Source organism: Vibrio sp. J502 (assembly GCF_025397955.1).
GTDB classification, from domain to species: domain Bacteria; phylum Pseudomonadota; class Gammaproteobacteria; order Enterobacterales; family Vibrionaceae; genus Vibrio; species Vibrio anguillarum.
On sequence record NZ_CP104554.1, the window covers coordinates 1614802 to 1730144 of the forward strand.

At 44.5% G+C, this 115343-nt stretch carries 97 protein-coding genes, 1 tRNA gene, 2 pseudogenes and 1 riboswitch (2 of these 101 only partly in view); of the genes and pseudogenes, 37 read left to right on the top strand and 63 right to left on the bottom strand.

Features of this window, described 5'->3' with window-relative positions:
* From N5E84_RS07485 to N5E84_RS07500, 4 genes are all read right to left on the bottom strand, one after another.
* A protein-coding gene (locus tag N5E84_RS07485) for a NupC/NupG family nucleoside CNT transporter (RefSeq protein WP_019282015.1) crosses the window boundary here: on the bottom strand, positions 1 to 24 show its 5' portion. 1182 nt of this gene lie to the left of the window's left edge; 24 of the gene's 1206 nt are visible here — the first part of the coding sequence; the start codon lies at positions 22 to 24; its stop codon lies off the left edge, out of view.
* 218 nt (positions 25 to 242) lie between these two features.
* Entirely contained in the window at positions 243 to 1190 is a 948-nt protein-coding gene (locus N5E84_RS07490) for a LysR family transcriptional regulator (protein WP_019282016.1), read from the bottom strand.
* A 61-nt stretch (positions 1191 to 1251) separates the two neighbouring features.
* Positions 1252 to 2220 (bottom strand): lytic transglycosylase domain-containing protein, encoded by a 969-nt coding sequence (locus N5E84_RS07495; RefSeq protein ID WP_013857211.1) that lies wholly within the window; start codon positions 2218 to 2220, stop codon positions 1252 to 1254.
* A 23-nt stretch (positions 2221 to 2243) separates the two neighbouring features.
* On the bottom strand, positions 2244 to 2525 hold the full coding sequence (locus tag N5E84_RS07500; protein ID WP_019282017.1) for a YcgL domain-containing protein: 282 nt from the start codon (positions 2523 to 2525) through the stop codon (positions 2244 to 2246).
* Positions 2526 to 2724: 199 nt separating this feature from the next.
* Here N5E84_RS07500 and minC point away from each other — a divergent pair, with 199 nt between their 5' ends.
* The 4 genes from minC (at position 2725) to N5E84_RS07520 (ending at position 5921) form a co-directional block, all read left to right on the top strand.
* A complete protein-coding gene (gene minC / locus N5E84_RS07505) occupies positions 2725 to 3387 on the top strand; it encodes a septum site-determining protein MinC (protein ID WP_013857213.1) in 663 nt (220 codons plus the stop codon).
* A 19-nt stretch (positions 3388 to 3406) separates the two neighbouring features.
* Positions 3407 to 4219, top strand: coding sequence for a septum site-determining protein MinD (gene minD, locus N5E84_RS07510; protein ID WP_013857214.1), 813 nt, complete (start codon positions 3407 to 3409; stop codon positions 4217 to 4219).
* A 4-nt stretch (positions 4220 to 4223) separates the two neighbouring features.
* A complete protein-coding gene (gene minE, locus N5E84_RS07515; RefSeq protein WP_010317176.1) occupies positions 4224 to 4490 on the top strand; it encodes a cell division topological specificity factor MinE in 267 nt (88 codons plus the stop codon).
* Between the two features lie 123 nt (positions 4491 to 4613).
* A complete protein-coding gene (locus N5E84_RS07520; protein WP_029388402.1) occupies positions 4614 to 5921 on the top strand; it encodes an IS4-like element ISVa16 family transposase in 1308 nt (435 codons plus the stop codon).
* A 51-nt stretch (positions 5922 to 5972) separates the two neighbouring features.
* Here the strand turns inward: N5E84_RS07520 and rnd are convergent, their stop codons facing one another.
* From rnd to N5E84_RS07560, 8 genes are all read right to left on the bottom strand, one after another.
* Positions 5973 to 7091, bottom strand: a complete 1119-nt coding sequence (rnd, locus tag N5E84_RS07525) for a ribonuclease D (RefSeq protein ID WP_017044578.1) — start codon at positions 7089 to 7091, stop codon at positions 5973 to 5975.
* Positions 7092 to 7188: 97 nt separating this feature from the next.
* Complete coding sequence (gene fadD, locus N5E84_RS07530; protein ID WP_026028639.1) at positions 7189 to 8883, bottom strand: long-chain-fatty-acid--CoA ligase FadD; 1695 nt, start codon at positions 8881 to 8883, stop codon at positions 7189 to 7191.
* 102 nt (positions 8884 to 8985) lie between these two features.
* On the bottom strand, positions 8986 to 9840 hold the full coding sequence (locus N5E84_RS07535) for an alpha/beta fold hydrolase (protein WP_019283279.1): 855 nt from the start codon (positions 9838 to 9840) through the stop codon (positions 8986 to 8988).
* 2 nt (positions 9841 to 9842) lie between these two features.
* Positions 9843 to 10406 (bottom strand): Slp family lipoprotein, encoded by a 564-nt coding sequence (locus N5E84_RS07540; RefSeq protein ID WP_017047796.1) that lies wholly within the window; start codon positions 10404 to 10406, stop codon positions 9843 to 9845.
* Between the two features lie 15 nt (positions 10407 to 10421).
* Positions 10422 to 10727, bottom strand: coding sequence for a hypothetical protein (locus N5E84_RS07545; RefSeq protein WP_026028052.1), 306 nt, complete (start codon positions 10725 to 10727; stop codon positions 10422 to 10424).
* 53 nt (positions 10728 to 10780) lie between these two features.
* Entirely contained in the window at positions 10781 to 11482 is a 702-nt protein-coding gene (gene tsaB / locus N5E84_RS07550; protein ID WP_019283280.1) for a tRNA (adenosine(37)-N6)-threonylcarbamoyltransferase complex dimerization subunit type 1 TsaB, read from the bottom strand.
* Between the two features lie 8 nt (positions 11483 to 11490).
* Positions 11491 to 13434, bottom strand: a complete 1944-nt coding sequence (locus N5E84_RS07555) for an ATP-dependent DNA helicase (protein ID WP_038148369.1) — start codon at positions 13432 to 13434, stop codon at positions 11491 to 11493.
* A gap of 94 nt (positions 13435 to 13528) precedes the next feature.
* Positions 13529 to 13729, bottom strand: a complete 201-nt coding sequence (locus N5E84_RS07560; RefSeq protein WP_013857222.1) for a hypothetical protein — start codon at positions 13727 to 13729, stop codon at positions 13529 to 13531.
* A gap of 187 nt (positions 13730 to 13916) precedes the next feature.
* Here N5E84_RS07560 and purU point away from each other — a divergent pair, with 187 nt between their 5' ends.
* A complete protein-coding gene (purU, locus tag N5E84_RS07565) occupies positions 13917 to 14750 on the top strand; it encodes a formyltetrahydrofolate deformylase (RefSeq protein ID WP_010317194.1) in 834 nt (277 codons plus the stop codon).
* Between the two features lie 125 nt (positions 14751 to 14875).
* Here the strand turns inward: purU and N5E84_RS07570 are convergent, their stop codons facing one another.
* On the bottom strand, positions 14876 to 16879 hold the full coding sequence (locus N5E84_RS07570; RefSeq protein WP_019282282.1) for an NADPH-dependent 2,4-dienoyl-CoA reductase: 2004 nt from the start codon (positions 16877 to 16879) through the stop codon (positions 14876 to 14878).
* A gap of 212 nt (positions 16880 to 17091) precedes the next feature.
* Here N5E84_RS07570 and sppA point away from each other — a divergent pair, with 212 nt between their 5' ends.
* Together sppA and ansA are read left to right on the top strand one after the other, a co-directional pair.
* A complete protein-coding gene (gene sppA, locus N5E84_RS07575; protein WP_069212224.1) occupies positions 17092 to 18942 on the top strand; it encodes a signal peptide peptidase SppA in 1851 nt (616 codons plus the stop codon).
* A 120-nt stretch (positions 18943 to 19062) separates the two neighbouring features.
* A complete protein-coding gene (gene ansA, locus N5E84_RS07580; protein WP_017044568.1) occupies positions 19063 to 20076 on the top strand; it encodes an asparaginase in 1014 nt (337 codons plus the stop codon).
* Between the two features lie 92 nt (positions 20077 to 20168).
* On the opposite strand, the gene N5E84_RS07585 is transcribed toward ansA, so the two are convergent.
* Positions 20169 to 20453 (bottom strand): YeaC family protein, encoded by a 285-nt coding sequence (locus tag N5E84_RS07585; RefSeq protein ID WP_019282281.1) that lies wholly within the window; start codon positions 20451 to 20453, stop codon positions 20169 to 20171.
* 101 nt (positions 20454 to 20554) lie between these two features.
* Between N5E84_RS07585 and N5E84_RS07590 the strand changes: the two genes are divergently transcribed.
* Positions 20555 to 21379 (top strand): DUF2989 domain-containing protein, encoded by an 825-nt coding sequence (locus tag N5E84_RS07590; protein ID WP_013857227.1) that lies wholly within the window; start codon positions 20555 to 20557, stop codon positions 21377 to 21379.
* A 47-nt stretch (positions 21380 to 21426) separates the two neighbouring features.
* Here the strand turns inward: N5E84_RS07590 and msrB are convergent, their stop codons facing one another.
* A complete protein-coding gene (msrB, locus tag N5E84_RS07595; RefSeq protein ID WP_019282280.1) occupies positions 21427 to 21831 on the bottom strand; it encodes a peptide-methionine (R)-S-oxide reductase MsrB in 405 nt (134 codons plus the stop codon).
* A 337-nt stretch (positions 21832 to 22168) separates the two neighbouring features.
* Here msrB and gap point away from each other — a divergent pair, with 337 nt between their 5' ends.
* On the top strand, positions 22169 to 23164 hold the full coding sequence (gap, locus tag N5E84_RS07600; RefSeq protein ID WP_010317219.1) for a type I glyceraldehyde-3-phosphate dehydrogenase: 996 nt from the start codon (positions 22169 to 22171) through the stop codon (positions 23162 to 23164).
* A gap of 65 nt (positions 23165 to 23229) precedes the next feature.
* Here the strand turns inward: gap and N5E84_RS07605 are convergent, their stop codons facing one another.
* Positions 23230 to 24537 (bottom strand): IS4-like element ISVa16 family transposase, encoded by a 1308-nt coding sequence (locus tag N5E84_RS07605; protein WP_029388402.1) that lies wholly within the window; start codon positions 24535 to 24537, stop codon positions 23230 to 23232.
* Between the two features lie 205 nt (positions 24538 to 24742).
* On the opposite strand from N5E84_RS07605, the gene N5E84_RS07610 reads away from it, so the two are divergent.
* From N5E84_RS07610 to N5E84_RS07625, 4 genes are all read left to right on the top strand, one after another.
* Positions 24743 to 25627, top strand: coding sequence for a D-hexose-6-phosphate mutarotase (locus N5E84_RS07610; protein WP_069212204.1), 885 nt, complete (start codon positions 24743 to 24745; stop codon positions 25625 to 25627).
* A 119-nt stretch (positions 25628 to 25746) separates the two neighbouring features.
* Positions 25747 to 26568: a 23S rRNA (guanine(745)-N(1))-methyltransferase gene (gene rlmA, locus N5E84_RS07615; RefSeq protein ID WP_017044565.1), complete on the top strand. Its 822-nt coding sequence runs from the start codon at positions 25747 to 25749 to the stop codon at positions 26566 to 26568.
* A 70-nt stretch (positions 26569 to 26638) separates the two neighbouring features.
* Complete coding sequence (locus tag N5E84_RS07620) at positions 26639 to 27562, top strand: ChaN family lipoprotein (RefSeq protein ID WP_231494632.1); 924 nt, start codon at positions 26639 to 26641, stop codon at positions 27560 to 27562.
* Positions 27563 to 27712: 150 nt separating this feature from the next.
* Entirely contained in the window at positions 27713 to 28063 is a 351-nt protein-coding gene (locus N5E84_RS07625; protein WP_013857233.1) for a hypothetical protein, read from the top strand.
* A gap of 362 nt (positions 28064 to 28425) precedes the next feature.
* Here the strand turns inward: N5E84_RS07625 and N5E84_RS07630 are convergent, their stop codons facing one another.
* Positions 28426 to 29595 (bottom strand): ISL3-like element ISVa10 family transposase, encoded by a 1170-nt coding sequence (locus N5E84_RS07630; protein WP_076611988.1) that lies wholly within the window; start codon positions 29593 to 29595, stop codon positions 28426 to 28428.
* A 392-nt stretch (positions 29596 to 29987) separates the two neighbouring features.
* On the bottom strand, positions 29988 to 30431 hold the full coding sequence (locus tag N5E84_RS07635) for a hypothetical protein (protein ID WP_019283423.1): 444 nt from the start codon (positions 30429 to 30431) through the stop codon (positions 29988 to 29990).
* Positions 30432 to 30704: 273 nt separating this feature from the next.
* Here N5E84_RS07635 and N5E84_RS07640 point away from each other — a divergent pair, with 273 nt between their 5' ends.
* The gene (locus N5E84_RS07640) at positions 30705 to 32255 is read left to right on the top strand and encodes a hypothetical protein (RefSeq protein ID WP_231494633.1); all 1551 of its coding nucleotides are present in this window, start codon (positions 30705 to 30707) and stop codon (positions 32253 to 32255) included.
* A gap of 15 nt (positions 32256 to 32270) precedes the next feature.
* Here N5E84_RS07640 and N5E84_RS07645 read toward each other — a convergent pair whose 3' ends face one another.
* The 4 genes from N5E84_RS07645 to tnpA form a co-directional block, all read right to left on the bottom strand.
* Positions 32271 to 33248, bottom strand: a complete 978-nt coding sequence (locus tag N5E84_RS07645) for a DUF4917 family protein (RefSeq protein ID WP_029388474.1) — start codon at positions 33246 to 33248, stop codon at positions 32271 to 32273.
* 70 nt (positions 33249 to 33318) lie between these two features.
* A complete protein-coding gene (locus N5E84_RS07650) occupies positions 33319 to 34851 on the bottom strand; it encodes an IS66-like element ISVa9 family transposase (RefSeq protein WP_095661379.1) in 1533 nt (510 codons plus the stop codon).
* 59 nt (positions 34852 to 34910) lie between these two features.
* Positions 34911 to 35264: an IS66 family insertion sequence element accessory protein TnpB gene (tnpB, locus tag N5E84_RS07655; RefSeq protein ID WP_069212062.1), complete on the bottom strand. Its 354-nt coding sequence runs from the start codon at positions 35262 to 35264 to the stop codon at positions 34911 to 34913.
* Complete coding sequence (tnpA, locus tag N5E84_RS07660; RefSeq protein ID WP_081245520.1) at positions 35261 to 35581, bottom strand: IS66 family insertion sequence element accessory protein TnpA; 321 nt, start codon at positions 35579 to 35581, stop codon at positions 35261 to 35263. Before tnpA ends, tnpB begins: the two co-directional genes overlap by 4 nt.
* Positions 35582 to 35769: 188 nt before the next feature.
* Here tnpA and N5E84_RS07665 point away from each other — a divergent pair, with 188 nt between their 5' ends.
* Entirely contained in the window at positions 35770 to 36108 is a 339-nt protein-coding gene (locus tag N5E84_RS07665; protein ID WP_127170316.1) for a hypothetical protein, read from the top strand.
* A gap of 136 nt (positions 36109 to 36244) precedes the next feature.
* The gene (locus N5E84_RS07670) at positions 36245 to 37528 is read left to right on the top strand and encodes a hypothetical protein (RefSeq protein WP_019283093.1); all 1284 of its coding nucleotides are present in this window, start codon (positions 36245 to 36247) and stop codon (positions 37526 to 37528) included.
* A 369-nt stretch (positions 37529 to 37897) separates the two neighbouring features.
* Here the strand turns inward: N5E84_RS07670 and N5E84_RS07675 are convergent.
* The 6 genes and pseudogenes from N5E84_RS07675 to N5E84_RS07700 all read right to left on the bottom strand — a co-directional run bounded on the left by N5E84_RS07675 (position 37898) and on the right by N5E84_RS07700 (position 45549).
* A pseudogene (locus tag N5E84_RS07675) lies at positions 37898 to 38915 on the bottom strand (IS110 family transposase).
* A 217-nt stretch (positions 38916 to 39132) separates the two neighbouring features.
* Positions 39133 to 39591: a hypothetical protein gene (locus tag N5E84_RS07680; RefSeq protein ID WP_019283094.1), complete on the bottom strand. Its 459-nt coding sequence runs from the start codon at positions 39589 to 39591 to the stop codon at positions 39133 to 39135.
* A pseudogene (locus N5E84_RS07685) lies at positions 39588 to 41581 on the bottom strand (hypothetical protein). Before N5E84_RS07685 ends, N5E84_RS07680 begins: the two are co-directional and overlap by 4 nt.
* A 10-nt stretch (positions 41582 to 41591) precedes the next feature.
* Complete coding sequence (locus tag N5E84_RS07690; RefSeq protein ID WP_069212104.1) at positions 41592 to 43448, bottom strand: hypothetical protein; 1857 nt, start codon at positions 43446 to 43448, stop codon at positions 41592 to 41594.
* On the bottom strand, positions 43445 to 45040 hold the full coding sequence (locus N5E84_RS07695; protein WP_019283097.1) for an integrase: 1596 nt from the start codon (positions 45038 to 45040) through the stop codon (positions 43445 to 43447). Before N5E84_RS07695 ends, N5E84_RS07690 begins: the two co-directional genes overlap by 4 nt.
* A 56-nt stretch (positions 45041 to 45096) precedes the next feature.
* Entirely contained in the window at positions 45097 to 45549 is a 453-nt protein-coding gene (locus tag N5E84_RS07700) for a YcgN family cysteine cluster protein (RefSeq protein WP_017050598.1), read from the bottom strand.
* A gap of 157 nt (positions 45550 to 45706) precedes the next feature.
* Here N5E84_RS07700 and N5E84_RS07705 point away from each other — a divergent pair, with 157 nt between their 5' ends.
* Positions 45707 to 45955, top strand: coding sequence for a YkgJ family cysteine cluster protein (locus tag N5E84_RS07705; RefSeq protein ID WP_013857235.1), 249 nt, complete (start codon positions 45707 to 45709; stop codon positions 45953 to 45955).
* A 77-nt stretch (positions 45956 to 46032) separates the two neighbouring features.
* Here N5E84_RS07705 and recR read toward each other — a convergent pair whose 3' ends face one another.
* The 6 genes from recR to N5E84_RS07735 form a co-directional block, all read right to left on the bottom strand.
* Positions 46033 to 46632, bottom strand: coding sequence for a recombination mediator RecR (gene recR, locus N5E84_RS07710; protein ID WP_019283098.1), 600 nt, complete (start codon positions 46630 to 46632; stop codon positions 46033 to 46035).
* Between the two features lie 35 nt (positions 46633 to 46667).
* Positions 46668 to 46997, bottom strand: coding sequence for a YbaB/EbfC family nucleoid-associated protein (locus N5E84_RS07715; RefSeq protein ID WP_013857237.1), 330 nt, complete (start codon positions 46995 to 46997; stop codon positions 46668 to 46670).
* An 82-nt stretch (positions 46998 to 47079) separates the two neighbouring features.
* Positions 47080 to 49224, bottom strand: a complete 2145-nt coding sequence (gene dnaX / locus N5E84_RS07720; protein WP_069212105.1) for a DNA polymerase III subunit gamma/tau — start codon at positions 49222 to 49224, stop codon at positions 47080 to 47082.
* A 21-nt stretch (positions 49225 to 49245) separates the two neighbouring features.
* A complete protein-coding gene (gene apt / locus N5E84_RS07725; RefSeq protein ID WP_013857239.1) occupies positions 49246 to 49791 on the bottom strand; it encodes an adenine phosphoribosyltransferase in 546 nt (181 codons plus the stop codon).
* Positions 49792 to 49948: 157 nt separating this feature from the next.
* A complete protein-coding gene (locus N5E84_RS07730) occupies positions 49949 to 50314 on the bottom strand; it encodes a YbaN family protein (protein WP_017044101.1) in 366 nt (121 codons plus the stop codon).
* Between the two features lie 332 nt (positions 50315 to 50646).
* Positions 50647 to 51765, bottom strand: a complete 1119-nt coding sequence (locus N5E84_RS07735; RefSeq protein WP_019283100.1) for a response regulator — start codon at positions 51763 to 51765, stop codon at positions 50647 to 50649.
* 256 nt (positions 51766 to 52021) lie between these two features.
* On the opposite strand from N5E84_RS07735, the gene N5E84_RS07740 reads away from it, so the two are divergent.
* Positions 52022 to 52897 (top strand): LysR family transcriptional regulator, encoded by an 876-nt coding sequence (locus N5E84_RS07740; protein WP_029388417.1) that lies wholly within the window; start codon positions 52022 to 52024, stop codon positions 52895 to 52897.
* A gap of 61 nt (positions 52898 to 52958) precedes the next feature.
* Here N5E84_RS07740 and N5E84_RS07745 read toward each other — a convergent pair whose 3' ends face one another.
* The 3 genes from N5E84_RS07745 to fadI all read right to left on the bottom strand — a co-directional run bounded on the left by N5E84_RS07745 (position 52959) and on the right by fadI (position 57089).
* Positions 52959 to 53507: an NAD(P)H nitroreductase gene (locus N5E84_RS07745; protein WP_019283102.1), complete on the bottom strand. Its 549-nt coding sequence runs from the start codon at positions 53505 to 53507 to the stop codon at positions 52959 to 52961.
* 151 nt (positions 53508 to 53658) lie between these two features.
* Entirely contained in the window at positions 53659 to 55782 is a 2124-nt protein-coding gene (gene fadJ, locus N5E84_RS07750) for a fatty acid oxidation complex subunit alpha FadJ (protein WP_116285031.1), read from the bottom strand.
* Positions 55782 to 57089, bottom strand: coding sequence for an acetyl-CoA C-acyltransferase FadI (gene fadI, locus N5E84_RS07755; protein ID WP_019283104.1), 1308 nt, complete (start codon positions 57087 to 57089; stop codon positions 55782 to 55784). Before fadI ends, fadJ begins: the two co-directional genes overlap by 1 nt.
* A gap of 674 nt (positions 57090 to 57763) precedes the next feature.
* Here fadI and N5E84_RS07760 point away from each other — a divergent pair.
* The 5 genes from N5E84_RS07760 to cobO all read left to right on the top strand — a co-directional run bounded on the left by N5E84_RS07760 (position 57764) and on the right by cobO (position 62836).
* Positions 57764 to 58312 (top strand): sigma-70 family RNA polymerase sigma factor, encoded by a 549-nt coding sequence (locus N5E84_RS07760; RefSeq protein ID WP_088717986.1) that lies wholly within the window; start codon positions 57764 to 57766, stop codon positions 58310 to 58312.
* On the top strand, positions 58305 to 59030 hold the full coding sequence (locus N5E84_RS07765) for a DUF3379 domain-containing protein (RefSeq protein WP_017044335.1): 726 nt from the start codon (positions 58305 to 58307) through the stop codon (positions 59028 to 59030). Before N5E84_RS07760 ends, N5E84_RS07765 begins: the two co-directional genes overlap by 8 nt.
* 247 nt (positions 59031 to 59277) lie before the next feature.
* A complete protein-coding gene (locus N5E84_RS07770) occupies positions 59278 to 60528 on the top strand; it encodes an outer membrane protein transport protein (protein WP_019283105.1) in 1251 nt (416 codons plus the stop codon).
* Between the two features lie 301 nt (positions 60529 to 60829).
* Positions 60830 to 62101 carry an outer membrane protein transport protein gene (locus N5E84_RS07775; protein WP_019283106.1) on the top strand — a complete coding sequence of 424 codons (1272 nt, stop codon included), beginning with the start codon at positions 60830 to 60832 and terminating at the stop codon, positions 62099 to 62101.
* Between the two features lie 129 nt (positions 62102 to 62230).
* Positions 62231 to 62836 (top strand): cob(I)yrinic acid a,c-diamide adenosyltransferase, encoded by a 606-nt coding sequence (gene cobO, locus N5E84_RS07780; RefSeq protein ID WP_010320670.1) that lies wholly within the window; start codon positions 62231 to 62233, stop codon positions 62834 to 62836.
* Between the two features lie 61 nt (positions 62837 to 62897).
* On the opposite strand, the gene N5E84_RS07785 is transcribed toward cobO, so the two are convergent.
* The 3 genes from N5E84_RS07785 to apbC all read right to left on the bottom strand — a co-directional run bounded on the left by N5E84_RS07785 (position 62898) and on the right by apbC (position 67016).
* A complete protein-coding gene (locus tag N5E84_RS07785; protein WP_019283108.1) occupies positions 62898 to 65024 on the bottom strand; it encodes an AsmA family protein in 2127 nt (708 codons plus the stop codon).
* Positions 65025 to 65105: 81 nt separating this feature from the next.
* The gene (gene udk / locus N5E84_RS07790) at positions 65106 to 65747 is read right to left on the bottom strand and encodes a uridine kinase (protein ID WP_010320672.1); all 642 of its coding nucleotides are present in this window, start codon (positions 65745 to 65747) and stop codon (positions 65106 to 65108) included.
* A gap of 192 nt (positions 65748 to 65939) precedes the next feature.
* Positions 65940 to 67016: an iron-sulfur cluster carrier protein ApbC gene (gene apbC / locus N5E84_RS07795; RefSeq protein WP_019283109.1), complete on the bottom strand. Its 1077-nt coding sequence runs from the start codon at positions 67014 to 67016 to the stop codon at positions 65940 to 65942.
* Between the two features lie 155 nt (positions 67017 to 67171).
* Here apbC and metG point away from each other — a divergent pair, with 155 nt between their 5' ends.
* Both metG and N5E84_RS07805 read left to right on the top strand, forming a co-directional pair.
* On the top strand, positions 67172 to 69238 hold the full coding sequence (gene metG / locus N5E84_RS07800; protein WP_019283110.1) for a methionine--tRNA ligase: 2067 nt from the start codon (positions 67172 to 67174) through the stop codon (positions 69236 to 69238).
* A gap of 216 nt (positions 69239 to 69454) precedes the next feature.
* Entirely contained in the window at positions 69455 to 70267 is an 813-nt protein-coding gene (locus N5E84_RS07805) for a hypothetical protein (protein ID WP_013857254.1), read from the top strand.
* 127 nt (positions 70268 to 70394) lie between these two features.
* On the opposite strand, the gene udp is transcribed toward N5E84_RS07805, so the two are convergent.
* From udp to N5E84_RS07825, 4 genes are all read right to left on the bottom strand, one after another.
* Positions 70395 to 71153, bottom strand: coding sequence for a uridine phosphorylase (gene udp / locus N5E84_RS07810; RefSeq protein ID WP_019283111.1), 759 nt, complete (start codon positions 71151 to 71153; stop codon positions 70395 to 70397).
* 334 nt (positions 71154 to 71487) lie between these two features.
* Positions 71488 to 73782, bottom strand: a complete 2295-nt coding sequence (locus N5E84_RS07815) for a zinc/cadmium/mercury/lead-transporting ATPase (protein ID WP_069212106.1) — start codon at positions 73780 to 73782, stop codon at positions 71488 to 71490.
* 162 nt (positions 73783 to 73944) lie between these two features.
* The gene (locus N5E84_RS07820) at positions 73945 to 74976 is read right to left on the bottom strand and encodes an IS630-like element ISVa15 family transposase (RefSeq protein WP_026027704.1); all 1032 of its coding nucleotides are present in this window, start codon (positions 74974 to 74976) and stop codon (positions 73945 to 73947) included.
* 191 nt (positions 74977 to 75167) lie between these two features.
* Positions 75168 to 75584 carry a CBS domain-containing protein gene (locus N5E84_RS07825; RefSeq protein WP_013857256.1) on the bottom strand — a complete coding sequence of 139 codons (417 nt, stop codon included), beginning with the start codon at positions 75582 to 75584 and terminating at the stop codon, positions 75168 to 75170.
* Positions 75585 to 75858: 274 nt separating this feature from the next.
* Between N5E84_RS07825 and N5E84_RS07830 the strand changes: the two genes are divergently transcribed.
* On the top strand, positions 75859 to 76824 hold the full coding sequence (locus N5E84_RS07830; RefSeq protein ID WP_013857257.1) for a sensor domain-containing diguanylate cyclase: 966 nt from the start codon (positions 75859 to 75861) through the stop codon (positions 76822 to 76824).
* Here N5E84_RS07830 and moaE read toward each other — a convergent pair.
* The 5 genes from moaE to moaA form a co-directional block, all read right to left on the bottom strand.
* Positions 76821 to 77294: a molybdopterin synthase catalytic subunit MoaE gene (gene moaE / locus N5E84_RS07835; protein ID WP_019282889.1), complete on the bottom strand. Its 474-nt coding sequence runs from the start codon at positions 77292 to 77294 to the stop codon at positions 76821 to 76823. The genes N5E84_RS07830 and moaE overlap by 4 nt on opposite strands.
* Positions 77294 to 77539, bottom strand: a complete 246-nt coding sequence (gene moaD, locus N5E84_RS07840) for a molybdopterin synthase sulfur carrier subunit (RefSeq protein ID WP_010320680.1) — start codon at positions 77537 to 77539, stop codon at positions 77294 to 77296. The genes moaE and moaD overlap by 1 nt, the downstream gene beginning before the upstream one ends.
* Positions 77532 to 78032, bottom strand: coding sequence for a cyclic pyranopterin monophosphate synthase MoaC (gene moaC, locus N5E84_RS07845; RefSeq protein ID WP_010320681.1), 501 nt, complete (start codon positions 78030 to 78032; stop codon positions 77532 to 77534). Before moaC ends, moaD begins: the two co-directional genes overlap by 8 nt.
* A gap of 10 nt (positions 78033 to 78042) precedes the next feature.
* Positions 78043 to 78555: a molybdenum cofactor biosynthesis protein B gene (gene moaB, locus N5E84_RS07850; RefSeq protein WP_010320682.1), complete on the bottom strand. Its 513-nt coding sequence runs from the start codon at positions 78553 to 78555 to the stop codon at positions 78043 to 78045.
* 67 nt (positions 78556 to 78622) lie between these two features.
* On the bottom strand, positions 78623 to 79612 hold the full coding sequence (moaA, locus tag N5E84_RS07855; RefSeq protein ID WP_026028246.1) for a GTP 3',8-cyclase MoaA: 990 nt from the start codon (positions 79610 to 79612) through the stop codon (positions 78623 to 78625).
* A riboswitch (molybdenum cofactor riboswitch) is annotated at positions 79601 to 79744 on the bottom strand. It overlaps the preceding gene by 12 nt.
* Before the next feature lie 178 nt (positions 79745 to 79922).
* Here moaA and N5E84_RS07860 point away from each other — a divergent pair.
* Positions 79923 to 80813: a YvcK family protein gene (locus N5E84_RS07860; RefSeq protein WP_013857260.1), complete on the top strand. Its 891-nt coding sequence runs from the start codon at positions 79923 to 79925 to the stop codon at positions 80811 to 80813.
* On the opposite strand, the gene luxU is transcribed toward N5E84_RS07860, so the two are convergent.
* The 3 genes from luxU to uvrB form a co-directional block, all read right to left on the bottom strand.
* Positions 80810 to 81148 carry a quorum-sensing phosphorelay protein LuxU gene (luxU, locus tag N5E84_RS07865; RefSeq protein WP_013857261.1) on the bottom strand — a complete coding sequence of 113 codons (339 nt, stop codon included), beginning with the start codon at positions 81146 to 81148 and terminating at the stop codon, positions 80810 to 80812. The two genes, N5E84_RS07860 and luxU, sit on opposite strands and share 4 nt — an antisense overlap.
* A 2-nt stretch (positions 81149 to 81150) precedes the next feature.
* Entirely contained in the window at positions 81151 to 82557 is a 1407-nt protein-coding gene (gene luxO, locus N5E84_RS07870) for a quorum-sensing sigma-54 dependent transcriptional regulator LuxO (protein ID WP_026028983.1), read from the bottom strand.
* A gap of 241 nt (positions 82558 to 82798) precedes the next feature.
* Positions 82799 to 84829, bottom strand: coding sequence for an excinuclease ABC subunit UvrB (gene uvrB, locus N5E84_RS07875; protein WP_029189720.1), 2031 nt, complete (start codon positions 84827 to 84829; stop codon positions 82799 to 82801).
* A gap of 546 nt (positions 84830 to 85375) precedes the next feature.
* Between uvrB and N5E84_RS07880 the strand changes: the two genes are divergently transcribed.
* Positions 85376 to 85451 (top strand) — tRNA-Asn (locus N5E84_RS07880).
* 80 nt (positions 85452 to 85531) lie between these two features.
* Here N5E84_RS07880 and N5E84_RS07885 read toward each other — a convergent pair.
* A complete protein-coding gene (locus N5E84_RS07885; protein WP_019282888.1) occupies positions 85532 to 86464 on the bottom strand; it encodes a LysR family transcriptional regulator in 933 nt (310 codons plus the stop codon).
* Between the two features lie 119 nt (positions 86465 to 86583).
* Here N5E84_RS07885 and N5E84_RS07890 point away from each other — a divergent pair, with 119 nt between their 5' ends.
* The 4 genes from N5E84_RS07890 (at position 86584) to N5E84_RS07905 (ending at position 90334) form a co-directional block, all read left to right on the top strand.
* Complete coding sequence (locus N5E84_RS07890) at positions 86584 to 87252, top strand: SDR family oxidoreductase (RefSeq protein ID WP_019282887.1); 669 nt, start codon at positions 86584 to 86586, stop codon at positions 87250 to 87252.
* A gap of 81 nt (positions 87253 to 87333) precedes the next feature.
* Positions 87334 to 88521 carry an MFS transporter gene (locus N5E84_RS07895; RefSeq protein WP_019282886.1) on the top strand — a complete coding sequence of 396 codons (1188 nt, stop codon included), beginning with the start codon at positions 87334 to 87336 and terminating at the stop codon, positions 88519 to 88521.
* Between the two features lie 81 nt (positions 88522 to 88602).
* On the top strand, positions 88603 to 89232 hold the full coding sequence (locus tag N5E84_RS07900; RefSeq protein WP_017044375.1) for a GrxB family glutaredoxin: 630 nt from the start codon (positions 88603 to 88605) through the stop codon (positions 89230 to 89232).
* A 10-nt stretch (positions 89233 to 89242) separates the two neighbouring features.
* Entirely contained in the window at positions 89243 to 90334 is a 1092-nt protein-coding gene (locus tag N5E84_RS07905) for an alkene reductase (protein WP_019282885.1), read from the top strand.
* 280 nt (positions 90335 to 90614) lie between these two features.
* Here the strand turns inward: N5E84_RS07905 and N5E84_RS07910 are convergent, their stop codons facing one another.
* Entirely contained in the window at positions 90615 to 93686 is a 3072-nt protein-coding gene (locus N5E84_RS07910; RefSeq protein WP_069212183.1) for an efflux RND transporter permease subunit, read from the bottom strand.
* A gap of 2 nt (positions 93687 to 93688) precedes the next feature.
* Positions 93689 to 94795, bottom strand: coding sequence for an efflux RND transporter periplasmic adaptor subunit (locus tag N5E84_RS07915; protein ID WP_234834153.1), 1107 nt, complete (start codon positions 94793 to 94795; stop codon positions 93689 to 93691).
* A gap of 213 nt (positions 94796 to 95008) precedes the next feature.
* Here N5E84_RS07915 and N5E84_RS07920 point away from each other — a divergent pair, with 213 nt between their 5' ends.
* Both N5E84_RS07920 and N5E84_RS07925 read left to right on the top strand, forming a co-directional pair.
* Positions 95009 to 95917, top strand: coding sequence for an IS5 family transposase (locus N5E84_RS07920; protein ID WP_019281855.1), 909 nt, complete (start codon positions 95009 to 95011; stop codon positions 95915 to 95917).
* 56 nt (positions 95918 to 95973) lie between these two features.
* Positions 95974 to 96867 carry a LysR family transcriptional regulator gene (locus N5E84_RS07925; RefSeq protein WP_069212077.1) on the top strand — a complete coding sequence of 298 codons (894 nt, stop codon included), beginning with the start codon at positions 95974 to 95976 and terminating at the stop codon, positions 96865 to 96867.
* Between the two features lie 124 nt (positions 96868 to 96991).
* Here N5E84_RS07925 and N5E84_RS07930 read toward each other — a convergent pair whose 3' ends face one another.
* From N5E84_RS07930 to N5E84_RS07945, 4 genes are all read right to left on the bottom strand, one after another.
* On the bottom strand, positions 96992 to 97747 hold the full coding sequence (locus N5E84_RS07930; RefSeq protein WP_232513682.1) for an alpha/beta hydrolase: 756 nt from the start codon (positions 97745 to 97747) through the stop codon (positions 96992 to 96994).
* 264 nt (positions 97748 to 98011) lie between these two features.
* Positions 98012 to 98893: an alpha/beta hydrolase gene (locus N5E84_RS07935; RefSeq protein WP_019281783.1), complete on the bottom strand. Its 882-nt coding sequence runs from the start codon at positions 98891 to 98893 to the stop codon at positions 98012 to 98014.
* A gap of 62 nt (positions 98894 to 98955) precedes the next feature.
* Positions 98956 to 100878 (bottom strand): TonB-dependent receptor domain-containing protein, encoded by a 1923-nt coding sequence (locus N5E84_RS07940; protein ID WP_019281784.1) that lies wholly within the window; start codon positions 100876 to 100878, stop codon positions 98956 to 98958.
* Positions 100879 to 101005: 127 nt separating this feature from the next.
* Positions 101006 to 101956 (bottom strand): LysR family transcriptional regulator, encoded by a 951-nt coding sequence (locus N5E84_RS07945; RefSeq protein ID WP_029388129.1) that lies wholly within the window; start codon positions 101954 to 101956, stop codon positions 101006 to 101008.
* A 241-nt stretch (positions 101957 to 102197) separates the two neighbouring features.
* Between N5E84_RS07945 and N5E84_RS07950 the strand changes: the two genes are divergently transcribed.
* The gene (locus tag N5E84_RS07950) at positions 102198 to 103274 is read left to right on the top strand and encodes a 3-deoxy-7-phosphoheptulonate synthase (RefSeq protein WP_019281786.1); all 1077 of its coding nucleotides are present in this window, start codon (positions 102198 to 102200) and stop codon (positions 103272 to 103274) included.
* 59 nt (positions 103275 to 103333) lie between these two features.
* Here the strand turns inward: N5E84_RS07950 and N5E84_RS07955 are convergent, their stop codons facing one another.
* Complete coding sequence (locus N5E84_RS07955) at positions 103334 to 104110, bottom strand: 2,3-dihydro-2,3-dihydroxybenzoate dehydrogenase (protein WP_069212073.1); 777 nt, start codon at positions 104108 to 104110, stop codon at positions 103334 to 103336.
* A 176-nt stretch (positions 104111 to 104286) separates the two neighbouring features.
* Here N5E84_RS07955 and N5E84_RS07960 point away from each other — a divergent pair, with 176 nt between their 5' ends.
* Positions 104287 to 105474 (top strand): isochorismate synthase, encoded by a 1188-nt coding sequence (locus N5E84_RS07960; protein ID WP_019281787.1) that lies wholly within the window; start codon positions 104287 to 104289, stop codon positions 105472 to 105474.
* A 3-nt stretch (positions 105475 to 105477) separates the two neighbouring features.
* On the top strand, positions 105478 to 107109 hold the full coding sequence (gene vabE, locus N5E84_RS07965; protein ID WP_081245437.1) for a 2,3-dihydroxybenzoate-AMP ligase VabE: 1632 nt from the start codon (positions 105478 to 105480) through the stop codon (positions 107107 to 107109).
* 112 nt (positions 107110 to 107221) lie between these two features.
* Here vabE and N5E84_RS07970 read toward each other — a convergent pair whose 3' ends face one another.
* The 3 genes from N5E84_RS07970 to vabF form a co-directional block, all read right to left on the bottom strand.
* Positions 107222 to 108145 (bottom strand): isochorismatase family protein, encoded by a 924-nt coding sequence (locus N5E84_RS07970; protein WP_175418686.1) that lies wholly within the window; start codon positions 108143 to 108145, stop codon positions 107222 to 107224.
* A 263-nt stretch (positions 108146 to 108408) separates the two neighbouring features.
* Entirely contained in the window at positions 108409 to 109722 is a 1314-nt protein-coding gene (vabS, locus tag N5E84_RS07975) for a vanchrobactin export MFS transporter VabS (protein ID WP_019281790.1), read from the bottom strand.
* A 102-nt stretch (positions 109723 to 109824) separates the two neighbouring features.
* Positions 109825 to 115343, bottom strand: partial view of a vanchrobactin non-ribosomal peptide synthetase VabF gene (gene vabF, locus N5E84_RS07980; RefSeq protein WP_019281791.1) — the 3' portion only. It continues 2968 nt past the right edge of the window; the window shows 5519 of its 8487 coding nt (coding positions 2969-8487); the start codon falls outside the window, past its right edge; it ends in the stop codon at positions 109825 to 109827.

Here is a 115343-nt window from a genome sequence, read left to right on the forward strand (position 1 = left end):
GACGACGCCAAGTAATGAGTTCATTTGCTGTCAATCCAGATAACGGGGATAGGAAAGGCGCGCATTCTATCGTGCGAAAACGAATGCGCAAGTCGCAAATGTTACAGAGGTGTGCTTAAAAATAGCAGCCTTAAGCCTCTTATTTCAAGCTGTTGATTTGTAACAAGCTAAACGATTGCTTAGGCTTATCTTTTCCATATAGAAAAGATGTTTCTGAGTTGGGAAATAATAATTCGTACTCATTACACTTTTGTCAAACGGATGTAAGGCTCTAACTGAGTATCCCAGTAGCAAGGTGTACCGATTAAAGCCTTGATAAATTCAATCACGGCTGAGGTTTTCTTCGGCATATGTTGTCGGCTCGGGTAAACCGCATAAAAAGGCATACTTTGATTTGCGTGCCAATCTGGCAACAACTGGATCAGTTTACCAGTTCGAAATTCATCTCGAATTAAATAAGTCGCCAAGTAAGCAACACCCCACCCTGCCACGGCGGCGTCACGCACGGCTTCGGCTAAATCCACCGAATAGTTACCCGACACATTGATGTTGACCTTTTGCTCTGGATTAGCAAACGACCAACTGGTGTAATCTCGCTCCCAACTGCGGTAGATAAGGCAGTTGTGACCTAACAGATCACCAGGTGTCTGAGGGGGTGAATGGTTTAATAAGTATTCCGGTGACGCCGCCAGCACAAATTGGCAATCGGCGAGACGCTGCGCCACGTACCCTTCCGGCAAATGTTCGTTGTTGGTCACCCACAAATCAAGCCCTTCTTCGAGCATATCGACTCGATAATCGAACAAATGCACTTCCACTTGCAGTTTTGGATAACGCTGACGAAGCGCCTCCAGTGCTGGCAAAATGTGCAAAGAACCAAACGACTGTGAAAGACCAAGCTTAATCAGCCCAGACACCTCATCACGCTGGCTTTCCATTTCAGACTGCGCAGCATCCATCAACCCAACGACCGCAATACAATGGCGATAAAAAGCCTCTCCAGCCTCGGTTGTGGTGAAGCTGCGGGTGGTTCGCTGAACGAGCTTCACCCCGAGCGAGGCTTCCAGTAAGGCCAACTGCTTACTAACATGCGATACTGATACGCCTAAGCTTTTGGCCGCAGCGGTAAAGCCTTGATGTTTGATTAACGCAGCAAATATCACCATTTGCCCTGCACGTTCAACTAGCACACGCTCTCCAGAAATAGCAAAGGGCTCATGATGAGCCCTTTGCGTTCAATTAAGGTTCAAATCAATAGGTAATTCTATCCGCCAAATGGCTCACCGCGAGGGCGAAATAATATGAACGGTTCCACTTCATCAACACATTATAGTTGTTGTATACCAAGTAAACGCGGCCATTTTCATCATCTGGCATGATAAGCCAAGCTTGAACGTTGTCTAAATTAGGCAGTGGTTTACCTTCGTAACGGGTAATACCGAGCTTGTTCCACTCTCTCAATGATTTCCCTTTTTCGGGCTGTCGCCCTTCTAAAGTGCGGTCAAAGCCATGCGGAACTTTAACTTGACGGCCCCAAGTGTATTTATCATCCCATCCCGATTGGCTGAGATAATTGGCCGTCGACGCGAATACATCTTCCTTTGAGCGCCAAATGTCTTTTTTGCCATCGCCATTACCATCGGAAGCGAACGCCAAAAACGAACTCGGCATAAACTGGCATTGTCCCATCGCGCCAGCCCATGAACCTTTCATCTCATCAGCTTGGATATGACCTTGCTGTAGAATTTGCAACGCGGCCATCGTCTCCTTGCGGAAAAATTCTTCTCGACGACCGTCATAAGCCATAGTCGTCAGCGCATCAATAACACTAAAACCACCGGTCAACGCACCAAAATTACTTTCTACGCCCCACAAAGCCACGATAAAGCGCGGCTGTACGCCATATTGTTCGCCAATGCGGCTAAGCTCTGCATAGTGCTTTTCATACAGCGCCTTTGCTTGGTTCACTTTCCATTCTGGAACCGCGCGTGGGATATATTCATCCAGCGTCAGTTTCTTTTCTGGTTGATTGCGATCGGCCGTCACAGCACGTGGCTTGTACTCCACATTTTTAAACGCATCGATTAAAATTTGCTCTGAAATGCCTTCATTTCGTGCTTGCTGCTTCAAGCCTTCAACATAGTGTTCAAAACTAACCTCATTCGCCATCAATGGCGTGGAGAGGCTTAATCCCAATACGACTGACAATAACTTTCTCAAATCGTCCTCCTTGAGCTGAAAACTTAGCTATCTTTTTGCTGAGCCTTTTGCTGCTTATATTGTTCTAATAAATTTTGTGGCGGTGGCGGTAACTGTAGGAAAAAGCCCTCATTTTCTAGAGAATCTTTTACTTTTTCAATGTTCACTTGGGCAAGTGTACGCCCTTCCAGTTTCACTACCATGACTAAAGTAGGCTTACCGAACATCGCCATTAATGTGTCAGGAACCTGTGAAAAGTCATCCTTTTTGGGGATATAGAGATAGGTACCTTCTTTTTTAGAGCTTTTGTAGATAGAGCAAAGCATGACAAACCTTTTATTGTAATAAACTGGCTTTTCGAGCCAATTAAGTTAGAAACGTTAAACTTTTACCAAATTTAAGATTAAAACAAACATTTGACCGCAAGATAACTTGCTGAGCTAAGTCAGGGAATATAACATGACAACCCTAGTTTCAGGCAACGCCCTTTCTAGTGAAGCCATTAGTTATTGAGGTCAATATAAGATGTCGAATACTCCTGACCTAAAAGGTAGCAGTTTTACTTTGTCAGTGTTACACCTTTGCGACAGTGAAGTTGCCAATACCGTTGAGTTTCTCAAGGAAAAAGTCGCCCAAGCTCCTGCTTTTTTTGCCTCTGCACCTGTGGTGATCAATATTGCTAAAGTGATTGGCGATATTGATTTTGCGATACTTAAACAAGGCATCACTGAAGCGGGAATGATCCCGGTCGGTGTGACAGGTTGCCGTGATAAACGCAGCCAAAACTTAGCCTCAGAAGCTGGCTTTGCCGTGATGGCAGCAAGCAAGTCGCCTTCTCAAGCTCCCGCTCAAATAGCGCCAACCAAGGTGATTCGCACGCCCATTCGCTCTGGCCAGCAAGTGTATGCCAAAGATAGCGATTTAGTGATCCTCAATCACGTCAGCGCGGGGGCCGAAGTGATCGCCGATGGTTCAATTCACATTCATGGTTCACTGCGCGGAAGGGCCATTGCCGGTGCCAGCGGCCAAACGGAAGCAAAAATTATTTGTCACGATTTACAAGCAGAGCTGGTCTCCATTGCTGGAAATTATTGGCTTAGCGATCAAATTGAAAGTGAGTTTTGGCAGAAGAAAGTGATGCTCAGCATGGTTGATGATTCACTGCATTTTGAAACGCTCACGATTTAAAATTAACAAGGAAAACATAATGGCACGCATTATTGTTGTAACGTCAGGAAAAGGCGGCGTTGGTAAAACAACCTCAAGCGCAGCAATTGCTTCTGGCTTGGCTTTAAAAGGTAAAAAGACAGCGGTCATCGATTTTGATATCGGTCTGCGTAACCTTGACTTAATCATGGGTTGTGAGCGCCGCGTGGTGTACGACTTTGTTAACGTCATCAACGGTGAGGCGACACTTAACCAAGCGATGATCAAAGATAAACGCACCGAAAACTTGTTTATTCTGCCTGCCTCACAAACCCGTGATAAAGATGCGCTCACCAAAGAGGGCGTAAAGCGCGTTTTGGATGAACTCGATACGATGGGCTTTGATTTCGTCATTTGCGACTCACCAGCAGGTATTGAGCAAGGCGCGTTGATGGCTTTGTACTTTGCTGATGAAGCGATTGTAACGACGAACCCTGAAGTCTCTTCCGTGCGCGACTCGGACCGCATTTTAGGGATTTTGGATTCCAAATCAATGCGCTCAGAGCAAGGGTTAGAACCTGTTAAACAGCACCTTTTATTAACTCGTTATAACCCTACTCGCGTGACACAAGGTGAAATGTTGAGCGTGGAAGATGTTGAAGAGATTTTACATATCTCTTTACTTGGCGTGATCCCAGAAAGCCAAGCGGTGCTTAATGCCTCCAACAAAGGTGTTCCGGTTATTTTTGACGATCAATCAGACGCAGGCCAAGCTTATGCTGACGCTGTCGAGCGCTTATTAGGACAAGAAGTCGAGTTTCGTTTTCTAACGGAGCAGAAAAAGGGCATCTTTAAACGACTTTTCGGGGGTTAATATTATGTCTCTACTTGAGTTTTTCCGACCACAAAAGAAAACGACCTCAGCAAGCCTTGCCAAAGAGCGTTTGCAAATTATCGTCGCCGAACGTCGTAGTGAAAATGACCCTGCACCGACCTATTTGCCTCAATTGAAAGAAGACATTCTCAAGGTGATCGCCAAATACGTCGCGGTTGACCCTTCGATGGTTGAAGTCTCTTTTGAGCACAAAGATGATGATATCTCTGTGCTGGAATTGAACGTGAAACTGCCAGACGAAGAAAAGTAATCCTTATGATAAAAGAGCCTGCAAAATTGCAGTAATGCCGATCAGTTAAGGCCAAAGGGATCGGTTGAACGATCCTTCAGAGCTGTCAAAATCCAAGTGTATTTAATGCACTTGGATTTTTTTATGGATGTTTCCCAAGCTCTAAACATAATTAATGATTGGAAACCTAGCAACGTTGAGACTTTGTCTGACTTACTTCCAATTGACCTCATCAACGAAGCTTATTCTCTTACTGATACCGTCACGATGAGAAAGAGGAAATTAACTCTAGAATCCATGGTTTGGTTACTTGTTGGAATGGCTATCTATAACAATAAATCCATGAAAGACTTAGTTAACCAGCTTGATATTGTCGATCGTACGGGTAAAGCTTTTGTCGCACCGAGTGCGTTGACTCAACGTCGAAAGACGTTGGGTGAAGGCGCAATTAAAGCGGTCTTTGAGCAAATGACGACTTCATGGTTAAAAAGTGCAAAGTTACCCCAGTGGAATGGATTAACGCTTCTTGGCGTCGATGGAGTGGTTTGGCGCACGCCCGATAACCCGCAAAATGAAAATGCATTTTCTCGACAAAAAGGGACACAATATCCGCAAGTGAGAATGGTCTGCCAAATGGAACTAAGCAGTCATATTATCACGGCCAGTGCTTTTGATAACTACAATACAAACGAAATGGTATTAGCTGAAAAACTGATAGAAACAACACCGAATCATAGCGTGACAATGTTCGATAAGGGGTTCTATTCTTTAGGCTTATTACATAAATGGCAAGACTCTGGCTCAGAGCGCCATTGGCTTATTCCCCTCAAGAAAAATACACAATATGACATTGTTCAATCTTTAGGGCGAAATGACAAACTTGTTCAATTACACAGTAATCCAAGAGCTAGAAAGCGATGGTCTGATTTACCAAAGTCGATAACCGCTCGACTTGTCACTCGTAAAATTAAAGGAAAAGACTACCAAGTATTAACTTCTATGACAGATCCGCTGCGTTACCCATCAAAAGATATTACTGGTCTTTATGAGCATCGTTGGGAGATAGAGCTAGGCTACCGAGAGCAAAAACAATACATGCTTGGAAACCGTCTCACGCTGCGAAGTCGTTTGCCAGAGTTGGTAAAGCAGGAGTTATGGGGCATCTTACTTACTTACAATTTAATTCGATATCAGATGGTAGAGCTCTGCTTCAATTTAAAGGGAAACTACCTTCCTTATCAACTGAGTTTTAACGGCACATTAGCTCATGTATCTGCGTTACTTGTAGGCTTACCTTACTCAACACCAGGAGCAATACCTCGTCAGTTAAAGGGTTTTCACAACATGGCTGAAAGCTTAATACTTGAAGGGCGAAGGGAAAGAACATTCCCTAGAACAGTTAAGCCTAGACCACAACGGTATGCTAAGAACAAAAATGCCGTTCACTCTTAAGTGAACGGCATTACTGCAAAATTGCAGGCTCTTTCTCTTTACTAACCAATTTTACTCAACCAATTTGTTGAGCCGTTCACCGAGAATAGGTAAGCGCCAGCTCTGCATCACATCCGGCAATTGCGCGGGATCTCTCTCTTTCTTCCACACCCAACTCAATAGCTGGTTGAGCTGTTTTTTAGAGGCTAAAAATTCAGTCGCTAAACCCGTGGTTTGAGACACTGATTTAACTTCATCTTTCAACCGTTTAAACAACTGTTTATAGCCGGGATAGTCCATCAAAGGGTCGATTTTAGGTGGGTATTGATCAGCCGGAGTCTGCTGGCCCGCTTTCACCAATGCAATGATTTTGGCACTGTGACGTTGAATCGATCTCGGATCGGCCCCTTCATCAATCATACGGCTTGCACTCGTCAATCCCAAACGAGCGATAGTCAGCAAATCTGTCTCTTTGACCACAAAATTGAGCGCCAAATCACGGCGTACCGCCTCTTCGTAGCGCCAAGTAGCTAAGGGTTTGAGAATCGCTAATTCTTGCGGTGTTAGTTGCCATGCCCCTTTGATATCCAAATAGGCCAAATCGGGATTAGTCTGTTTAATGCGTTTGACGCTCAATAGTTCAGATTCTTGCTGCGCCGCTTGCCACCAGCCCGCCTGCGTCACTTTATCGAGTAATTTCTCGTAAATCGGCAGCAAATAAAACACATCGGCGGCAGCGTAATCCAACTGCTTTTGCGATAAAGGCCTTGCTAACCAATCAGTACGCGATTCACTTTTATCAATTTCAATCCCTAAGAATTCATTGACCAATGCGGCAAATCCGGTAGACAGTCCATGACCGAGAAAGGCCGCCATTACTTGTGTGTCGACCATTGGAAACGGTGTGCAGCCAAATGCATTATGAAACACTTCGAGATCTTCACCACACGCATGCAGCACTTTGAGCACGGAGGTGTCTTGCAGTAGCTCGACAAAAGGGGCCATGTCATCAAAGGCAAGTGGGTCGATTAAAGAAAGGTTTTCACCATCATAAAGCTGGATCAATCCGAGCTGTGGGTAAAAGGTACGCACTCGGACAAACTCGGTATCGAGCATCACCACATCGGCATCTCGCGCGGCAAGGCATACACGTTGTAGGTCGTTAGGCTGGGTAATTATTTGGTAGTTCACTAATGGCTCACTTTGGGCAACCCTACTAGAGGGGACATAAAAATGCCGACGGTTTGAGTCGGCATTCTAGCACTATTTTTTCATACTGACTTGATGCTTAGGCACGTTTTGTTTGTTCAATTGCCGCATCATTTTCTTCACGAAGTACGCGGCGTAAAATTTTACCCACATTACTTTTTGGTAAATCTTCCCTAAACTCAATCAACTTAGGCACTTTATAGCCAGTCAAATGTTTACGGCAATGGGCAATGATTTCATCTTTGGTTAAGCTCGGATCACGCTTAACCACATAAATCTTGACGATTTCACCAGACACTTCATGAGGCTGGCCGATAGCGGCCACTTCTAATACTTTGCCATGCAGTGCAACCACATCTTCAATCTCATTAGGATAGACGTTGAATCCAGAGACTAAAATCATGTCTTTCTTGCGATCGACAATATAGACCATTCCTTGCTCATCAAACTTGACGATATCGCCTGTAGAGAGCCAACCATCGGCATCAATCACTTCTTTCGTCGCTTCCGGTCTTTGCCAATAACCTTGCATCACTTGTGGGCCACGCACTTGCAACTCACCGACTTGATCATAAGCCAACACTTTGCCTTCATCATCAACGATACGCACTTCGGTTGAAGGTACGGGTAAACCAATGGCTCCCGAATAATCACTTAAATCATAAGGATTACCTGTCACCAGTGGTGCACATTCAGTCAAACCGTAACCTTCAAGCAGGTGGATACCCGTCACTTTTTTCCACTGATCGGCCACCGCGCGCTGTACCGCCATGCCACCACCAACAGAAAGCTTAAGATTTTTGAAATCAAGTTCATGGAAATCTTCGTTGTTGACCAACGCATTAAACAGCGTATTCACCCCCGTAATGGCAGTAAATGGGTACTTTTGCAACTCTTTGACAAAGCCTGGAATATCGCGTGGATTAGTAATCAATAGGTTACGCCCACCCATTTCGACGAACAGTAAACAGTTTACGGTCAGTGCAAATACGTGATAAAGCGGTAATGCCGTCACAACCAGTTCGCGGCCTTCGGCCAATACTGGACCATATGCTCCTTTTGCTTGGAGCACATTCGCAATCATGTTGCGGTGGGTCAGAATTGCCCCTTTTGCCACACCGGTTGTACCACCGGTATATTGTAAAAATGCAATGTCGTCGCCAGACATAAAAGGCTTCACATACTGTAAACGGCGACCTTTGTGCAACGCCTTACGCATGGAAATGGCACCTGGTAAGTCATATTTTGGCACCATCCCTTTCACATATTTCACAACGAAATCAACCAACGTCCCTTTTGCTCTAGGTAACATCTGTCCAAGGCTGGTCAATACCACATGTTTTACCGAGGTATTTTCAACAATTTGCTCTAAGGTATTGGCAAAATTCGAGACGATGACGATCGCCTTTGCATCGGCGTCATTCAGTTGATGTTCAAGCTCTCGCGGGGTGTACAACGGGTTAACATTTACCGCAATCAACCCGGCTCGTAATACGCCAAATAACGCGACCGGATACTGCAATAGGTTAGGCATCATTAAGGCGACACGATCACCTTTTTTCAGCTTTAGCTCATTTTGCAAATAGGCGGCAAATGCTCGGCTGCGCTCTTCCAGTTTACGAAAAGTCATGACCGAACCCATATTCATAAAGGCTGGTTGATCGGCATATTTATGAACCGATTGCTCAAACATTTCGACCAAAGAGAGGTACTGATCAGGGTTGATGAATTCAGGTACGTCAGTTGGATAGCGTGAAAGCCAAGGTTTCTCCACGGTAATACTCCTCGTTATTGGCGGCTGCTCTACGGCGATATTTTTATGTGCGCTATTACAGCACAGCCAAAGCGCTTGAGCACGAAACACTCAAACACTTGTTTAAATTTTGTTAACTAAGCCAAAAATTAGTTCAGCGACTTGCGAAGGTTGCTCAAGATGGCAATGATGACCACCAGAAATAGTGAACATCTCTTGCCGATCATCGGCGAAATAGCCTCGAGCGGCTCGTAACTCAGAAAAACCGTGTGTACCGAGAATCACACGTTGTGGGCATTGGATGTGCGCCATTATGTGCTGAGCATGCTCATACGACATGCGATACAAGGAATCGCTGTTTAACTGTGGGTCATGACGCCAATACCACTCGTCATTGCGCCGCTCAACACCTCGAATAACGATGGGTTGGATCAGTGCTGCTTCTAACTGGTTGACTTCGGCTCGGCGAGCAACAGCGTATTCTAAGTTCGGTAACCTACGACGAGGCTTACGCCGGATCCGCTGGCGGCTGAGTACGCCATTGCGCAGCCTGGCCACACTCTCTAGTGGCGATTCAGCCAATGGAGCAATTCCTTCGATTTGAACTAATCCTGCGACTTGCTCAGGAAAGGCGGCACTATAGCAACTTGCGATTAAAGCACCAAGGGAATGCCCTACGATCACTAACCTGTTTGGCGATAAGTTGAGCAAAAATGAGTAAATATCATCAATATAGTCATGAAATGGGTAAAAATGACCGTCGGCTTTATGGCTTGAAAGGCCATGTCCCGGTAAATCGATTGCGCAAAGGTGTAACTGTGGATTAAGGTGACTTAACGCTTTGATAACGGTAAGAAAACTGGATGAATTATCTAACCAACCATGCAAAAAAACGACCGATAAGTCGGCCGTTTGTGCGTTTCCCAACTCTTGAGTCGCAATCATTCCTTGCGCAAGAGAGTACTGTTTTTGTTGCATCGCTATTTCACTTCTTGTACCACGCGCCCTTCACGAGCACCAATGTACATTTGCCGACAATATAAGCTGTGGCAAGGGTACATATAAGTACCGAGATCATTCACGACCACTCTTTCTTCAACTCGCCACAAATGTAGTCCTTTTACGGCCATGGTTGGGAAAGTGTATTCAAACTCACCCACTTTGGCCTTTTCTGGAGCAAGGCTGGTTCCCACTAGCGTCACCAAACGATCTTTCGCATAAGCCACTGGGTCAACAAACCCGTCAACATAGCCAACAAAACGCCCTTGCGGTTCGCGGTCGATATCAGGTCGGCCTGATGAGCTAATCGGCAAATTGACTATTTCAATCCGTGTTTTATCCGCCAAATTAGTCACACTGGCGATGACGCCGCCCAGCCGGACTTCATCTTGCTCATTGGTTGGCGTATTGACCCAAGTGGCGTAATCGGTGATCACGGCATCACTACTGGCACGAAGATCATCCGGTAAGCTTGAGCATGCACCAAGCAGCAATGTGGACGATAACAATAGTAGCGTTTTAGAAGTGGAAAAAGATCGCATCATAATGACCTTGTTGGATTAGATGTAGATATCGACTCCAAGCAGTTGAGCAAGTTCCTCTTTTTTTGCTTGGTTCATCACGTCCATGTACTCTTCCATCGCCTTTCTTGATCGACCTTCAGGAAGATCGTATTCCAGATTAGCCCGATGAATCTCTGATGGATCGACATGACGAATTGAATGAGAAACAGCATTCGCCACCTTAGTAGGTTGGCCTACTCCGGTTTTGGCATCGCCTTTCTTTACCCCATTGTTCTTATTTGCGCGATTAGCCCTATTGCTACCGGGCACTATCGCAGGAGGTAAACCATTAATTGAAACCATACTGTTCCTATTCAATTAGAGCAAGACGAATGCAACGCCTTGCCTTTCACTGATTATTCTCGGCCCGGTAACTTCTTCCAAGCCACGTTATCACGCAGGTAAACAGGGCTCGACTCTTCCACCGCTAGCGTGTTTCCTTTGGCAAACTCGTACTGAGCAAGAAACACCATATCCTGTGCATCTGGGTACAATACTTCCCCCATTTGACACGAGATAGGCAACGTATCTAACTCTTCTTTATAAGCCGCCCAACCCGTTCCAGCGCAGCCCCAAGTGATGCTGTCAGCTTTGATTTGCTCAGCAAGAGTATTAGGAGCAATGACGCACTCTGCATCTATCTCTTGCCAAGAGCCATCTTCTTGACGTGTATAACGACCCCAGTAAATCTCACTCATCCTGGCGTCAATTGCACACGCCACCTGCTGGTAACCCTGTAAACGATAGCTGCCTTGCGCCATCGCTGCCAGGGTCGAAATACCTATCATAGGTAAATCAGCGCCGAATGCTAAACCTTGTGCAATTCCAATGCCAATCCGTACTCCGGTAAAACTGCCCGGACCACGGCCAAAGGCTAGCGCGTCGAGTTCCTGTAAGGTGATGCCCGCTTCTTTGAGGACGGAATCCACCATGGGTAGAATTTTCTTGGTGTGATCGCGAGGGGCAACTTCACTGCGAACGTACAGTTTGCCGTTCATCATTAAAGCAACAGAACAGTTCTCTGTTGCTGTGTCTAAGGCAAGGATCTTTGCGCTCATTACTGTCTCTAATTGTTGTTAATAGTTACGGGTGTCGTGACTGAAATTTGACTTAAGAAATCTTTTACTTTGTCCAAATCCCGCGTACGTGGAATGGGCGGTAAACTGGCAAGAAATAGCCCACCGTAGTCACGGGTGACTAAACGGTTATCACAAATGATCAGTACACCTTTGTCATGTTTATCGCGGATCAAACGCCCGACCCCTTGTTTCAAGGTGATGACGGCATCGGGTAGTTGTACTTGCGCAAATGGATCTCCACCGCGCATTCGGCAATCTTCAATTCGCGCTTTCAGCAGCGGATCATCCGGTGCGGTAAATGGAAGTTTGTCGATAATAACACAGCTTAATGCGTCACCTCTAACATCTATCCCTTCCCAAAACGCCCCTGTCGCGACCAATAAGGCATTACCTAATTCCATAAATTCGGCCAACGTTTTTTGTTTACTCGTTTCCCCTTGCATCAGCACTGGCACGGTTAACACTTCTCGAAAACGTTCACCTAACTCGCGCATCATGCTGTGGGAAGTACATAAAAAGAAGCAGCGGCCTTGGTTTTGCTCAATCACTGGCGACAAAATACGCACCAATTTATCGGCAAGGCCTGGGCTATTGGGTTCAGGTAAATAGCGCGGCACACACAGCCGCGCCTGCTGCTGATAGTCAAACGGGCTTGGTAATGAAAACTGAGCTTGGGGCTTTAATCCTAAGCGCTGAGTGAAATGGCTAAAATCGTCGTTTACGGCCAAAGTAGCGGAGGTGAAAATCCATGCGCCCTGCTTTTGTTGCACCTGTTCGTGAAATTTATCGGCCACCGAAAGTGGGGTGATGTGTAAACTAAAATGACGCGGCGTGGTGTCATACCAATAGGAATAACCAGTAATAGAGACATCACACACTCGATCAATTCGTCCTTTGATTAAGTTGGCGCGCTCAAATGCGGTATCCAATAACTGGCTGCGACCTAACGCGAGTTTTAACACATCGATAGCAAAATCTAAGCTGTCTCGCAAACGCGCTAATTCTCGCGAAATCGATGGTGAAGCTAACGCCTCACGCCAGTTGCCTCGAAAACTGGGTTCACCCAACACAATGCGTAAATCCATCGCTGACTGCACCAGTTTATCGCCCACTTTCTGCAATTGGCGCATATCTTTTGCTTCAGTGCGATAGCCGATTTCAATATCTTTCGCCAGCTCTTGAACTTGGCGACTGGAGACTGATTGACCAAAATATTGGCTGGCGATATCCGGTAACTGATGCGCTTCGTCGAAGATAAAGACCTCGGCTTCGGGGATCAACTCACCAAACCCGGTTTCTTTGATCGCCAGATCGGCTAGAAAAAGGTGATGGTTGACCACGACAACGTCGGCATCCATCGCCTTTTTGCGCGCTTTAGAGACAAAACAGTCGACGTAACTTGGGCACTCTTTGCCAAGGCAATTGTCGTTGGTTGAGGTGATGGTTGGAATGACTGCACTGTCTTCAGGCAACTCTTCACATTCGCCTAAATCACCACTTTTGGTTTCCGATGACCAACGACGCACTTTCACCAATTGAGTCAATAGCTGTGGATCAGATTGGTTGGTGTGGCTTTCCACCATTTGGCGGCTTAGCCTATCAAGGCACAGATAGTTTGCTCGGCCTTTTAATAGCGCAACATTGCCATAGAAACCGAGCGCATCAATCATCAAGGGTAAATCACGATGAAAAAGCTGCTCTTGTAGGTTTTTAGAACCCGTACTGATAATGACTTTTTTACCACTGAGCAGCGCAGGCACCAGATACGCAAAGGTTTTGCCTGTACCAGTCCCTGCTTCAACCACTAATTGCGATTGTTGGGCAATCGCCTTAGCGACCGCTTCAGCCATGTCAATTTGCGCTTGTCGAGCTTGAAAACCGGCAATGGCCTTGCCTAATGCGCCTTGTGAAGAGAAGGTTTTTGCAATCATCAAAAAGTGGAGGTAAGTGTTCGTTGCGGGGCATTATGTCAGGTTTGATGAGCTGGCGCGAATCCAAGTGCAACCCGCGCCAGTTAGGTGTGTTCTATTTGCGATTGAGGTAACGAGATAACCAAGCTGGTCCTTCGTACCCATTCTCCGTTTGGGTCATTGCTTTTGCCGCCTCGGCGGGTGACGCTCGGTTCTCCCACATGTCTTCCAAAATGATTTCGTCAATTTGATGGTCTCCCATCAATGCACTCACTCTTTCCATATACAGCTTTCGTGCGAGGAGTTCTCTATCCATAAATACCGCCTTAAGACACTCTGTGAGGAAGAAAATTAGTAAAAGCCTAACGGTGAACCCGTTTATATATTGAAACCAACTTAATAATAGATTAATTATAGCCCTTATATTGCGGGGCGCCTCACCGTTCACACGCTCACGAATTAGTTTTTAGAACGAAAAAAATCATGCACGGAAGTAATTAATAATGGAAAGAAAAACACTGCTCACTCATTGTAGTGATGCGCCCGGACTTATCTCTAAAATCACGAACATTTGTTATAAACATCAACTCAATATTATTCATAACAATGAGTATGTTGATAACATCAGTGGTCACTTTTTTATGCGTACTGAATTGGAAGGCTACTTTAACGACACCACCCTTCTAGCCGACCTTGACCAAGCCTTGCCTGCACATGCAAAGCGTAAACTGATTGATTCTTCGCGCAAACGCATCGTTATTTTGGTGACTAAAGAAGCACATTGCTTGGGCGATATTTTGATTAAGAATTATGATGGCAGCTTGGATGTCGATATTGCTGCAGTGATTGGCAATTACGATACGCTGCAAAATCTGACCGAAAAGTTTGATATCCCGTATCACCATGTTTCTCATGAAGGGCTAAACCGCGAGGAACATGAGCAGAAATTGTTGGAAGTGCTGGACCAATATCACGCCGACTATTTGGTCCTCGCCAAATACATGCGGGTACTCACTCCTGGTTTTGTCGATAAGTACCATCACAAAATTATTAATATTCACCACAGCTTTTTACCGGCATTCATTGGTGCAAAACCTTACCAGCAAGCGTACGAGCGCGGTGTGAAAATCATTGGTGCGACGGCGCACTTTGTCACCAATGATTTAGATGAAGGCCCGATTATTAAACAAGATGTGATCCCTGTTGATCACACATTCAGCGCGCAAAACATGGCGCAAGCTGGACGGGATGTTGAGAAAAATGTGCTGAGTAAAGCCTTGAACAAAGTCATCAACGATCACGTTTTTGTTTATGGCAACAAAACGGTCATTTTATAGCAAAGCCAAGACTGTTCTTCACGAACGTAGCAAAGACAAAAGGCGCGATTTGCGCCTTTTGTTGTTTTACGATTGCTGGCTGATCACTGCAAGCGATAACACCACCACCTAGCTTGGACCACAGATTATAACTTGATCGCCAGCTCTACCCCCTGACGAATCGCACGCACAGCATCAAGCTCACCAGCATAATCGGCACCACCAATCACATGCATCTTCTCACCCAATGATGCCCATTTATCTTCAAAAGGACGTACCGATTCTTGCCCGGCACAAATCACAATTTTGTCGGCGTCTAACAGCAAAGGATTACCGTCAAGCGTGATATGTAAACCGTCAGCGGCAATTTTTTCATAACCGACACCACCCAGTAGATTCACTCCACGCTTTTCTAAGGTGCGTTTATGGATCCAACCTGTGGTCTTACCGGGGCCTTTACCTACTCGTCCTTTGCGACGCTGCAATAGCCATACCGTTTTCTCACTCATACAATCGGGAAATGGGTACAAACCTCCGGGATAAGCAATCTCTTTATCGATGCCCCAATCATGCAGCCAATCATCAAGCGTATGCTCTGTCGGCTCAGTCAACATAGTGGCGACGTCGACACCAATTCCGCCAGCACCAACAATCGCGACTTTTTCGCCAACGGGTGTTTTTTCACGGATCAGCGTTTGGTAATCCACCACCTTTTCTAGGTTATCAATACCATCAATTTTTACTTTTCTCGGCTCGACACCCGACGCCATCACTACTTCATCGTACGGTTCGAGCATCTCAAAATTGACGTCAGTATCTAAATGCAGATGCACACCGGTTTGATCAATACGATTTGCAAAGTAGCGAATGGTTTCTCGAAACTCTTCTTTGCCGGGAATTTGCATCGCCAAACGGAACTGGCCACCAATGCGATCATTTTTTTCAAACAGATCAACATGATGCCCACGCTCAGCCAAGGTAGTCGCGCAAGCAAGCCCCGCCGGACCTGCGCCAATCACCGCCATTTTTTTCGGCTGAGCCGCAGGGCGAATAACCATTTCCGTTTCATAGCAGGCCCGCGGGTTGACGAGGCAACTGGCCCGTTTACCTTTAAATACGTTATCTAAACAGGCTTGGTTACAGCCGATACACGTATTGATCAGCGCGGCTTTTCCTTGCTCGGCTTTGGCAACAAATTCTGGATCGGCAAGAAACGGACGCGCCATCGACACCATATCCGCTTGACCCGTTGCTAATATTTTTTCTGCTTCTTCTGGAGTGTTGATGCGATTACAGGTCACGACGGGCACAGAAAGATGTGGGCGGATTTTTTCCGTTACCCAAGTAAAAGCAGCACGTGGTACTTGAGTCGCTATCGTTGGAACGCGCGCTTCATGCCAACCGATGCCTGTATTGATAATGGTCACGCCAGCTTGTTCAAGTGCCTTAGCGAGCATTAAAACCTCTTCAAAAGTGCTGCCCTCTTCGACTAAATCCAGCATTGAAAGACGGAAAATGATGATGAACTCTTTACCAACCACTGCGCGAATCGCTTTCACTATCTCAATGGGTAAACGGATACGATTTTCGTAACTACCGCCCCAATCGTCGTAACGCATGTTGGTACGTTTACAGATAAATTGGTTGATCAAATACCCTTCCGAGCCCATCACTTCCACACCATCGTATCCTGCAAGGTGAGCTAATTCAGCACTACTGGCAAAGGCATCAATGGTTTTTTTTATCTGACGGGCACTCATTTCACTCGGTGCAAAACGCGCAATAGGTGCTTTAATCGCCGAAGCACTTTGAGCAAAAGGGTGCATTGCGTATCGGCCTGCGTGCAGCAATTGCAAGGCGATTTTTCCACCTTGGCGATGCACTGCCTCAGTTACAACTTGGTGTGCACGCGCATGTTTTGCCTTGCTAAATTCGGCACTGAAAGGGTGAAGTCGACCGCGCAAATTAGGCGAAAACCCGCCCGTCACAATCAGCCCAACCCCACCTTTTGCACGCTCTTCATAAAAAGCGGCCAGCTTATGGAGCCCTTCCTTGTGCTCTTCTAATCCCGTGTGCATTGATCCCATCAATACACGGTTGCGTAACTGAGTAAATCCTAAATCCAAAGGCTCTAACAGATGTGGGTACATGGCGACTTCACTTTTATAATTATGCGTTATGGTCTGACCAGAATATTATTGCCCACAAAAAAAATCAAACGAGTGTTTACATTTTTGTAACACCGATCAATCTTGCGGTTGTTTGGGTATACTAGATCACGTAGGATGTAAGCCATTAATATCTCAAGGTTAATCCCTTGATTCATTTAAACACGCTTGCGAATAGCCGCAGTGGAGAAACAATGAAATCACTATTTCGATTTATCGGTTTGATATTTAAAGGTTTTTGGAAAATCATTACCTTTATTCGTTTAGCCTTAACCAACCTGTTCTTTTTGCTCAGTATTGCACTGATTTATTTCTTGTATGTGCATGCCGATTCTCCCCTGCCTACCATAGAAAAAGAGTCCGCATTAGTAATGAACTTATCGGGACCGATTGTTGAACAGAGTTCTTACATCAATCCGATGGATTCAATGACTGGTTCATTTTTTGGCAAAGACTTGCCCAAAGAAAATGTATTATTTGATGTGGTAGAGACCATTCGCCATGCGAAAGACGATACGAAAATCACAGGCCTTGTGCTCGCTCTCGGAGAAATGCCTGAAACCAACCTCACTAAGCTACGTTACATTGCTAAAGCGTTGAACGAATTTAAAGCCACGGGCAAACCCATCTACGCAGTGGGAGATTTCTATAATCAAAGCCAATATTATTTGGCAAGCTACGCCGATAAAGTCTATTTGGCACCGGACGGCGCCGTGATGCTGAAAGGCTACAGTGCCTATTCGATGTACTACAAAACTTTGCTGGAAAAGCTGGATGTCAATACGCACGTTTTCCGTGTCGGTACTTATAAATCAGCCATTGAGCCATTTATTCGTGACGATATGTCCGACGCGGCGAAAGAGTCCGCCTCTCGCTGGTTAACGCAGTTGTGGGGAGCATACGTCGATGACGTAGCGACTAACCGTAAGATTGACGGGAAAACGTTAAACCCATCAATGGATGAATTTCTGACCCAATTAAAAGCGACCGAGGGAGATCTCGCCGCTTTATCATTAAAATTAGGGTTAGTAGATGAATTGGCAACTCGCCAACAAATGCGCCTATCGCTCGCCGAAACATTTGGCAGCAATGGAGAAGATAGCTACAACGCCGTAGGTTACTACGAATATCAAGCCACCATTAGGCCACAGTTTAACGCTGATATGGACGATGTAGCCGTAATCGTGGCTAGTGGTACCATCATGGATGGAGATCACCCACGAGGCACAGTCGGTGGTGATACCACCGCCGCATTACTTCGCCAAGCGCGTAACGATGATAAAGTCAAAGCCGTCGTATTGCGTGTGGACAGCCCAGGAGGCAGTGCCTTTGCCTCCGAAGTTATTCGTAATGAAATTCAAGCGTTAAAAGACGCAGGCAAACCGGTTGTCGTCTCAATGTCGAGCCTTGCAGCGTCTGGCGGTTATTGGATTTCAATGAGTGCGGATAAAATTGTCGCGCAGCCAACCACGTTAACCGGTTCAATTGGTATTTTTAGTGTTATCACCACATTCGAAAAAGGACTCAATAAATTAGGGGTTTATACCGATGGCGTAGGAACCTCACCTTTTTCTGGTGTCGGTGTCACCACAGGGCTAACAAAAGGCGTAGCCGACGCTCTGCAACTGGGCATTAACCATGGTTACCAGCGTTTCATCAGTTTGGTGGGAGAGAACCGTGGCCTTTCATTGGCACAAGTCGATCAGGTCGCGCAAGGCCGCGTATGGACAGGACAAGATGCCATGGTTCATGGCTTAGTCGACCAAATGGGTGACTTTGATGATGCCATTAAGCTCGCAGCACAACTGGCAAAATTAGAGACCTACAATATTTATTGGGTAGAAGAACCCCTTTCACCCGCTGAGCAATTCTTGCAAGACATCATGAATCAAGTGCAAGTTCGCTTCGGTTTTGATGTATCAACGCTAGTGCCTGCGTCGCTGCAACCTGTAGCAAAACAATGGGTGCAAGATGCCAGCTTACTCAACCATTTTAATGATCCGAAAGGGCAATATGCGTTCTGCCTAAACTGCCAAGTTCAGTAGCAATATCAATCTATAATGACTAAAAACCATTGGGGCGCTTTGTGTTGAGCGCCCCTTTTTATATTAAGTGAATACGCTATAATCCCCCGCTCTGTTCCCCTACACGAGTGATTTCTAGCTATGGCAAGAAAACATATCTACATCGCCTACACTGGCGGTACTATCGGCATGCTAAAATCCGACCATGGTTATGTCCCTATTGCGGGCTTCATGGAAAAACAACTCGCAAGTATGCCTGAATTTCAGCGCCCTGAAATGCCTGAGTTCACCATTCATGAATATGACCCTCTGATTGACTCCTCGGACATGACACCTGAAGATTGGCAACAAATCGCCAACGATATTCGAGATAATTATGACAAATACGATGGCTTTGTGATTTTACATGGTACGGATACCATGGCTTACACGGCATCGGCACTCTCTTTCATGCTGGAAAACTTGGGTAAACCCGTCATTGTGACAGGCTCACAAATTCCGTTGGCCGAATTGCGCTCTGACGGACAAGCGAATTTACTTAATGCGTTGCACATCGCCGCTAATTACCCCATCAATGAAGTGACGTTATTCTTCAATAATCAGTTGATGCGGGGTAACCGCAGTGTCAAATCACACGCCGATGGTTTTAATGCGTTTACCTCGCCGAACCTTCCTCCGCTGTTAGAAGCTGGGATCAATATTCAAATCAGCAGTAACGTTAAAGTTGGCGAACAGCCGCAAGGAGCCTTCCGAGTCCATAACATTACACCACAACCGATCGGTGTGATTACCATGTACCCTGGCATCTCTCACGAAGTGATCCGCAATACCTTATTACAGCCAGTCAACGCGATGATTTTGCTGACTTTTGGTGTGGGCAATGCACCTCAAAATGCGCAACTATTAGCGCATTTAAAAGAAGCCTCAGAACGTGGCGTGATCGTCATGAACTTAACTCAGTGCTTAGCAGGTAAAGTCAACATGGGCGGTTACGCAACTGGCTGTGCACTTGCAGAAGCAGGCGTGATCAGCGGCTACGACATGACACCCGAAGCCGCTTTAGCCAAGCTTCACTATTTACTGAGCCAGAATCTTTCTTATGAAGAAGTGAAGCAGAAAATGCAGGAAGTATTACGTGGTGAAATGAGCTTATAGCTTTAAACAACCACAATATATTTTCCCCTCATTAACAAAATCCCCAACTCAATGAATTGGGGATTTTTGTATTCTGTACAAGTCAAATAGACTCATTCGTGGTTTGGATTGACTCGAACAATATCGTCTTGTCCGTTTTGAAAGCGCTTTTTAAGCTCATTTTTTGACTTAAAACTGATTTCTCCACCAGCGGCAACTGTCATATGGTCCGCTTCTACATTATGCTTAGATTGATACAACATCACAGCTTGCATGCATGAATCTCGCTGTATTTGTGAAAGTGGTGTACCTTCAGGCCACTTACCCGTTTCAATAGCGTGCATTAATCGCTTGTAAGCTTCGGGGGTGATGGCGTTAATGAGTTGATCGGCATCCATGGTCTATCCTTAATTAACGAATTCGTCACAAACATAACTTGCCATGATATTGAGTCAAGACAAGCCCAATAAATAAGTGTATTTGATCACAAGCTAATATTATGAATTTGATAAAAGTGCCCATGATTCTCAGCCTATCACTTCTTATAAGTGGCTGCTTTGAGAATAACAGAGATACCGACAAGCTATGTGCAGATAATCCTAATTTGCGCTGTGAAAGGCTCAATATAAATGATGGGCAATGTAGAGTTCCACGCACGGACCTCATCTGGCATCGATTTGAAGTACTTAAAAATCCAAGCGATAGCAACAAGATTAAAGAATACGGATTAGTTCAAGCTTATCGAAAATGTCTCGAGCTCGCTTCACAAATTCAAGCTATTGATCAAACGGAACTGAAACAACGTCGATTTTCAGCACTCGTCAATACAGGGAAAGATTTAGAGCAGATTGAAAAAGAGCTTCAGTCATCCAGCTCCGCGGAAACCTTATACTTTCTCTGGAGTCAGATTGGTGATAAAAGTGCACAAAGAAAATTCTTACAACGTGAAGGTAAACCCGAGCTAGATACAGCAGAAATGCAATACGCTCTCGCTACTTTTTATGTTCAACGGGATCGAGAAAAAGCAATCTATTTGCTCCATCGAACCTTAGAACTCAGCCCAAAAGGCAGTATCAACCTTGATGCTATCAAATCTCTTGCCAGTACCAACCAAATTCTCAAACAGAAAGAAAAAGCTTACATTTGGGCGATGGTAGGGAAAACATTCAATGTGCCGGTTGCTTCAGAGACAGAACTCAAATTGCTGTACGGGTTTGATCAAGAAAAATTTGATGCACTCGACGATATCGCCGAAAAAATCGTTGACGCGATCAAAAATGGACAGTTTAAACCAGAGCTCATTCCTCTCGACTTTGCCAACTAACAAAATGTAATCATAAAACAAAGAGCGGTGATGAATTCACCGCTTTTTCACTTTTTGTTGAAAATTAACGACACTGAATTGACACAAAATCGTTCACCTGTTGTTTGAGGTCCATCAGGAAAAACATGCCCTAGATGGCTATCACACACCGCACAACGGATCTCAGTTCGAATCATTCCATGCGTTAAATCTTCAAGATAGCGGATTGCAGTATCATTGTTCGGTGCATCAAAACTTGGCCAACCACACCCCGAATCATACTTATTGTTGGAGACAAATAACGGGCTGCTGCAACAGGTACACGCGTACACACCTGTGTCACGATTATGTAATAACTTGCCACTAAACGGGGCTTCTGTACCGCGTTGACGGCAAACATAAAACTCATCATCCGTTAGTCTTTCACGCCAGTATTCATCAGGCTTAACATTATTCTCAATCTTCGATTTCACTTACAAAACTTCCCTTCTTCTCAATATTGCACTGGTACTTTTTATGCCAAAAACTTGCATACTCCACTCTTTGTAGCACATACTTTCTCACCATGAAATGGTAGGTATGTGATTTCTAACTGCCTTAGAAGGCTAAAGTATTTTACGCCAACTGAAAGTAAACAGAAGCGGTATAAAGTTTAAAATTTAATCACTTACGATTAATTGTGAAAAAAAGCGTCGCTTTTTTTTGACTTTAAACAAGTTAAGTCCGATTATCTGTTGCAGACATTTACTGGATTCTGTAATTTTACTACCAGTTATCTTTAATCAGAAATTAAGTTGTGGAGCAACTATAATGACTATCAAAGTAGGTATTAACGGTTTTGGCCGTATCGGTCGTTTCGTATTCCGTGCAGCGCAAGAGCGCAACGACATCGAAGTTGTAGGTATTAACGACCTTATCGACGTAGATTATATGGCATACATGTTAAAGTATGACTCAACTCATGGCCGTTTCAACGGTACTGTTGAAGTTGAAGCTGGCAACCTAGTTGTAAACGGCAAAACTGTACGTGTAACAGCTGAGCGTAACCCAGAAGATCTAAAATGGGATGCAATCGGTGTTGACGTGGTTGCTGAAGCAACAGGTCTATTCCTAGACGATGCAACCGCTCGTAAGCACATCACTGCTGGCGCGAAAAAAGTTGTTCTAACTGGTCCTTCAAAAGACGCGACTCCAATGTTCGTAATGGGTGTTAACCACGCTTCTTACGCTGGCCAAGACATCGTTTCTAACGCTTCTTGTACTACAAACTGCCTAGCACCTATCGCTAAAGTTCTTAACGACAAGTGGGGCATCGAGTCTGGTCTTATGACTACTGTTCACGCAACTACAGCGACTCAAAAAACTGTAGATGGTCCTTCTGCGAAAGACTGGCGTGGTGGTCGTGGTGCTTCTCAAAACATCATCCCATCTTCAACTGGCGCAGCTAAAGCGGTTGGCGTTGTAATCCCAGAACTAAACGGCAAACTGACTGGTATGGCTTTCCGCGTACCTACAGCGAACGTTTCTGTAGTTGACCTAACTGTTAACCTACAAAACCCAGCATCTTACGCAGAAATTTGTGCTGAAATGAAGCGCGCTTCTGAAAACGAATTCGCTGGCGTTCTAGGTTACACTGAAGATGCAGTTGTTTCTCAAGACTTCATCGGCGAGATCAACACATCTGTATTCGATGCTAAAGCTGGTATCGCACTAACTGACAAATTCGTTAAAGTTGTATCTTGGTACGACAACGAAATCGGTTACTCAAACAAAGTTCTAGACCTAATCGCTCACGTTTCTAAATAATCGTAGTGTTTAGCGAAGAAATTCGTTGAGAACAAAAAGGCGGCCATTGTGTTAATGCCGTTCACTTAAGAGTGAACGGCATTTTTGTTCTTAGCATACCGTTGTGGTCTAGGCTTAACTGTTCTAGGGAATGTTCTTTCCCTTCGCCCTTCAAGTATTAAGCTTTCAGCCATGTTGTGAAAACCCTTTAACTGACGAGGTATTGCTCCTGGTGTTGAGTAAGGTAAGCCTACAAGTAACGCAGATACATGAGCTAATGTGCCGTTAAAACTCAGTTGATAAGGAAGGTAGTTTCCCTTTAAATTGAAGCAGAGCTCTACCATCTGATATCGAATTAAATTGTAAGTAAGTAAGATGCCCCATAACTCCTGCTTTACCAACTCTGGCAAACGACTTCGCAGCGTGAGACGGTTTCCAAGCATGTATTGTTTTTGCTCTCGGTAGCCTAGCTCTATCTCCCAACGATGCTCATAAAGACCAGTAATATCTTTTGATGGGTAACGCAGCGGATCTGTCATAGAAGTTAATACTTGGTAGTCTTTTCCTTTAATTTTACGAGTGACAAGTCGAGCGGTTATCGACTTTGGTAAATCAGACCATCGCTTTCTAGCTCTTGGATTACTGTGTAATTGAACAAGTTTGTCATTTCGCCCTAAAGATTGAACAATGTCATATTGTGTATTTTTCTTGAGGGGAATAAGCCAATGGCGCTCTGAGCCAGAGTCTTGCCATTTATGTAATAAGCCTAAAGAATAGAACCCCTTATCGAACATTGTCACGCTATGATTCGGTGTTGTTTCTATCAGTTTTTCAGCTAATACCATTTCGTTTGTATTGTAGTTATCAAAAGCACTGGCCGTGATAATATGACTGCTTAGTTCCATTTGGCAGACCATTCTCACTTGCGGATATTGTGTCCCTTTTTGTCGAGAAAATGCATTTTCATTTTGCGGGTTATCGGGCGTGCGCCAAACCACTCCATCGACGCCAAGAAGCGTTAATCCATTCCACTGGGGTAACTTTGCACTTTTTAACCATGAAGTCGTCATTTGCTCAAAGACCGCTTTAATTGCGCCTTCACCCAACGTCTTTCGACGTTGAGTCAACGCACTCGGTGCGACAAAAGCTTTACCCGTACGATCGACAATATCAAGCTGGTTAACTAAGTCTTTCATGGATTTATTGTTATAGATAGCCATTCCAACAAGTAACCAAACCATGGATTCTAGAGTTAATTTCCTCTTTCTCATCGTGACGGTATCAGTAAGAGAATAAGCTTCGTTGATGAGGTCAATTGGAAGTAAGTCAGACAAAGTCTCAACGTTGCTAGGTTTCCAATCATTAATTATGTTTAGAGCTTGGGAAACATCCATAAAAAAATCCAAGTGCATTAAATACACTTGGATTTTGACAGCTCTGAAGGATCGTTCAACCGATCCCTTTGGCCTTAACTGATCGGCATTAGGCCATTGTGTCGCCTTTTTAGTATCTGTCCCTTTCATTAATGGGACTGCGTTAGACAATCCGAGCCGTTCCTCACTTATTTATCCGGTAGGAATGGTATGAGGTATCGAATTTATGGATCTGCAATCTCTCCCTACCCTGACTTATCTTTCAGACAACGTCACCATCGTTGAGAAAGAGGGCGTTAAAATTGTTCGCGTTATTCATGACAAAGCGACCGCCGGAATTACACTGCATGGCGGCCATGTCATCTCATTCACTCCTAAAGGACAAAATGAGCTCATTTGGATGAGTGACACGGCCATTTTTGACGGTAAAGCCGCTCTAAGAGGCGGGATCCCTGTTTGTTGGCCATGGTTTGGCCGTATTGCTGCACCAGCCCATGGTTTCGCACGCACCAGTGAATGGGCATTGATTGAACATAGAGAAAACGAGCAGGGCGTCATTATCGTGCTAGGGCTTGACCATTCGCCCCAAACACTGGCTATTTGGCCATTTCAATTCCAAACCCGTCTTTATGTTGAAATCGGTGACAAGTTAAAAGTCACTTTAGAAACGACCAATACGGATGAGAAAGCATGGACGTTTTCTGCAGCGCTGCACAGCTACCTCAAGGTTGGTAATATTACCCAGATAACTACTACAGGTATGGGCGTTGAATATATAGACAGCTTACAAGATGCAAAAATGTGTCAAGGTGGTTCAACACTCATCCTCACCGATACGATTGATCGCGTCTATACCGCGCCTGAAGCACAAATTCAGGTCCAAGATCCTGTTTTGAATCGCACGTTAGTGGTTGAAAACTCTGGGCACAACTCTGCCGTCTTGTGGAACCCATGGGCTCAAGGCGCTCAATCAATGGCAGATATGCCTGACGATGGTTATCAAACGATGCTGTGTGTTGAATCTACACTGCATGCCCCTTGCTTATCCGCTGGAAAAACCTTGCAACCAGGTGAAAGCCATCAGCTCGTCACGACGGTTTTTTCCAACTAAGCTTTTTTGGCGAATTTTCCGTCATCATACTCATGCTGAGGGCAGTGAAATCACGCTGTCCTTTTTATTTCTAGCCGCAGACGCTAAACTGGCACCTTTGTTTTTCAAGCGAGATCTTCATGGCGTATCTGTGCCCCCTTTGCCAGCAACCTCTGTTGCAACAGCAGCAAATATTGAAATGTGAAAATAATCATCAATTTGATATAGCCAAAGAGGGCTACGTCAATTTGATGCCTGCACATCATAAACGCTCAAAAGATCCGGGTGATAATAAAGAGATGATGCAAGCTCGTCGCCGTTTTCTTGAAGGTGGACATTACGATCTGATGCGTCAGACGGTTGCTCAGTTGTGCAGTAAATATCTACAAGATTCTTCTTATCAGTTTTTAGACATCGGCTGCGGCGAAGGTTACTACACCCAATTTGTCGCTCAAACGCTTGCACAACACTCGACACAATCGGTCACCTATGGGTTAGATATCTCTAAAATCGCCGTCCGTTATGCAGCAAAGCGCTACCCTATGGTCAACTTTGTCGTTGCCTCCAGCCACCGCTTGCCCTTTGACGATGCTTCCCTAGCCGGTATATTACGAATTTATGCGCCCTGTAAAGCGCAAGAGCTTTACCGCTGCATTCAAAACCAAGGAGTGGTGATTACCGTTACACCCGCGGCAAGGCACCTCTATCAGTTAAAAGAAGGGATCTATCCTAATGTTCAACTGCATGATGAAACCGCAGAAGAGATCGCTGGGTTTACATTAGTAGAGCAACAAAAACTGCACTACACCATGACATTAAGCGGTAACGATGCTTTTGATTTATTACAGATGACGCCGTTTGCATGGCGGGCCAGTGATGAGCTAAGAGCGCAATTAAAGCAAGCTGAGCAATTTAATTGTGAGGCCGATTTTATGATCAGCGTTTACCGCAAAGTTAGTTGATAATAATTCTCATTATATTGCAAATCCACAGTGTCTCCATTATTATGCCAAATTCAAAATGGAGACCCTCATGCGCTTAGTTACTTCTCTGGCTCTACTATTACCACTTTTTGGCTGTGCTTCGCACCAGCCGAAGCTCATTGCTCACTTTTATGACTACCAATTATCCACCCCTAGCGGCAAACCATTGAATCTCAATTCGCTGCCGAATGAGATAAAAAATGCCGATATCATTTTAGTCGGTGAGTGGCATACACACCCAGCCATTCATCGCTTCCAAACCGAGCTATTGGCACAACTCAGCCACGAAAATACCCATGTTGCATTGTCTATGGAACAATTTTCACGCGATGAGCAAGAGATACTGAACCGCTATCTAGCAGGAGAAATCGGCGAACAATACCTTATTTCTCAGACCAGAGCGTGGCCAAACTACCAAAGTGACTACCGCCCACTGGTTGAATTTGCAAAATCACAGCAGTTGGATGTCATTGCCGCTAATGCGCCTAAACCTTTCGTACGTTGTATCGGCAAAGTAGGGATCAAATACCTTGATAAATTAACGCCAGTAGAGCGGGCTCAGGTTGCACACCAAATTGACACCTCAGCCTCTCCCTACAAAGCGAAGTTCATGGAATCAATGCACCACGGTTCAAAAGAGCAAACTGAAAAACAGTACGCAGCTCAGGTCGCTTGGGATGAAACGATGGCAGAAAGCATGGTGAATTATTTACAAAACCACCCGACAGCTCAGGTGATGCACATCGCAGGCAAGTTCCACACCGAGCAGGGTTTAGGCACGGCGCATTCTATCCTTCGTCGAAATCCTGATTTAAAGATTGCCATCATCACGCCCGTAGAGGATACCCAGACGTCGTATCCTGATTTCCAACTCACTGTACTGCCAATTCCCACCGCCTATGTTCAAGCAGAGCATCGTATGCAAGCCTATCAACAGATAAAGAATCGCAACACAGATCTCACTTGCGACTAATTAGCGGCGAATAACGGGCCTGCTTATTCTTTTCATACAAAGTAGGCGCGTTTTTTGCTTGTACATGCTTCATACAAATTGCGAATTTTTTGCACAAGTTTTTCATAAATCTGTCGATACATTAACTGATGGCATTTATAGGAGAGAAGTATGACACCGGTAGGGACAAGCTCAGCGCAACTGCATTCACTCCAGCAAGTTAAAGCTCAAGCAAATTCTACAGCGGCATCCGCCCCCTCTGCCCCGCTCAAAGTGGAGCAGAATACCGTCACTTTGTCTGATGAAGGCAAAGCCTTGCTCGCAGCGCTGCAACAACTCGACAAAGAGAGTAAGTTAGAAAACAAAGAGAAAACCGTGACAGGCAAAGTGGAGTCATTTGCTCATGGTGCTTTGGGATTAGATCATCCAGATAAAAAACCAGAAGAAGATGATAGCTCCTATTCCGCAGGGAAATATTTTTCCGCTGCAGCAACAGTAGGAGGTTTGTTACTGCTTCTCTAGTCTTTTAGATTTTATTCGATACTAATTGCGGTTTGGATGATTGATGATGAACAAGAATTAATTTTTGTTTTTATGAATCATGAGAGAGACCTGCAATACCAATGGGTTCATGGTTTTCTCAACAAAAAGCCCTTTCTCTAACCAAAACCTGAGAAAATCACCCCGAAATTCTCAACTTTCCCATCAAGTCGATCAAAGCAATACTCGACATTTTGTTGCTAGTCAGCGCTCTGCGATGCAAGCGAGCATTCCTCCTGTGCATCACACAGGCAGAACTCCGCTTAAAAAACTTTTGGACATTTCCGAGTTAGGTACTTAAGTAGAGATTTACCGTTCGGATAACATTTTGGGCTCTTCTCCGCTTAGGTGAGCTTGATATTTGGGTAAAAAGTTGAGTGTGTATCGGGAACCGATGTTTGTCTGATCTTCAATTTGAAATAGTCTGTATCTCTCACCCCTCTTGCCCTTCGTCTGAGTAAGCCAATCGAGACATTACCTGCTTCTACCCGAGCGTTAGTCAGTTTGTATTTTCCGTAGTTACAAATACCCACTTTTCTTTCCAATAAAGCATCGGCAAAATTAATTAAGGAAAGTATTCTGGTCGATTTGGCAAGACGACACCAAGCTTCTAGAGCTGCCACCATTGTTTCGTAATCGGGTTCATCCCATATGGCTTGTAGCTGCTCTTTGAGCATGTAAACAACGCACAAAGTCTTGTTGCTCTCAAGTAAGTCATCAAGTCTGTCAGACTGCCTATCATCCAATTTGTGAGCGTTTTTCAGTAGGAGGAAGAGCGTTCCTTTCAACATTTTTTTTTCGTCGTGAGAGCCATTTCTAAAAGCTTTTGCTCTCTCTTTTTTGATTAAGATGCAGTAGTTCTGCATGACATGAAATCGGTCAAAAACAATATCAGCATTGGGAAGCATTTTCCTGACCGCCGACTGGTAAGACTGGCCCATATCCATTGATACTGCTTTGATTCCTGATTTGGTTTCTTCTGATAGTTGCTCAAAGAAGGAGATCAGAACTTCTGCTTTTCGGCCATGTTCAACCCAAATTAAATGCCCAGAGACGAGGTCATAAACAACCGTCATATAATCGTGTCTCTTGGCTCTGGCAACTTCATCGACGCCAATATGAACCAAGTTATTCAGTTTCTCGGGGTCTAATGCTGGTAGGCTTGAACGCAAGTATTCCCTATCGATATTTTTTACTGTTTCCCAGCGGATTCCTAAATGTTGAGAGACGGCATGTATGCTCATATGGCGACATAACCCACTGATGAACTTGCAAAAGCGAGCGGTATAACGACCACCTTTAGCCACATATTCAGTCTCTTCGATCAACCGTCGTCCTTCTTTGTCTCTAGTTTTAGCCAGCTCAACCTCAATCGTACAAGGTCGCCCACTCACAGGTAAATCTTGAAGACGTCTTTTAACGTAGTGATCGACGGTGCAGGAAGTCCCTGATATTGGCTCTTTGACTTTATACCTACGATCTCGACGACAGCGAACGAGTACGCCTTGGGACATTTCTTCTATTGAACAAGATTCAACACACTGGCCTTTAAAGCTAAATAACGAGGAAGACAAAGACGACAAAATAGACTACTGACTTATTTTTAAAATAAGCATTATAAATCATGTGATTATGATGAATGAGCCTGTGCATACAGACTCATGAAAGCGGAGAAGAGCCCATTTTGTACTGCAAAACACCGAGTGGCAGTTCCGTGTAGCCGAATAAAAACTCATCTACATGGCGATTTAGGGTATAGTGGTGAATCAATTTCTCATGGCTATCAATAAATCTAACTAGCTTTCGTCAATACCGATACGCCTACCCCGGATGACATGGTAGACATATCCATGTAGTACCAGATAAAAAAATGCCCCGAAAATCCGGGGCATCGAGCTTTTACAACCTAGAAGAGATTTTTCAATCCCGTCTTAATTGATTCCGTGACAATGGTGGTTAACGCTTTGGCTGGTAACTTCTTCAAGTCATCTTCAAAGTGTTTACCAACCTCACTTTTAGTTAGGATGCTTAGTCGCTCTCGCCCTTTAGCAGTCAGCCAAAACATCTTGCAGCAGAGTTCGATGTCCCAAGCATCACCATAACTATCAAACATAACACCGGCTTCACCCATGGTCTTGTAGGGCGTCAGGTCGCAATCGACAATCAATCCCTCTTCAACGAGGAGCTGGAAGTGAAGATGGAACTTCGCATCCAATCGGCATTCATATCCATTGTTGTTTAAGTAGACCTTGATACCTAGGGCTTCTAGATCTTTAACAGTGGTGAGGTTCTTATCGTTTTCCTCAATAGCTATAAGTAGCTCTCGTAAGTATAAATTTTCTATGCTCATTTATTTTTTTTGTTTAGCACAGATCTAATACTTATTTTTTGATGGCTCTGTCAAACGGATCGACAAAGAAAACTAAAAAATTCTTTCTGTAGCGATATCTGAGAGCTTTTTAGAGGGGTGTAAAATAGGGATTTTATAGTGACTGTGACATATCCCCCCAATTTGTCTGACTCCATGCCTCGCTAGTTCCCTATCTATAAGGTATTGTTAACCAAGAGTCTTAAAAGACCCTTAGTCCATAAAATGGAAATATATATAGCGCAGTGTGACATCATGAGTTTATTAGAAGATATCTTGAAGGAAATAGGTCCCTGTCTAAGTACGGACTTGGTACAAGAACTGGTTGATAGACACCATCTATCTCATGATGCAGCTCGCAAGCGGGTTTCGAGAGCAGGTAAAGATATATATCGTCTAGAAGGGTTACCTTTCCCTCGCAATGTGAAATTTGTGTATCTAAAAAAGGACTATCGTTCTCCTTACTTCTGGGGAGCATTGTATTCTGCATTTAAAGATACGAACTCTGCTTATTGGTATGCAATTGCAGCACTTAAAGAGCGTGATGGAGTGATGCCTTACGAGCACTTTTTGATTTCATGCGGTGCGCCCGTACGACAGCAAAAGCATATACCACCTGAAAAAATCATCGAACGTCTTGAGATGCACGAAATTCTGTCGGTTCGTGATTTAGATGGCTTTGGGCGATGTGTTGTGCTTACTCAGTATGAGCAAGACTTGGATTTCATTCTTCCGGACATTAGAGCAAGATTGATAGCTGAAAAGCTCCTAATAAGTGCAGTATCTCAATGGGCGAAGAATTTAGGTTTAGTCAGTTACAACCTTTTCAAAGATCGTGATGAGGAAGAGTTACCTACGGTAAGCACAACAGTTTGGGATATGGCTGGACCATCTTATATATCACCCTTGGTTGATATCGGGCAGAACGACAAGATAAAGCCTGGCTTTTTCGCTTGCGACATCCTATTGAACAAGAAAGTCAGCGATGATGGTATTCAGCCGTTTTTGAGGAAGTGTAAAACGTTAAGGGGGCTGCCTAATGTTGGTCGTTGTATGCAGATGTTTGTTGCCAACGAGTACAAATCTGATGCTTTCAAGCTGGCGAAAGAAGCCGGAGTTTTACCTGCTACAGTGGAAAGTCTTTTTGGTCGTGATGTTGCTAAGGGATTGGTCAACTTACTGCGAACCCTAGAGAGTGCTGCTCAAGCTGTCATTATAGAGCCAGAGAGATTCAATCAATTGTTCGATCAGTTGGGCAAAATAGAAGGTGCTGTTGGAAATCTCAGAGGCGTATTGTTTGAGTATTTCTCTGCAAGCGTTGTTCAGAAGGCTTATCGAACCAACTATGTCCGGTTAAATGAGGTTTGCAAAACACAGGATGGTAGCCGAGCAGAGTCAGATATTATTGCTGAACTGCACTCAGGGGAGATTCTGTTTATTGAGTGTAAAGGTCATCAACCCAATGGCACAGTGTCATTTGATGAGATTAAAAGGTGGCTTCAGGTTCGGGTGCCAACTCTCAGAAAATATGCACTGGAGCATCCAGACTGGAAGAGGAAAAACTTATATTTTGCACTGTGGACGTCCGGAGGGTTTTCCGAAGAATCGTTAGAGCTTTTGTCTCGGGCAAAAGAGAGTACCAGTAAGTACAAGTTAGATTACTTTGATGCAGAAGATGTTCTCAAAATCGTCCATAGCTGTAACGACAAAGAAATGCTCAAGACTTACTTTAAGTGCTTCCTTGATTATCCGCTGAAGAAGCTAGAGAAAGATTGGTTAAACGCCCTCGATAGCGAGAGCGTTTGAGTACAGATATCAGTATTACCAAATAGGTGCTGTTGCTGCATCGTAGAACTTAACTTCTAATCCCGGGCGCTCTATGAATGCTTTGGCGTTAGCTCTTGTACGAGTGTTGGCAGGAGAGTCCTTATCACCAAAGATACTTACGAAAACTTTCGACACATTGCTTACTTTGATTTGGTCGAAAATATGCTTATCGTTTTCATCCATTGAATGACCGTGGATAAATAGCACACCATCAAGCTGCTTTAGAGCTTTATAGCCTGCATTCAAATATGGGTTGTGCTCGATTTTATGAAGTTTTTTCTCGTGACTAGGTTCAGAAACGAACAGGGGGAACTTGCCGTTATCTAGGTTGTTTCTTACTTGGTCGACGATACTAGTGTCAGTGGCAGCTCTGAACGTATGTTTCTTGATAGCAGAACCTGAATCGTAGAGGTGTAGTCCACCATGCAGGAAGTAAACATCTTGCTCATCGGTGTTTTCCCATTCGGGACCACGGAAACCATCGTCGGTAATGTACCCGAAAGGTTCGATATCGTTCTTGTTAACAATCCAATAGAGCAAGAGGTCGTAGTTCAAGGTAAAAATGTTGTCGAACTGGTTGATAAAGCTCTTTGCTGATTCAAATTGTGCAGTGGTTACTCGGCTAGAACGTGCTGGGTGAGTTCTAGAGATAACGTCAATTAGTGCATCTTTTAATTGTTCTTGGTCAGATCTTATTTCATCTAACTTTGCTCTATCAACACCGTAAGCATCACCTACAATCTCAGCCGCTTCGAGACTTCGCATTACTTGCTCAAAGTCATAGGTTTCAAAACGATTAAAGATATCTCTTAGCTGCGCATCTCGAGCACCGAACTGTGCTTCGGTGAATAGGTTTTGATAGTTGAATATGTCTCTATCCCAAGCTTGTGAAAAGCCATTTGCTAGTAGGATGGACGGTTCTTGTCCTTCATCTAGCGAATCCAACCTTTCTTGAAAAGACTTTAGTGGCATAGCCTTGTTCTCTTTGTGTGTATTGTTATGCAACTTTATTAGTATGCGCCCCATGATCCCACGGGGCGTTTTAATTTGAATGTGAGAAGTTCCAGGGAAGCAGTGAGTTGATATCAGGCTCAGACTTTGCCAGCTCTTTCATACATTTGACCATGTAATCGTAGAGTATCAGTCCGTTCGCTTTCGCCGTCTCGATGATGCTATACAGCAAAGCACTCGCATCAGCACCAAGCGGATTCGTCGAGAATAACCAATTTTTTCTGCCAATGACCAGCGATTTGATTGCGCGTTCCGCTCGGTTGTTGTCGATAGATAAATGCCCATCTTCAACATAGCGTATCAGCTTAGGCCACTGACCCAAGGTGTACTTGATGGCTTTACCAAGAGGACTCGATTCGATGACTTTCTGCGTGGTTAACCAGTCATAGAAGTCATCCAACATCGGTTTAGCCTGCGCTTGTCTTTCTGCCCAACGCTCTTCGACCGAAGCCAGTTTTAATCGAGATTCAAGTGCGTACAACTTTTGGATTTTGGCTAACGCCACATCCGCTTTACCTGTTTTACCTTTGCCCTGAAGCTTCTTCGCTTCCATGAACTTACGACGTGCATGAGCGAAGCAACCGACATTGGTGACGTTGGTTAATCCATCATAAGCCGCGTAACCATCACTTTGCAGATAGCCTGAGTAATCACCCAAGAAGTTCACGGGGCACACTCTCGCGCGACTGTTTTGATAGTCGAACAAGACGATATTTTTCATGTCAGGGAGTTTAGCTTCAGGGGAGTCGGCTCCCGAGCAGTACAACCACATATAACATTGCTTGTCTTCCTTGAGCACATTGAGCGGCGTTTCATCGGCCTGAACCACCACTTGTTCGAGTAAGTGAGTCTTCAGTGCCTGATAAAGCGGTTTGAACTTTTCACTAACCTGGATTACCCACCTGGCCATGGTCGTTCTCGATAACTCGATACCTGATTGGGTGAACAAGGTTTCCTGACGATACAGCGGAAGCGCATACTGATATTTGCCTAAAATAATGTTGGCAAGCAGACTTTCGGTAGCGAAGCTTTTGGGGATGATACTTATCGGTGCGGGTTGTTGGTGAATGTGGCTTTTTTCAGCCTCTTGTTCACACTGACGACAGGCGTATTTCGGGCGAACATATTCCAACACTTTTAGGACGGCGGGCGTGAACTCAAGCTTTTCACTGCGGTCTTCGCCGATTTTATGCAAAATGTGTTGGCAGCATGAGCACTGTTTGTCGTGCTCATCTAGGTCAAGCTCGATAATTTCACGTGGCAAGTCTTTAGGAAGCGGTTGACGTTTACCACGACGTTTGATTGTCGTCGTGGTGATAACCTCATCTTCCGATTTCGCCGCTTCACATTCCGCCTCATTAAAGAGGTCACCCTGTGCTTCGTTATACGGCTTTAACGCTTCCGAGCGTTTGGCGAATTGACGGTCAAGGGCCAGTTTAAACTGCTCAATTAAGGATTGGCGCTCTTGTTGCCACTCTTTTTTCTCCGACATCAACGCTTTCACCATAGCTTGAAGCTCGGCGATGTCTTGGCTTTCTGGGTTAATATCGGGCGTCTTTTTCATGGCATTGATTATACTAAAAACACCACGTCAAGGCTTGGTATAACTCACTTTTATCGGGTTCAACTCATTGTAAAGTTGTCTATTTTTATCGGTTTATGGCCGATTATCGTGAAGCCAGATAACAGTCTGTCTAGGTCAAATTGAGTCAGGGTGTAGACCTGCTTTTTCTCTTGAGTGGGCCATTTGAATTTGGCTTTTTCGAGCCGTTTGTACCACAGAGCGAAGCCCGTTTTATCCCAGTACAAGACTTTGACTTTATCGCGTTGTTTATTGGTAAACAGGAACAGCGCACCGCTTCCGAGCGGTAAATCGGTTTCAGATTCAATAATCGCCGCCAGACCATTAATGGACTTTCTAAAATCCACGAACTCCCGATACAGGTAAACATTAGGGGCACTCAGCATTCTCTTCATGACAGTGCTCCGATTAACTCTGCCAGATACGAGGCAGGTGTTCCCTGGGGGATGCTGAGTTCAACGTCATTAATCAATAGTGTCATGTTGGCAATCGGTGTTTGAGTCATCTGGTAGCGTGTCGTTTTTTCAACGACTTCAGCTTTAACGAATCCACTGCTCTTAGGTTGCTCTATGAACTTTAGTTGCTGTCGCTTGGCATGGAAGGTTGAAAGGCTCAGCCCATTTTGTTCACAGAACACGCGTTGAGACAGATGACTGGATTCGTATTGATCGAATAGGGTATGCCATTCTTGATGAGAGAGTCTTTTTGCCATTTCAAATCTCCTTGAGGTTGGAGATTTGATCTTATGGCGTGCCGAGATTGATTAGAATGTGGGGTTTATGACGCGCTTACCACAGACAGGAGCAATCAGTCAGGATGAAAAATTTCTATTTTTTTAAGGATTGTAAAAAAATTTTATCGGGCATAAATATCGATAAGATCACATACAATGGAACGTATTTGGATGGCACGAAGAATGCGGGTCATGAGTGGCTACTCGGAACTAGTGGCGCAGTGATTCACGTGCATGTCGATAGAAATAATAATGACTTATCAAACAGCCTCAACTTAATGAAGATGAAGAGTGTAGGTGAGGAAATAAATATTTTGCAATGCACTGGCATACTGCCGAACTATTCCTTGAGCTGTGATGATAACGGTTGTTTGGATGAGTTGGCGAAGTCCGCGCAAGTGAGTAACGAAGGGAATTTGGCGGACGACCAAGAAACGTTTCAGTTCTTAAAAAAACTGCTTGAGAAAATGAATGAGACCGCTCAACTACCGACGTTAACTTATTAGTTCACCTGGTCTATGCTGCATACAATACCACCCACAACAGTGACAAATAAGGGTGAGTGTTTCACAGAGTAAAATTATGTGTTATTGCAAAAGATTAAGAGTTAGCCAACCGTAATCTTTAATATAAGGAAATTACATGAACCACGTTAATACTAACTTAAAAGCTATCGTTACTCACGCTTCGTCATCAAACAATGCCAACGTCAAACGTCAAAGCGCGGGCATTCCACAAAATCAATTGAAAGCGCTTATTACCGCCGCGAGCTCTGACACTGGTACGCAAGAATATTACGCTCAAAAAGGCGCATTTATCGACCTATACCAAGGGCTGAAAAACGGCACGACAACATGGATCGAGTCTAAAACAACCGACAGTAAGTGTCCTGTTTTTTATGCTCAAACAGAACCTGATAGTCAAGGAAAGCGCCACTACATTACGCTTACTTGTGGTTTAAACAATGAGGCACAAGCTGAAAATAGCACCGCGAACCCAAGTTATAATCTAACTGGCTATTTTCAGATTTCATTAGAGTATGCTTCTCAAACTTATTGGAACTCATTTTCTGATATCTCGGTAGAAGGTGTCAGTGGATTACTGGCAGCGTCAGAGCTATTCAAAGCAGCAAAAGCATTGCTTAACAAGTTGAAAGACGGTACATCATCATGCATTTCAGAGGCGGTAGACGGAAAAACAACAGAAGATGCAAATGCATCAGCAGAAACAGGTGCAGAGGAAGCATCAAGTACCGTCGAAATTGAAGAAGGCGTTAGCGTTGATCTTGAAGCGGAGGCGAGCTGTTTTGGACCAATAGCAGAAGGCGTGGTGTTCACTGCCTGTATTTTTATGTTGATATCACACATGTCATATCAAAATCTCACTATTGCAAACCTTACTGACTACAACTTAAATTGGGAGATTGTATACCAAGACCATGGTGAAATATTGCAAGAACCCAGCAGTGACGATGAATCAGTAAGCCACACTATTGCTAAAGGCCAACAAAGTGGACCTCCTGGTGTTCAAGCTGAGCCATCATATTCAGATGCTCCATTTAAGTTTGAAAGTGATGAGACCGCTGGTATCGACTTTTACGGTATTGAATATATCATGTCATTGGTCCTGCAAGATGACAGCGGTGCGACAGTAGCAAACATAGCGATGTTCTACAGCGTGCCATTTTCAGGCAACAACCGTTTATACTGTAGCTTTGATGATGTAACAACGAAAGACAAAGCCAAATCATACCTTGATAATCACGACGACTCTTCTAATGAAGTGACCTCAAGAATATGCATATCACCAGACGGTAAGTTCGAGTTAATGCAAACGTTTGATTACTTGTCTGGTAAGCACGAAACAGATGATAAGGAACAATACAGCTATAATTCGTTGTTTGTTGTAAAGCAGTCTGAAGCTTAATCGTGAACATAACCCAGACCTGACTTGACTCGTAGTGGTCAGGTTTGTTTTGCTACCAAAGGGCTTAATATCGTAAGCTGTAGCAGTCATTAGCAACGCAGTTCATTCGGAAGTGTATTCAAAGCCACGGTTTCAACTAACCTGTTGCGTAACCAGAGTGTAGTAAGGATGGCTCACCGTTTTTCCATCAGCTATTGCAAACTCAGTTGCTTGTAGATACCCCGGGCATGTCCGGGGTACTTACTGGTTACAACGCTAAAGCGTTGACCAAAATTACGAACAGCTAACGCTGTAATTTTGGAATGGGCATTCATCCACGGGTAAACCCGTGGTTTTCTGTATGCACAGAATAAAATAATTACCTTTCAATCACATAGACTTGAAAGCACGATTAACGTCATACTTACAATCGGTAGCTATAATACGCCAGACTATACGCCCAAACTTATTTGTTGCTAAAGCTACGATAGCTTTTTCTTTACCACGTCGTTCAATTAACCCTCGTAACCAAGCTCCCATAGGATCCGTGTTGAAGCTCTACAACGTAGTACAGCCCTAGCACCATGAATAAGTAGGTCCTTAGAGCTCGGTTCCCACTCTTTGATAAAGCGCTAAGGCTATTCTTTCCACCTGTACTATTCTGCTTGGGAACTAACCCACACCATGCTGAAAACTGCCTACCATTTTGAAATTGTTTACCAGAGCTAACTTCACTAACAATCGCAGCCGTTAAGATCAGGCCAAAGCCAGGGATATTCTTAATCGCCTTGTAACGCGGATTCTGTTGGCTCAGCGTAGTTATCTCCTGAGTTACATCATCAATCTTGCTGCTAATGCTGGTAAAATCACAGTATAAGGTTTGCAGTAAGTTTCTCATAACATGGTATAGCTCATTCTCTGCATCTTCAATTATCAACGGTAAGTGATTACGCAATGCTCTTATTGATGTTGGAAAAACTATCCCATACTCTCCCGTTAGACCTCTGATTTGGTTAGCGAGGGCTGTTCTTTGTTCTACTAGGCGAGAGCGAACGCTGCGCAAAGCTTTCAGGTCCTGTTGCTCGATAGATTATGAATATCAGGTCGCGAATAAGCTTCACAAATGGCTCTTGCATCGTTTGCGTCATTCTTTTGTCTACCGACGAACGGCTTAACATGCTGGTATGAGTGATACCTTAAAACCAAGCCCTAAAAAGACTCGCCCCCAATAGTGTGATGAAGCACATGACTCCATAGCCAGCGGGGTATTGTCTGGAAGTTGACGGATTGTATGGAGCAGTTTGTCTTGAGAAACCTTACGATTTGACGAGATAGTACCGTCAATATTCAATACGCATACTTGAAAGAAGTTCTTAGCTAAATCGATACCGACAACTTTAATGGATATGGTTGTTACTCCTGATCTTAATGGTTGTACCCGTAGTGTGATACAACAATGTTAGAAGGGAGGTGCGTCCATCACATAAAAGCCCTGAAGAAGTCTCCCTATCTTCACATTAGTTGTATTTGTGCAAAACTCGGCTAACTACGATCGTAGGCTTTCTGACGAAACCAATAATGGGGCAGAAACGAGTTACGTTCCCTTGCCCCATTACACTTGCGTATTACTTTATTGGTGTTACGACTGAATTTTCATCCAATAGCTCTTGTTGGAGGTCAAACACCCTAAAGCGGAGCCTCGCATTTTCAGCCTCTAACTGCTTTCGAGCTTCAACTGCATTGTTTCGTTGCACCCTGTATTTATCCTTAAGGTCATTGGCTTTTTTTAATTCGTGTTTTAGCCTGTCAAGCTCAGACAAAGGGACATCCAATTCAATATCTAAGCCCGTTGTCATAGCCTTATCACGGTTGTGGTTGTATTCATCGATCACAGGTTTAGCGTAAGCCACAAACTCTTTAAACTTATGGACATAGCTATTGCCAAGCTGGGCTTCATTATTGATCCGGTTTAACGTGAGCTTACCCATCGCCTTGACATGAATAGGCTTACCATCTAATAGTCGCTGAAACGCATTGACCAGTAACCCTTCTGCCTTGCAGGTTGCCTTATACTCTACTTTCATGACCACACTGCCTTAATCTCATCATTGAAGTTATCAAAAGGGATGCTGTGTTTGACTAGAGTTGGTTCAATAGACTGAATCTTCTTTTTTCTAGCATCTAGAATCAATTCATTGGCATAATCTTCCATATCATTGATTGCTCTAAATGAAGCAATCAAGTTATCTCGCTCTCTCGAAAACCTTTTAGCAGCTTTATCCGTCACAACCTTATGAGAGCAAGGAGCTTCGACGATATCCATCAGAGAGCATAGTCGCTCACAATCAGGGTTAGTGCAGTATCCACCTGTTGGAAGCAGTACAATAGATTTGTCTCCTGATCTCACCAAAGCAATTAATTCACTCCGAGATATAACAACCTCTTCACCTTGAGCTAACCGTTCCGCGTTATCCTTAGCTATGCGTTCTCCCTCGGTACCACTTAAGTGCTCAGATACATTATAAATATCATCCCATGCATCCACAGCTGCTTCTTCAAAGGCTTCATTGAATTCATCCATTAATTGAGAATCCATCAACAACTCATTAGTGCGCGCTAACTCAGAATAATTAGCATACCAATTGGACATATTTACATTACGGTGTTTTAGTTGATATTTAACAGTTAAAGCGTTCCCAAGTCGATTTTTCACCATAAAGACAACAAAGCTACGCCTTAAATCATGGGGAGCTAGTCGCGGTAAACCACCTCCTACCTTTAAATCTCCCGCTCGTTCAGGGTTTAAAAGATTGAATTCTTCAACATCCTCTGCAGTTGCAATAATATTGAACTCTTTTAAATTGAGAGTGAAAACACCATCACTATCCACCTTGTACTTAAAACTCTTTTTTACTTGTAGTTTTTCGTCGCTGTATGGAATATCCACTGCGATAAAAGCGCTGCTTAGTTCTCGAAGCCTGTAGTCGTACTGGTCTTTGGTTATTAAACCAGCTTGAAAACCTTTCTTAACTCGCTCAAGTGCATAATTCCTTGTAGCCTGCGTCGCATCATAAGCTAACTCTAATGCTAATTTAGTAATAGGCGCTGTATTCCATGTTGTGAAAATTGGGTTACCATTTTTTCCCTTTGTGGTAAAACCTGATACTTTTGATATTCCAGAAGGCGATAGGTCATAACTGTCCTTGTTCATGGAAAGCAACTCTTTATGTCGCGCTCCAGTGAATAATCCAACGCAGATAAAACACACTTTATGCAACTTGCCTAACCAATTACCTTTCCTGTGTACTTGAAAATCTGGTATTGCTTGAATATCAGGCCATTTACATATGCGCCTTGATACTTTCGTACCAAAAGCTTTTAATTGCGATTCAGTCATATCATCAACATGTATAAGACCTAATTTATCGAGTTCCTCATCCATCATTTGATTTTGATAGGCATAAACCTTACCCATTACTTCTGAAATCTGACGGCGATATGGATGATAAGTTTCCACAAACTGAACGACTTGCTTTAAAATAGTAGAGTGAATCGCCTCAGGGAAAGCTATAGCCTGACCTTTTTTTGAGCCTTTTTTTATCCAATTGATCCACTCCCTTTTATGAACATATCGGTTTAACAGACCAACTCTATTCAGAGTATTTATAGTCGATGCCAAAGATCGACAAAAACTTTCACTAGCATAACTCCTCAATTTCTTGGAACATTTTTTCCACTCTCGGTCACTAGATAGCAAACTAAAGTCACTGTTGCCCCAAAGCGTTGCAAGGACATTTAATTTCACTCTGTAATCAACCAGAGTACTAACTGACTCATGTTCGCCATCAGGAGAGTTTTGTTTCTGCCATTGCATTATTGCATAAAGATAGGACTGGATATTTTGGCAGTAATTGACATCGATATGACTAAAATTTATCTCAACATTATTTTGGTGCAATGAATAAAAGTCCCAATTTAAATCAAAGACATGAGAAACGCCTTCTTCATCAGAGCCAACGTAACATAAGGGTTTTCGGTAAGCTCAGGATATCGCTGTTCTAAAATCAAAGACATTGTATTCTCCCTAAAAAAATAGGTTTGCACTGGCACGATTTTGGTAAAGAGGGTGGTAACTCCCATTTTCTATTTTGCATTTTGCTGATTCGTAATTTTTTGGCGCTTTATTTTTTAATCTGACCAAGACTTTTTTCAGTACCCCTTCCACCCAAAAATATTCTTCTTTAGGTACTGAGTTACTAACCACCATTTCTTTGAGACCTTCGATTTGTTCTAAAAATGAGAGCATCAGCCATATATCATTTTCAGACGCCACCAATTTATGTCTGTCACAGTCAAAACAACCGATAAAGTCGGTACAACGCCCAGTATCTTTCGAAAAATCAATACCAAGCTTTTTCATACGCCTAGCCTCTGCAATTAATTTCTCTGGTGTAGCTCCTGAGCATTTTATGCCACTTGGCGTGGTCATTAGAGGCTTTGACTGATTGTCACCGTTACGTAAATTCTTGTAATCATAATCCGATAAGATATCGCTGTGCATTACCTTCGCATTTTCAATAGCTTTTCCAATATCTTCGCCTTTAGATATTGCATTCAATGCTGAAAATGTAGCGTTTAAATTGTTGTCATGATCAGCCTGAACACCACTCGAGTATCTTTTTGCAACTACATTTACGGTATCATTTAGCCCTTGCGATACAAGAAACATATCTTCAGTAACTCTCATTAGCACATCTGACTTTGTAGCTCTAAAACGCTTTGTCGTGACTCTCAATCCCGTTACTTTCTCTAACTGAGCATTGATGTAGCCAATATTTGAGCTATCTGCATCAAAAGTTAAAACCTCACCATAACGATTAAAGAAAGGGCAAAGGGGAAGCTCACTTGATATAGGTATACCCAATGACTGGTATATGATTTTAGACACCGTTAGCCATCCATTAATTAGCTCCTTGGTTCGCTTACTAAAACCAACAGCATTATCTAAATCTTTAAAGCCTGCTCTAAATTTTTCGCCATCAAAAACAAACCGGCCATTGCCAATATTTTTAAATGCGACATCTCCATATCTAACTTGAGCAAGTACTGATTTGTTCATGCCTGTCATCATCGAGAATACAAAAAACCAGTTACGTGATGCATGATTATAAAAAACTTGCTGATTGAGTCGTCCGAGGGAAAGAGGACTGTCCTTTATTGTTCCAGAGACAGACCTCATACAATCCTTAAAACCTCTCTTCTGACATGAAATTTTACGTTTTGACCAACCTTTACTTTGGGCTAATTCAAGGAATAATTTCTCATCAAAAAATGGATGAATATCAAGATATTCTTTTTTTTCTATAGCTGTTCGAAAGGCGAGAGCTCCCTTAATCAAAATTCGTGATAATGGTTTTAGCTCTGTTTCCACATGAAAAGCCTGCCCAGAAGAAGGCGGGAGAGCAGGAACTTCAGGTAAAGTTTTTAGATCTGCTTCTCTATTCCATTGTCTTAGAAAAAACGATAAGGACAATTTAATACTGCTGGCTTTAGATAAATGTTGACCTTTATTACGAAGCTTATTGAAATGCTTGAGGCAATTTTGCATGATTTCATTATCAAAGATGTTCCCTCGATATTTTTTAGCATCGATATATCTAAAATAATCAACTAAACCAGTAAAATAGCTTTCTTTCGACTTACCATCAGGTAAAGGTTGTAAAGTTTCAAAAATAGTTCTAACGATATTATCTCTATTAGCCAAAATCTCATTTCCAGAGGCTATTTGCTTAATCGTTGGAACGTTGACATAACACAGGCGGTTAAGGTAAGAACGTTTACCATTACCACAATTTAAGACCATGTCTTCATAGCTCAACGCTGTAACAGTCGCACTTTTCTTCTTTAAAGTAATCTTGGTACGTTTACGTCCTTGGGTCATAACAACCCCTCAAGCTCATCAAAAGCTCCAATATAATCAAGTACATCTTCGTAGATTTCATCGGCAGATGGCATATCCTGTGCAATTTTCAAGTACTCTATCGTCGTTGCTCTATGTTCATGTCCAAGCAGCGCTGACACCCTATCCAATGCCTCATCGGGTGTGATTGAGGGGTTACCATATTCATCCTTTTTATTTAAAAGATGGCGAAAGATATTCACGGCAAACGTTGGGCGTAAATTATGTATGGAACCGACAATAGGGTGGTCAAGATCTTGAGTTAGATTTGCAGTATTACGTATTTCAATCCAGCGACCTGTAAAGTCCTGTAGTCGTGTAAACATGGGTTTTCCAGACTGGGTAATAAAAAGGTACTCAAGCTCAGGATTAATCGCATCATCCCCTTCAAAGAGGTACGTGTTACCTACCTCAGCCTGCTCCTTACACCAAGTTTTAAACTTCTCAAGACGCTTTTGATACCTATCAGATTGCGAGTAATCGTAAAGCATCTTCATCAATGTGGCGGGGATAATGGTAACGCGGCTTTTGTTCTTCTCTGCGAAACCCTCAGCTGTCTTTGTGAGTGACTGGTACTTATCACCAACACCCAAATCCATCACGGGCTTTTTAAACACCTCTTTGCCGTCCTGAATCATGGTTTCGGGGTTAACTATCTGTCCTAAGTGAAGGCTCGCTGCTTCTTCTCTCCGCAATCCAGTATTACGGCAAATCATGGGGTGCAGACAGAACTCAATCGGTAATGAATGCAGTTTATTGTTGTCACCATGACGAATCACCCTACGGGATTTCATTAAGATGGTTTGCAGGATGTTCCATTCATTATTGGTAAATGGTTTTAAGTCACGGCGCAGATTACTGAGGTTTGTGCCGCCACTGCGAGATGACTTAGTAAATTTAATCCGCATATCCGTCGTGTGCACCTGCTTACGTTGGTAAGCTTTCATACTGGATGCAGACGCCTCGAAATGGATATTCACTGTCTCAAATTGGAAGGGAAGGTTATTGAAACGAATTCCTTGGCGAAGACAGTGTTTATAGAATCCTACGACACTGCTCATATATTGCCTGGCCGTTGTTTTAGCCAATACACCCTCAATAGCGAGCTGCTTGATTCCATCTCGGTATTGGTAGGTTAACCGCTCTTGTTTATTGCGAGGAAAGGTATTCCACTCTGGGCGGGGGTCATCATAGAGAGGGTCAAAGTCGACTTCATCGTATTCAGCATCCCACTCTGCCTGCTTGTCCAAGACAAAATTGAAGTAATGGGCTATTCCCTGTGCGTCTGTACCAAGCTCAAGCACGCCATCATCGATGGCTTTCGACAATAAGAACTCGTTGACCATATCTAATGGTTGGTAGCTTATTAGGTTATCTTTGACGTCATACCCAGCGATATGAAGTAAGGGAAGTTTCTTGATGGGGATTTTATTACCATTGCCACGGTACGTAATCTGAGGTTCACCATTCTCATCAATAGATACCAATGGTTTCTCGTAAACGAAATTAGGGATAGTCGAAATTTCTACTTCTTTTCGTATGATCTTTTTCTGATTTTCATCGTTATCTAACATACTAAACCTCATGCTGTGTATACAACCAGCATACACAGCATTCTCAACTTTGAAAGTTAATTGTGAGGTTTTAGTCTATCAGGTAAGTTTTGGATGTGGTCCTCCCAGTCGATAACATCAATCTCATAAACGACTTTGTTGCGAACACTTTCTTGCGCGGCGTGCATCGCCTCTTTGGAGCCGGTAATCAAAGGATGCCATTGCGGCAATGTTTTGCCTTCTGACAGTACACGATAGGCGCACGTATCCGGCAACCAGTTAAATTCATCAATTTTATCACGCGTCAGTTTTAAGCACTCCTCACCAGAATTGAAGCGGTTTGGATAATCCTTGCATGAGCAGGTATCGCTGTTTAACCAACTACAAGCGACATTGGTGTAATAGACCTCATCACTGTCTTCATCCATTAACTTGTGTAAGCAGCACTTACCGCATCCATCACAAAGCGACTCCCACTCCGATTCCGTCATTTGTTCTAATTTCTTATTTTGCCAGAATGGTGTGTTCATGAGTCTCTATCTAACTTAACGAATGGGGTGCGTGTTATACCTCCACACCAACCAAAGTTCAAGGATAAAAACGGCTTGTTAATTTAGGAAGCTATTGCTGTACACTTCGGTCACATCTGCTAGGATCGTAACCCTTTTCTTTTACTGGTACTCAATTATGGAATGCAGACTTGGTTGTGGTGCGTGTTGTATCGCCCCTAGTATTTCTTCCTCCATCCCGGGTATGGAGCAAGGAAAGCCAGCAGGTGTACGTTGCATTCAACTTAATGACGCTAATTTGTGCAAGTTATTTGGTAAGCCTGAACGTCCAAAAGTATGCCACGAATTTAAGCCTTGCCCGATGGTCTGTGGCAACACGAACCAAGAAGCTTTGAGCAACATTACCGAACTCGAAAAAATCACTTGATGGCACTGCTTTGTTTACCTTAATTGATGGCGCCACTCAAAATTGCCCCAGCAGCTAGGGCAATGATTCGAAAGGTGCTACAGCTTTTGTCTGCCAAGCAAAGAGTGTGATAGCGTCGTACCATCAACAAGCTCAAGCTCACCGCCAACAGGCACACCATGAGCAATACGACTCGCAGAGACTTGATGGGCGCGACATAATTCCGCAATGTAGTGCGCGGTCGCTTCCCCTTCAACGGTTGGGTTAGTAGCAAGAATGACTTCAGCAATGCCACCACGTTGCAAACGGTAATCCAGCGTATCTAAACCAATATCACTCGGGCCAATACCATCTAAAGGTGATAAGTGCCCCATCAGAACAAAATAACGTCCAGAATATTGGCCTGTAGCTTCAATGGCCGCAATATCAGCAGGGCTTTCGACTACACAGAGTTGGCCGTTATCCTGCCGCTTAAGGTTGCTACAAATATGACAAGTTTCTTCTTCAGTGAAAGTTCGGCATTCACTGCAATGTCCAATTTCTGTCATGGCTTGGCTTAAAGCATCGGCGAGCTGTAAGCCGCCTTTTCTATCGCGCTGTAACAAATGAAAGGCCATACGCTGTGCTGACTTGGGACCCACCCCAGGCAGACAACGTAAGGCCTCCATCAAATGCTCCAGCATATGACTGGTACGCATTAGTAACCTATTTTGTTTGTTAAAAAGGTCGTTCGTTAAAACGGCATCTTCATACCTGGTGGTAATTGCATACCGCCAGTGACAGAAGCCATTTTTTCTTTTTGAGTCTCTTCCACGCGGCGTGCAGCATCATTGAAAGCGGCGGCAATCAGATCTTCTAGCATCTCTTTGTCGTCTTCCATTAAGCTTTCATCAATCTCGACACGGCGTACGCTGTGGCTACCAGTAATGGTCACTTTTACCAGACCAGCACCAGACTCACCAACCACTTCCATATTCGCAATTTCTTCTTGTAGCTTTTGCATGCGCTCTTGCATTTGTTGGGCTTGCTTCATTAGGTTGCCCATACCGCCTTTACCAAACATGTTTATCTCTCTGGTTGAATTGAGTGTTTCACATAAGGTGGGGTCATAACATATAGATTCAACCCCACACTCGCTTAATTGATTAAATCGGCCGCACACTGTCGCGATCAAGTTCCGCATCAAAACGTCGCTTGAAGAACATTACGTGAGGGTCGGCCTCCAAGCTGTTCAATGCTTGCTCTAATTTGAGTTGGTAAAGACGCTCTCTAAGCTCCAATGGAGTCTCACCTTGCTCACCAATTGTCACGCTAAGGTGGCACTCTTCAGCTAATGTCTCATTGAGCGCTTCTAACAACTCGCTTTGTGCTTTATCGGTATTAAGATGGGCCTGACTTGGCCGCAGCACTAGCTCAATTGATGAGCCCGATTTGTGGTAGACAGAATTAAGTGCTAATTGTTCCACTAACTTGGCAATATCGAGCTGGTGGATCAGAGCTGCCCACTCATCTTGTTCTATCGATTCTGCAAGTAACTTTTCTGCCATCTCTGGCGTTTTAATATGTTCTAGCGCTTGCTTAATCTGTGTCGGTGTCAGCTCTGTTTTTTGCTGTTCAACCACCACAGGTTGCAGCGTTGGACGCCACTGATAAGGCTCGTTGTCCAAGGTTGGGGCAGCTTCAGGAGCGGATGTTGACAAAGGCGACACTCGAGCTGATTTTCCATGCGAGGCAACACGCTCAAGCACAGATTCAGATTTAGTCGATGCCGCATTAGGCTTTTTTGTCCCGTTGCTCTTTGTTTCATTCACTCCTTTTGCTGGCTGAGCAACCCCTTGGCGCTGTGAACGCAACTGGTGTCGCAGCCCTGCAATCGGTGAGGGACGTGGAGCTGAAGAAGGTGCCGGTGGTTGAGGTACTGGTGCAGGCTCATACGATTCTGGGGCATATTCCATTGCACTGGACATGTCATCATTCATATCCGCATAGCGGTTATCGTAATCTTGAACGATGCCATAATCAGGCTGAGTATCCTCATGCCTTTGTGGCTCATTAACCTGACTGTCCGATACGGGAGCCGCCGACGTTTGCTTAGGTTCAGTTAGAGGCGTTGCCGCTGATGCGGGTTGTAGTGAAGGAGTGCCGTGGCTTGTCACTGCGACATCTGAACTCACTTCAGTGCTGAACGTATTCACCAACGATACCGAAGCAGGACGAAACGCCATCATACGTAGCACAATCATTTCCAGCCCCGTTCGAGCGGTTGGCGAGAGTGCTAAATCTTCACGTCCTTTTAAAGCAATTTGATAATAGAGCTGCACATCTTGTGGGCTCAGTGCTTTGCTAAGCAGTTGCACTTTCTCTGAGTCAGGTTGGGTTTTGTCCAGTGTTGCTGGCAACGCTTGATACATCGCAATACGGTGTAACTGCGCCGCGAGTTGTTGTAGTAATCCATCCCAATCCACACCATTTTGTGCTAAATGTGCAACGCTATCCATCGCCGTTTGAGGCTGTTTACTGCTAATGGCTTGCAGTAAATGGAGTGCTTGATCTGTGTCTAGCGTGCCAAGCATTGGGGCGACTACATCGGCCATCACCTGGTTATTACCTAGTGCAATCGCTTGATCAGTTAAGCTAAGTGCATCACGCATACTGCCATCGGCAGCATGAGCGATCATTCTTAATGCTCTCGCTTCACAAGGGATCTGCTCTGCCGCTAAAACATGCTCAAGCTGATCGTGGATATTTTCAACACTGATCGGCTTAAGATGAAACTGTAAGCAGCGCGATAAAATCGTAACCGGCAGCTTTTGCGGATCTGTCGTAGCGAGCAAGAATTTCACATACTCAGGCGGCTCTTCCAACGTTTTAAGCAAAGCGTTAAAACTGTGGCGCGACAGCATGTGTACTTCATCGATTAAGTACACCTTGAAGCGACCGCGAGCAGGCTTGTATTGCACGTTATCAAGTAATTCGCGCGTATCTTCGACTTTGGTTCGTGATGCCGCATCTATTTCTAAAAGATCAACAAAACGGCCTTGGTCAATCTCTCGGCAAGTATCACATTGGCCACAAGGTGTGGCCGTAATACCTGTTTCACAGTTTAACCCCTTGGCAAACAAGCGACCAATCGTCGTCTTGCCTACACCACGTGTACCGCTGAATAAATACGCATGGTGCAATCTATTTTGGGCCAACGCATTTTCTAGTGCAGTTAAGACATGTGCTTGTCCCACCACCTCATTAAATTTTGTTGGTCGCCATTTTCGCGCTAAGGCAAGATAACTCATGAGTACGTCCAGTTGATTAGCTTAGTGACCTTCAAATTCACAAATACTATAAACGTTCAGGCCCAAACCTTGTAAACGTTTGTCTCCGCCAATTTCAGGCAGGTTGATGACAAAAGCCGCGTGCTCAACTTCACCACCAAGCTGGCGGATCAATTTAGTCGTCGCTTCAATCGTACCACCCGTTGCCAGTAGATCATCCACCACCAGCACTTTATCACCTTGTTTGATCGCATCAACGTGAATTTCTAATGTGTCAGTACCGTATTCCAATTCGTAAGATTGGGCTAACGTTTCGCGTGGTAACTTACCCGGCTTACGTACAGGTACAAACCCCAAACCAAGCTCTAAAGCCAATGGCGCACCAAATAGGAAACCACGCGCTTCAGTACCAACAACTTTGGTAAAGCCCATGTCTTTATATTTTTCGACTAATAAAGCAATGGTTGCTTGATAGGCTTTTGCATCCTCTAGCAGGCTAGTTACATCACGAAACAAAATGCCAGGTTTTGGGTAGTTAGGGATGCTTTGAATGCTCGATTTGATCAAAGAGATAGTTTCGGTTGTCATAACTTACATTTACTTAGATTGGCTCTTCATTTCTCACGATACATTTACGTATCAGAATGATAGAGCGTGAGCTCTCAGCAACATAGATAAGCCACAATATCTTAGCCGCTGAAAAAACAAACGCCCATTCGAAGAATGGGCACACTTCCCCATAATGCTAGTGATTTTCTTGTTGGTTAGCAACCTGCTCATGAGTGGGAAGTCGAATAAACCAAGTGATCAGGACCACAAGCATAGTAAACAACATAATTTTGAGCCAAAAGTGCGGGACAACCCAGATGGAAAAAATAAAGCTTAGAATAATCCACAAACATCCCCGTTGTTTCACTTGCCGCGAAACGGCACCATGTTGCTGCCAATTATCCAGTATTGGGCCTAGCGTCTGATGTTGATGCAACCAAGCATGAAAACGAGGGCTACTTCGTAAGAAGCAAGCGCTAGCAAGGAGTATGAAAGGTGTTGTGGGGAGCAGCGGTAAGAATATGCCTATCACGCCTAACAGAAGGCAGAGCCCACCAGCCACCGTAAGAAGAAAATGACGAATATTGATGGTGAACTCCCAACGTACTATCCAACTCAGAAAGTTGAATAACCATTAAACACACGGATCCAAGTCAGTATTGCTGGCAATGTAGGGATCGAAAGTACGGCAATAAAGCCTAAAAAATAAAAAATGTTGTAAGGTTCTTTAAAATTCTGCTCTTCCATCATAACTTCTCTAGTGTTGGATGACTCCGTTCGTTTTTGGCACCATAAACAAAGTTAATGCAACGTAAACGAATTGGGTGATTGTTGTTCTAGACGCGAACTATACCTCAAACAAATCACCGCAAACACCGACTAAAGGTAAGGTTATTAACTGCTGCCACCTTGGTAAATATTGAGTTTGAAACTACTCGAACCTAAGCGATTAGTTGATAGCTGACAAGTTGAATTGATCGGTAAATCTTTAGTGATAAAGTTTTTTAAACAGTTCTGCCCAAGGCTAACACCCGCGGCAATATGTTGAGTTAAGTAACCATTTGACCACTGACTGTCGAGCCCAGCAGGCAGAATAGAGAGTGTACCTTCGCTTAAATCCGCAATACCGAATACCGCGTTGATTGGATTAGCACACTCTGAGCATTCAATACCTTTTTCCAGTATGTCGGCAAGGTCTTTCAGATCGGCACTGAAGCTTTTTAAGTTGCGAAGATAATCGTGAAACAGAGCACGAACGAGCAATGCTGAAGCCACACTATTTTCATAATGGGCATCTGAATCGACCAAGTAAAAGGCAAACTGCCCGTTCATCAACCACGCATAGTCAAATACCAGCGGCATCACATCCGCCGATTGTAAAAGACGGTAGCTACACTTCCAACTGCCTTGTGAAGTATCCTTTTCTGGTAATAACGCGTGCAGCAAATCTTTCGCGGTACTGGGGTTTTCTCGTAGATACTCCAGATGCCAATGCAACTCTTGTTCTTCTGGAATATCACCACCATCATCGACCCGGAACCATTGCGTCGAAAAATCGCGCTGATCAGATAAACGACTGAACGTATCTTCGAGCGTACTTTCTATTGCACTGCTTAAATACTGGTGGTTACCAATCGGTTTAGGAAGAAAATCCTTAACACCAAATCGCAGCACTTTTGCAACATCAGCCATTTCATCAGTTGCAGAGACCACAATCAGTGGCAGCGAGGGATACTCAAGGCTCACCTCTTCAACAAACTCAATGCCGTTCAGTACTGGCATTGCTAAGTCACACACAACAAGGTCAGGCTCCGCATCTTTTAACTTGCGCAACCCCTCTAAGCCATTTTCAGCTTCAAGCACTTTATAGCCTTGAGCCGACAAATAACCACTGGTTATTCGCCTAAAAATTGGGTCATCATCAACGAGCATGATCAGTTTTTGCTCGACATGCTGATTGTCTGAAGGTTTTTTCGCCAAGAACTCACTAGCCTGAATGTGAGATTTATACATAATCCTGCCTCACAATGCTTTTAAAAAGCAGTCATTTTATTGTTATAGGATAAATTGATAGGTTACTTTATAAAGTAGTCGCAAAATAAGATTTATACAAATGTTCCACTTTGTAACTCGGTTGCATACTATATATATGGGCTATGTATGGATTGTACGGAATGTTACTTTCGTCAAACAAGTTGATATGACTCAAGATTTGACAAATGATATACGTATAAATTACTCAAATTCGAAAAATAATGTGTCAGGAACAATGAAATTAGATGACCTAAACCTCTTTCGACTGGTTGTCGAAAATGGAAGCTATACCGCAACTTCTCGTAAAACAATGATCCCCGTTGCGACCATTACCCGACGCATTCAAGCATTGGAAGATTCTCTGAATCTTAGGTTGTTGAATCGCCATGCTCGAAAACTTTCGCTGACTGAAGCGGGTGAACGTTTTTTTCAAGAGTGCTCACCGTTGCTGCATCGCTTAGCTGCAACAGCAGAAGAGCTCACCGATGAATGTCGTGGCGCTTCAGGCAAACTAAGAATATCGTCACCATCTAATATCACGAAACGCATGATGATGCCTATTTTCAATGCCTTCATGATGCAGTACCCAGATATCAACATAGAACTGACCACCAGCAATCAGGCCGATCAACTCGACCCAACCGAATGGGATGTCATTTTTAGAGTTGGCCCTCAACGAGACTCCAGTTTGATTGCGCGAAAAATTAATGAAGTGAAAGATGTGTTAGTCGCAAGCCCAGGGTATTTAGCGAAACACCCTGCACCAACTCATGCCGAAGAGCTCAGTAATCATTCATTATTGAAGGGATATCCTCTAGTAAAATGGCAGTTGACCAACAATAAAGGGGAATGCGTGGTCAATTGTGATACTGGGCGATTTCAGGCCAACGCTTTAAACGTAGTGCGCAGCGCTTGCTCTGAGGGGCTGGGTATCACCTTAATGCCAGACGTGATGATTAAAGAATTTATCGAAGAAGGCAGCTTAGTCAGAGTACTGGAAGACTGGGTTTCCAACCCTCGTGATATTTATATGCTGTATAACCACAAGGATCATCTACCTGAAAAAGTCAGGCTATTTATTGATTTTGTGATTGCCTATCACATCCACTAGATTTTAGGCCCAGCATTGCTGGGCCATGAGTTATCGCAGCGGCAGATAGTCAATAAACTCGCTATAGAAACTCAATAAATTTACTCAAATCACGTTCAGGCACTTTCATTGGCGTGCACCCTGCAGTTCCTAGGTATAAGAAACCAACGATTTGATCATCGCCCTTAGCACCTAATGCTTGCCGAACGTGAGAGTGGAACATCCAGCTTCCCGAACGCCAGAAACCTTGAAAACCTTGGGCTACCGCAGCCATTTGCATCGCTTGTACTGCGCATCCCGCAGAGAGATGCTGTTCAATCGCTGGCACCTTTTCATGATCCGTTACTTTCGCGATCACTGTGATTACCATAGGTGCTCGAAACGGTGCATTCTTCGCTTTTTCTATCTCAGCATCACTGCCGTTATCCGCTCGCACAGCAGACGCCAAAATACTCGACAACTTTTGCAAACCCGCTCCCTGAGCAATCACGAAACGCCAAGGGGTTAAACCGCCATGATCGGGCGCTCGCAAGCCTGCTCTAATAATATTTTCCAAGACCAGACCTTCAGGTGCAGGCGATGTGAGATTGGCGATTGAACGACGGTTAAGCAGCAACTCTAGTGCATCCATTTCGATTCCTTATTGATGATTTTCCATAATCTTATACCAAACTGAGAATAACTCGCATAAAGAGATGACCTCATTGGCTATAAATGAAAAAAAGCGAGGATATTCCCTCGCCTAATTTAAGCAAACATATCAATGAAAACAGCCGAGATGACTACGGATAAAAACGTGCTTCAACCCCAGCTCGAGTCAGTAGCCCATCACAAGGAGCGAATTTATCGCCATACTTCTCAGCATGTTGATTCATCATTTCCACTAATTTCTTGATACCAATTTGGTCTATGTAACGGAATGGGCCGCCCAAAAACGGCGGGAAACCGATACCGAAAATCGCACCAATATCGCCATCTCGCGCACAACGAATTACGCCCTCATCCAAACAACGTACGGCTTCATTCAGCATAAGTAGCACGCAACGCAGCGCGATCTCCTTATCACTCTGCTTGGCATCTGGCGTGATTTTCAGCAATTTATAGATAGATTTGTCGATTTCTTTTTTCTTACCTTTATAGGTATAGAATCCCTTACCACTTTTACGCCCTTTGCGGTTGTCATTGAGCAGCAAATCAAATACGTCTGGTCCTTGAAAACGTGGGCCGAGTTCTTGCACTAGAATTGGCATGATTTTCGAGCCAACATCAATGCCCACTTCGTCCAATAACGTGATAGGGCCGACTGGGAAGCCGAAATCGAGCAAAGCCGTATCTATCTTTTCAATCGACTCACCCGCCATCAGGATCTGCGCCGCTTCATTCATGTAAGGTGCAAGGATACGGTTAACATAAAAACCAGCGCAATCTTTGACCACAATCGGCGTTTTTCCCTGTTTTTTCGCCAGAGCCACTACTGTGGCTATCGTCTCTTGCGATGTGGTTTGATGAGGGATCACTTCCACCAGAGGCATTTTTTCAACAGGACTGAAATAGTGCAATCCAATCACATTCTCTGGACGCGCCGCCTTCGCTGCAATTTTCTGGATTGGAAGCGAGGAAGTATTCGTCGCAAAAATGGTGCTGGTTTTGGCATTCGCTTCAACATCAGCCACCATTTGCTGCTTAAGCGTGAGATCTTCAAACACCGCTTCAATGACAACATCGATATGCTGATAACTGGTAAAATCAATCCCGCCAGACAATTGAGCCATTTTTGTCTGCATCTGCGCTTTGGATAAAATGCGACGCTTGCGCTGTTTATCGAATAATTTGTAGTTGTAATTGAGCGCGTTTAATACTCCATCATTCGAAACATCTTTGATTCGTACGGGAACCTTGGCTTTTGCAACGCTAACATGGCTGATCCCTGCCCCCATTAAACCACCGCCCAATACGCCGATACGTTTCACGGTTTGAGGTTTTGCGTCGCTGCCCGTCTCTTTTTTCATTTCTGTGGTGGCAAAGAAAATCGAGCGCAGTGCTTTGGATTCCGAGCTCATCACCAAATCACCAAATCGCTTCGCTTCAAGCTCTAACCCGGCTTTAAAACCACGATCTAAACCGTGACGGATCACCTCTAAAATCGCGTCTGCAGCTGGGTAATTACCTCGTGTTTTTTGCTTGGTCTTTTTAGCAGCCTGATCAAAAATTAATTTGCGACCAAGCTGCGTATGAGAGATTAATTTCTCTTTGGCCGATGCATTGGCCTGATGACGTTTTTTTCCAGAATTATCGAGCACATACTTCTTGGCCACATCCAGCAAGATAGTCTCTGCTACGCAAGCATCAATAACACCCAGCTGTTTTGCTTTTTTTGCGCGCAGCTGTTTACCCGTCAAAACCAAATCAAGAGAAGGTAACAAACCAATCAAACGCGGCAACCGCTGCGTTCCACCGGAGCCTGGTAGCAAGCCTAATTGCACTTCGGGCAAACCCAAATGCGTGATATCCGCGTCGCTGCACACCCGGTAGTGACAAGCCAGCGCCAGCTCTAAACCACCACCTAAGCATGGGCCATGAATCGCGGCAACCACTGGGAATGGCAAATCCGATAAGGTTTGAAACATCTCCTGACCTTGCTTGGCCAATGCTTGTGCTTCGCTGGCCGATTGGCAAGCGTTCAGCATACGGACATCCGCTCCAGCAATGAAATTATCTGGCTTAAGCGAGTGAATCACCATCCCCTTTAGGCTGGTTTTTTGAGCCTCCAAGGTCGCAAAAACCTCTTGCATCTCTTGGGCAAACGCCGCTTGTAGCGTATTCATTTTTTCGCCGGGAACATCAATCGCCAGCCACGCAATATTTTGTTCATCAATCGTTAAATGAAAAGCTTTCTCTGTGCTCATTATTCAACCTCCAAAATCATTGCCGCGCCCAAACCACCCGCTGCACAAGCGGTATTCAGCCCTAAACCACCACCACGTCGTTTTAGTTCACGCAGTGTTTGTGTGATCATGCGCGCACCCGTCGCCGCAAAGGGGTGACCATACGCAATAGAACCACCTAGCACATTAAATTTATCCATATCAATTTCGCCAATCGCTTTTGCTCGACCAAGATGTTCCTGTGCAAACTTATCACTGGCGAACATTTTCATATTAGAGAGGGTTTGCGCAGCAAACGCTTCATGCATGTCAATCAATGTGAGATCGGAAAGCTCAATACCGGCACGTTGTAAGGCTAACGGTGTCGCATAAGACGGCCCCATTAACATATCGTGTTCAACACCAATCGCTGAAAAAGCGTAAGAACGGATATAACCCATAATCTCCAAACCAAGCTCTTTAGCACGGCCTTCACGCATTAATAGAATAGCGGCTGCTCCATCGGTGAGTGGTGTGCTGTTGGCGGCCGTCACGCTACCATATTGCCTATCAAACGCTGGACGTAACTTGGCATAACCTTCCAAAGTCGAGTCATGACGAATATTGTTATCTTCAGCGATCCACTTTTTATAAGGCTCTGGGAATGCCGTCATGACTTCGCCTTGGATTTTGCCCTCTTTCCAAGCTTGTGAAGCTAAAGAGTGAGAACGATGTGCCAAAGCATCTTGATCCAGTCGGCTTATGTGATGAGATTTTGCCATCTGCTCAGCCGTTTGCCCCATCGAAAGGCCCGTTGAATATTCAGCGACCGCGGGGGGGACTGGCATTAAATCTTTAAAAGATAATGATTTTAAGATGTTGAGTTTCTGAGCAACAGTTTTGGTTTTACTTAAAGCGAGTAAGCTAGCGGCTAATTTTTTAGACACTCCAATCGGCAAAACGGAAGACGAATCGGCACCACCAGCCATACCAATATCAATCGTGCCAGCCATTATGCTTTCAGCCACATTCACCGCCGCCTGAAAACTGGTAGCGCACGCTCGTGTGACGCTGTACGCATCGGTATGGATGCTCATTCCTGTGCCTAAAACGATCTCACGCGCGATATTTGGTGCCTCAGGCATTTGCACGACTTGTCCAAAGACGAGTTGTTCGATCAATTTAGGATCGAGTTCCGTTCGCGCAAGCAGTTCACTCACCACCATCTTGCCTAAATCGACTGCAGGAACTTGACTAAATTCGGTACTTTGACGCGCAAAAGGGGTACGCAACCCCGCGACGATAGCCACACGCTCACCAGAGCGCGTTTTGACTTCCTGTTTGCCCATTGTTTCTCCTTAGAATAGAGGTCTGACCTGGCACATTGTAACGAGGTTGTTAAAACAATCAAACAAGTGTTTAAATAAACGTGATATTCGCATCGAATCGAAGAAAGTAATGTAGGTAAAGGAGATGGATAATCACTTAATCTTTAAATGAATAATGGAGTTATACCCAAACAACTTGGAGTTGCAGGTAGGCGGCAAGTGAGTGAGTCCCAATAAGCATAGGCAAACGAACGAACGTAGCCAACACCGCTGCGGCTTCAAGTAGGAAGGGGATATAAGCAAAAAAAAACCACACAATAATGTGTGGTCGGAATATATAAAGCAATTAACTTACGCCAATTGAAATAATCAGTTTCCTGATTAGGAGAAAGTAAAGTCAGCCTTCAAAAGGAAGTGTCATCTTGCTCAACATGTTAGTCGCAATGACTAACGAGATGACAAGGTGTACTATAGCCACTTCGTGCCATGAGATTTTGAAGTAGATCAATTTTATATTGATTTATTCCATACTATGAAATTAAAAAGCCGTCGACGCTTGAATTGATGTTACCGAACAACTTGAACGGATCGAAAGCGAACGAATACGCGAAGCGTTCATCGCAAGACGACCATAAAATGGCCTAAACAAAGAAGAAATCACAGAGCAAACGGAGACTCATGTGTCGATAATAACCATGTTTGGAAAGAAAAAGTCCAGCAGCCCGGTCAATAGTAATATTGACAGACAGAGAAAATATGAAACGCTTGTGCGTGCTTATCACCGAGATCTTTTTCGTTATGCCTATTGGCTATGTAAAGATAAAAGCATTGCTGAAGATTTAGTCCAAGAAACCTGCTTGAGGGCTTGGAAATCTCTCGATAGTTTGCTCGACGAGAAAGCGGCCAAATCGTGGCTTATAACTATTCTTCGTCGCGAGAACGCGCGCCGCTTTGAGCGCAAGCAGTTTGAGTTGGTCGATATTGATGACTACAGCGGTGACGTAAAAGTCAACGATGATCCTCATCATCAACAAGAGTGGTTGCAGGCACAGATAATGAAGCTGGATATTGAATACCGCGAACCTCTTTTCCTACAAGTCATTGGGGGTTTTAGTGGTGATGAAATTGGCGAGATCCTCGAACTCAATAAGAACACGGTCATGACTCGTCTGTTTCGAGCTCGTAATCAATTAAAAGAACAATTGGATTCATCAGAAGCGTATAAGGGGCAGCAAAATGGATGAATTAGAATTTCGCCGCCGAGTTATGTCCGATCCAAAACAGCATGACCAAGAGATTATCCAAGCGGCATCCACTAGTGATACTAATCGTCAGTTCCTAGAGGACATATTGAGCTTAGATGCAACGATTGCTACTGCAATGAATGTAGACGTGCCTGACGATCTCGCAGACCGTATTCTATTTAGTCAGACCACAATGGCAAGCAATGTCATCCGCCCTACTTTTGCCAAGCAAGCGATGACATTGGCTGCATCGATTGCTTTTGTGTTTGGTTTATTGGTTGGCCAAATCAATTGGCGAAATGTGCTCATTCCACCGGCGCAGGCAAGCCTAATGGACACCGCCATCAAACACGTCATTGATGAAGAAGGCTTTGTCAACCAACTGGATGAACAAGTGAATTCAACGCAGATCAACGCCAAAATGCTGCCATTCGCTTATCAGTTAAGCAGTAACTTCCCTTACCACGTTTATTACCTAAACCACTGTGGTTTTGGCAAGGCAAACGCTCTGCACATGGTTTTTCAAGGTGAAAGCGGGAAAGTGACGCTCTTTTTCACAGGCATTGCCAGTGAACAAGCCGTGAACTTTAATGAGCAAGGCATGGCAGGAATCATCGAACCCGTCGGTGATGCTAGCCTGATCCTTGTCGGTGAAAATGGCGAAGATGTCACGAACATCGCTAAAAAACTAATGCCTATGCTAAAACCTTCCCATTAAAACCATTCCTGGCCTGTATATAATGCAGGTCAGGTTCTCCAGATTAAAATAGAGCATGAACTCTATAAACAAGCATTTTCCGCCTTTTTCCTGCCAAATAGACATCATTTCTGCAATTTTATCATTCAATTAGACAATGGTCGGATTTCTATCTTCTATACTTGCCTCTAGTATCAGCCACCAATTGAGCATTTGCTCAAAAAACAACGTCCATTAGAGGCGATGAAATCAAAAAGGAAAAAGCACCATGAACAAGACGCGTCTGTTTAAAAAATCGTTACTTGCCGTAACGGTAGCTCTCGCTTCACAACAAGCACTGGCAGCGGGCTTTCAGCTCAATGCACAATCTGCGACTGGCCTAGGCCGTGCGTTTGCTGGTGACGCTGTTATTGCCGATAACGCATCGGTGATGGCTCGTAACCCTGCCGCGATGGCACTGTTTGATGAAACCTCACTCTCTTTGGGTTTTGTATCGATCACATCGAAAATAAAAGTTAAAGATGCAAAATATTCAGCGATTACAGCACCTGGCTCATCTTTTGATTCAAATTATGATGATGCGGGTGACACTTCTATTGCACCGAATATTCACTTAATTGTGCCAGTCAATGATCAATTTGCATGGGGTATTAATGCCTATTCAAACTTCGGTACAAAAACTGAGTTTGATAGCTCCTTTGTTGGCGCTGAATACGGCGGCTTAACTGATGTAAAAAGTGCAAACTTTGGTTTATCAGGTTCTTACCGTTTAAATGAACAATGGAGTCTAGGTTTAGGTTTAGATTTGATTTATGGTCAAGGAAAACTCGAACGAAAAACAAGTCAATACCTAGGTAGCTCTACAGCGTTAGAAGCTGATGCCGATGGTTGGGCATTAGGCTTTAACTTAGGCACTGTTTATGAGCTGGATGAACATAACCGCTTTGGTTTTTCTTACCGTTATAGCCCAGACTTAGAAGCTGATGGAGATGTCAATTATTCTCGTTCAGGAAAAGGTAAAGTTGATGACACTCTCATTATGCCACTTCCTGATATGGCTGAATTCTCAGGCTTCCACCGCTTAAATGAACAATTTGCCGTACATTATAGCGTTCAATGGATTGGCTGGGCTGAGTTTGACAAGCTAGAAGCTAAAACAAGCGGGGTATTGAACGAGTATAAATGGCAAAATGGTATGCATTACTCGATTGGTGGTACTTACTACTTAAACCAAGATTGGACACTGCGTGCTGGCTACATGTATGACACCAGTGCTCAAGATCAAAAAACATCCGTTTCAGTTCCTGATTCAGATCGTAACTGGCTGTCGGCTGGCTTTACTTACCATTTAGACCAACAATCAAACATTGATTTTGGTTTCACATATCTAATGGGCAAAGACGTTCAGGTTAATGAATCCACACCTCACCCAACATTACCAGTAGAGCTGTCTTCTATTTCAGCAACGACTCACGCGGATGCAATCCTAGTCGGCTTACAATATAGCCGCAGCTTCTAAGCGCAACGTTTATTAGCATAGCGTCAATAAAGGGCTGGTTTTCCAGCCCTTTTTAATGCTTGTAATATCATCTCCTCACCTAATTCAGCTAACAACTGTACCTTTTGGGCCTTAAACCACACTACAAGTGTTCGCCAAAAATCAGAAACACTTTCATAACAAGCAGAGTATTACGCTTATAATTAAACATTTAATGGATTTTAATTTCAAAAACAACAAATTCACTGCTTTATATTTTTAAAGCATTAGCTCTAACCTTAAAATCCCCACACCGAATTCAAATATTTCAGCGAACATTATAATGAAATCAAATAAAACTCTTCTTTCACTTGCAGTGGCATGTGGGCTATTCAGCGTATCAAACGCATCTCAAGCCGCCGGTTTCCAATTGGCAGAATACTCTGCAACGGGCCTTGGGCGTGCTTACGCCGGTGAAGCGGCTATGGCTGATAACGCCAGTGCACAATGGCGTAACCCTGCCATGCTGACTTATTTGAAAGGTACGCAAATTTCTGTTGGTGCAATTTACGTTAACCCGAATGTTGATGTGAATGGCACAGTGAGCCACTCATTACTTGGCACAACGCAAGCAAGCGCAAAAGACTTTGCTCATGATGCGGTTATTCCTAATTTTTACTTATCTCATCAGTTGAATGAACAACTAGTGCTGGGCTTTGCGCTAGGAACAAACTATGGGATGGAAACCGAACTGGGTAATGATTTTGCTGCCTCACACTTTGGCAATCAAGCAAGCGTTATTACTAAAGAAGCGAATCTCAATGTCGCTTATCAAGTAACCACTGAATTTAGTATTGGTGGTGGCGTACGCTATGTGATCGGAGAAGGCCATTTTGGTGCCACCGCTCCAGCAAAAAATGCACTGACTCTTCCGCAAGGTACAACCCTAAAATATATGGAAGGCGAAGATAACTCTTGGGGATGGCAAGTCGGTACAGCTTGGCAGATCAATGAAACAAACCGTATTGGCGCAAGCTATAAATCCGAAGTGATGATGGATTTTGATGGGCACGCTAAAGGCATTACTTACGGTGCTTACAAACCTGGGATGATGTCTGTTGCCTTGCCCGCCACAGCAGAGCTTGCTAGTTACCATCAATTAAATGAGAAACTGGCACTGCATGCCAGCGTGAACTGGACAGATTGGAGCTCATTCAAGGAACTGACTGCCGTATTCCCAGAGAAATCAGATCTGATCAAATCAGAAAACTGGGAAGATAACTACCGCTTTGCCTTAGGTGCGACTTACCAATACGACGCTAAAATCGCTCTGCGTACAGGTATTGCGTATGACACATCAGCAGTGGACGATAAAAACCGCACAGCAACAATCCCAGAGACTGACCGAACTTGGCTTAGTATCGGTGCAAGTTACGTTGCCACACCACAGCTAACACTTGATGCTGGCTTTACCTATATTTTTGCAAAAGATGCCACGATCAACGAACCAAGAGATGCCTCTGATGCCACTTCAGCACAAATTGGTGGTGCATTTAATGGTGAAGTAACGGGCAATGTTTGGCTTATCGGCGCACAAGCCAATTATCGCTTCTAAACTCATTAGAAACACTCCCGGAGGCCAGAGCATTGCTCTGGCTTTTTTATTCCTTGTAATTTCGATGGTTTTTGCTGCCGAGTAGTTGAGCTATGATAGCGGCAACGCTATTAATGAACAGGATTGAGCATGTCGACTGAAGAAATTAAAAATGAACGCCATAAAGCGAGACAACAGAAAGTAAAAGAGCAAGTCGATGCACGAATTGCCGCGGCCCAGCAAGAGAAAGGGTTGTTATTGATCATTACCGGAAATGGCAAAGGGAAATCTACCTCAGGTTTTGGCACCATTGCGCGCGCTGTCGGCCACGGTTTGAAATGTTCGGTAGCTCAGTTCATTAAAGGAACCTGGGAAAATGGTGAACGTAATCTGCTTGAAAAACTGGGCGTCGAATTTCAAGTCATGGCGACAGGCTTTACTTGGGAAACGCAAAATAAAGAAGCCGATACCGCAGCGGCGCAAGGGGTTTGGCAAGAGTGCAAACGCATGCTTAAAGATGAGTCGATTGATGTGGTGTTGTTTGATGAGCTGACCTACATGGTGAGCTATGGCTATATCGAATTAGACGAAGTGATTGAAGCCTTAACAACACGGCCAGCAATGCAGTCGGTGGTGATCACGGGCCGAGGAGCACACCGCAGCTTGATTGAAATCGCCGATACGGTGTCGGAAGTCAAAAATGTGAAACACGCCTTTGAGTCGGGCATCAAAGCACGAAAAGGCATCGACTGGTGATAAAAAAGCCTCCTCTAAATCGAGGAGGCTTGATCAATCATAATGAAATCAACCCAGTAAATTACTTAAAAAGACTTTTTAATAAGCCATCAACCGCTTTCTTGGTTTTCTCGTCTTTTATCTCAACGCCGAGCTTTTCCAAGCCACGGTCAATCTCTTTTTCCGCTTTTTGTCTTAACACATCATCAAAAACCAATTTGAATTTAGGATCGCTCCATTGCCCTGAGATGTTGATAGGAATCGTGACGTCTCGCAGCTCATCGATGTCTTTGCCACCTTGCCCTTCTAGAGTTCCCACCACAGAAGTGCTCACCAAAAAATCAACCGTTTGTTGCAGATAATTCGCTTTACCCTCACCACGAATACGCAACAGTGGTGATTGCATGGCGAGGTTATTGGTGGTGACTTCCCCTTTGTTCAATTTCAGCGTAGCGGTCATGGCGCTAAAATCGGTTTTCTTCACTGGGTCATCATCAACTTTCTTACCTTTAATTTTGGCGTAATTGCTACGGATAAGGTGAGCGACGTTAATACCGTTGACTGCACCATCGGCAAAGTTGATGTTCACGGTTCCGACAAGGTTTTGTTGAATGCCCGTTGGCGTCAAACTGCGGCCCTTTACATCCACATCAATGTTACCCGTACCTTGTAACATCTCATTATTGAGTACATCTTTTAATAGCGGCAGCACCTGCACTCCCTTAACGCTCTTTTTAGCGCTATAAGTAGCAGGTACTTTGGTTGCATCCAGTTGAGCGGTCGCCTGAATCGTACCTTGGTAAAGGTTGGCACTGAATGAGGTTAAATTCACAATTCCACGATCGACGCTAAAATTGGTTTGCACATTCTGTAATCGAGCATTATTAGCTTTGAACTTGTCTATGGTGACCTTGCCTTGCACATCCAACGTTTTTAATGCACTGAGATCCGGTTCCACTTCAGCGCTCACCGTAGCAGGCGCTGCTGACGTTGAGCCTGACGATGCCTTACTTTCACTCACGGCACTGCTTGCCGTTGCTGGATTCGCAAGCCCTAAAAATTCATCCAAATCGATATTCGGGCTATGCATATTGAAGCGGATTTTAGGGATCTCAGCCAACGTCACTTTGACATCACCATCAAATTCTAATGCATTTGCGGTTAATTTACTGAGTAAGACATCCAGTTGGTTTTTAGAGAGATCAAAACGAATGTTCGAAGTTAAACCGATCTGCATTGGGCTTTGTGGCAAACTGGTTCCTTCTAGATTGGTATCCAGCACCAGCGTATCAATCTTCACCAAGCTCATGGCTTTATCGAGAGTCAGTTGCGCACTCCCCTTCGCATCAAGTTTTAAATCCGCTACCTTTCCTTTCACGCTGAATGACAGCGCATTCTTCTTATCAAACTCGAACGTGGCTAATTCAATCTTCGCAGAATCAATCTGGTTTGATGGGTCACTAAAGCTCGCATCAAGCACAACGTTCTTCACCGCATAATCCTTGAAACCAGCGGCTAATTTGAATTCAGCTCGCCCTTCTGCGGCAAAGTTTTGTTGGTTATTTTTACCTTTGGCGGCAAAAGTTGCTGACGTCCATTTATCCACCGCAAACTCTGAAAGATTGACCGCCACGTCATACAGCTTGGTATGTGTACCGGCTTTGCGGTCTTGTATTTCCAGTAATGCGTTTTCGACGCTAACGCCCGCTAAGTTAATCGTCCACTCTTGAACAGGGTTGCTCGCATTGACGCTGCTTGTCTCTTCTTGTGCTGGTTTTGTTTCGTTTGCTGCGGAAGAGGCAGCTGGTTGAGGCGCGGCTTGAGTTAAGCTATCTAAGTTTGAACGGCCATCTTTAAGGGTTTCAAGATGGAACTCAGCACCATTTAGGCGGATGTTGCCAATTTCCAGTTGCTTATCCAGCAATGGCATCACCGAAATTTCAATACCAACTTGATCGACTTTAAACAGGTTTGGAGCGCTGAAACCTTGTGGATTTCTGAGTTCAGTTTTGCCCAGCTCAAAGCCAAGCGAAGGGAAGAAACGCCAACTGATATCTCCTTCAATGACTAAGTCCAACCCCGTTTTTTGTTTGGCTTGTTCTACAATCAAGGGCTTAAATTGATTAGGATTGACCAACAGGACAAGTGCGAGCGCGGCAGCGATTAACGCACCGATAATAATGGCAATGAAAAGAAACAGTTTTTTCATCAGCTTTTTCCTTGCTTAATTAGAAAAAGAAAGTGGCACCTAAAGTGCCACTTGTCTGCTTAAAAATAAAGACCACAAAAGTTAAGATTTCAACAATTTCGCGATGTGGGCTTTTAATACATCAATGGCGATACGGTTTTTACCGCCACGAGGAACGATAATGTCCGCGTACTGTTTTGACGGTTCGATAAACTGCATAAACATAGGGCGAACCGTTTTTTGGTATTGCTTCAATACCGAATCCATGGTGCGGCCACGCTCTTCTACATCACGCTTCACTCGGCGTAATAAACAGATATCCAGCGGAGTGTCCATAAATACGGTCGCATGCATTAAGTCACGTAAACGTGGGTCTGTCAGCAGTAAAATACCTTCTAAAATAATCACTTTCTTGGGTGTTAATAGCGTTGTATTCGCGGTGCGAGTATGCTCAGTGTAGCTGTACTCTGGCACTTCAACCGCTTCGCCACGGGTTAATTGTTCTAAATGTTGGCAAAGTAGATCATGGTCAAGTGCATTCGGGTGGTCGTAGTTTGTCTTAACGCGCTCTTCCATACTGAGATGGCTTTGGTCGTTGTAATAGCAATCTTCCGTAATCACACCAATTTGGTGGTCGCCTACTTTGGCACGAAGTTCGTTATAAATCGTGCTCGCAATCAGGCTTTTTCCAGAAGCTGAAGCGCCAGCAATACCTACGATGACGCATTGATTATTCTCAGACATTATTTTTGCACCCGGTGATGGTTTGGTGATGAAAATAGATAAACTGCCCGATTATAGGGACTTCAACCACCTGATACCAGTCTCGATTTAGACTTTGGAAGAGGTTTGAATAACAAACTATCAAGCAAACGTTTTCGTCGCATTTCAGAAGAGATCACAACAGTGCTACTTTCACAGCACTGTGGACCAACACTAGTCTACCAATGTAAAACTGATTGCATCTGGCTTAGGCTTTCCTTGCCAATATAGGCTTGAACAGACTCGTTCCGCCAGTTGAAGATAACGCTGTGTATGCTCACTTTCTGGTTGAGCAACCACGGTAGGACGACCTTGGTCGATGTCTTCACGCAGGGCAATGTGCAGAGGAATTTGTGCAAGCAGCGCCAACCCATATTCACTGGCCAGTTTCTGCGCGCCACCGACACCAAAGATATGCTCTTTCTCTCCACAATGACTGCAGATGTGATAGCTCATATTTTCAATAAGCCCGATAACCGGAACGTCGACTTTTTCGAACATGGTCGCCCCTTTGCGCGCATCCGCTAGTGCCAGATCTTGCGGAGTGGTGACGATCACCGCGCCCGTTACCGGAATTTGTTGTGACAAGGTGAGTTGAATATCACCTGTCCCCGGTGGCATGTCGATGACCAGATAATCCACATCTGGCCACTCGGTTTCATTGAGCAATTGCGCCAGTGCTTTCGATGCCATCGGCCCGCGCCAAATCGCCGCTTCAGATTTATCAACCAGATAGCCAATCGAATGGCTGAAAATGCCAAATGCCTCAACGGGCTGCATCCACTTATTATCACGCACATCTGGCTTTGCTTCTTGCTTGCCAAGCATCATTGGCACTGAAGGGCCATAAATATCCGCATCCAACAAGCCAACTTTCGCCCCAGATTGAGCAATGGCTAGAGCAAGATTGACGGCGGTGGTTGATTTGCCGACGCCCCCTTTGGCTGAAGTCACCGCAATAATATTTTTAACACCATTAACACTATGAGCGACCGTCGTCGCTAGCGCTTTCGGCGCAATGATTATCTCAACACTGAATGGAGCAAGCGCATCGGTTTGCTGCTTGGAGATGACCCATTCGGAAAGCTCATCCAGCAGATTTTTAGCGGCAAATGGAATATGAACCGTCAAACGTCCCGCTGTTGTAACCGAAACCCAATGCGGTTGGTTTGCCCACCCCGCAATAAGATGAGGGTGTTCAAATTGGTTTAACCAATCGCAAAAATCTTGTTTAGATGTGAACGGCTGCATAGCTTCTCCTTTTTGCTCATGCTATCACTCTCTATTGTCAGACTGAACCCCAAAAAAGTTGCGGGATTCCTTAGGCTCACGCCTTGGAGTCGCTCGCTGCATAAGGTAGTATTGTTCTCTATTTTTCATACCTATCAAAAAAGCGAATATTAAGTATGGCGACTGACCCAAGAAACGTTTCTTCAAGGAAACTGCTGGTAACTTGTGCCCTTCCGTACGCTAACGGTTCGATCCACCTTGGTCATATGCTTGAGCATATCCAAGCTGACATTTGGGTTCGTTACCAACGCCTACGCGGCAACACTGTAAACTTCATCTGTGCAGACGATGCTCACGGCACGCCAATTATGCTTAAAGCACAACAGATGGGTATTACACCTGAAGAGATGATCGCCGCAGTAAGTGAAGAGCACCAAAAAGATTTTGCAGGTTTTGATATCAGCTTTGACAATTATCACAGCACTCACAGCGAAGAGAACCGCGAACTGGCTTCTCACATTTATCTTGAGCTGAAAAAAAATGGCTTCATTTCAAGCCGCACCATTTCTCAGCTGTTTGACCCAGAAAAAGAGATGTTCTTGCCTGATCGCTTCGTGAAAGGCACTTGCCCAAAATGTAAGTCAGAAGATCAATACGGTGATAACTGTGATGCGTGTGGCGAAACGTATAGCCCAACGGAGCTTATCAACCCGAAATCGGCCGTTTCTGGCGCGACACCAGTAATGAAGGATTCCGAGCATTTCTTCTTTGACCTTCCTCAATTTGAAAGCATGCTCAAAGAGTGGACTCGCTCTGGCTCACTACAAACAGAAACCGCCAATAAAATGCAAGAGTGGTTCGAAGGCGGCCTGCAACAGTGGGATATTTCACGTGATGCGCCATACTTTGGCTTTGAAATCCCCGGCGAAAAGAACAAATTCTTCTACGTGTGGTTAGACGCACCTATCGGCTACATGGGTTCATTTAAAAACCTATGTAACAAACGCGATGACTTAGACTTTGACGAATACTGGAATAAAGACAGTAAAACCGAACTGTACCATTTCATCGGTAAAGATATTGTTTACTTCCACAGCCTATTCTGGCCAGCGATGCTTGATGGCAGTGGTTTTCGTAAGCCTAATAACGTTTTCGTTCACGGTTATGTCACTGTCAATGGCGCAAAGATGTCGAAGTCTAAAGGAACGTTTGTCAAAGCAAGCACTTACTTAAACCACCTAGACCCAGAATGCTTACGCTACTACTACGCCGCAAAACTCAATAGCCGCATCGACGATCTTGATTTAAACCTTGAGGATTTCACCCAACGTGTGAACGCCGATGTGGTCAATAAAATCGTCAACCTTGCATCGCGTAATGCAGGCTTCATCACCAAACGTTTTGAAAATCAGTTGTCTGCAACCTTTGCCGAACCAGAGCTGTACGCAGAATTTGCCGCAGCAGCGGATCGCATTGCTGAGCTTTACGAAAACCGTGAATTTAACCGTGCCATTCGTGAAATCACCGCATTGGCGGACAAAGCGAACCAATACGTGGATGAAAAAGCGCCTTGGGTTGTGGCTAAACAAGAGGGTCAAGAGCAAGAGCTACAAGACATTTGCTCAGTGGGTATCAACCTATTCCGCGTGTTAATGACTTACTTAAAGCCTGTAATGCCAGCACTAGCGGCGCGCACCGAAGCATTCTTAAACCAAGAACTCACTTGGGAAGGCGTACAAACACCATTAACAAGCCATACGCTCACGCCATTCAAAACGCTGTTTAATCGCATTGATCCGAAACACGTTGAAGCGATGATTGAAGCGTCTAAAGAAGAAGCGGCAGCAGAAAAAGCCGCGATTGAGAGCGCGCAACCAACCACAGTTGAAACTGAGCTAAGTAAAGACCCTATTGCTGCTGAAATCGAATTTGATGATTTTGCCAAAGTGGACTTACGCGTCGCTAAGATCATCGCTTGCGAAGCGGTGCCAAAAGCAGATAAATTGCTTAAATTCCAATTAGATATTGGTGGCGAAACTCGCCAAGTGTTTTCAGGTATTAAAGCCGCTTATTCACCCGAAGAGTTAGTAGGCAAGTACACCGTCATGGTAGCGAACCTCAAACCGCGTAAAATGAAGTTTGGTATGTCAGAAGGCATGATCTTAGCCGCAGGCCCTGGTGGCAGCGAGCTATGGATTCTTGAGCCACATGAAGGTGCTCAAGCTGGCATGCGCATCCTGTAATACATCAATCTTCACGGTAGCATCCCCAACACACTCTGTGTTGGGGATTTTTTATCACCACACTGCTCAAAATCGATCCAGCTCACACTTTTAGTTCAAAATGCACCAATAAGATGCATCACTTCAACGCAAAAATACATAAGCAATTGAATTTAAACAAATAAAAAACTGGCATTAACCCTGCTAACTCTAGATTGGTATAACATTAACAAGGAGTTGGTTATGTTTGTTTTTATCTCAATGCTTATCTCTATCGGTATATTGTGGCTGATGTTTTATCTGGCAAAACAGCGTGAATCCACATTACAACGTAAATATCAACTGCTGATCGACCTTCGCCAGCTACTGTTTTTATGCCGTCAGCACCGTAACATTACCCATCAAACACTAGCCTCTGGTCAAAGACGCGACACTGAGTTGAATGAATTGCAAGATACGCTATACGAAAAAAGTAATCACTTAATTGCTATCGCACACTTTGACAACAAACCAATGTACCGTGTGCTGCAAATTAAGCTTAAAGCACTCATGAAGGAGTGGCCAGAGCGCTCTGTGGCTCGTAACCAAATGATGCATGGTAAAATAATTCGTCACTGTATGTTCTTAATGGATGAGGTGATACTGGCTTGGTTGGTGGAATCCAACCGCGAAGATCTCAGCGATGAATATCATATTAATTGGCAACAGGTCATTGATGCGATGGACGCGCTAACTCAGTTGCGCATCAGCATTGATGAAATGGATACTCAAGATGGCCGCATACGCTTGCAGCATTATAGTGAGGTTGTCAGGCGTAGGATGAATCAACTCGCCTTAATCAGCCCTTTAACGGTAGCTTCGCCAAGCTGCTCAGCCGCGCTGCATAGCCTGAGCGAACTGCATGATCATCCTGCCTTTCAAATAGAAGCTGGCGCGATGTACCAAATCACTTCGGATATTTCACTCAGCATCTCTCACGTTTACGACCAGATGCTCAGCGACTTAACCGAGAGCTTGTACATTCCGTTGCCTAAATTGGCGATTGCTTAGTGAGTAATTGTTTAGCTGGTGACTGTTTGACTGGTGATTATTTAGAAAGTAAAAAGGCCACTTTATTCAAAAGTGGCCTAATCACTCACCGTGTACATAGATACATCAGTGTAAATTCAGAACTCAATTACAGCATTTTACGCGCCGCTTCGACAACCACTTTGATTGAACGAGCCTCGGTCTCTTTGAGTGTCGCGTGATCTGGGATCTCTTTTTGAGTACGGTTGATGATCACACCAGCCACACAACCTGCTTTCAAACCTGAGCTCGCACACATGGTTAGCAAAGTGGCGGATTCCATCTCAAAGTTCAATACGCCCATTTCTTGCCACTCTTTCATTGAGCCTTGGAAACGACGCACAACACGACCAGTGAAGGTGTCATAACGCTCTTGGCCTGGGTAGAAAGTATCACTTGATGCGGTAACGCCCATGTGCACGGTTGCACCACTTTCAACTACAGCCGCTTTCATTGCAGTGGCGACATCGAAATCAGCCACAGCAGGGAATTCCATTGGCGCAAAGTGCAAACTTGCACCGTCAAGGCGAACCGAACCTGTGCTGACAATCATATCACCCACATTGACATGAGGTTGGATTGCACCAGTAGTACCTACGCGTAGGAAAGTACGCACGCCAAGTTGAGCAAGCTCTTCAACCGCAATAGACGTAGAAGGACCACCGATACCAGTAGAACAAACAACGACTGGCTTACCGTCTAACTCTGCGCGGTACACAGTGTATTCACGGCGGCTAGCAAGAAAGACTGGATTTTCCATCTCTTCAGCGATTTTTTGTACGCGGGCTGGATCCCCAGGGATAATGGCCAAAGTAGCACCATTCAGATCGGCTTCGGTAACACCTAGATGGAAAACGGCTTGAGACATAAGTGACTCCTTATTGCGGCTTGTTCAGCTCATAGATATACATCGGGTATGCAGCTACTCTAGCGGACCACGCACCAACAAAGAGTGATCAAATTCACAATGAATGACGCAATGTAACGAACACATTCTCATAAAAACGGTTTGCATCACAAAAAACAGCAAGATTGATGAAATAACACCCAACCCTAAAAGATAATTTCCAACACTGCATAACAAAATACAAGCGCAATATCGACGCATTTCACACTATTACCACAATAGGGTGCAAACCCAACAGGCATGAGAGATAACGACCCGCCATGCCTTGCTAAGCTTTTTGGTTTTTAGTCTCGGACTATTTTTTAAATTTCAATAGACGCAACGCATTGAGCGTCACTAACGCGGTAGCTCCACTATCGGCCAGCACCGCCACCCATAAGCCCGTAATACCGAGTAAACTCGTGACTAAAAAGATACTTTTTAAGCCTAGCGCTAGCGTGACATTCTGGCGAATATTGGCGAGGGTTGCTTGTGATAGCTCGATCATGGTGGCGAGCTCGACCAATCGATTATGAGTAATTGCCGCATCAGCCGTTTCCAACGCAACATCGGTACCCCCCCCCATCGCAATACCAATGCTGGCCGCTTTCATTGCTGGTGCATCATTAATGCCATCCCCGACCATCGCCACTTGTTTTTGTTGCGCCAACTGTTGAATGTATTCCACTTTATCTTGCGGTAATAAACTGGCTTTGAAATCTATCCCTAATTGAGCGCTCATCGTCGCAGCGCTTCTAGGGTTATCGCCAGTGAGCATGATAGCGTCGATCCCCAAACGGCGCAGTGCTTCAATGGCAGCTTTGGCATCTTCACGCAAGGTATCTTGCCATGCGATTAAACCGACAATGCTCTCTTGCTCAAAAACCACCACCACTGTTTTGCCTTGCATCTCTAGCGCTTCCACTTGCGCGCTAAATGCATCAGAAAACGGAACATTCGCTTTGCTTGGCGCTAATACGCGCAGTGATTTCCCTTCCACAACCCCCGAAACCCCACTGCCAACTAACGCTCGCTTGTCTATCGCTTCTGGAATGGGCAAAGCCATCGCTTGCACTTTTTTCACTAAAGAGGTTGCCAAAGGATGGCTCGAGCCCATTTCAACCGCTGCGACATAGCGCAACAATTGCTCTTCATCCCAGCCATTGAGCGCAACCACATCCGTAACTTCCGGTTTACCTTTGGTCAAAGTACCCGTTTTATCAAAAGCAATACTCTCTATTTTTCCAAGCTGTTCGAGCGCCGCGCCCCCTTTGATCAGTGCACCACGACACGCCGCTGCGGCAAGGCCAGAAGTAATGGCCGCGGGAGTTGAGATAACCAACGCACATGGACAAGCAATCAGCAGTAAGGCTAAGCCACGGTAAACCCATGTTTCCCATGGCTGCGCAAACAGTGTCGGCGGTATCACAACCACGGCTAATGAAACCAACATCATTAATGGGGTATACCAACGACTAAATTTATCAAGAAAACGTTCTAACGGCGCTTTGCGAGATTCCGCTTCTTCAATCAGATGTAAAATACGGTCAATCGCGTTTTCACCCTGTTTGGACGTGATGCTGAAACGCACCACCTGATCCGCGACCACAGCACCCGCCATGACACTGTCACCTTGATAGCGTTCGACAGGCAGTGATTCGCCCGTTAACGCGCTCTCATCAAAGCTGGCCGACGCTTCGTGCAATTGACCATCCGCAGGTAGCCGAGAGCCGGGAGAAACTTCCACTACATCCCCCGGTTTTAGCTCATGTGCCGCCACCGTGATGCGTTCTCCTCCCACAATTTTTGTTGCCGTTTCAGGCACCAGTGCCATTAAAGCTTGTACACCGCTACGCGCTTTAGAAGCGGCAAAAGCTTCTAGCCGCTCTCCGATGAGGAAGAGTAATAGCACCATCGCTGCTTCAACCGTTTCCCCAAGATAGAGCGCTCCGAGCGCCGCAACGCTCATTAAGGTTTCAATCGCAAAAGGTGTGCCTGAGCGTGCCAGTTGAATCGCTTTTTTACCGATAGGATACAAACCGGCAAGGCAGGTCAAAATGAACATCCCATCGCTGATTTGAGGGAAATAAGGCTGCACAATAGCGGCGAGTGCCATGGCGCCAGCAATGGAGAGGATCTGCGCGTTCTGTTTTATGACCGACTTCCAGTCACTATGAATGGGGGCAGAAACTGGATTAGCCGCATCAATGCGGTGAGCCGTAAAACCTGCGTTACGAACCGCTTGCTCTATTTCAAGCGCTGCCTCTTCGGTATTAAACTTGACCACCAATTTTTCAGTGGCAAACAGCACTTTGGCGTCGATCACATTACCCACTTTTTTAAGCGCCGTTTCAACCTTACGTGCGCAAGATGGGCAATCCATCCCTTCAATTTTCCAGCTTTGGTTAAACTGTGTTTTAACGGATGTGAGCTGCGCGGGTTCATCATCAGGATCATTGCTTGCGCACTCTTGTGACCCGCAGCACCCCTCTTCATTTGAATCAACGCCCGCAGCCCTAATCGCGGTAATTTTAAGACTAGAGCATGACACCGCCTGCGGGTTTGCCATGCTATTTTTTGTAGTACTGCAAGCTTCATGTTTTGTGCACATAGGATTCTCCTTCTCTGATGCACAAAGCTTAAACCCTAGAGTTAACTCCAAGGTCAAGCGCATTTTTATCAAACCTGCACTTAACGCACATTCACCTTGATTAGATGGAAAAGAGGTGCACTGCACCTCTAGAATTTTATTTATTACTGCTGATATACCGAATCAACTTGAAGATGCAGGCTTGAGAACCTGAAAATGATCATTAATTCGAGATGTCAAAGAGCCTGCGATCTCTGGAAGAGTCACAGAAAAAAATTGGTCTATTGCCGCCTTGAAGTCCCGTTTTCTTTTGAAGTAAACGTTGTTCCTCGACTTCTCATTCATTACTTTCCATAGCCGCTCTATTGGGTTGAGGTTTGGACTGTAAGGTGGAAGATAATGCAGTTTAATATTCAGGACAAACGCCGCATCTTTGACTAAGTCACTGCGGTGATATCCCGCACCATCTAATATGATATGAAGCTTATGGGCTAACGAATAACTCTCTCTTAACTTACAGAAAAAACGAACAATCGATTCACTGTTAATGCTCTCATAGTCGTGAACAATGGTTGCACCAATATCCGACAGGTTCAGTGCGCCAATAATGTTCAATCGGCTACGATTACCCGTTGTTTCAATCACTTTATCCTGACCAGTACGTATCCAGCCATGCGATATCTTTGTTGATAGTGTTGGGTGAACTGCATCGATAAAGACTATCGATTCATCCTCGCCACAGCTTGCCTTTAGCGCTTCATACGCCTCTATGAATGCTTGCTGTTTTGCTTCATCAAACTTGTGTGGTATGCCTTTCGGTTGCTTGTAGCTAAAACCATTATGGTGAAGCCATTTGTTCATACCAGAAACAGTATAATCAAGCCCAAACGTCTCTTTAACATAGGCGACAATTTGATGAGTATGAGAATAGGTTTTCTCAGTCAAATGCTCGATTAGGTGCATGGTTTGAATAGCAGAAAGCTTGCTTTGGCTTCCTCCATTCTCAGGCTTAAGTTTTTCAGAAAGTACGTAGTCACTGAGGTGACGTGCAACGGTCGATTCATGAATACGAAGAGCTTGTGAAATCATAGTCTGACTCCAGCCTTCAGAAGCCAGCAAAACAGCCTTAATACGGTCGCAAACTCGACTATCACGCTCAATGTCGTGCATCTGTTCGAGTTGCAGTTTCTGTTGAGGAGTCAGTGTGATTTTCATGGTTTGTAGCATGATCCTGATTCTATTGAAAATCAAGCATCTTCAATGATCACGGGTATATACCCAAACAACTTGGAGTTGCAGGTAGGCGGCAAGTGAGTGAGTCCCCATGAGCATAGGCAAACTATGTGATTGGGGTGAACGAACATAGCCAACACCGCTGCAGCTTCAAGTAGGAAGGGTATAGTTTGCTATGTTGGTTTTTTAAAACAATGCGTTAAGTTTTTCCCTAATGCTCTCAGTACATCTCTGCGCGTAATAATGCCAACCAATTTACCTTGATCGATCACGGGATAAACTTTCGGTTTTCCTACTTTCATCATGTCAGCAAGCTCAATAATAGAGGTGTCTGATGAAACGGACAGCACTTCAGGGTGCATGCAGTCACGGACTAAATGGGTGTCTTCACAGAAATAACTCACCTTCACCAATTTATCGAGCAAATCCTGCTCTGATAGAAAGCCAATCACTTGTTCTTGGTCGTTAATAACAGGACCACCAAGATGCTCCGAACGCATCACTTTTTCTAAAGCCGCAGTCATTGGCATGTCCGGTTTGAAGGTGATGGCTTGTAATGTCATATAGTCTTTAACTATTAGCGATTGCATATCTGTCTCCTTGGTTGCAACGGTATGCTGCCTTAAGTTAAGTGTTGACTAATTTCACCGTTTTGCTAAATGGAAAAAATCGATTTTGCTCATCGGCACAAACTATCGATATTACAAATAGTTAATTTTTATCAAGGGTAAATGGCAAAATCTTTTATCAAAACGTCTCATTTTTGAATCAAACAACACGTTAAGAACACGATGTCTCGCAAGATTTTACAGTTAATATCATTTATATCTTAAACATTGACCGTTGTATTAATAAGGACTGGGCATGGTGAATTCGCCACTGTTTTCCGAGATTATAGAAAACCCAGCACTGATGCGCAGCTTGTTGGAGTCATTACCTGAACCCACTTTTCTGATTAACCGCGATGGCGTATATGTGGAGGCCTTAGGAGGAACGGATCGCAGCCGACACCACGACCCAAGAGTTCTCATTGGTCTCAATCTATACCAGGTATTACCCGAAAAAAAAGCCGCTTGGTTTCATCAAATTATCCAAGAAGTCATTGATAACGGACAAATGCGAGAGTTTGAATACGATCTCGACCTAAGGGTAATTGCTCAATTTAAAGGTAGCTCTGGCCCTATCGATATTCAGTTTTTTAACGCATTGGTCATCCCGCTGAAAAATACTGAGTACGTGCTATGGATTGTGAGAAATATTACCGCTTATAAGCGCACGTTAGAGCGGCTTTCTATACACCAACTTGAGTTAGAAAAACTGACCAATGTGGATCATTTAACTCAGGTCTATAACCGTTATGCGATGGACTCATTGCTGCCCAAAGCGTTAGATAAGATCAAACGTGAGCAAAGTAGTGCTGCAATTTTCATGATCGACTTAGATTGCTTCAAAGAATATAACGACCACTATGGCCATGTGAATGGCGATACTGTGCTGCGCAAGATAGCGAGCACTCTGCAGCATTGGAAACGTAAAGATGACCTCTGCTTTCGCTATGGAGGAGATGAATTTCTACTATTTATTGCGGATATTGATATTAAACAGTGCGAGCAAAAAGCATTACAACTACTTAGTGAAGTGAGAGAGCTGCAAATCCCTCACCGCTATTCTCGTGTCTCATTGTATGTATCGATTACTATCGGCATCCAATATTGCGAACACATACCGACTGGCATGACGCCAGAACAGTTTGTATCAACGGCCGATAAAGCGCTGTTTCACGCGAAGAATCAACAGCGCGGAACTATTCATATACTACACAAGGCTTAGTCGATGGTGTGATGATTAGCCCAACGTTGCGCGGCTTGGACATCTGAATCTCGAGACTCCACCCAGCGTGTTTGTTCGGTGGTGCGCTCTTTCTTCCAAAACGGTGCTTTGGCTTTAAGGTAATCCATAACGAATTCGCACGCCTCAAAAGCCGCACCACGATGTGAGCTCGACACGCCTACAAACACGATTTGATCGCCAATATCTAAATCACCGATTCGGTGGATCACACGGATTTTTTGCACCGGCCAACGTGCCTGCGCCTGATCACAAATATCACTCAAAGCTTTTTCTGTCATTCCCGGATAGTGCTCAAGCGTTAAGCCAATAACATTATCACCTAAATTCATATCACGAACTTTGCCAATAAAGGTAACCACAGCGCCAGCGGAAGTACCTTGCGACAAATCACGGTATTCTGCGTCTACCGAGAAATCTGATATTTGAACGGAAATACGGCTATCCATCACTAACCTCCGGTTACTGGAGGAAAAAAAGCCACTTCATCACCATCACTTAACGGGTAATCAAAGGCAACGATGGTTTGATTGACTGCCACCAGCAGTTTTCCCGGTTGCAAGGCTAAATCCCATTTCCCAGGCTGCGAGGCTAAGTGGCTACGCAGCGCTTCAACCGTAGCAAACTGTGCCTTGAGTTGAATGCTGTCTTGGCCGATCAACTCACGAGTTTGAGCAAAAAAGAGGACATTAATCATGCGTGACCTTTTGTTGTGGCTGAGCGCTAAAGTAACCAGATTTCCCGCCGCTTTTTTCAAGTAAGCGCACTTGTTCAATCACGATATCTTTTTGTACTGCTTTACACATGTCGTAAATGGTTAACGCCGCCACCGATGCCGCAGTTAAGGCTTCCATTTCAACCCCTGTTTTACCGGTTAATTTACACAATGATTCAATTCGAACTTTGCTTTGTGCTTCGATGGCTTCAAGCTGCACTTCTACTTTAGTAAGCAGCAATGGGTGGCACAGTGGGATTAAATCCCACGTTTTCTTCGCCGCTTGAATGCCCGCAATTCTTGCGGTGGCAAACACATCACCTTTGTGGTGTTGCCCAGAAAGGATCAGTTGCAGCGTTTGTGGTGACATCTTCACAAAGGCTTCCGCACGTGCTTCACGTACGGTTTCAGCCTTGGCAGAGACATCGACCATATTGGCTTCGCCTGAGGCATTAATATGAGTAAATTCGCTCATTGAAACCCCGTTAAACCGAAAGATGTGGCATAAAGTTGCATGGGCGATGGCTGGCATCTAACTGCTGTTTGATGATTTTCGTCCAACCGGTTTTGCACGCTCCTGTTGAACCTGGCATGGCAAAAATAACCGTATGGTTGGCAAAACCTGCAATGGCGCGAGACTGAATGGTTGAAGTGCCAATTTCATCGTAAGAGACCAATCGGAACAGCTCGCCAAAACCTTCAACTTCTTTATCAAACAAGGGCTTTAATGCCTCTGGTGTGCTGTCGCGTGAGGTAAAACCCGTTCCACCCGTGATCAGCACGGCTTGCACGTTTTCATCCGCGATCCACTGAGAAACAATCGCGCGAATTTTATACTGATCATCAATAACAATCTGCTTATCGGCCAGAATGTGTCCCGCTTGTTGAAGTTGCTCAGCTAAGTAACCGCCTGAAGTATCGTTTTCTTCAGTACGAGTATCGGAAACCGTCAGTACGGCAATATGTGCTGGTTGAAATGCGCTTTCTGCGTGACCCATGTGTTCACCTACTGTTCAAATGTGTACCAACATCACCCGCTAAACAATAGCCAGTGACAAAAAGAATTTAGCCGCCAATGGAGGCGAGATTAGGCGTCATACCCGTATTGCCATCTTGTAAAAAATGGCTGACCGACTTGGTCTGTAATTGCGCTTGAATGCGCTCAATTAAGGCTTGCTGTTGATTATCTTGGGCGAGCAGATCGCGTAATTCAACGCCTTGCTCACCGAAAAGGCACAGGTGTAACTTCCCCTTTGCCGAAACACGTAAGCGGTTGCAGCTATGGCAAAAGTTTTTCTCATACGGCATGATAAGACCGATTTCACCTTGGTAATCGGCATGAACAAATACTTGCGCTGGCCCATCATTGTGAGCTCGGGTTTTCAGCACCCAACCATTGGCAATCAGTTGATTACGAATGGCAACACCTGAAATATGGTGACGCTCAAACAGCGAGTCCATTTCACCAGTTTGCATTAGTTCAATAAAACGAAGTTGAATAGGGCGATGTTTAATCCAATCTAAAAAAGCAGGTAACTGCTGATGATTAAGGTCTTTTAGCAGCACAACGTTGACTTTAACTTGCTGGTAACCGACTTCAAAAGCGCGATCAATCCCCGCCATCACTTGCGTAAATTTGTTTTCACCCGTGATTTGGTGGAACATTCTTGGATCAAGACTATCGACACTGACATTGATATGCGTTAACCCGGCCGATTGCCAACCTTCTACTTGTTTGGCCATACGGTAACCGTTAGTGGTGGTCGCCACTTTCTCTATACCAGCGGTATTCGCCACACAAGCAATAATGTCGTTAAAGTCTTTACGCAAAGTCGGCTCCCCCCCTGTGATGCGTACTTTCGACGTACCACAGTCGGCAAAGGCTCGCACGACGCGTTGTATTTCAGGAAGGGTTAAAAAAGACGAGTTTTTCTGCCCCGAAGGTTGATAACCATCAGGCAGGCAATATGTGCATTTAAAGTTACAGACATCTGTAACAGATAAACGTAAATAATAAAATTTACGTTGGAATCTATCTTCGAACTGTTGCGCCACGGAACACCTTTCCAAATACGGGAGGCATAATCATTTCCAATTATGCCCTTGTGGTATTAGACCACTGGCTTAACCACCCTATCTCACAAAAATGAGACTTAGCCAGTTAAGCTCGGAGCTATGGCAGCCGTTGAGGTAGTATAATTAACTATCTCTACAGCAGCTGATAAGTAAAATACTTAATATTAGTAAGTGATTCTACCCTTATCGTAAAAAAAAGAGTCCATTACCCAATTTACCTCCTAATGAGTATGGGTTGTGAACAAGCTGATTTAAATTGTAGTTAATTATTAAAAAATAAGAAGAACAGATGACTCTATACACTTCAAAGAAAGTCGTCGCCATTGGCGGAGGACATGGGCTTGGACGCATGCTAGCGGCGTTAAAAGATTTTGGCTCCAATGCGACAGGGATTGTAACCACCACAGATAACGGCGGTTCCACTGGGCGCATTCGCCACTGCCAAGGTGGCATTGCATGGGGCGATACACGTAACTGTATCAACCAGTTGATCACTGAGCCTTCCATCAGTTCGATGATGTTTGAATATCGCTTTAAAGGTGCGGGAGAACTCAATGGCCATAATCTCGGTAATTTGATGCTGACTGCATTAGATAACCTATCTGTGCGCCCTTTAGACGCGATCAACTTGATCCGCAACATGCTCAAAGTCGATGTTAATATTTTACCTATGTCAGAGCATCCTTCTGATCTTAGTGCACTTTCTATGGATGGTCACTGGGTCACGGGTGAAACGAACGTGGACGAGATGACGGAAGATTTAAGGCGCTTAGATTTATCACCTGAAGTGCCAGCAACCAAAGAAGCCATACTCGCCATCAGTGCAGCAGACTGCATCATCCTTGGCCCGGGAAGCTTTCTCACCAGTGTGATGCCACCACTACTGCTGCCCGAAATTGGCAATGCCATTGAGCAAAACGTAAAAGCAAAGCTGATTTTTGTTGAGAACTTGTCTCCCGAGCAAGGACCTGCTGGTCGCATGTCGCTACGGCAGAAATTGGAATGGTGTGAGCGCGCCTGCCACGCGCGAAAAATCGATGTGGTGATCGGCGATACACCACATCCGGAGCTGGCTGAACACTGGCATTGTGTCACTACAGAGCTAGCATCATCCAATCGTGACTGGCGGCACGACCGAGTTAAACTTCAAAAAGCCATTGAGAATCAACTCACAAGCTAATCCATCAAGTGGCAGTAGCAACGATGCGTCTCTTCGATAAGAGCGCGCATCGCCGCCACTTCTTCAGCCTCATCAAAAATGCAGTTTGCCTTTCCTTTGCTATCGATATCCACCGCTTTAGCGCACAGTTTATCCGCACCAAAGCTGGCGGCACTGCTTTTTAGAGCATGGCTGATGTCTTTTAAATATTCGATTTTATCCGGCAGATTTTGATCAGCTAGCTTCTGTGTATAGGCGCTCAGCTCGCTGAGAAAAATATCGAGCAATATTGGCACATTCTCTTCTCCAATTTCTTGAGCCAAATGCGCAATTTTGTTTTTATTGATCAGTTCCATCTCTATGAGTTCTCTCTACTGTTCCACGCTTGCAGCTTGCGGTAGATAGTTGAAGGGCTAACGTCCAAATAACTGGCTGCTTTAGGAATATTGCCATCACACGCTTCTATCGCTTGTTCGATAGCTTGTTTTTCCGTCATCCACAAAGGAAAAATATCGTGCACGGTTATATTTTCCTTGCGTGTTTCCGTCGTTAAGTTTGCTAATCGAATTTTGTTATCCACGACTTGATTTAGCGGTGGGGGTAGCATGCTCAGTTCGATCTCGTTACCGTGGTTCAATACCACCACATTCCGCAACACGTTTTGCAGTTGACGCACATTACCCGGCCATTCATAGCGCGTAAAACGCTCCACAACCTCTGGCGCTAAGCGGACAAAACCTTTGCCTTCTTCTTTAGACATAAAGCCGAGCAAAGAGTAAGCAATTTCAATAACGTCATCGCCTCGCTCGCGTAGCGGTGGTAAATGCAATGGGATCACATAAAGACGATAGTACAAATCTTCACGAAAACGCCCCTCTTGCACTTCTTTCCAAGGATCGCGGTTGGTAGCGCAGACAAAACGAACATCGACACTTTTCATCTTCGATGAGCCCACTTTCTGGAATGTGCCCGTTTGGATAAAGCGCAACAGCTTGGTCTGCAAATCCAAATCCATTTCACACAGTTCATCCAAAAACAGTGTGCCACCATCAGCCAACTCGGCTGCGCCTTGGCGATCGGTCGCTGCGCCAGTAAATGCGCCTTTCACGTGGCCAAAGAGTTCACTCTCTATTAAGTCTTTAGGAATGGCGGCGCAGTTAATCGCAATGAAGGGTTTATCGCCACGTTTACTGGCCGCATGAATCGCTTCTGCGCACACCTCTTTACCCGTACCACTTTCGCCAGTAATAAAAATACTGGCTTTACTGGAGGCCGCTGAGTCAATGGTTCGATAGACTGATTGCATGGTTTGACTGCTGCCGATAAAACCTTGGTAGTTCTGATTACCCGGGTTACCAGCCTCATTTTTTAGTTTGCTAGCTTTACGTATGGCGTTGTTAACCGTGACGCGCAAGCGGTCTGCTTCACAAGGTTTGATCAAGAAATCTTGGGCACCGTGACGCATCGCTTCCACTGCGGTATCGATCGAACCATGAGCGGTCATGAATATCACTGGCACATTGGGGTAGTGACTTTTCACAGCATGTAAAACGTCCATGCCCGTCATATCGGGTAATCGAAGATCCAGCAATATGAGGTCCGGCTCTCGGTGAGCTAAACTCTCTATCGCATCACGACCTGTACCAACAATATTGATATCGATTTCAAGGGGGGTGAGGTATGAACGATACAGCGCCGCAACGGAAGCCGTATCTTCCACCATCAAAAGATATTTAGCCTTTTGTAGAGAAAAGTCAGGTTGCATATTCTAGCCATTATTATTTTGCACTTTGCCTTAACTATTGCATTAAGGTTCGCATTTTGCAAAATAAAATAACAAAAAGGCACTAATTCGTTAGTTAATAGCCCTTTTTGCATAAAATTAATTGGCACGATATGTGCTCTATTCAATATGATCCTTAGGGGTCACCTAGCCAACTGACGTTGTTAGTGAATAAAGTGTTCACAAATAACAGCCAATAGACCTTTTTCTATTGGCTATTTTTTTAACTGTTGGTAATGAACTGCTGACGCAGTTTTTCAATTTGGTCACGCTTTTCGGCAGCCAATTCAAATTCTAGGTTTTGTGCGTGTTTGTACATTAACCCTTCTAGTTTGGCGATCTCTTTTTCCAGTTGTAGCGGCGTGAATATTTCATAAGTTTGCGAGCTTTCTGCCACCTTCGACAAAGGTACTTGTTTGCTCATCCTCTGCTGCTTGGACTTAGTAATATCACCTAACTCCATAATATCTTTGACATTACGTTTCAGCGCCTGAGGTGTTATCCCTTGTTCTTCATTATGTGCTTGCTGCTTTTCACGGCGACGATCGGTTTCATCCATCGCTTTCTTCATTGAGTTAGTAATGCGGTCAGCATAGAGAATCGCTTTGCCTTCAATGTTACGTGCCGCACGGCCAATGGTCTGAATTAATGAACGTTCTGAACGTAGAAAGCCTTCTTTATCCGCATCAAGAATGGCGACAAGAGAGACTTCAGGCATATCCAAACCTTCACGCAGTAAGTTAATACCCACTAACACATCAAATTCGCCTAGGCGAAGATCGCGAATAATCTCAACCCGCTCAACAGTATCAATATCTGAGTGCAGATATCTGACCTTAACCCCATGTTCATGAAGATACTCAGTTAAGTCTTCAGCCATGCGTTTAGTCAATGTCGTGATCAGCACACGTTCATCTTTCGCTGAGCGAATGCGGATCTCTGACAACACATCATCCACTTGTGTTGCGACTGGTCGTACTTCCAGCACGGGGTCCAGTAATCCGGTTGGGCGCACCACTTGATCCACAATTTGTCCGGCTGATTTTTCTAGCTCATAGTTGCCCGGGGTAGCAGAAACAAAAATCGTCTGCGGCGCAAGTGATTCGAACTCTTCAAACTTTAATGGACGGTTATCTAAAGCGGAAGGCAACCGGAAACCAAACTCTACTAACGTTTCTTTGCGTGAACGATCGCCTTTGAACATCGCGCCAATTTGCGGCACGGTTACGTGTGATTCGTCGATAATCAATAAACCGTCATGCGGTAGATAGTCAAACAGGGTCGGAGGCGGCTCTCCCTCTTTTCGCCCACTAAGATAACGTGAATAGTTTTCAATACCTGAACAAAAACCGAGCTCATTCATCATTTCAATATCAAATTGAGTACGCTGCGATATGCGCTGCTCTTCGAGTAGTTTATTGTTTTCCAACAGGTAGGCTTGGCGAGTTCGCAGCTCCTCTTTGATGTGCTCTATCGCATCGACAATGCGCTCTCTTGGCGTAACATAGTGCGTTTTAGGATAGATGGTATAGCGAGGAAGATCTCGCTGAATCATTGCGCCCGTCAATGGGTCAAACAAACTGATGCAATCTACCTCATCATCAAACATTTCAACACGCACGGCCGCATAATCCGACTCCGCGGGAAAGATATCGATCACCTCTCCACGAACTCTAAATTGACCACGTTCAAACGCCATATCGTTACGTGTGTATTGGAGCTCGGCTAAACGGCGGATAATGTCGCGCTGATCCATTACATCGCCACGGCGAACATGCAGCATCATTTTCAGATAAGAATCAGGATCACCCAAACCGTAGATCGCCGATACAGAAGCCACAATAATCGCATCTTTACGCTCAAGCAGCGCTTTAGTCGCGGAGAGTCGCATTTGTTCTATGTGTGAGTTAATCGAGGAATCTTTTTCTATAAATGTGTCCGTGGTCGGCACATACGCTTCTGGCTGATAGTAGTCGTAATAAGAGACGAAATACTCAACCGCATTATTGGGGAAAAATGACTTCATCTCACCATACAGCTGGGCTGCGAGCGTTTTATTCGGTGCCAACAAGATAACCGGACGCTGCGCCTTGGCGATCACATTAGCCAAGGTGAATGTTTTCCCTGAACCCGTCACACCCAATAAGGTTTGATGAGCAAGACCTGCATCTAGCCCATCAAACAATTGCTTGATCGCCGTAGGTTGATCGCCTGAGGGTTGATAGCCCGATACCAATTCAAACGTTTTGCTCATAATGCCGTTGTCCTCTATAACTGAATAGGCATTCTCGCTGTTAGCCATGTTTTGTTGCAAGTAATTGTTCAAAATAGTTGCGTCGTAAATCACCCCTGTTTTGAAAAAATGCTAGTTTCTTCTCCATACGTTTGCTACCATCTTCGGCCTGATTCGTAAAAAACCACTCCTAACTTTCAAAAATAATCCACTTGTTTTCCCCAAAATTTCAAAATGACTCCCTTTTTCTCATCGCCATTCATTTTCATTTCTTATTGATAATTTCAGTTGATAAATCAAAAAATAAAATAAAAAACATAGTGTTATATAAAAAATAAACTCAACAAATGAGTAGAGTAATAACTCAACATTCATTGATGAAACGAATTGCTCAGGATTCGTCAACACACTTATCCACAATTTTGGTGGATAACTAAACCTAGCCTAATGCCGATAAGGGGTACAGAAAAGTAAAGTATTTTCAGGGAAATATTTTTACTTTTTCTTCGGCTGGAAAGGTTGACACTGAACACCCCACTCGCTACCATTCGCACCGCTCAAAGCAATTCCCCCTTAGTTCAGTCGGTAGAACGGCGGACTGTTAATCCGTATGTCGCAAGTTCAAGTCTTGCAGGGGGAGCCAAATTCCAGAAGAAAGACGCCCTAGGACGTCTTTTTTTGTATCTAAATCTAGATTGAATCGAACATTTTAGAGTATAGCCCCTACAGAATTTGATCTTCGAATACGGTACACAGGCGCTCAATCAAGAACTCGAGAAACAAACGAACTCGCCTCGGTTGATACTTTCTACTTAGGTAAATTACATTCAAATCAGCACCTGCTGAAGAGGTCGACGCATTGAAGTTCTTCATGTAACCATTAAGCACTGTCACTAAACGCTGCTGTTTGATGTCTTCCTGCACATCGAGAATCGATTTCAACGCAATGCCAGCACCATCTAACGCCCATTGACGAATCACTTCGCCATCATCAGAAAAACGCTTTGGCACGACAGTAATGACGTTGTGCTGATCTTCATCTTGAAAGTGCCAGGTTTTCAATTCTTCATTGCTGCGGACCATGGCTAAACAATCGTGCTGAGCGAGATCTTGTGGCGTGATCGGCGTGCCTTTCTTTGCCAAGTACTGAGGAGAAGCGCAAAGCACTCGACGACTAGACGCCAGTTTGCGCGAGATAAGATTACTGTCGGCCAGCTCTCCGTATCGGATAACGATATCCAAGCCGGACTCAGCCAAGTTGGATAAGTTATCGTTCAAATACAGATAAGGGATCACATCGGGATAGAGCTGACTAAATTCCGACAGTATTGGCGAAATGTATTGCTTGCCAATATCACGAGGAGCAGAGATTTTGAGTGTTCCGCGCACTTCTTTGGTGCCAGTTTGGAGCAAGTTTTCCGTCTCTTTAACGCTGTCGATGATTTCCAGACACGCTTGATGATACATCGCGCCAGAGTCCGTCAGTGAAATATGCCTTGTACTACGATTAAGCAATTTCACCCCATAACGGTCTTCCAACGACTGCAATCTTGCTGTCACTGTTGCTGGCGATAAACCGAGCTCTCTACCAGCCGCCGCCAGCCCTTGGTTCTTTATAATGCTGACAAACAGCGTCATATCTGAAAACTTGTCCACGCTCTCTCCTTAAATTTCATTATTCGACTTAATTGAATAATCAATTCAACTATTACCCAATTATCAATTTTCTGCCAATCAATATACTGACCCCATCAAAACGAGATTGGAGAAAAATCATGAAAACAGAAAAAACCGTTTATGTCTTACTCGGTGGCACATCAGGTATTGGTGCTGCACTTAGCCAACAACTTGCAAGCGAAAATGCGGTTGTTCACGTAGCAAGCCGTAAGACAGGTTTAGACATTAGTGATGAACAATCGGTTTACCACTACTTCGAAACCATTGGTGCTTTTGACCATCTTATCGTCACGGCAGGTTCTTATGCTCCAGCAGGCAAAGTGGTGGATGTTGAAGTCTCACAAGCAAAAGACGCTTTTGATACCAAATTTTGGGGCGCCATCAACGCTGCTAAACATGGAGCACGCTACATCAAGAAAGGCGGCTCAATCACGCTAACTTCCGGCATGTTATCGCGCAAAGTTGTTGCTAACACCTACGTAAAAACCGCTATTAACGCAGCCATTGAAGCAACCACGAAAGTACTGGCGAAAGAATTGGCTCCTATCCGAGTGAATGCGGTCAGCCCCGGTTTAACCAAAACAGAGGCGTATCAAGGCATGAGCGAAGACGACAGAAATGCCATGTACAAACGCACACAAAATAGCTTGCCAATAGGCAAAGTTGGTGAAGCCAGTGACGTTGCGAAAGCTTATCGACTTCTGATTGAAAACAGTTATATGACCGGCGCCGTGATCGATGTCGATGGTGGCGCGTTGCTTGGCTAACACTAAATAGAAACAAGGTGCCAACGCAATAAAAAGCATGGCACCAATGGGTTCAAACTAAATAAAAAAAGAGACTCCCCCATGAATAAAGAAAAAATGCCGCTGCAGGTATGGATCTTAACGCTTGCAGCTTTTGCTATCGGTACCGCGGAATTTGTTATTGCAGGAATTCTTCCTCAAGTCGCCAACTCATTCTCCATCACTGAAGGACAAGCGGGTTACTTAATCAGTGCCTACGCGCTTGCCATTGTATTTGGCGGTCCTCTACTCACAATTTACTTAGCACGCTTTAATAAGAAAGCCGTACTGGCTGGGCTAATGGTGTTGTTTATCCTCGGCAACATATTGTCTGCTTTCGCACCAAACTACTTTGTGCTGATGGTGAGTCGAGTGATCACTGGTTTGGTTCAAGGTCCGTTCTACGGCATTGGTGCCGTGGTAGCGACCAGTTTGGTTTCAGAAAAAATGGCAGGTCGCGCGGTCGGACAGATGTTCGCGGGCTTAACACTGGCTAACGTTTTAGGTGTGCCTAGCGGTACTTGGATTGGCTTGCAATTCGGCTGGCACACCACTTTCTTGACCGTTGCCGCTTTTGGCTTAGTGGCTCTGTTCTTCATCACGTCAGTGATCAAATCGACCGGACACGGCGAAGCAAAAGACGTCAAAGCGCAATTGGCCGCGTTCAAAAACCCAATGCTACTTATCGGCCTAGCGATCACCGTATTTGCTTGGTCGGGGTTCATGACTTTGTATGGCTACATCGCCCCTATTGCCATGCACATCACTGGCTTTGGTGAAAGTGCCGTGACTTGGATTTTAGTTATCGTTGGCATCGGTCTAATTGTTGGCAACACCATAGGTGGTCGTTCATCAGATAAAAACCTACAAAAAGCGTCCATGTTTTGGGCTATCGCGATGATTGTTTCACTCGTACTGGTCGGCCTAACCGTAGACAGCAAAGTACTGTTCATCGCTACCGCCTTTGTATTTGGTATTGCTTCGTTCGCTAACGTACCAGCGATGCAGCTTCGTGTAATGAACCATGGCGGTGAAGGTCAAGAGTTAGCGGCGACGGCAAACATCTCAGCATTCAATTTAGCCAATGCCTTTGGTGGTTTCTTAGGTGGCATGGTGCTCGATAGCCAAATGGGCGCAGGTATGATCCCTTACGCAGCCATCCTTGTTCCACTGATTGGTTTACTCTTCATCGCCAAAGCAAACCGCAAAGAAAGCAAACAAGCTGAGTTAGCACCAAGTTTCAACAACTAACTTCATCCCTATCGGTAGCCCTTATCTAACGCCTACTGAGTTAAATCGGGGCTATTTAATACGAACCACGAGAAAAACGCTATGAAACTCTACATTTACGAACATTGCCCATTTAGTGCTCGCGTCCGCTATGTTGCTGGCATGCTAAATATCCCACTCGACGTCATCAACATTGCGTATGATGACGACAAAACCACCACCGACCTGATTGGAACCAAGCAAGTACCGCTTCTTATCAAAGATAACGATGAAGTGCTAGCAGAAAGCCTAGACATCATCGCTTACTTCCTTGAGCTGGCAAGATCGACAGAGACAAGTCAACCCTCTCAGCAAGTATTGGACTGGCAACAAATCGCGTTTCTTCCACTGCAAAAAGTGGGTTACCCACGTTGGTCAAATATGGATTTGCCAGAGTTTGCCACTCAGTCTGCACAACAAGCTTGGCGCGCTAAGAAGGAAACTGACGCACTCAATTTCGATGCCCTTCTGCAAGACACACCAAACATTGCCAAAGAGGTAGAAGCGCTCATCGAACGTGCGAAAACCGTGTTGAATCTCGACTCCTACCAACATGTGACTTTGGTAGACGAAGCCATCTTATTTTCTATTTTACGTGGCTTTTTCAGTGCCGCAGAAATCCAATGGGACAACACTGTGAAAAATTGGATGGAATCTGTGAGTAACAAAACCCAAGTACCACTACTTAAGTAAGGAACCGATCATGAGCAAACTTTTTGAACCAACACAGCTAAAACAACTGGATTTACAAAACCGTGTAGTCATGGCACCAATGACTCGAGCACGCACCAGCCAGCCGGGTAATATTCCAAACCAGATGATGGCGACTTACTACAAGCAACGTGCGACTGCGGGCTTAATTATTTCAGAAGCCACCCAGATTTCTGATGACTCACAAGGTTACTCTTTCACGCCAGGCGTCTACACCGACGAGCAAGTGGCAGGCTGGAAAGCAGTCACTCAAGCAGCAAAAGAACAAGGCGCAGCCATGTTTTGCCAGTTATGGCATGTTGGTCGTGTCTCGCACCCGACATTCCAAAAAGGTGAACAGCCTATTGCTCCATCGGCACTCAAACCGGTAGAAACCCAAGTGTGGATTGCCGACGAACAAGGCAATGGCAACATGGTCGATTGTGTAGAGCCACGAGCTATGACTCAAGCCGATATTGACCGTGTTGTGAGTGATTTTGCCCATGCAGCTAAACGTGCGATTGAAGCTGGCTTCGATGGCGTCGAAATCCACGGAGGTAATGGTTACCTGATTGATCAGTTCCTACGTACAAATTCAAACCACAGAACCGATAACTATGGCGGTACTCGCGAAAACCGACTTCGCTTTTTATTAGAAGTGGTCGATGCGGTGAGCGAAGCCATTGGTGCCAACAAAGTGGGAGTTAGACTCGCGCCTTTCATCACTTTTAAGGACATGAACTGCCCAGACATTGTGCCAACCATCCTCGAAGCATCGAAACAACTTCAAGCTCGTGATATTGCGTACTTGCACCTGTCTGAAGCGGATTGGGACGACGCGCCAGTGATTCCAGAAAATTTCCGAATCGAACTACACAAATACTTCACAAACACAATTATCGTTGCAGGCAGTTACACCCAAGATCGTGCCGATGATGTACTCGAAAAAGGTTATGCGGATTTAGTGGCGTTTGGACGCCCGTTTGTTTCTAACCCAGATTTGGTAGCACGCTTAAAGCACCAACAACCTCTGGCTGAGCTGGATGGTTCGACATTATTTGGTGGTAATGAGCATGGATACATCGACTACCCAACACTCCCTTAAAAACACAACGACCTAGACAAAAATAAGTATTTACAACGTGCAGTGTTTCTTTGAATCAAAGAGCTTATAAGCTGCACTTTTTCTTGTATAACATTGTCACATTTAGGCGCTCAGTCATTCATCACTAAATGATGGCCATATGTCTATAGACCAATTTTATCAAGATCTTGGATAAGGTCATCTCGCTAACTTGGAGTACTGTACCACTACAGACAAGCCTCTATCGGTTTGGATTCGGCCCCCGCTGGGAGCCATATCCCCTTAACCTGAGGTTACAACATCAATCTGCTACAAAAGGTTCAACTTTTATTCGATATATAAGCGTATAAATCACAGGTAAGATAACCAAAGTTAGCACAGTGGCAAAACCTAAACCAAACACTATCGTCACCGCCATCGACTGAAAGAAAGGATCAGAGAGTAAAGGAACCATCCCCAACATCGTCGTTAATGCCGCCATCCCGACAGGCCTAACACGACTCACGGCCGATTGGTAAACAGCATGATAAGGCGGTTTACCTTCTTTTAGTTCCAAATTGATTTGATCAACCAATACAATGCTGTTTTTGATAATCATCCCGCTTAAGCTCAGCATTCCTAAGACTGCCATAAAACTCAAAGGCGCATCGAGTGCTAACAGACCAAAAGCAACGCCTATCACCGCAAGAGGTACGGTCAACCAAATAATGATCGGCTGTCGAAGCGAATTAAAAAGCAAAACGGTAATTAAAAACATCGCTAAATAACCCATAGGGATAGAGCTAGCTAACCCTTGCTGGGCTTCAGATGAGGTTTCAAACTCGCCTCCCCACTCCAATGTATACCCAACAGGTAACTCCAAAGCCTCTACCTTATAGCGCACTTTTTTCAGTAGTGAATCTGCGGTTTCATGGCTGTGGGTTGCTGGATCTGCTAATACAGTAATAACTCTCTTTCTATCACGACGCATTATGATTGGGTTCTCCCATTCACTTGCAAAACTGCTAACTAGCTGAGTTATCGGGGCGAAGTCCTGATATTTAGAACTCCACACTTGTAGCTCATTTAAACTATTAGCATTTTTACGTTCATTCGCTGGGGAACGAGCGATGATAGGTAATTGGTGTGAACCATCACGATAAATACCAATCTGTTGACCATTAAAGTTACGTAGTAAAGCCGTATCTAGATCTTGCTTACTAATGCCAATTTCACGTGAACGAGCTAAATCAATTTGCGGACGAATAATTAATTGCTTATTTCGCCAAGTGCTACGAATATTATCTGCGTCAGGTTCTTGATTAAAGATATCCTTAACTTGTTCTGATAATTGCCGAAGTATTATAGGATTATCACCATACAATCTCGCCTCTATTTTGGCAGCTGGAGATGGGCCATTTTCCATTTTTTTTACACGGTATTCAGCTTCGGGATAAGCTTGTCTTAGATGTTGTTCTAGCCAAGGTAGAAACTGCGCTAGATTTTCTAAATCTCTCATCTCAATCATTAATTGAGCATAAGCGGCATACGTTTTCTCCGGTTGATATGTTAATGCAAATCGTTGAGCACCCTGTCCTATTACCGAGGTAATATTCACAATACCGTGTTCATCGTAAGTATTTAATAAATCATGTTCAATACGGTTTACTAACGTCTCTGTACCTAAGATATCTGTACCTTCTGGCATCCAGATATCAACCATAAAAATAGGTGTAGTTGAGGCTGGGAAAAATACATTTTTTACCTTCGTCATACCGATTACAGTAGCAATGAGCATGATGACTACGATGATTAAACTCAAAAGTCGATAACGCATTGCAGACGATAATATCTTATCGTATAGAGTAAAAATCACTCCGTTATAAGGATTTGTTTCAGCATTACTTTTATCCCCATCCTTAAAAAGCAAATAACAAAAGAACGGTGTAATGGTAATTGCCGTAACCCAACTAATTGATAATGAGATAAGCAACACTTGGAACAAGGATGCACAAAACTCACCAGTAGCATCCGATGAAAGACCAATCGGTGCAAAAGCCATAATCGCAATGATGGTCGCACCTAATAGCGGTCCTTGGCTTTGTTTGACAATACGACTAGCAGCCTCCTTACGACTTAATCCTTTTCTAATGCCAATAATAATACCTTCAGTGACAACGATCGCATTATCAACTAACATTCCCAAAGCAATGATCAAAGCGCCAAGCGAAACGTTCTGTAACTGAATTCCAAATACATTCATCACAATAAACGTGCCAAGTATGGTAATTGTTAAAACGGCGCCCATCAGAACTCCGGATTTTAACCCCATAAACACCAGTAAAACGAGAATTACAATCGCAACTGACTGAGCAAGGTTGATGATAAATCCGCTAACGGCTTTATCCACGATCGCTCCTTGATCATAAATCACATTAAGTTGCATTCCTACGGGAATTTCCGCCGACAGCGATCCTATATGCTGGCTGATTGCACGAGAAATATCGACAACATTAACGCCTGAAGAATAGGAAATACCGACAGATAGAGCCTTTTCTCCATTACTGTGATAAATCTCGCTTGGTGCTTCTGTGGTCGTTCGATATATCTTAGCAATATCCCCCAGATAAATTAATTTATCACTACCCGCTGGACTAACTAAGATGTGCTTCATTTCGGTAATATCTGCCAGTTCACCTGTTGGATGAATTCGTATTCGATAATCACCGACTAGCATTTTCCCTGCATTGGAAACCACATTTTGGGTTTGCAATAAGCCATAGATGTAATCAGGCTCTAATCCCAATGCAGCTAACTTTTGCTGGCTCATTTCAACCACAACGATCTCTTGTGGAATGCCCGTTACTGAGACTTTTTTTACACCAGGTATTAACACGAGCTCACGGCGTAACAAATTACTGAAATTGTGTAGCTCTCTATAACTATAACCTTCCCCAGTAAGATTGAGCATATAACCATAAACATCGGAAAAATCATCAACAATCACTGATGTGCTGACGCCAGTAGGCATAATTCCTTGAGCATCGTTTACTTTTCGGCGTAGTTCATCCCATACTTGTGGCAAGCTATGTTTATCATATTGATCGCTGATTTCTACTTCGATTTGAGATAGGCCAGCACTATTGATTGACGTAATATGCTTTATCTGTGACATCTGCTGAATTGCATCTTCTAATGGAAGCGTCACTTCTTCTTCAACTTGTTCGGGACTCCCTCCCGGATAGTTAGTAATCACTAAGGCTGTCTTGATCGTAAATTCAGGCTGCTCAAGTTGACCTAAATTCGTGAAGGATATTGCCCCTCCAACCAGCATCAACAGTACAACCATCCAGCTGATCACTTTATGATTAATGCTATAGAGTGCAGCGTTCATAGTTATACCCCTCTCGCCCAGATAAGAGGTTTAATTAGCTCTTTATCCGTTAGCGAGTTGACTCCATTAGCAACCACTTGGTCACCTACCTCAAGACCAGACAAAACTTCAATACCCTCAGCATGCAAATTACCTAATAAAACAGGGGTTAATTTCAACGTCTGAGTCTCTGGTTGATATACCCAAACCGATGCAGCATGCTCACCTTTATCAGAAAAATCCTGACTCGTTCTCACTAACGCACTCAACGGTAAAAGTGAAATCGAAGTACGATGGGAAGTCGCTGCTATCATATCAATCGAAACCGTCGTACTCATTCCAGGTAATAGATGCGTGAGTTCTGGTGCAGTTAAAGTAAAGGTCATTTCATAGGTTTGTGTTCCTTCCGCCGCAAGATAACTGTGCTCTTTATAATTCAACAAAAAACGTTGCCCTTTAACAAAGCTATCGAACTGCGCAAAGGCATTTATATCTTCAAGGTTCATGGAATTTTTTAAATCAAGAAGCACAGATTCAGGCAATTGAATTTTCAGATCAAAGGTATCAATATTTTGCAAGGTGATAATCGTCTGATTCGATGGAATCATTTGGTAGTTATCAGTATGTACCTTTCCTATAACGCCTGAAAATGGAGCATATAACGTGGTATAGGCTAATTGATCTTGATTCGCTCTCAAGCTAGCTTCTGCTGATTTTAAGACCGCACGAGCACTATCTACATCGGACGCTGAAATCAGTCTCCGGTTGAGTAGCGTTTGTTTCCGTTTAAAGTCAACTTGAGCAAGTTCAAAGTTTGCTTTTGCATTAAGCAGGGCGTTGATAGCATCACGTTTATCTAACTCGGCAAGAATGTCACCTTGAGCAACATATTGCCCTTCCACTAAATCAAGTTGAATCAGTTCACCGCTAATTCTAAAAGCAAGGTCTGCCTGCTGGCTCGCATACAGCTTGCCAGGAAAACGCCGTTGTTGTGACGAAGATAATTGATCAACATGAATCAGTTTCACCGAGCGAGGTGTGCTGGAGTTAGGGACATCCTCTTGGCTGGCAAAGTTACAACCAGCAAGCAAAGTTGATAGTGCAAATGCGCTGGTAATCGGATAAAGCATAAATTTCAACATAGTATCCTTGAGATCTATCTATTGATAAAAGTTCATTATAGGGAGCAATCTGATTGCAAAAAACACAACAATGTGAAACATTGAGTTCCGAAAAATGAAACAAAGACACTTACAGTATGAAACGGCGTTGTTGCCTAAATCAGTTGAACCTTTTCCAAATCCTGTGATCTGATCCTTTGAGAGGATTGGAACGGTGGTGACATGGGTAAAGCGAAAAAGAAGATAACTAACTGGGCGGAGTACAATAAGGCTTTGTGCAAACGTGGTTTGGTTACATTCTGGATAGATGACTCAGCCATTGATGCATGGCAATGCAAAACCCACCATGGTAAGCGTGGTAGAGGATTCCAGTACTCTGATACAGCGATTGAAACTGCTTTGATGATTAAGGGCATCTTCTCTCTGCCATTGCGTGCACTTCAAGGCTTTATCGACTCGATTTTCGAGCTATTGGATGTTCCGCTGACATCTCCTGACTACACCTGTATCAGTAAACGTTCAAAGACAGTTCAAGTCAAATATCGCAATAAATCTAGAGGGGCTATTCGCCATATTGCCATTGACTCGACTGGCCTCAAAGTCTTTGGTGAGGGTGAATGGAAAGTGAAAAAGCATGGTGCAGAAAAGCGCAGAACATGGCGTAAGCTGCACTTAGCTGTTGATGTAGACACTCACGAAGCGATAAGTGCGGAAGTCAGCCTTGTCAATGTGGGCGATAGTGAAGTACTACCTACGTTGCTCAACCCGCTACGCAGAAAGGTCACAGCCGTATCTGCCGATGGAGCATATGACACCAAAAATTGCCATGATACTCTGAAAAAGAAGGGTTGTATCCCGCTGATACCGCCTCGAAAGAATGCAGCACTTTGGGAAGATGGCCATCCCAGAAACGGAGCAGTAACAGCTCTGAAAAATGGGTCAATACCGAAATGGAAAGCCGAGTCTGGTTATCACTATCGCTCAATATCTGAGACGGCAATGTCCCGATATAAAGGACTGACTAGCGGTACATTGAGTATGAGATGTTATAACGCTCAAGTGGGCGAAATCATGGCGAATGTCAAAGCCATAAACAAAGTCATAGGACTAGGAATGCCTGTCAGAAACTGACAGCTAGTCATATATGGCGTCGTTGATTTTCAAGCTGATTTGATCAACAACGCCGTATGAAACTAGAAGATATTAAGTTATTTCACTTAATTGTGGATGCAGGTAATTTAACGAAAGCCTCAGAATTACTAGATTTGCCTAAATCTAACTTAAGTCGACGGATTAAAAATCTAGAAATAGAGCTTAAAGTAAGCTTATTTCATCGTCATCAACGGGCAATCACCTTATCGGAGAATGGGCGGCTCTTTTATCAACGCACTCAACCCCTCCTCGCAGATTTCGATTCCGTAATTGAAGATATGACGCATGACTCACTTGAGCTAAATGGACACCTACGATTACAGTTACTCCCATTACCGGGAGTAGATGTTTTTGAAAAATCAGTATTTAAATTTATGGAGAAGCACCCTAAAGTACATATTGAGATAATCATCAATGCAGATGATCGAAATTTAATTAAAGATAATATAGATATTGCCATTCGAATTGGAAAACAATTAGAAAATTCAAGTTTAATTGCACGCCCATTAAAAACTATTACTATGGGCTATTATGCTAGTCCTAACTATTTAGAGAAATATGGACATCCGCATACTGAAGATGAATTAAAACAGCATAATTTTATTATTCAGAGAATGCCTGATGGAAAATTAGCAAGACAGTTTCCTTTATCTAACGGACAAACGTTTCAGGCAAAAGGAAAACTTGTCGTCAATGATATCGCACTAATAACTAGTGCCTGTATTAAACACCAAGGAATAATCTATCACCCTAATCATCTAGCTAAGCCTGAAGTAGAAAAAGGAAAATTAGTACACTTATTAACAAAAACCGATTCGATTAAATATACAGGGTGGTTAGTTTATCCCAATCGCAGTAGCTTATCTCGAGCAGCAAAAGCGCTAATAGAATTTATCTATAAAGAAGTTGAACCGCTGGTTATTGAATAACCATTACATAATAAAAAAAGAATAGATTTTAGGTTCATAAACATTATATCCTCAATATAAATTGGAGTTGTCGCCCAAGTAACCACAACTCCAAACAGACTATTAACCAAATAAAAATATTGCTTTACTCAACCTTCGCTTGAATAAAGTCCAGCACTTTAGCTACATAGGGCTCGGTATCAAAGATAGGGTCACCATGGTGAGCCCCCTCAACCAAATAAAGATGATTCTCTACGTTATAATTATCAAGCACACTTTTTAAATACTCACTTTGGCTATACGGTACCGTCGTATCATTGAGGCCATGAAAGAGAATAAAAGGTGGCGTTGTGTCATCAATATAAGTTGTTGGAGAAGCCCATTTAGCAAAATCAGCATCTTCTCTTGCGAATTTACCCAGCATTTTGGCTTGTGATGAGTCTGGCGCATCATGATCGATTTCCCCACTGTTTCCTTTCAACTCAACAAGATCACTCGGTCCAAAAAAATCCACGACCGCGGATACTTTATAACGCGGCTCATGCCCTGCTAGGTAAAAACCACTGTCATGGGCATTAGACGTCGCCACTAACATCGCTAAATGCGCACCCGCAGAGCGGCCCATCATCACAACGCTATCGCTCTTTAAAGAGTATTCCTGATGGTGATCGATCAGATAATTGATCGCATCGTTAATATCCGCTACAGGTGCAGGAAACGTAGCTTCGCTGCTTAAGCGATAATTCACCGCCGCGACAGCGTAGCCATGGTTTAATAACGAGTTCGCTAATTGCCCATTTTTAGTGACAAATTCATCTTTCGATCCGCGCATCCATGCCCCACCATGAACCCATACGAGTAAAGGTGTAGCTTGTTTCTGATTGGGCAGATAAAGATCCAACGCCAACTCTTTTCCGTTCACGGTCTTATAAACTATCGTTTGTTTTTGAACAGGGAGTTGTGTGGTCTCATTCCTATTTCTCGCGCTACAACCAACTAGTATGACAATACTGATAAGGGTTGTTAGCGCCACTGTTGCTATTTTCATTACAATGACCTCTTAATATAGTACACGAGCTAATGTTAAAGTAATGAAACTACTTCTCCATTCATTTTGCATTTATTTACATTTCACTCTGTCACCAATAATAATTGACAATTGACTTCAATTATTTACCGGTAAATAGTGTTGGATAAAAGTAATAACGGCAGGCACATATTTCTCCGTATCAAAGACTTTCGCACTGTGGCCCACATCTGGTTCAATCAAAAGTTGGTTCTCAATTCCATGTTGATCAAGCTGTTTTTGAAACTCAATACTTTGCACTATCGGTACTTGTTTATCCTTGTTGCCATGCAGCAAAAGAAACGGTGGAGTTTGGGCTGAAACATAGCTGATCGGAGAGGCTTGTTTCGCCAACTCCGGAGCTTGAGCTGGAATAGCGCCGAGAAATTTAGAAACCGATGAATTTTGAGTAGTTTTGTCGCCTTTCGCATTGCCTAGAGCTAATAAATCCATCGGCCCAAAGAAACTCACCACTGCCGCGACTTGGTATTTTGGCTCAAACGGAAAGCCCAACTCGCGATGAGCGTTGAGCGTCCCTATTAGCCCAGCGAGATGTCCACCAGCAGAGCGGCCCATCAACACTACTTGTTTAGCATCAAAATGGTACTCATCTGACCTTTGATGCAAAAAATTGATCGCGTCATTAATATCGATCACCGGTTGAGGAAAGCTCGCTTGCCCGCTTAACCGATAATCAACAGCTGCAAGGGCATAGCCTTGATCAAGTACCGAATCAAGCAGTCGCCGATTATCCGTTTCGATCGCCTCTTTACTGCCTCTCTTCCATGCTCCGCCATGAATCCAAATCAGTAACGGTGGACGCTCAGCGCTGGACGCCTTAGGAAAATAGACATTGAGCTTAAGATCTTGTCCATCAATGGTTTTATAGACAATATCTTTGCTCACTCTCGCATTAACGTCTGCACTTAAACTTGGTGATGTAAAGAAACACAGCAGCAGGAAATAAATAACTTTTCTCATGATCAATTCTCAACTCTTCTGGCGATCATTTATCACCAGAAGAGTGTTGTTTAAAAGGGATATTAGAATGACGTGTTGATGGCAAACCAGTAACGACGCCCATCTTCCGCGTATCCGTATTCTTGGTAAGTAGTTTCTTGAGCAAACAGATTGTAGATGCCCGCCATGAGCTTGACATTGGCGTTCAGTTGCCAATTGCTACCAAGATCAAAATAGGTGATAGAAGGGGCTAAAACGTTACTCGAATCTTTGGTGATAGCTTGTTTTTCTTCACCTCGATAAGAGATCCGAGCCCATAAATTGAGATCATCTGCCACAGACCAATCGGTATTAATGGTCACTAGATGATTAGGCATCTGAGTGAGTGGTAATCCTTTGTCCTCACCGGACTGTTTCTCACTCTCGGTATAGGTATAGGTTGCCGCCGCATTCAGCGTCTGCGTAATATTTTTCGAGATAGAGACTTCCGCTCCATACGTCTTAGCATCTTCGATATTGATGTAGGTTGCATCACAAGCTCGGCCAGTACAGTTGGCATCAAGATTGACCGTATCTATTTTATTCTCGAAGCGGTTGTAAAAGAGCGTGACGTTCGACGTGAGCGTGTCATCGCCAACAAAATAGAGCCCAACTTCCGTATTGACGGATGTTTCAGCTTTCAGGTCTGGGTTGCCAAAGACCTCGCAGCGACCATTGCAGCTTTCTTGTACCCAATCGCCTTCCATCTCCGTCAAACTGGGTGCGCGATACCCTGTCGAGAGCCCACCTTTTACCGTCCAATGGTGATTTAAGGTATAAACGCCGTACAAACGTGGACTCAGTTGAGTATTAAATTGGTCATTATCATCCAAACGAAGCCCTGCCGTTAGTGCTAACAAGTCCGTTAAATACCATTCATCTTCTGCATACAAAGACCACTGGGTGTTTTTAAACAAAAACTGGCGATTATCCAGTTGCTGTTTTTCGTAAGCGGCCCCCACCGTCAGATAATGCTCGCCAACAGGTATCGACCATTGTGTATTGACGCTGGTATTTTCTACTTCCAGTTGACGACCCACATTTTCTACCTTTTCATGGGTCCAATACGATTGGCCCTGTCCCCACTTATAAGTACCAGAATGAGCCAGACCGAAAGAGCGACGGTGGTTATTGGTTTCTGCATTTGCCTTTCGAGACTTATTTTCAGTATTGATGCGTTGCTGATCATGATAGGTATAATCGAAGGTCAGGGTATCGTCATCCGTTGGCGTGAGATAAAGCGATGCGCGATAACTTTGCAGCTCTTTACCACCATTGGCATACAAGATCTCATCTTCTTTACGCTCTTGATACAAACCTGACAGTGAAGCGCTGAGTAAATTATCCACAAGCGGACCGGCAGCATAGAGCTCTCCTTGATAGAAGTCACCTGATTGCGTATTTTCTTGTAGTGTCGCTTCAGCGCGAAGGCTACCGTGCCACTGCTGATAATCTTTGCGGGTAATGATGTTGATAACACCACCGATCGCATCAGAACCATATAATGTCGACATCGGGCCACGGACCACTTCGATACGCTCAATGGCATTGAGTGGTGGCAACCAGTCCTGCTCAAAACCGCCCCCACTACTTACTTGTGTTTCACGACCTGACTGTTTGCGTCCATCGACAAGAATAACGGTATATTCAGAAGGCATCCCTCGTAACGAAATTTCCTGACGCGATCCACCCCCCGTGATCACCACACCCGGTAGATCTTTCAGGGCATCAGTTAAGTCTTTGTAGGAACGGCTGTCAAGTCGCTCACGGTCAATCACACTGATCGATGCAGGTGCCTCCGTGACGACCTTGTCATAACCCGAGGCGGTAACAACCAAGGTCTCCATTGTTTGTTTGGCAATCTCTTCTGCCTGAACTGGGGCCTGCACACCGACGCTTAACCCCATGATACTGAGTTTAACTGCAATCGTAGATAAAGAATGACGAGTAAAGAGGGCAGATTGCATAATGGCACATCCATATCGCTATTGATAATTGTTATCAATTAGATGTGTAGTAATAATAATTAGCAACTAGAATCGTATTTGGGAATGCGAATATCACTATCCGCATATTGCATAACGCTACTACAAGTTATGCAATTATCAGATTTTCCGTATGATCTTCTACATAGTATTGTTTGAAAATCGAACGCACCCATTCACACATCGCATCATCATGAAATCGCTTGTGCCAATAGAGATATACCGAGGTAAATTCTAAGCGGAGTTCGCTCGGGACTTCTCTTGTGATTAAGCGACTATCTAGACATGCCTCGTCGGCGTAAGCGGCTGGCAGGTGGAAGATGATATCGCTTGTCGCTGCGATATTCGCAGCAGAACTGAAATGACTGAGCAAGACAGGGACCGATAGGCGATTCTTTTTATCGACTAAGCCAAGCTCAATAAATTTATGTTCAAACGAGAGGGTTTTTTCTCCCTGCAAAGAAATTTGTCCGAAGCAGCAATGGAGTAATTTGTCCGCCGAGAGAGTTTGCTCGGCAAGCAGATGCTCCCGACTCATGAGCAGTTTAAACTCACGTTTGGCTACTGTCATTCGGTATAAATTTTGATCGGAACTGGGGGGCTGGTGAGCGGATAGAACAAAATGCACATCACCCGCAATCAAGGCTTCGAAGTGCCGTTTAGCTGTAATATCAATACTAATGGTCATTTTCGGTGCTTGACGGCGAATCTCACTAATCACCGTGGGCATTAAGGTATTGATCTGCGGCTGGAGTCCAAAAAATCGTACAGTACTTGTCGTCGTTTGGGGAGTAAAGGACTGTTTGTTAACCAATACTTCTAAACTATTGATCACCAAATTGATGTCTTGCTTAATATTCGAGGCTTTCGGCGTTAACTCATAGCCTGAATGGGTTCGGACCAAAAGTTCATCGGAAAATAGCGTGCGCATCTTTTGCAGTGCACGACTGACTGACGATTGGCTAACATTCATTCTCAGTGCTGTATTCGAGACATGCTTTTCTTCGAGTAAACTCTTAAGAATCAGTAGAGAATTGATATCAACCTGAGATATGTCCATAGTGAAAGCTCTTTGATAAAAATATGTATATACAAGAATACCAGCCAAATGGGCATAAAAAAGCACAATCATCATAAACATAATAGTCATTGATCATTGCTACTACTTCATTTTAAACGCGTTCCTCCATTTTGATTTAAATCTGTTTACATATTGACAATTGTACAAATGTTTCACACTATCGGAAATAATTAATGATAATAATTATCATTACGTCGTAATGTTTATGCGGATAGTGCTCATGAAATCTCTACATAATGTGATGAACGCTTCATCAATCACTCCTTTACCCAATCTCTACCTTCTAGACCAATCATCAGAAACCAATAATCAACGATCAATGGCCGTTCACCAACACCGCCAAGATATTCAAAATATCTTGGCGGGTCGTGACTCAAGGATGTTGGTGATTATTGGGCCATGTTCAATCCACGACCCTGAGGCTGCAATTGACTATGCACACAGACTCGCAAAGGCACAAAAACAGTTCAGCAGCACTCTCAAGTTGGTGATGCGAACCTATTTTGAAAAACCGAGAACGCGGACTGGCTGGAAAGGATACATGGTTGACCCTGATCTCAACGGTCAATTTAACTTACTCAAAGGGCTCAGCTCTAGCCGTGAATTACTCAAGTCAGTCTTAGCACTAGGTGTACCAACAGCGACTGAGTTTTTAGATACGCATATCGCTCCGTATATCGCGGACCTTATTTGTTGGGGTGCGGTTGGCGCAAGAACCACTGAATCACAACCGCATCGCCAACTCGCGTCAGCATTGCACTGCCCTATTGGTTTTAAAAATGGTACTGACGGCAATACGACCATTGCAATCGATGCGATTCATGCCGCTAACGATTCACATCTGTTGATTATGGCGGGTGAGAATGGACAACCGGTAGCGGTGCAAACTCAAGGTAATCCATATTGCCATATTATTTTACGTGGTGGTGTCACGCCAAACTATGCAAGTCACAGTGTTAAAAGTGCGGCTTATCAATTACACCATAGCCAACTCAGTAGTAGGCTAGTGGTTGACTGCAGCCACGGCAATAGTGGAAAAATCGCTAAGAATCAATTGGATGTAATAAACAACATAGCCCAGCAACTGCTGTCTGGAGAGCGCTACATTGCGGGGGTAATGTGCGAAAGCTTTTTGCAAGGCGGTAGCCAAGCTTTGGATAAAGGCCCGCTCTGCTACGGCCAATCCATCACTGATGAGTGCTTAAGTTGGGAGGATACAATGTGCTTTTTAAATACGCTCGATGATGCGGTCGCAACACTTCAACAGCAGCAATATTGTCAGCCCGCTCCAGTGTAAACGACCACTAAGGTGAAGCTCCTACTTGCTTCACCTTGCCTACCGTCAGCGGCCTTCACCTAATTATCGAGCGTAGCGCCGCCATCCACTCTCAAATCATGCATGGTGATTTGACTTGCTGCATTGGACATCAAAAACATAACAACCCCAGCAATGTCTTCGGGCTCCGCCATTTTGCCAAGGGGTATCCCCAAACGGTACTGTTCAAGATTACCTTTTATCACTTCTCTTTCACCATATTCGCTGTTCCATAACTGCGTTTGCATTTCGGTGCGTGTTGAGCCTGGGCTAACGATATTGCATCGAATTCCATCGTTTGCAAGCTCAAGAGCTGCGCACTTGACCAACATATGCAAAGCCGATTTAGATGCCGCATATGCTCCAATATTGAGCCGAGGCGTATTCGCTGAATTAGAGCCAATCACAATAACATTGCCACGCTGGCGCACTTTCATTCCTATCGTAACCCCTTGCAAAGCGGCTAAGGTGCCAAACGTATTGACATCAAACATCGCTTTGATCTCTGACATCGATAATTCGGTTATTGAACCAAGGTGCAATATACCAGCGCAGCTGATGAAATGATCAAACTGATAGCGCTCATTCAGTTCTTGTACCCTTTTTTTTACGTCGTCATGATGCTGTAAATCAAGCTCATAGCAATGAAGCTGCTCAGTATAGCGCGCGTTCAAACTCGCTAATTGCTGAGTTAATTGGTGGTGATTTCTATCCGTCGCTACAACTCGATAACCGCTCGCCAGTAAAGATTCCAATACCGCATAACCAATCCCCTGTCCGGCTCCAGTCAATAAAACCGTTTCGTCTAATTTCATCATTTTCCTAACTTTACTCCGTTAAATCCACACTAAACCATAGCCATAACCGAATCTCACCCTCAGTTAATAACATTAATTATCATTTGTTATTGATAATTATTATCATATATAATCTGCGTACTTTAGTGGTTTGTAAAATAATAAGCAATTAGGCGTAACACGTTATTAATGGAGTTTTGGTGATGAAACGTGAAGTTATTGGGTTTTCAAAAATGGCTAATCAGCTATTGGATGAGCACTTAAAAGAATCTCCCTTCTTTTTTGCTTCGCCTCACAACACCATGCTTGGCGTGGGAATTGCTCATCAGTTCAATCAGGCGATCCCATTCTGCGAGCTGGCGGATCAAGCAACCAAGATGCTAGAAGCAGCAAAAACAGATGAGTACGATAATCCTATTTTATTTGCGACGATTCCTTTTAATGAAGAGACGGCGACGCGTTTCTTTATTCCAGAAAAGCTCTATGTTTCTGGTAGCCCGCGGGCCAGTGAAAAAGAGGAGCAGCAGAGCCACAAAGCGACCATTGTTTCACCGCCAACAGGCAACGACTACAAACAAGGAGTCACAACCTTACTTGAGCTGTTTAATACCACCGAACTATCAAAAGTGGTGCTATCACGTTTAGTGAAACTCTCGACTCCGCAACACATCGATCAAACTCGTTTATTGCGTAATCTGTTGTCCATCAATCGCAATGGCTACACTTTTTCTACTGAAATTGGCCCTAACGCCAAGTTAATGGGCGCCAGTCCCGAGTTGTTGTTGGCGAAGAAAGGCGGGTTTATCGTTTCTAACCCCCTAGCGGGCTCGCGGCCTAAATCAAACAATGCGGTGCAAAACCAACAGCGCTCCGCTTCATTACTTGATACGCAAAAAGATCTGAATGAACATGCCTTCGTCGTCGAGGAAGTCGAGAAAGTACTCAGCCGCTACTGCCATAACTTATTTACCCCTATGGTTCCATCAGTGATTGAAACCGAAACGATGCTGCATTTATCAACAGTGCTTGAAGGGCAAGCCGATGATCCGATGATTAACTCGCTGCGCATTGCAGCAGAGTTACACCCAACACCCGCGGTGTGTGGTTATCCAAGATTATCGGCTTATCAAGCGATTAAGCAGATCGAAACCTTCGACCGCGGCTACTTCACTGGCATGATCGGTTGGTGCGATGCTAGGGGGAATGGCGAGTGGGTTGTCACGATACGCTGCGCTGAAGTGAGCCAAAATGAGATGAGTGTGTTCGCTGGAGCTGGCATTGTGAATGAATCCTCACCGCAGAGTGAACTCGATGAAACAGGGGCAAAAATGAGCACCATTTTGAAAGCCGCTGGTATTGAAATTGATGAATTACTTACCGCCTAAGGAGTGGTCATGAATAATCTTAACCCGACCGATTTTACCCCTTGGCCTGAGCAATTCAGCCAGCGCTATCGTGAACAAGGCTACTGGCAACAAAGAACCTTATTTGATTATTTCAGTGATTCCGTCAAAAAAAGCCCTGACGCCATCGCACTGATTGATGAGTTCGGCCAGTACAGCTATCAAAATTTATATCAGAAAATGATAAGCCTTGCGGCTGGCTTGAGCTCCCTAGGTTTGCAGCGGGGTGATAATGTCGTACTACAAATGGCCAATCGTGCTGAATTCTATCTCTGCTTTTTTGCCTTGACCATGCGAGGCATTAAACCTGTCCTTGCTCTGCCAGCGCACCGCTATCTAGAGCTGAGCTATTTTTGCCAACATACTCAGGCCAAAGCCTATATTTTTTCAGACGATATCGTGGGCTTTGACGCGCAGCAAACCGCTCAGAAACTACGAAGTAGTTGCCCTTCTCTCTTGCATACCATTGTTTGCGGTCAATCCTCACACGAGCAAATTCAGGAATTAGATACGCTTTACCACTGCGGGGAAGACGATCCTATTACTGATTCGGTCTTTGCTGATCAAGTGGCTTTTTTTCAGCTTTCCGGCGGAACGACCGGTACTCCCAAATTGATCCCTCGTACGCACAATGACTACGCTTATAGCGTACTTGGTAGCATTCAAATTTGTCAGTTTGGCCCACAAACGAGGTATTTGTGTGTTCTTCCCGTTGCGCATAACTTTCCACTCAGCTCGCCCGGTGCACTGGGCGTCTTTTACGCCGGCGGTTGTGTCGTGCTCGCTTCCGATACCACACCGCACACCGCTTTCCGTTTAATTGAGAAGCACCACATTACTGTCGCAGCACTAGTGCCGCCGTTAGCGCTACTGTGGATGAAATACGCCGAGTCCGCTACAGAAAACATCGCGAGCCTCACTCTGGTACAAGTCGGCGGGGCGAAGTTTAGTGAGGCCGCAGCAATGCGCTTACCGACGACTCTCCACTGTCAATTACAGCAAGTGTTTGGAATGGCTGAAGGGTTGGTTAATTACACACGACTTGATGACCCACTCAGCGTGATTGTTACTACTCAAGGACGTCCAATTTCAGCTGATGATGAAGTGATGATAATCAACGATGAGGGTGAGCCCGCCGCCATGGGTGAGGAAGGCTTACTCATGACCAGAGGCCCTTATACGATTCGAGGTTATTACCGAGCTCCAGAACATAACCAGTGCTCATTCACCGACCAAGGCTTCTATATCACAGGTGACAGAGTGCGTAGGACGGCTGAGGGCAATATTATCGTCACGGGACGAGAGAAAGATCAGATTAATCGTGGTGGTGAAAAAATCGCAGCCGAAGAGGTTGAAAACCTGCTACTTCAACATCAGGATGTTCATGATGTGGCTTTGGTTGCTATTGCTGATGAGTTTCTTGGTGAACGCAGTTGCGCCATTGTCGTTCCAGATAACGGTAAAACGCTCAAATCCATTACTCTGAAACGATTTTTACACGCTCAAGGATTAGCAGAATTTAAGATCCCTGATCACATCCATTTCGTCGATGAATTACCCAAAACCCCTGTGGGCAAAGTCAACAAAAAATGGTTAAGAACTCAATACTCTCACTAATCATGGCAATACAGGCGCTCAAAATAACGTGAAGATGGAAAAGCCGATATCGTCGATATCGGCTTTTACTAGGCGATGCGTTCTCTTTCGCTAGTCTAGTCGCCCAGTATACTCAAACCGCTTGCTCTTCAGTGGAACGCGTGTCCGTGACTTGATGTGACGACTGAGCAACAACACTAGGCTCCATCACATGCCACCACTCTCTTAAAGTTGAATATTTAATCATCTCTGAAAAGGCGCACTCTATGCCCATCTTGCGCCATGATTCAAATAAGGTAACCGCGCGGATAGAATCTAAGCCAAGAAAAGTGAGCTTCTCATCCACATCCACTTCATCTAAATCGAGATCCAATAGCTCAGCCACTTGCTGACGCATCTGTTCAAGGCTCAATAATCTGGTTTCTTGTCTGTGGATCATTTGTGGTTTTAGTGCCTCAAGCGAAGTCACGCAGCCAACACGCTCTGTGATGTATTTCAACGTATGATGATGATCTTCCAAAGAGAAGTCAGCCACAGCATCACCGACCACAAAAGGCTGTATATCCAACATAAAGGCATCTAACGCCGTAGATAAGATACCTATATGTGCATAGACACCCACAATGATCAACTGGTCACGCTGTGTCTCTTTCATCCACTCCAACAGCGGCGTTTTCTTAAACGCGCTATAACGCCATTTGGTGTATTGGATATCCCCGTCTTCAGGTGAAAGCTCAGACACAATCTCGGTATCTTTTGTCAGCCCTGTTCCCCAAAAATCAGTCAGTAACGCTCTCTCTACTGGGTCTTGGTTAGGGGGTTGAGCTGTGTACACCACGGGGATATTGGCCTGACGAGCCAGTGATTTCAGCTCTGAAATATTCGCTAATAACTCAGGAACGGGTGCCTGAGAATGATCAAAAAAGTTGATAAAGTACTTTTGCATATCGTGAATGAGCAGTACCGCTCTATCGGCTTGGACATGCCAATGAACTTTATTTTTCGGAAATGTTTCAGCCAGCGGAATGGAGTAGCTGGCTATTTTGGGAATCGCCATAAATGTAATCCTTGTTAAAAGAGGCTTTTCTCGTTCGTGATGCCTTAAAGCTAATAACGACTTCAGAAATAAGAGGCTCGTATTCGTCGACAACCGCCACTCAAACGGTAACAATTATCATTTCATTAATACTAAAGCAGTCTACGCATAAAAATCAATTGCTAATGAGATTAATTCTCAATTATATGCGTAACATATCGCTCTCGACTCACGACAACACAACAACACAACAACACAACAAGAGCCCACCACAAAACGAATAGCTAATTCATCGTTTGCGCCGCAGGTTGGGAAGTGACCTCATCTGAGGCGACGTTAGGTTCTGAGCTTGTGTTAACGATAAGCGCTGGATCAAACAGAGTCGCTTGGCGTAATGAGCGAAATGCCATCACCATCAACGCACCAATTCCCGTTGCACCTAAACCAAAAGTGAGGATCGACATCGTTGGTGCTAGCACTTTACCCAACACCCCTAAACCGAGTGCTCCTATCGAGTCTCCCGATACATCTTGGGCCGTCCATAGGCTACTTACGCGGCCTAGCAGGTGATCTGGAGTGTGTCCTTGTACGATCGAATATTGAATCAGAGAAGCGACCGAACCCAAATAACCATAGCCAACTAAGATGAGAGCAAACCACCAAAAATTATTCACAAGCCCCATAGCCACAATCGCTAAAAATGAGCCTAGCGTCGCGTAGATTAAGACCATTCCTGGCTTTTGCGACTGTTTCACCCAACCTGAAGTCAGTGCCCCACACATCGCCCCCAACGGAATGGCCGAATACATCACACCTGCGTTAGCGGCGGTACCCTGAAATGAGACTAAAGCTAACGCAGGGAACATCACTCTAATCGCGGTTGCTAATGTTTCGAGTGTGCCAAACAGCACCACACAGCCAACCACTTTGTTTGAAAATAGAAATTGAACACCTTCATACAGTGATTGAAATGGATTCTCTGGCGTATGATGTTGCGGCTTCATCGAAGGTAATCTAAACAGTGGGATCAGCGTACAAAGCGTTCCAACAGAAGCCGCAATATAGTTCCAACTGACATCACCGACAGTGATCAGTAAGCCGCCAATCGCTGGCGAAAGAACCATACCCAATCGAACCGTTAACATGCTCAATGCGGCAGCTTCAGGTAATTTTTGTCGCCCAACAATGGTCGGTAAAGCAGCCATCAAGGCCGTCATACCCATAGCGCCAAAAAAACCATCCCACACCGAGAGGATATAGAGAGCCGCTAAGGAGGATTGCGCGACTATGCTATTGAATGCTAATGCAGCAAACCCAATACCACAGGTCGCGCGTGCGAACAAAATCAATCGACGGCGATCGTACTTATCGGCCAGTACGCCTCCTAGCAGCAGGCCAACAAACATCCCGATACCATCCAATGCCATGATAAGGCCTACCTGCAAGGTCGAACCGGTCATTTGATGTATCTGTATCGGCACTGCGACCGTCATCATGCCAAGAGCAAGCACTGACATCATGCGGGCCATAAAGACCATTCGGAAATGTGGGTTGTCTTTTAGTAGGCTAAAATCTAAAAATATATTCTTTATATTCATACTATTATCTATTCAAACCAGAATGTAATGCTTTCAAAACATTGCGAAGATTAAGACGAAACCAGCCTTGATACGCACTGGTTTCGTCGATGGTGGTTTTTGTTATTTTTTCAGTGCAGCCTTCGACTCCAGCAGCGTATTTAAACATTCGCCAATCTGGCGTACATTTTCTGGGGCCAAGATATCTTCATGTGAACAATCAAACTGATGCTTAATCAACTGGCCGACAAAAGATTGCCAATGAGCATCAATATCATAACCATCTGGCACCGTACGTTGCGCCACAAAAAGGTGGGCCGGACCTTGATAATCAGACGTTTGTGCCTGTGCAAGTAGACGTACCGCATCTTCATAGTTAGCGGTAATCTCATTGAACATAGCCAAACGTTGCTCATCTAATTCAATATCGGTTAGCTCATTGATGGCCAGAAACTGCTCTTTTTCACGCTCAATTTCGTATTGCTCTTCTTCATCCATCGGGCCATCCCAGTTCTGACCCTCCGGTGGATAGGTATCCAATAACCCTAAAAAGTGCACCTCTTCACCCTGCTGTTGAAGCTTCGCGGCCAATTTTTGTGCCACAATTCCGCCAAATGAATAGCCTAATAGATGGTAAGGTCCAAATGGCTGTATCTCTCTTAAGACGGGTAATAAACGATCACACACTTCTTCCATCGTTTCACTGGTCGCCATCGCTCCGCCGGGCCGAGGTGATTGCAAACCATAAATGGGATAATGTCCTGTCAGATATTTAGGTAGCCCTGTGTATTGCCAAGCAAAGCCAGAAGCAGAGTTGACACAAAAAAGTGCTGGGCCACTTCCGGCACGGATAGGCAGCACTTCGCCAAAACCAGCTAAGGTGGGGTCGTTAAAAGCATCGTCATCCAGCAGCAAACTCGCCAGTTTCTCCACCGTAGGATTGACCATGATTTGACCAACTGTGACAGGTAGGTTTAGCGCTCTTCGAATATCTGCCGCTAATTTCATCGCCAGCAGTGAATGCCCGCCGAGCGTAAAGAAATCATCATCAGCAAACAGTGTTTCGACAGCTAATACTTGAGCAAATAGCGTCACCAATTGTGTTTCAAGGCCCGGATGAGCCTTGCGCCCTACCCGTACTGCGACGTCATTTGGCCGCGGTAATGCTTTTTTATCTAGCTTACCGTTAGCGCTAAGCGGATAGTGATCCAGTAACACGATAGCCGCCGGAACCATATGGGCTGGTAAATGTTCGGAAAGTTCAGTGCGTAGCTTCTCGCCATTCGTTACGCTCATATCATGCGCGATGACGTAACCGATAATTTGCCGTTCATCAGCGCCTAACATACCTGAATGAGTAGAGAGCGTCTGAGCACAGACCACCGCTTGTTTTACCGCAGGAAGTGCCTGTAATGCGCTTTCAATTTCACCCAGTTCCACACGCTGCCCGCGAATTTTTATCTGATCATCACTGCGTCCTAAATACTCAATCGAGCCACACGCTAACCAACGTACGACATCACCAGTGCGGTACATTCGCTCGCCACAAGTAAACGGATTGGCGATAAACCGATCCGCCGTTAACGCACTGCGATTAAAGTAACCGATGGCTAATTGCTCGCCAGCAAGATAGAGCTCGCCCGGCACACCGATTGGTACCGCTCTTAAAAAGCTATCGAGCACATAGACTTGGGTGTTCCATACCGGTAAACCAATCGGTGCACTACGGCCAACGCTTGCGTTTAATGCCTCGCCGTAAGCTGGATAGTAAGTCACGTCAACCGCCGCTTCTGTCGGGCCGTACAAGTTATGCAGCGGTGCATTAATTCTACGTGCGTACTGATGGCAGAGCTCTTTCGCAAGCGCTTCACCTGAGCAAAATACTTGCTTGAGGCTTGGTGCTACGGTGAAACCCGTTGGGTGAGTTGCTTCAATTGAGGCCATGAAAGCAGCCAGCATTGAAGGTACAAAGTGCATCGTGGTCACGTGATAATCGTCAATTATTTGCAATAACCATTCAGGGTCTTTATGCGCTTCAGCCGGAGCCATCACTAAACTCGCCCCTTCCAGCAAGGGCCAGAAAAACTCCCACACGGAGACATCAAAACTGCACGGCGTTTTTTGCAATACCACATCCTCAGAGTTCAAGGGATATTGGTGCTGCATCCACTTCAATCTGTTGACAATCGCTTGATGAGAAACCAACACCCCTTTGGGGTTACCCGTTGAACCCGAAGTGTAAAGCAAGTAGGCCGCATTTGAGGGGGTAAGCCCATCTGCGCGGTTCTGCCGCTCTGCGCGCACGGGGGCTGGTAACTTATCCAACAACAATAGCGCCGCTAAAGCTTCAAAACGTGAGGTGAATGAAGAGCAAGTGATGATCAGTGCAGGCTTAGCATCATTGATCATGTAGGCCAAGCGCTCATCCGGGTAGCCAACATCCAACGGTAAATAAGCCGCACCACATTCAATAATACTGTAGATCGCCAAGCTCAAGGTTGCGCTGCGTGGCAAGGCAACAGCAACAATATCCCCGGCCTTAATACCTTGCTGAAGCAGCAAATCGGCAATGGCGGCCACCTGCTCAGCCAGTGCTTGATAGGTAAAACGGTGCTCACTATCAATTAAAGCCAACTGATGTGGAGAACGTTGTTGCTGCGTGATCATCAAATCACGCAGTGTCGTGCGTTCAACGGCGGTTTTGGTCTGGTTGACGCGTTGCTGCAATTCAATTTCGCCACTTAACCGCAGATCCCATTCAGCGAAAGGCTTATCACTCGAAACCATAAACTCATCCAGCATTTGCTCAAATCGTTGTACGATCTGTTTTGCTACGCCGACTCGGTCTCGATATTCAAACAGGATATGCAGTTGCTCTCCCGGTAAGACGAGAATGGTTAATGGATAATGGGTATAGCCACGATTGTGGATAGCCATTAATTTCGCGCCGCTAAAATCTTGCTGGTACCAACGGCTATGATCTGGATAGTTTTCGACCACCAGCAAAGTATCAAAGAGTGTTTTTCCACCCACCAGTTGCTGGATCTCACCCAAGCCAAGTTCATCGTGCTCCAGTAATTGGATTTGGATCGCTTGGTGCGCTTTTAATTGTTCACTCAAACTAAGGTGAGGTTGCAGTGTCACACGCACCGGCACGGTATTACTGAATAACCCTATCTGTTCATCAATACCAGCAATACGGCTGAACCGACCAGAGATTGGCGTACCAAAAACCACCTCTTCGCGGCCCGTCATGCTGGCGAGGATACTCGCCCAAAGGCCTTGCATTAAGGTGCTCATGGTTAAGCCATGATGTCGTAAACACTGATTTAACTGATCCGTTTTATGCTTTGATAGCCATAACTGATGTTCGTTAACTTCCTCGCTAAGCGGAATATCATCAAAAGCCATACTCGGCTGGACATCAGCTAATACTTTGCCCCAAAGCTCGGTCGCAACGGTTTTATCACGCTGCGTTAGCTGGCTCACAACATGAGCATAGCCGACGGTTACCGGAGGTAAGTTCGAGACCCCTTGGGCGTATGCACTAAGAAAATCATTCAATAAAATCGGCGTTGACCAGCCATCGACTACCAGATGATGTGCTGAAAGGAGCAGTGTGCTTTGCTGATCACCATGAAAAATCAACTGGGCCTGCAACAGGCTGTGGGTAGAATCGTTAAGGTCAAACTGGCGGCTTAGCTCTTGCTTCTCTAACTGATCAATCAACGCGCTTTGCTCATCACCACTCATGTTTGTTATGTCATAACGTGTCAGTGGCCAGCTTGGATTAACCTGCGTCATCACCTGTACAGTGCGCCCTAATATCGAACTATCAAATCGAGCGAGCAACTGCGGATGACGCCTAATCACCGCATTAAGCGCTTCGCTCACGCGATGTTCAGACAGTTGACCTTGGAAAGTAAGACGCGTGGTGGAGTTATAACTGCTATTTTTATCCCCTAATTGAGATTGGAACAGCAATCCTTCTTGCAAAGGCAATGCTGGCAGTACATCCGCTAACTTGCCATAGTGGTGTTGCAATAGGCTCGCTTGTCGCAATGTGATTCCCGGCTCGGTATAGTCAGCAGGCACAGAGAGGTCCAACTCAGCACTATCGCCAACTTGTAGTGCTTGCTGTATTTTCAGCAGCTCACTTTCAATCTGTTGGCTCAGCGACACCATTTCCTGTTGGCTGAATAGATGAGCATTCCAAGACCAGTTGAGCACCAATCGCGGCGTTGCCGATTCTTCGACGAAAATATTTAGCTCTAAGGGATGCTGCAAAGCCCGTTCACTGTTTAAGGTGACGGCAAATGTATCGGCAAACTGCCCACTATATTGCTGTGGTGACCACTGACCATCGCTGCTTTGGAAACGGCCAAGGTAATTAAACAGCAATGACGGTTGGCGTGTATTCGCTAATGTGCGTAATTCATCTCGATACGGATTATCAAGATAGCGCAGCACCATATAACCTAGCCCTTTATCTTTAACACTGCGCTTACTTTGCTTCACTTCACGTAACCGCTCGCGGTAATCACCCTGCTTTGGCACGTTAATGATCAACGGATATTCGGTGGTAAACCACCCTAGGGTTTGATTGAGATCGATCTCCTCTTTACACTCTTCACGGCCATGAGATTCGACGTTCACTTTAATCTCTTCACACCCATAAAGTCTTGCGATCACCCCCGTGACCGCGGCTAATAGCATCTCTTCAATATCGAGATTCGTCTGGTGTGTGGGTAATTCCAATAACGGCTGCGTAACGGCATGAGAGAGTGGCGTACGCCAATGCGTCATGCGTATTTTATCGACAGGATCCTTGATGGGAGCAACAGCACGCTGTGCCTGCGCTCGCCAAAATGGCATTTGCGCAGCAGCGACCGCTAAATGTTGATACAGCGCTTTTGACCAACAATGGATACCAGTAACCTCCTCAGAAATCACCGCCACTTCACCTGTGACTTGTGCTTGAGTTAATGCCTGCAACTGCGGAAGCAATATTCGCCAAGAGACACCATCGATAAGGAAATGGTGAGCAAGGATCATGAGATTTTTACGCCCACTGCGCTCTGTTATCATCACCAAGCGTAATAGCTGACCCGATGATATTGACATCGACTGACTGCGCTGGCTAAACAGACTGTCCAACACGTTGCCATCTAGCCTCTCAACCGAAACCGATTCAACCCAGTTTTTTACATCAAGATTTTGCAGCGCCTCAATATGGTATTGCTGTTCTTTTTGGACCAAGCGACACACGGAATGGTTGGCGACCAGTTGCACTAAACTGGCTTGTAAGTGCGCTAATTGGGTGTCGCTTTCCACCTCAACAAGCACACTTTGCACATAACTGGTTGTATTAGAAAATGTCTCCTCAAACCATTGCCACATAGGTAGAGGCCGAATAATGCCTTCTTGTTTCTCGCGCTGTTGTTGCTGTAGTGGCACCATTTGGCCCGCCATCATACCCAGTTGACGGGCTGCAAAAATAGCTTTGGGTCGTAGATCATAGCCCGCCGTGCGCAATCGCGTCCCAAGGCTCATTGCCGAAATACTGTCCCCGCCTAGGTTAAAGAAGTCATCTGACATTCCTACGTCACTGACACCGAGTAACTCGGTGATCGCATCACATA

What these genes read in the sequence shown, in the direction of transcription:
- N5E84_RS07500 (WP_019282017.1), bottom strand. Translation starts at nt 2,525, where the DNA reads ATGCTTTGCTCTATCTACAAAAGCTCTAAAAAAGAAGGTACCTATCTC.
- minC (WP_013857213.1), top strand. Translation starts at nt 2,725, where the DNA reads ATGTCGAATACTCCTGACCTAAAAGGTAGCAGTTTTACTTTGTCAGTG.
- minD (WP_013857214.1), top strand. Translation starts at nt 3,407, where the DNA reads ATGGCACGCATTATTGTTGTAACGTCAGGAAAAGGCGGCGTTGGTAAA.
- minE (WP_010317176.1), top strand. Translation starts at nt 4,224, where the DNA reads ATGTCTCTACTTGAGTTTTTCCGACCACAAAAGAAAACGACCTCAGCA.
- N5E84_RS07520 (WP_029388402.1), top strand. Translation starts at nt 4,614, where the DNA reads ATGGATGTTTCCCAAGCTCTAAACATAATTAATGATTGGAAACCTAGC.
- N5E84_RS07535 (WP_019283279.1), bottom strand. Translation starts at nt 9,840, where the DNA reads ATGCAACAAAAACAGTACTCTCTTGCGCAAGGAATGATTGCGACTCAA.
- N5E84_RS07540 (WP_017047796.1), bottom strand. Translation starts at nt 10,406, where the DNA reads ATGATGCGATCTTTTTCCACTTCTAAAACGCTACTATTGTTATCGTCC.
- N5E84_RS07545 (WP_026028052.1), bottom strand. Translation starts at nt 10,727, where the DNA reads ATGGTTTCAATTAATGGTTTACCTCCTGCGATAGTGCCCGGTAGCAAT.
- tsaB (WP_019283280.1), bottom strand. Translation starts at nt 11,482, where the DNA reads ATGAGCGCAAAGATCCTTGCCTTAGACACAGCAACAGAGAACTGTTCT.
- N5E84_RS07555 (WP_038148369.1), bottom strand. Translation starts at nt 13,434, where the DNA reads ATGATTGCAAAAACCTTCTCTTCACAAGGCGCATTAGGCAAGGCCATT.
- N5E84_RS07560 (WP_013857222.1), bottom strand. Translation starts at nt 13,729, where the DNA reads ATGGATAGAGAACTCCTCGCACGAAAGCTGTATATGGAAAGAGTGAGT.
- purU (WP_010317194.1), top strand. Translation starts at nt 13,917, where the DNA reads ATGGAAAGAAAAACACTGCTCACTCATTGTAGTGATGCGCCCGGACTT.
- N5E84_RS07570 (WP_019282282.1), bottom strand. Translation starts at nt 16,879, where the DNA reads ATGTACCCACATCTGTTAGAGCCTTTGGATTTAGGATTTACTCAGTTA.
- sppA (WP_069212224.1), top strand. Translation starts at nt 17,092, where the DNA reads ATGAAATCACTATTTCGATTTATCGGTTTGATATTTAAAGGTTTTTGG.
- ansA (WP_017044568.1), top strand. Translation starts at nt 19,063, where the DNA reads ATGGCAAGAAAACATATCTACATCGCCTACACTGGCGGTACTATCGGC.
- N5E84_RS07585 (WP_019282281.1), bottom strand. Translation starts at nt 20,453, where the DNA reads ATGGATGCCGATCAACTCATTAACGCCATCACCCCCGAAGCTTACAAG.
- N5E84_RS07590 (WP_013857227.1), top strand. Translation starts at nt 20,555, where the DNA reads ATGAATTTGATAAAAGTGCCCATGATTCTCAGCCTATCACTTCTTATA.
- gap (WP_010317219.1), top strand. Translation starts at nt 22,169, where the DNA reads ATGACTATCAAAGTAGGTATTAACGGTTTTGGCCGTATCGGTCGTTTC.
- N5E84_RS07605 (WP_029388402.1), bottom strand. Translation starts at nt 24,537, where the DNA reads ATGGATGTTTCCCAAGCTCTAAACATAATTAATGATTGGAAACCTAGC.
- N5E84_RS07610 (WP_069212204.1), top strand. Translation starts at nt 24,743, where the DNA reads ATGGATCTGCAATCTCTCCCTACCCTGACTTATCTTTCAGACAACGTC.
- rlmA (WP_017044565.1), top strand. Translation starts at nt 25,747, where the DNA reads ATGGCGTATCTGTGCCCCCTTTGCCAGCAACCTCTGTTGCAACAGCAG.
- N5E84_RS07620 (WP_231494632.1), top strand. Translation starts at nt 26,639, where the DNA reads ATGCGCTTAGTTACTTCTCTGGCTCTACTATTACCACTTTTTGGCTGT.
- N5E84_RS07625 (WP_013857233.1), top strand. Translation starts at nt 27,713, where the DNA reads ATGACACCGGTAGGGACAAGCTCAGCGCAACTGCATTCACTCCAGCAA.
- N5E84_RS07630 (WP_076611988.1), bottom strand. Translation starts at nt 29,595, where the DNA reads ATGTCCCAAGGCGTACTCGTTCGCTGTCGTCGAGATCGTAGGTATAAA.
- N5E84_RS07635 (WP_019283423.1), bottom strand. Translation starts at nt 30,431, where the DNA reads ATGAGCATAGAAAATTTATACTTACGAGAGCTACTTATAGCTATTGAG.
- N5E84_RS07640 (WP_231494633.1), top strand. Translation starts at nt 30,705, where the DNA reads ATGAGTTTATTAGAAGATATCTTGAAGGAAATAGGTCCCTGTCTAAGT.
- N5E84_RS07645 (WP_029388474.1), bottom strand. Translation starts at nt 33,248, where the DNA reads ATGCCACTAAAGTCTTTTCAAGAAAGGTTGGATTCGCTAGATGAAGGA.
- N5E84_RS07650 (WP_095661379.1), bottom strand. Translation starts at nt 34,851, where the DNA reads ATGAAAAAGACGCCCGATATTAACCCAGAAAGCCAAGACATCGCCGAG.
- tnpB (WP_069212062.1), bottom strand. Translation starts at nt 35,264, where the DNA reads ATGAAGAGAATGCTGAGTGCCCCTAATGTTTACCTGTATCGGGAGTTC.
- tnpA (WP_081245520.1), bottom strand. Translation starts at nt 35,581, where the DNA reads ATGGCAAAAAGACTCTCTCATCAAGAATGGCATACCCTATTCGATCAA.
- N5E84_RS07670 (WP_019283093.1), top strand. Translation starts at nt 36,245, where the DNA reads ATGAACCACGTTAATACTAACTTAAAAGCTATCGTTACTCACGCTTCG.
- N5E84_RS07680 (WP_019283094.1), bottom strand. Translation starts at nt 39,591, where the DNA reads ATGAAAGTAGAGTATAAGGCAACCTGCAAGGCAGAAGGGTTACTGGTC.
- N5E84_RS07690 (WP_069212104.1), bottom strand. Translation starts at nt 43,448, where the DNA reads ATGACCCAAGGACGTAAACGTACCAAGATTACTTTAAAGAAGAAAAGT.
- N5E84_RS07695 (WP_019283097.1), bottom strand. Translation starts at nt 45,040, where the DNA reads ATGTTAGATAACGATGAAAATCAGAAAAAGATCATACGAAAAGAAGTA.
- N5E84_RS07700 (WP_017050598.1), bottom strand. Translation starts at nt 45,549, where the DNA reads ATGAACACACCATTCTGGCAAAATAAGAAATTAGAACAAATGACGGAA.
- N5E84_RS07705 (WP_013857235.1), top strand. Translation starts at nt 45,707, where the DNA reads ATGGAATGCAGACTTGGTTGTGGTGCGTGTTGTATCGCCCCTAGTATT.
- recR (WP_019283098.1), bottom strand. Translation starts at nt 46,632, where the DNA reads ATGCGTACCAGTCATATGCTGGAGCATTTGATGGAGGCCTTACGTTGT.
- N5E84_RS07715 (WP_013857237.1), bottom strand. Translation starts at nt 46,997, where the DNA reads ATGTTTGGTAAAGGCGGTATGGGCAACCTAATGAAGCAAGCCCAACAA.
- dnaX (WP_069212105.1), bottom strand. Translation starts at nt 49,224, where the DNA reads ATGAGTTATCTTGCCTTAGCGCGAAAATGGCGACCAACAAAATTTAAT.
- apt (WP_013857239.1), bottom strand. Translation starts at nt 49,791, where the DNA reads ATGACAACCGAAACTATCTCTTTGATCAAATCGAGCATTCAAAGCATC.
- N5E84_RS07735 (WP_019283100.1), bottom strand. Translation starts at nt 51,765, where the DNA reads ATGTATAAATCTCACATTCAGGCTAGTGAGTTCTTGGCGAAAAAACCT.
- N5E84_RS07740 (WP_029388417.1), top strand. Translation starts at nt 52,022, where the DNA reads ATGAAATTAGATGACCTAAACCTCTTTCGACTGGTTGTCGAAAATGGA.
- N5E84_RS07745 (WP_019283102.1), bottom strand. Translation starts at nt 53,507, where the DNA reads ATGGATGCACTAGAGTTGCTGCTTAACCGTCGTTCAATCGCCAATCTC.
- fadJ (WP_116285031.1), bottom strand. Translation starts at nt 55,782, where the DNA reads ATGAGCACAGAGAAAGCTTTTCATTTAACGATTGATGAACAAAATATT.
- fadI (WP_019283104.1), bottom strand. Translation starts at nt 57,089, where the DNA reads ATGGGCAAACAGGAAGTCAAAACGCGCTCTGGTGAGCGTGTGGCTATC.
- N5E84_RS07760 (WP_088717986.1), top strand. Translation starts at nt 57,764, where the DNA reads ATGTTTGGAAAGAAAAAGTCCAGCAGCCCGGTCAATAGTAATATTGAC.
- N5E84_RS07765 (WP_017044335.1), top strand. Translation starts at nt 58,305, where the DNA reads ATGGATGAATTAGAATTTCGCCGCCGAGTTATGTCCGATCCAAAACAG.
- N5E84_RS07770 (WP_019283105.1), top strand. Translation starts at nt 59,278, where the DNA reads ATGAACAAGACGCGTCTGTTTAAAAAATCGTTACTTGCCGTAACGGTA.
- N5E84_RS07775 (WP_019283106.1), top strand. Translation starts at nt 60,830, where the DNA reads ATGAAATCAAATAAAACTCTTCTTTCACTTGCAGTGGCATGTGGGCTA.
- cobO (WP_010320670.1), top strand. Translation starts at nt 62,231, where the DNA reads ATGTCGACTGAAGAAATTAAAAATGAACGCCATAAAGCGAGACAACAG.
- N5E84_RS07785 (WP_019283108.1), bottom strand. Translation starts at nt 65,024, where the DNA reads ATGAAAAAACTGTTTCTTTTCATTGCCATTATTATCGGTGCGTTAATC.
- udk (WP_010320672.1), bottom strand. Translation starts at nt 65,747, where the DNA reads ATGTCTGAGAATAATCAATGCGTCATCGTAGGTATTGCTGGCGCTTCA.
- apbC (WP_019283109.1), bottom strand. Translation starts at nt 67,016, where the DNA reads ATGCAGCCGTTCACATCTAAACAAGATTTTTGCGATTGGTTAAACCAA.
- metG (WP_019283110.1), top strand. Translation starts at nt 67,172, where the DNA reads ATGGCGACTGACCCAAGAAACGTTTCTTCAAGGAAACTGCTGGTAACT.
- udp (WP_019283111.1), bottom strand. Translation starts at nt 71,153, where the DNA reads ATGTCTCAAGCCGTTTTCCATCTAGGTGTTACCGAAGCCGATCTGAAT.
- N5E84_RS07815 (WP_069212106.1), bottom strand. Translation starts at nt 73,782, where the DNA reads ATGTGCACAAAACATGAAGCTTGCAGTACTACAAAAAATAGCATGGCA.
- N5E84_RS07820 (WP_026027704.1), bottom strand. Translation starts at nt 74,976, where the DNA reads ATGAAAATCACACTGACTCCTCAACAGAAACTGCAACTCGAACAGATG.
- N5E84_RS07825 (WP_013857256.1), bottom strand. Translation starts at nt 75,584, where the DNA reads ATGCAATCGCTAATAGTTAAAGACTATATGACATTACAAGCCATCACC.
- N5E84_RS07830 (WP_013857257.1), top strand. Translation starts at nt 75,859, where the DNA reads ATGGTGAATTCGCCACTGTTTTCCGAGATTATAGAAAACCCAGCACTG.
- moaD (WP_010320680.1), bottom strand. Translation starts at nt 77,539, where the DNA reads ATGATTAATGTCCTCTTTTTTGCTCAAACTCGTGAGTTGATCGGCCAA.
- moaC (WP_010320681.1), bottom strand. Translation starts at nt 78,032, where the DNA reads ATGAGCGAATTTACTCATATTAATGCCTCAGGCGAAGCCAATATGGTC.
- moaB (WP_010320682.1), bottom strand. Translation starts at nt 78,555, where the DNA reads ATGGGTCACGCAGAAAGCGCATTTCAACCAGCACATATTGCCGTACTG.
- N5E84_RS07860 (WP_013857260.1), top strand. Translation starts at nt 79,923, where the DNA reads ATGACTCTATACACTTCAAAGAAAGTCGTCGCCATTGGCGGAGGACAT.
- luxU (WP_013857261.1), bottom strand. Translation starts at nt 81,148, where the DNA reads ATGGAACTGATCAATAAAAACAAAATTGCGCATTTGGCTCAAGAAATT.
- luxO (WP_026028983.1), bottom strand. Translation starts at nt 82,557, where the DNA reads ATGCAACCTGACTTTTCTCTACAAAAGGCTAAATATCTTTTGATGGTG.
- uvrB (WP_029189720.1), bottom strand. Translation starts at nt 84,829, where the DNA reads ATGAGCAAAACGTTTGAATTGGTATCGGGCTATCAACCCTCAGGCGAT.
- N5E84_RS07890 (WP_019282887.1), top strand. Translation starts at nt 86,584, where the DNA reads ATGAAAACAGAAAAAACCGTTTATGTCTTACTCGGTGGCACATCAGGT.
- N5E84_RS07895 (WP_019282886.1), top strand. Translation starts at nt 87,334, where the DNA reads ATGAATAAAGAAAAAATGCCGCTGCAGGTATGGATCTTAACGCTTGCA.
- N5E84_RS07900 (WP_017044375.1), top strand. Translation starts at nt 88,603, where the DNA reads ATGAAACTCTACATTTACGAACATTGCCCATTTAGTGCTCGCGTCCGC.
- N5E84_RS07905 (WP_019282885.1), top strand. Translation starts at nt 89,243, where the DNA reads ATGAGCAAACTTTTTGAACCAACACAGCTAAAACAACTGGATTTACAA.
- N5E84_RS07910 (WP_069212183.1), bottom strand. Translation starts at nt 93,686, where the DNA reads ATGAACGCTGCACTCTATAGCATTAATCATAAAGTGATCAGCTGGATG.
- N5E84_RS07915 (WP_234834153.1), bottom strand. Translation starts at nt 94,795, where the DNA reads ATGCTTTATCCGATTACCAGCGCATTTGCACTATCAACTTTGCTTGCT.
- N5E84_RS07920 (WP_019281855.1), top strand. Translation starts at nt 95,009, where the DNA reads ATGGGTAAAGCGAAAAAGAAGATAACTAACTGGGCGGAGTACAATAAG.
- N5E84_RS07925 (WP_069212077.1), top strand. Translation starts at nt 95,974, where the DNA reads ATGAAACTAGAAGATATTAAGTTATTTCACTTAATTGTGGATGCAGGT.
- N5E84_RS07935 (WP_019281783.1), bottom strand. Translation starts at nt 98,893, where the DNA reads ATGAGAAAAGTTATTTATTTCCTGCTGCTGTGTTTCTTTACATCACCA.
- N5E84_RS07940 (WP_019281784.1), bottom strand. Translation starts at nt 100,878, where the DNA reads ATGCAATCTGCCCTCTTTACTCGTCATTCTTTATCTACGATTGCAGTT.
- N5E84_RS07945 (WP_029388129.1), bottom strand. Translation starts at nt 101,956, where the DNA reads ATGGACATATCTCAGGTTGATATCAATTCTCTACTGATTCTTAAGAGT.
- N5E84_RS07950 (WP_019281786.1), top strand. Translation starts at nt 102,198, where the DNA reads ATGAAATCTCTACATAATGTGATGAACGCTTCATCAATCACTCCTTTA.
- N5E84_RS07955 (WP_069212073.1), bottom strand. Translation starts at nt 104,110, where the DNA reads ATGATGAAATTAGACGAAACGGTTTTATTGACTGGAGCCGGACAGGGG.
- N5E84_RS07970 (WP_175418686.1), bottom strand. Translation starts at nt 108,145, where the DNA reads ATGGCGATTCCCAAAATAGCCAGCTACTCCATTCCGCTGGCTGAAACA.
- vabS (WP_019281790.1), bottom strand. Translation starts at nt 109,722, where the DNA reads ATGAATATAAAGAATATATTTTTAGATTTTAGCCTACTAAAAGACAAC.